The organism is Streptomyces sp. NPDC096339 (assembly GCF_044762985.1).
In the GTDB taxonomy this organism is placed as follows: domain Bacteria; phylum Actinomycetota; class Actinomycetes; order Streptomycetales; family Streptomycetaceae; genus Streptomyces.
The window spans coordinates 1-113,923 of the sequence record NZ_JBIWFI010000027.1 but is presented as its reverse complement, the minus strand read 5'-3'; the positions used below and the strand labels follow the sequence as shown (position 1 = coordinate 113,923).

Annotated in this window: 92 protein-coding genes, 2 tRNA genes, 1 pseudogene and 1 riboswitch; of the genes and pseudogenes, 38 read left to right on the top strand and 57 right to left on the bottom strand. The window is 72.1% G+C overall.

All coding sequences use genetic code 11. From position 1 onward, the window contains the following. Positions 1-400 precede the first annotated feature (400 nt). On the bottom strand, positions 401-1,246 hold the full coding sequence (locus tag ACIQ5Y_RS28340; protein WP_403886362.1) for a MurR/RpiR family transcriptional regulator: 846 nt from the start codon (positions 1,244-1,246) through the stop codon (positions 401-403). Positions 1,247-1,386: 140 nt separating this feature from the next. On the opposite strand from ACIQ5Y_RS28340, the gene ACIQ5Y_RS28335 reads away from it, so the two are divergent. Beyond that, positions 1,387-1,752: a hypothetical protein gene (locus ACIQ5Y_RS28335; RefSeq protein ID WP_403886360.1), complete on the top strand. Its 366-nt coding sequence runs from the start codon at positions 1,387-1,389 to the stop codon at positions 1,750-1,752. A gap of 1,020 nt (positions 1,753-2,772) precedes the next feature. Here ACIQ5Y_RS28335 and ACIQ5Y_RS28330 read toward each other — a convergent pair. Next, on the bottom strand, positions 2,773-4,155 hold the full coding sequence (locus ACIQ5Y_RS28330; protein WP_403886384.1) for a cystathionine beta-synthase: 1,383 nt from the start codon (positions 4,153-4,155) through the stop codon (positions 2,773-2,775). 136 nt (positions 4,156-4,291) lie between these two features. On the opposite strand from ACIQ5Y_RS28330, the gene ACIQ5Y_RS28325 reads away from it, so the two are divergent. The 3 genes from ACIQ5Y_RS28325 (at position 4,292) to ACIQ5Y_RS28315 (ending at position 7,940) form a co-directional block, all read left to right on the top strand. Beyond that, positions 4,292-5,302 (top strand): SGNH/GDSL hydrolase family protein, encoded by a 1,011-nt coding sequence (locus tag ACIQ5Y_RS28325; protein WP_403886357.1) that lies wholly within the window; start codon positions 4,292-4,294, stop codon positions 5,300-5,302. A gap of 293 nt (positions 5,303-5,595) precedes the next feature. Then, positions 5,596-6,816, top strand: a complete 1,221-nt coding sequence (locus tag ACIQ5Y_RS28320; protein WP_403886355.1) for an acetyl-CoA C-acetyltransferase — start codon at positions 5,596-5,598, stop codon at positions 6,814-6,816. A gap of 311 nt (positions 6,817-7,127) precedes the next feature. Then, the gene (locus tag ACIQ5Y_RS28315) at positions 7,128-7,940 is read left to right on the top strand and encodes a hypothetical protein (protein ID WP_403886352.1); all 813 of its coding nucleotides are present in this window, start codon (positions 7,128-7,130) and stop codon (positions 7,938-7,940) included. Here the strand turns inward: ACIQ5Y_RS28315 and ACIQ5Y_RS28310 are convergent. Beyond that, positions 7,924-8,280: a hypothetical protein gene (locus tag ACIQ5Y_RS28310; RefSeq protein ID WP_403886350.1), complete on the bottom strand. Its 357-nt coding sequence runs from the start codon at positions 8,278-8,280 to the stop codon at positions 7,924-7,926. The two genes, ACIQ5Y_RS28315 and ACIQ5Y_RS28310, sit on opposite strands and share 17 nt — an antisense overlap. Positions 8,281-8,382: 102 nt before the next feature. On the opposite strand from ACIQ5Y_RS28310, the gene ACIQ5Y_RS28305 reads away from it, so the two are divergent. Beyond that, positions 8,383-8,613 (top strand): DUF4287 domain-containing protein, encoded by a 231-nt coding sequence (locus ACIQ5Y_RS28305; protein ID WP_030036969.1) that lies wholly within the window; start codon positions 8,383-8,385, stop codon positions 8,611-8,613. Between the two features lie 139 nt (positions 8,614-8,752). On the opposite strand, the gene ACIQ5Y_RS28300 is transcribed toward ACIQ5Y_RS28305, so the two are convergent. Further along, complete coding sequence (locus ACIQ5Y_RS28300) at positions 8,753-9,601, bottom strand: Bax inhibitor-1/YccA family protein (protein WP_403886347.1); 849 nt, start codon at positions 9,599-9,601, stop codon at positions 8,753-8,755. A gap of 147 nt (positions 9,602-9,748) precedes the next feature. Continuing rightward, positions 9,749-9,830: transfer RNA gene (locus tag ACIQ5Y_RS28295), tRNA-Leu, on the bottom strand. Positions 9,831-10,237: 407 nt separating this feature from the next. Here ACIQ5Y_RS28295 and ACIQ5Y_RS28290 point away from each other — a divergent pair. Together ACIQ5Y_RS28290 and ACIQ5Y_RS28285 are read left to right on the top strand one after the other, a co-directional pair. Beyond that, entirely contained in the window at positions 10,238-11,011 is a 774-nt protein-coding gene (locus ACIQ5Y_RS28290) for an ABC transporter ATP-binding protein (RefSeq protein WP_403886344.1), read from the top strand. A gap of 52 nt (positions 11,012-11,063) precedes the next feature. Continuing rightward, positions 11,064-13,607, top strand: coding sequence for an ABC transporter permease (locus ACIQ5Y_RS28285; protein WP_403886341.1), 2,544 nt, complete (start codon positions 11,064-11,066; stop codon positions 13,605-13,607). A gap of 65 nt (positions 13,608-13,672) precedes the next feature. Here the strand turns inward: ACIQ5Y_RS28285 and ACIQ5Y_RS28280 are convergent, their stop codons facing one another. The 9 genes from ACIQ5Y_RS28280 to ACIQ5Y_RS28240 all read right to left on the bottom strand — a co-directional run bounded on the left by ACIQ5Y_RS28280 (position 13,673) and on the right by ACIQ5Y_RS28240 (position 24,334). Continuing rightward, complete coding sequence (locus ACIQ5Y_RS28280) at positions 13,673-15,088, bottom strand: class I SAM-dependent methyltransferase (RefSeq protein WP_403886338.1); 1,416 nt, start codon at positions 15,086-15,088, stop codon at positions 13,673-13,675. Between the two features lie 125 nt (positions 15,089-15,213). Next, positions 15,214-16,599: an NAD(P)/FAD-dependent oxidoreductase gene (locus tag ACIQ5Y_RS28275; protein WP_403886335.1), complete on the bottom strand. Its 1,386-nt coding sequence runs from the start codon at positions 16,597-16,599 to the stop codon at positions 15,214-15,216. Positions 16,600-17,035: 436 nt separating this feature from the next. Beyond that, on the bottom strand, positions 17,036-17,977 hold the full coding sequence (locus tag ACIQ5Y_RS28270; RefSeq protein ID WP_403886332.1) for an exopolyphosphatase: 942 nt from the start codon (positions 17,975-17,977) through the stop codon (positions 17,036-17,038). Continuing rightward, positions 17,974-18,525: a DUF501 domain-containing protein gene (locus ACIQ5Y_RS28265; protein WP_403886329.1), complete on the bottom strand. Its 552-nt coding sequence runs from the start codon at positions 18,523-18,525 to the stop codon at positions 17,974-17,976. The genes ACIQ5Y_RS28270 and ACIQ5Y_RS28265 overlap by 4 nt, the downstream gene beginning before the upstream one ends. Positions 18,526-18,567: 42 nt before the next feature. Further along, positions 18,568-19,056, bottom strand: a complete 489-nt coding sequence (locus ACIQ5Y_RS28260; protein ID WP_389133563.1) for a septum formation initiator family protein — start codon at positions 19,054-19,056, stop codon at positions 18,568-18,570. Between the two features lie 106 nt (positions 19,057-19,162). After that, a complete protein-coding gene (eno, locus tag ACIQ5Y_RS28255) occupies positions 19,163-20,449 on the bottom strand; it encodes a phosphopyruvate hydratase (protein ID WP_403886326.1) in 1,287 nt (428 codons plus the stop codon). A 276-nt stretch (positions 20,450-20,725) separates the two neighbouring features. Further along, a complete protein-coding gene (locus ACIQ5Y_RS28250; RefSeq protein WP_403886322.1) occupies positions 20,726-21,436 on the bottom strand; it encodes a transglycosylase family protein in 711 nt (236 codons plus the stop codon). Positions 21,437-21,438: 2 nt separating this feature from the next. Further along, a riboswitch (cyclic di-AMP (ydaO/yuaA leader) is annotated at positions 21,439-21,609 on the bottom strand. 276 nt (positions 21,610-21,885) lie between these two features. Then, positions 21,886-22,926, bottom strand: a complete 1,041-nt coding sequence (locus tag ACIQ5Y_RS28245) for a transglycosylase family protein (protein ID WP_403886319.1) — start codon at positions 22,924-22,926, stop codon at positions 21,886-21,888. Between the two features lie 103 nt (positions 22,927-23,029). Then, positions 23,030-24,334 carry a cytochrome P450 gene (locus tag ACIQ5Y_RS28240; protein WP_403886316.1) on the bottom strand — a complete coding sequence of 435 codons (1,305 nt, stop codon included), beginning with the start codon at positions 24,332-24,334 and terminating at the stop codon, positions 23,030-23,032. Between the two features lie 121 nt (positions 24,335-24,455). On the opposite strand from ACIQ5Y_RS28240, the gene ACIQ5Y_RS28235 reads away from it, so the two are divergent. Further along, complete coding sequence (locus ACIQ5Y_RS28235; RefSeq protein ID WP_403886313.1) at positions 24,456-25,667, top strand: globin domain-containing protein; 1,212 nt, start codon at positions 24,456-24,458, stop codon at positions 25,665-25,667. Between the two features lie 16 nt (positions 25,668-25,683). Here ACIQ5Y_RS28235 and ACIQ5Y_RS28230 read toward each other — a convergent pair whose 3' ends face one another. Together ACIQ5Y_RS28230 and ACIQ5Y_RS28225 are read right to left on the bottom strand one after the other, a co-directional pair. Beyond that, positions 25,684-26,742, bottom strand: coding sequence for a nucleoside triphosphate pyrophosphohydrolase (locus ACIQ5Y_RS28230; RefSeq protein WP_403886310.1), 1,059 nt, complete (start codon positions 26,740-26,742; stop codon positions 25,684-25,686). Between the two features lie 9 nt (positions 26,743-26,751). Then, entirely contained in the window at positions 26,752-27,393 is a 642-nt protein-coding gene (locus ACIQ5Y_RS28225) for a SurA N-terminal domain-containing protein (protein ID WP_403886307.1), read from the bottom strand. A gap of 232 nt (positions 27,394-27,625) precedes the next feature. Here ACIQ5Y_RS28225 and ACIQ5Y_RS28220 point away from each other — a divergent pair, with 232 nt between their 5' ends. Continuing rightward, the gene (locus ACIQ5Y_RS28220) at positions 27,626-29,983 is read left to right on the top strand and encodes a YfhO family protein (RefSeq protein ID WP_403886304.1); all 2,358 of its coding nucleotides are present in this window, start codon (positions 27,626-27,628) and stop codon (positions 29,981-29,983) included. On the opposite strand, the gene ACIQ5Y_RS28215 is transcribed toward ACIQ5Y_RS28220, so the two are convergent. The 3 genes from ACIQ5Y_RS28215 to ACIQ5Y_RS28205 all read right to left on the bottom strand — a co-directional run bounded on the left by ACIQ5Y_RS28215 (position 29,971) and on the right by ACIQ5Y_RS28205 (position 34,396). Beyond that, a complete protein-coding gene (locus ACIQ5Y_RS28215; RefSeq protein WP_403886381.1) occupies positions 29,971-31,494 on the bottom strand; it encodes a protein kinase in 1,524 nt (507 codons plus the stop codon). The two genes, ACIQ5Y_RS28220 and ACIQ5Y_RS28215, sit on opposite strands and share 13 nt — an antisense overlap. Before the next feature lie 56 nt (positions 31,495-31,550). Continuing rightward, positions 31,551-32,186: a hypothetical protein gene (locus ACIQ5Y_RS28210; protein ID WP_403886301.1), complete on the bottom strand. Its 636-nt coding sequence runs from the start codon at positions 32,184-32,186 to the stop codon at positions 31,551-31,553. A gap of 122 nt (positions 32,187-32,308) precedes the next feature. After that, positions 32,309-34,396, bottom strand: coding sequence for an N-6 DNA methylase (locus tag ACIQ5Y_RS28205; RefSeq protein ID WP_403886298.1), 2,088 nt, complete (start codon positions 34,394-34,396; stop codon positions 32,309-32,311). A 162-nt stretch (positions 34,397-34,558) separates the two neighbouring features. Between ACIQ5Y_RS28205 and ACIQ5Y_RS28200 the strand changes: the two genes are divergently transcribed. Together ACIQ5Y_RS28200 and ACIQ5Y_RS28195 are read left to right on the top strand one after the other, a co-directional pair. Next, positions 34,559-35,242 carry a hypothetical protein gene (locus tag ACIQ5Y_RS28200; RefSeq protein WP_403886296.1) on the top strand — a complete coding sequence of 228 codons (684 nt, stop codon included), beginning with the start codon at positions 34,559-34,561 and terminating at the stop codon, positions 35,240-35,242. Positions 35,243-35,416: 174 nt separating this feature from the next. After that, complete coding sequence (locus tag ACIQ5Y_RS28195) at positions 35,417-36,148, top strand: hypothetical protein (RefSeq protein ID WP_403886293.1); 732 nt, start codon at positions 35,417-35,419, stop codon at positions 36,146-36,148. Between the two features lie 132 nt (positions 36,149-36,280). On the opposite strand, the gene mfd is transcribed toward ACIQ5Y_RS28195, so the two are convergent. Continuing rightward, positions 36,281-39,811, bottom strand: coding sequence for a transcription-repair coupling factor (gene mfd, locus ACIQ5Y_RS28190; RefSeq protein WP_403886290.1), 3,531 nt, complete (start codon positions 39,809-39,811; stop codon positions 36,281-36,283). Between the two features lie 278 nt (positions 39,812-40,089). Here mfd and ACIQ5Y_RS28185 point away from each other — a divergent pair, with 278 nt between their 5' ends. Together ACIQ5Y_RS28185 and ACIQ5Y_RS28180 are read left to right on the top strand one after the other, a co-directional pair. Continuing rightward, the gene (locus ACIQ5Y_RS28185; protein WP_403886287.1) at positions 40,090-40,368 is read left to right on the top strand and encodes a type II toxin-antitoxin system Phd/YefM family antitoxin; all 279 of its coding nucleotides are present in this window, start codon (positions 40,090-40,092) and stop codon (positions 40,366-40,368) included. A 101-nt stretch (positions 40,369-40,469) separates the two neighbouring features. Next, the gene (locus tag ACIQ5Y_RS28180) at positions 40,470-41,879 is read left to right on the top strand and encodes a DUF2079 domain-containing protein (protein ID WP_403886285.1); all 1,410 of its coding nucleotides are present in this window, start codon (positions 40,470-40,472) and stop codon (positions 41,877-41,879) included. Between the two features lie 72 nt (positions 41,880-41,951). On the opposite strand, the gene ACIQ5Y_RS28175 is transcribed toward ACIQ5Y_RS28180, so the two are convergent. Continuing rightward, positions 41,952-44,489 (bottom strand): ABC transporter permease, encoded by a 2,538-nt coding sequence (locus ACIQ5Y_RS28175; RefSeq protein ID WP_403886379.1) that lies wholly within the window; start codon positions 44,487-44,489, stop codon positions 41,952-41,954. A gap of 53 nt (positions 44,490-44,542) precedes the next feature. Further along, a complete protein-coding gene (locus tag ACIQ5Y_RS28170; protein ID WP_403886376.1) occupies positions 44,543-45,319 on the bottom strand; it encodes an ABC transporter ATP-binding protein in 777 nt (258 codons plus the stop codon). A gap of 327 nt (positions 45,320-45,646) precedes the next feature. On the opposite strand from ACIQ5Y_RS28170, the gene ACIQ5Y_RS28165 reads away from it, so the two are divergent. Together ACIQ5Y_RS28165 and ACIQ5Y_RS28160 are read left to right on the top strand one after the other, a co-directional pair. Then, on the top strand, positions 45,647-47,191 hold the full coding sequence (locus ACIQ5Y_RS28165) for an MFS transporter (RefSeq protein ID WP_403886282.1): 1,545 nt from the start codon (positions 45,647-45,649) through the stop codon (positions 47,189-47,191). A 63-nt stretch (positions 47,192-47,254) separates the two neighbouring features. Next, a complete protein-coding gene (locus ACIQ5Y_RS28160) occupies positions 47,255-48,070 on the top strand; it encodes a hypothetical protein (protein ID WP_403886279.1) in 816 nt (271 codons plus the stop codon). Here the strand turns inward: ACIQ5Y_RS28160 and ACIQ5Y_RS28155 are convergent. Continuing rightward, positions 48,067-48,624 carry a CGNR zinc finger domain-containing protein gene (locus tag ACIQ5Y_RS28155; protein ID WP_403886275.1) on the bottom strand — a complete coding sequence of 186 codons (558 nt, stop codon included), beginning with the start codon at positions 48,622-48,624 and terminating at the stop codon, positions 48,067-48,069. The genes ACIQ5Y_RS28160 and ACIQ5Y_RS28155 overlap by 4 nt on opposite strands. Before the next feature lie 81 nt (positions 48,625-48,705). Here ACIQ5Y_RS28155 and ACIQ5Y_RS28150 point away from each other — a divergent pair, with 81 nt between their 5' ends. After that, a complete protein-coding gene (locus tag ACIQ5Y_RS28150; RefSeq protein WP_403886271.1) occupies positions 48,706-49,578 on the top strand; it encodes an alpha/beta fold hydrolase in 873 nt (290 codons plus the stop codon). 611 nt (positions 49,579-50,189) lie between these two features. On the opposite strand, the gene ACIQ5Y_RS28145 is transcribed toward ACIQ5Y_RS28150, so the two are convergent. After that, positions 50,190-51,089, bottom strand: a complete 900-nt coding sequence (locus ACIQ5Y_RS28145) for a cellulose-binding protein (RefSeq protein ID WP_403886268.1) — start codon at positions 51,087-51,089, stop codon at positions 50,190-50,192. A 239-nt stretch (positions 51,090-51,328) separates the two neighbouring features. Between ACIQ5Y_RS28145 and ACIQ5Y_RS28140 the strand changes: the two genes are divergently transcribed. Continuing rightward, positions 51,329-51,871, top strand: coding sequence for an RNA-guided endonuclease InsQ/TnpB family protein (locus ACIQ5Y_RS28140; RefSeq protein WP_403886373.1), 543 nt, complete (start codon positions 51,329-51,331; stop codon positions 51,869-51,871). A gap of 34 nt (positions 51,872-51,905) precedes the next feature. On the opposite strand, the gene ACIQ5Y_RS28135 is transcribed toward ACIQ5Y_RS28140, so the two are convergent. Further along, positions 51,906-54,740 (bottom strand): SUKH-4 family immunity protein, encoded by a 2,835-nt coding sequence (locus ACIQ5Y_RS28135; RefSeq protein WP_403886265.1) that lies wholly within the window; start codon positions 54,738-54,740, stop codon positions 51,906-51,908. A 7-nt stretch (positions 54,741-54,747) separates the two neighbouring features. Further along, the gene (locus ACIQ5Y_RS28130) at positions 54,748-55,743 is read right to left on the bottom strand and encodes an SMI1/KNR4 family protein (protein ID WP_403886262.1); all 996 of its coding nucleotides are present in this window, start codon (positions 55,741-55,743) and stop codon (positions 54,748-54,750) included. A gap of 229 nt (positions 55,744-55,972) precedes the next feature. Here ACIQ5Y_RS28130 and ACIQ5Y_RS28125 point away from each other — a divergent pair, with 229 nt between their 5' ends. Together ACIQ5Y_RS28125 and ACIQ5Y_RS28120 are read left to right on the top strand one after the other, a co-directional pair. Then, complete coding sequence (locus ACIQ5Y_RS28125) at positions 55,973-56,581, top strand: YwqJ-related putative deaminase (protein WP_403886259.1); 609 nt, start codon at positions 55,973-55,975, stop codon at positions 56,579-56,581. Between the two features lie 2 nt (positions 56,582-56,583). After that, positions 56,584-57,093 carry an SUKH-3 domain-containing protein gene (locus ACIQ5Y_RS28120; RefSeq protein WP_403886256.1) on the top strand — a complete coding sequence of 170 codons (510 nt, stop codon included), beginning with the start codon at positions 56,584-56,586 and terminating at the stop codon, positions 57,091-57,093. 228 nt (positions 57,094-57,321) lie between these two features. Here the strand turns inward: ACIQ5Y_RS28120 and ACIQ5Y_RS28115 are convergent, their stop codons facing one another. After that, positions 57,322-58,599 (bottom strand): sensor histidine kinase, encoded by a 1,278-nt coding sequence (locus tag ACIQ5Y_RS28115; protein WP_403886253.1) that lies wholly within the window; start codon positions 58,597-58,599, stop codon positions 57,322-57,324. A 131-nt stretch (positions 58,600-58,730) separates the two neighbouring features. Between ACIQ5Y_RS28115 and ACIQ5Y_RS28110 the strand changes: the two genes are divergently transcribed. The 6 genes from ACIQ5Y_RS28110 to pth all read left to right on the top strand — a co-directional run bounded on the left by ACIQ5Y_RS28110 (position 58,731) and on the right by pth (position 63,844). Next, positions 58,731-59,636, top strand: a complete 906-nt coding sequence (locus tag ACIQ5Y_RS28110) for a hypothetical protein (protein WP_403886250.1) — start codon at positions 58,731-58,733, stop codon at positions 59,634-59,636. Between the two features lie 6 nt (positions 59,637-59,642). Beyond that, positions 59,643-59,713: transfer RNA gene (locus ACIQ5Y_RS28105), tRNA-Gln, on the top strand. Between the two features lie 111 nt (positions 59,714-59,824). Beyond that, positions 59,825-61,273 carry a bifunctional UDP-N-acetylglucosamine diphosphorylase/glucosamine-1-phosphate N-acetyltransferase GlmU gene (gene glmU / locus ACIQ5Y_RS28100; protein ID WP_403886247.1) on the top strand — a complete coding sequence of 483 codons (1,449 nt, stop codon included), beginning with the start codon at positions 59,825-59,827 and terminating at the stop codon, positions 61,271-61,273. Positions 61,274-61,407: 134 nt separating this feature from the next. Further along, positions 61,408-62,385: a ribose-phosphate diphosphokinase gene (locus tag ACIQ5Y_RS28095; protein ID WP_403886244.1), complete on the top strand. Its 978-nt coding sequence runs from the start codon at positions 61,408-61,410 to the stop codon at positions 62,383-62,385. Between the two features lie 177 nt (positions 62,386-62,562). After that, positions 62,563-63,150 (top strand): 50S ribosomal protein L25/general stress protein Ctc, encoded by a 588-nt coding sequence (locus ACIQ5Y_RS28090; protein WP_403886241.1) that lies wholly within the window; start codon positions 62,563-62,565, stop codon positions 63,148-63,150. Between the two features lie 100 nt (positions 63,151-63,250). Then, positions 63,251-63,844, top strand: a complete 594-nt coding sequence (pth, locus tag ACIQ5Y_RS28085) for an aminoacyl-tRNA hydrolase (RefSeq protein WP_403886238.1) — start codon at positions 63,251-63,253, stop codon at positions 63,842-63,844. A 443-nt stretch (positions 63,845-64,287) separates the two neighbouring features. Here pth and ACIQ5Y_RS28080 read toward each other — a convergent pair whose 3' ends face one another. Next, positions 64,288-64,677, bottom strand: a complete 390-nt coding sequence (locus ACIQ5Y_RS28080; RefSeq protein ID WP_403886235.1) for a hypothetical protein — start codon at positions 64,675-64,677, stop codon at positions 64,288-64,290. Positions 64,678-64,885: 208 nt separating this feature from the next. Continuing rightward, positions 64,886-67,633, bottom strand: coding sequence for a phosphoenolpyruvate carboxylase (gene ppc / locus ACIQ5Y_RS28075; protein WP_403886232.1), 2,748 nt, complete (start codon positions 67,631-67,633; stop codon positions 64,886-64,888). 365 nt (positions 67,634-67,998) lie between these two features. Here ppc and ACIQ5Y_RS28070 point away from each other — a divergent pair, with 365 nt between their 5' ends. Together ACIQ5Y_RS28070 and ACIQ5Y_RS28065 are read left to right on the top strand one after the other, a co-directional pair. Continuing rightward, positions 67,999-68,979 carry an acyl-CoA desaturase gene (locus tag ACIQ5Y_RS28070; protein WP_403886229.1) on the top strand — a complete coding sequence of 327 codons (981 nt, stop codon included), beginning with the start codon at positions 67,999-68,001 and terminating at the stop codon, positions 68,977-68,979. Then, positions 68,976-69,650, top strand: coding sequence for a TetR family transcriptional regulator (locus tag ACIQ5Y_RS28065; protein ID WP_403886226.1), 675 nt, complete (start codon positions 68,976-68,978; stop codon positions 69,648-69,650). Before ACIQ5Y_RS28070 ends, ACIQ5Y_RS28065 begins: the two co-directional genes overlap by 4 nt. 100 nt (positions 69,651-69,750) lie before the next feature. On the opposite strand, the gene ACIQ5Y_RS28060 is transcribed toward ACIQ5Y_RS28065, so the two are convergent. Both ACIQ5Y_RS28060 and ACIQ5Y_RS28055 read right to left on the bottom strand, forming a co-directional pair. After that, on the bottom strand, positions 69,751-70,143 hold the full coding sequence (locus ACIQ5Y_RS28060) for a glyoxalase (RefSeq protein WP_403886222.1): 393 nt from the start codon (positions 70,141-70,143) through the stop codon (positions 69,751-69,753). A gap of 2 nt (positions 70,144-70,145) precedes the next feature. After that, a complete protein-coding gene (locus tag ACIQ5Y_RS28055; RefSeq protein WP_403886219.1) occupies positions 70,146-71,003 on the bottom strand; it encodes a trans-aconitate 2-methyltransferase in 858 nt (285 codons plus the stop codon). A gap of 161 nt (positions 71,004-71,164) precedes the next feature. Here ACIQ5Y_RS28055 and ACIQ5Y_RS28050 point away from each other — a divergent pair, with 161 nt between their 5' ends. Then, on the top strand, positions 71,165-71,662 hold the full coding sequence (locus ACIQ5Y_RS28050) for a MarR family winged helix-turn-helix transcriptional regulator (RefSeq protein WP_388681576.1): 498 nt from the start codon (positions 71,165-71,167) through the stop codon (positions 71,660-71,662). Here ACIQ5Y_RS28050 and ACIQ5Y_RS28045 read toward each other — a convergent pair. The 13 genes from ACIQ5Y_RS28045 to rsmI all read right to left on the bottom strand — a co-directional run bounded on the left by ACIQ5Y_RS28045 (position 71,621) and on the right by rsmI (position 88,383). Then, a complete protein-coding gene (locus ACIQ5Y_RS28045) occupies positions 71,621-72,421 on the bottom strand; it encodes a LuxR C-terminal-related transcriptional regulator (RefSeq protein WP_403886215.1) in 801 nt (266 codons plus the stop codon). The genes ACIQ5Y_RS28050 and ACIQ5Y_RS28045 overlap by 42 nt on opposite strands. A 470-nt stretch (positions 72,422-72,891) precedes the next feature. Then, entirely contained in the window at positions 72,892-73,851 is a 960-nt protein-coding gene (gene galE, locus ACIQ5Y_RS28040) for a UDP-glucose 4-epimerase GalE (RefSeq protein ID WP_403886212.1), read from the bottom strand. A 101-nt stretch (positions 73,852-73,952) separates the two neighbouring features. After that, on the bottom strand, positions 73,953-74,639 hold the full coding sequence (locus ACIQ5Y_RS28035; RefSeq protein WP_403886371.1) for a response regulator transcription factor: 687 nt from the start codon (positions 74,637-74,639) through the stop codon (positions 73,953-73,955). 162 nt (positions 74,640-74,801) lie between these two features. Further along, positions 74,802-76,571 carry a PQQ-binding-like beta-propeller repeat protein gene (locus tag ACIQ5Y_RS28030; protein ID WP_403886209.1) on the bottom strand — a complete coding sequence of 590 codons (1,770 nt, stop codon included), beginning with the start codon at positions 76,569-76,571 and terminating at the stop codon, positions 74,802-74,804. A 41-nt stretch (positions 76,572-76,612) separates the two neighbouring features. Next, positions 76,613-78,280 carry a PQQ-binding-like beta-propeller repeat protein gene (locus ACIQ5Y_RS28025; protein ID WP_403886206.1) on the bottom strand — a complete coding sequence of 556 codons (1,668 nt, stop codon included), beginning with the start codon at positions 78,278-78,280 and terminating at the stop codon, positions 76,613-76,615. A 145-nt stretch (positions 78,281-78,425) separates the two neighbouring features. Then, on the bottom strand, positions 78,426-80,231 hold the full coding sequence (locus tag ACIQ5Y_RS28020; RefSeq protein WP_403886203.1) for an ABC-F family ATP-binding cassette domain-containing protein: 1,806 nt from the start codon (positions 80,229-80,231) through the stop codon (positions 78,426-78,428). Positions 80,232-80,259: 28 nt separating this feature from the next. Next, on the bottom strand, positions 80,260-81,618 hold the full coding sequence (locus tag ACIQ5Y_RS28015; RefSeq protein WP_403886200.1) for an acyltransferase: 1,359 nt from the start codon (positions 81,616-81,618) through the stop codon (positions 80,260-80,262). Between the two features lie 473 nt (positions 81,619-82,091). Next, the gene (locus tag ACIQ5Y_RS28010; protein WP_403886197.1) at positions 82,092-83,003 is read right to left on the bottom strand and encodes a 4-(cytidine 5'-diphospho)-2-C-methyl-D-erythritol kinase; all 912 of its coding nucleotides are present in this window, start codon (positions 83,001-83,003) and stop codon (positions 82,092-82,094) included. Further along, positions 83,000-83,911 carry a 16S rRNA (adenine(1518)-N(6)/adenine(1519)-N(6))-dimethyltransferase RsmA gene (gene rsmA / locus ACIQ5Y_RS28005; RefSeq protein ID WP_403886194.1) on the bottom strand — a complete coding sequence of 304 codons (912 nt, stop codon included), beginning with the start codon at positions 83,909-83,911 and terminating at the stop codon, positions 83,000-83,002. The genes ACIQ5Y_RS28010 and rsmA overlap by 4 nt, the downstream gene beginning before the upstream one ends. Further along, positions 83,908-85,173 carry a ubiquitin-like domain-containing protein gene (locus ACIQ5Y_RS28000; protein ID WP_403886368.1) on the bottom strand — a complete coding sequence of 422 codons (1,266 nt, stop codon included), beginning with the start codon at positions 85,171-85,173 and terminating at the stop codon, positions 83,908-83,910. The genes rsmA and ACIQ5Y_RS28000 overlap by 4 nt, the downstream gene beginning before the upstream one ends. A gap of 789 nt (positions 85,174-85,962) precedes the next feature. Continuing rightward, the gene (locus tag ACIQ5Y_RS27995) at positions 85,963-86,838 is read right to left on the bottom strand and encodes a TatD family hydrolase (protein WP_403886191.1); all 876 of its coding nucleotides are present in this window, start codon (positions 86,836-86,838) and stop codon (positions 85,963-85,965) included. A 10-nt stretch (positions 86,839-86,848) separates the two neighbouring features. Next, entirely contained in the window at positions 86,849-87,262 is a 414-nt protein-coding gene (locus ACIQ5Y_RS27990) for a hypothetical protein (protein WP_403886188.1), read from the bottom strand. 206 nt (positions 87,263-87,468) lie between these two features. Next, positions 87,469-88,383: a 16S rRNA (cytidine(1402)-2'-O)-methyltransferase gene (gene rsmI, locus ACIQ5Y_RS27985; RefSeq protein ID WP_403886185.1), complete on the bottom strand. Its 915-nt coding sequence runs from the start codon at positions 88,381-88,383 to the stop codon at positions 87,469-87,471. 79 nt (positions 88,384-88,462) lie between these two features. Here rsmI and ACIQ5Y_RS27980 point away from each other — a divergent pair, with 79 nt between their 5' ends. The 3 genes from ACIQ5Y_RS27980 to ACIQ5Y_RS27970 all read left to right on the top strand — a co-directional run bounded on the left by ACIQ5Y_RS27980 (position 88,463) and on the right by ACIQ5Y_RS27970 (position 92,754). Beyond that, the gene (locus ACIQ5Y_RS27980; RefSeq protein ID WP_403886182.1) at positions 88,463-90,232 is read left to right on the top strand and encodes a dolichyl-phosphate-mannose--protein mannosyltransferase; all 1,770 of its coding nucleotides are present in this window, start codon (positions 88,463-88,465) and stop codon (positions 90,230-90,232) included. 187 nt (positions 90,233-90,419) lie between these two features. Beyond that, complete coding sequence (locus ACIQ5Y_RS27975; RefSeq protein WP_403886179.1) at positions 90,420-92,060, top strand: penicillin-binding transpeptidase domain-containing protein; 1,641 nt, start codon at positions 90,420-90,422, stop codon at positions 92,058-92,060. 217 nt (positions 92,061-92,277) lie between these two features. Further along, positions 92,278-92,754, top strand: coding sequence for a YbaK/EbsC family protein (locus ACIQ5Y_RS27970; RefSeq protein ID WP_403886176.1), 477 nt, complete (start codon positions 92,278-92,280; stop codon positions 92,752-92,754). On the opposite strand, the gene ACIQ5Y_RS27965 is transcribed toward ACIQ5Y_RS27970, so the two are convergent. The 4 genes from ACIQ5Y_RS27965 to ACIQ5Y_RS27950 all read right to left on the bottom strand — a co-directional run bounded on the left by ACIQ5Y_RS27965 (position 92,751) and on the right by ACIQ5Y_RS27950 (position 96,681). Continuing rightward, positions 92,751-93,917 (bottom strand): serine hydrolase domain-containing protein, encoded by a 1,167-nt coding sequence (locus ACIQ5Y_RS27965; RefSeq protein ID WP_403886173.1) that lies wholly within the window; start codon positions 93,915-93,917, stop codon positions 92,751-92,753. The two genes, ACIQ5Y_RS27970 and ACIQ5Y_RS27965, sit on opposite strands and share 4 nt — an antisense overlap. A 171-nt stretch (positions 93,918-94,088) precedes the next feature. Then, positions 94,089-94,886: an energy-coupling factor ABC transporter ATP-binding protein gene (locus ACIQ5Y_RS27960; protein WP_403886170.1), complete on the bottom strand. Its 798-nt coding sequence runs from the start codon at positions 94,884-94,886 to the stop codon at positions 94,089-94,091. After that, positions 94,874-95,635, bottom strand: a complete 762-nt coding sequence (gene cbiQ / locus ACIQ5Y_RS27955; RefSeq protein WP_403886167.1) for a cobalt ECF transporter T component CbiQ — start codon at positions 95,633-95,635, stop codon at positions 94,874-94,876. The genes ACIQ5Y_RS27960 and cbiQ overlap by 13 nt, the downstream gene beginning before the upstream one ends. After that, a complete protein-coding gene (locus ACIQ5Y_RS27950; RefSeq protein WP_403886164.1) occupies positions 95,635-96,681 on the bottom strand; it encodes an energy-coupling factor ABC transporter permease in 1,047 nt (348 codons plus the stop codon). Before ACIQ5Y_RS27950 ends, cbiQ begins: the two co-directional genes overlap by 1 nt. 190 nt (positions 96,682-96,871) lie before the next feature. Between ACIQ5Y_RS27950 and ACIQ5Y_RS27945 the strand changes: the two genes are divergently transcribed. After that, a complete protein-coding gene (locus tag ACIQ5Y_RS27945; protein WP_403886161.1) occupies positions 96,872-97,243 on the top strand; it encodes an SsgA family sporulation/cell division regulator in 372 nt (123 codons plus the stop codon). 78 nt (positions 97,244-97,321) lie between these two features. Here the strand turns inward: ACIQ5Y_RS27945 and ACIQ5Y_RS27940 are convergent, their stop codons facing one another. Next, positions 97,322-99,526: an MMPL family transporter gene (locus tag ACIQ5Y_RS27940; RefSeq protein WP_403886157.1), complete on the bottom strand. Its 2,205-nt coding sequence runs from the start codon at positions 99,524-99,526 to the stop codon at positions 97,322-97,324. A 123-nt stretch (positions 99,527-99,649) separates the two neighbouring features. Then, on the bottom strand, positions 99,650-100,240 hold the full coding sequence (locus ACIQ5Y_RS27935) for a TetR/AcrR family transcriptional regulator (protein WP_403886154.1): 591 nt from the start codon (positions 100,238-100,240) through the stop codon (positions 99,650-99,652). Between the two features lie 152 nt (positions 100,241-100,392). Between ACIQ5Y_RS27935 and ACIQ5Y_RS27930 the strand changes: the two genes are divergently transcribed. After that, complete coding sequence (locus tag ACIQ5Y_RS27930) at positions 100,393-103,674, top strand: S41 family peptidase (protein WP_403886152.1); 3,282 nt, start codon at positions 100,393-100,395, stop codon at positions 103,672-103,674. A 101-nt stretch (positions 103,675-103,775) separates the two neighbouring features. Here the strand turns inward: ACIQ5Y_RS27930 and ACIQ5Y_RS27925 are convergent, their stop codons facing one another. The 4 genes from ACIQ5Y_RS27925 to ACIQ5Y_RS27910 all read right to left on the bottom strand — a co-directional run bounded on the left by ACIQ5Y_RS27925 (position 103,776) and on the right by ACIQ5Y_RS27910 (position 107,544). After that, positions 103,776-103,961, bottom strand: coding sequence for a hypothetical protein (locus tag ACIQ5Y_RS27925; RefSeq protein WP_403886149.1), 186 nt, complete (start codon positions 103,959-103,961; stop codon positions 103,776-103,778). Between the two features lie 75 nt (positions 103,962-104,036). Then, positions 104,037-104,921 (bottom strand): SDR family oxidoreductase, encoded by an 885-nt coding sequence (locus ACIQ5Y_RS27920; RefSeq protein WP_403886146.1) that lies wholly within the window; start codon positions 104,919-104,921, stop codon positions 104,037-104,039. Continuing rightward, a complete protein-coding gene (locus ACIQ5Y_RS27915) occupies positions 104,918-105,832 on the bottom strand; it encodes an alpha/beta fold hydrolase (RefSeq protein ID WP_403886142.1) in 915 nt (304 codons plus the stop codon). Before ACIQ5Y_RS27915 ends, ACIQ5Y_RS27920 begins: the two co-directional genes overlap by 4 nt. Continuing rightward, on the bottom strand, positions 105,829-107,544 hold the full coding sequence (locus tag ACIQ5Y_RS27910; protein WP_403886365.1) for a flavin-containing monooxygenase: 1,716 nt from the start codon (positions 107,542-107,544) through the stop codon (positions 105,829-105,831). Before ACIQ5Y_RS27910 ends, ACIQ5Y_RS27915 begins: the two co-directional genes overlap by 4 nt. A gap of 137 nt (positions 107,545-107,681) precedes the next feature. Here ACIQ5Y_RS27910 and ACIQ5Y_RS27905 point away from each other — a divergent pair, with 137 nt between their 5' ends. After that, positions 107,682-108,410: a MerR family transcriptional regulator gene (locus tag ACIQ5Y_RS27905; RefSeq protein WP_403886139.1), complete on the top strand. Its 729-nt coding sequence runs from the start codon at positions 107,682-107,684 to the stop codon at positions 108,408-108,410. On the opposite strand, the gene ACIQ5Y_RS27900 is transcribed toward ACIQ5Y_RS27905, so the two are convergent. Then, positions 108,392-109,195, bottom strand: coding sequence for an exodeoxyribonuclease III (locus ACIQ5Y_RS27900; RefSeq protein ID WP_403886135.1), 804 nt, complete (start codon positions 109,193-109,195; stop codon positions 108,392-108,394). The two genes, ACIQ5Y_RS27905 and ACIQ5Y_RS27900, sit on opposite strands and share 19 nt — an antisense overlap. A 38-nt stretch (positions 109,196-109,233) precedes the next feature. On the opposite strand from ACIQ5Y_RS27900, the gene ACIQ5Y_RS27895 reads away from it, so the two are divergent. Beyond that, a complete protein-coding gene (locus tag ACIQ5Y_RS27895; RefSeq protein WP_403886133.1) occupies positions 109,234-109,725 on the top strand; it encodes a GNAT family N-acetyltransferase in 492 nt (163 codons plus the stop codon). A gap of 294 nt (positions 109,726-110,019) precedes the next feature. Here ACIQ5Y_RS27895 and ACIQ5Y_RS27890 read toward each other — a convergent pair whose 3' ends face one another. Next, positions 110,020-111,372 (bottom strand): CoA transferase, encoded by a 1,353-nt coding sequence (locus tag ACIQ5Y_RS27890; RefSeq protein ID WP_403886130.1) that lies wholly within the window; start codon positions 111,370-111,372, stop codon positions 110,020-110,022. Next, entirely contained in the window at positions 111,359-111,961 is a 603-nt protein-coding gene (locus tag ACIQ5Y_RS27885; protein WP_403886127.1) for a TetR/AcrR family transcriptional regulator, read from the bottom strand. The genes ACIQ5Y_RS27890 and ACIQ5Y_RS27885 overlap by 14 nt, the downstream gene beginning before the upstream one ends. A gap of 19 nt (positions 111,962-111,980) precedes the next feature. On the opposite strand from ACIQ5Y_RS27885, the gene ACIQ5Y_RS27880 reads away from it, so the two are divergent. From ACIQ5Y_RS27880 to ACIQ5Y_RS27870, 3 genes and pseudogenes are all read left to right on the top strand, one after another. Further along, a complete protein-coding gene (locus ACIQ5Y_RS27880) occupies positions 111,981-112,487 on the top strand; it encodes a DUF6463 family protein (protein WP_403886124.1) in 507 nt (168 codons plus the stop codon). A gap of 19 nt (positions 112,488-112,506) precedes the next feature. Beyond that, positions 112,507-113,064 (top strand): hypothetical protein, encoded by a 558-nt coding sequence (locus ACIQ5Y_RS27875; protein ID WP_403886120.1) that lies wholly within the window; start codon positions 112,507-112,509, stop codon positions 113,062-113,064. 135 nt (positions 113,065-113,199) lie between these two features. Continuing rightward, positions 113,200-113,923 (top strand): annotated as a pseudogene (locus ACIQ5Y_RS27870) (IS200/IS605 family accessory protein TnpB-related protein); the annotation flags it as partial.

The window sequence follows — 113,923 nt, the reverse complement described above, 5'->3', positions numbered from 1 at the left end:
CGTGCGGTGGGGCGCCCCCGCAGGGCGTCGAACACAACCACGCCGTACATGTCCGCCGCCTCCGCACGTTCGACGCCCGAGGAGGTGCCCCGCCGCACGCCCGACCCCGACGGCCCGTAGGCGCGGCCCGCCCCGGGGTACCGCTGCGCGAAGCAGTCCCCTACCCGCCCTTCCACCGTCCCCCGGAGCTCCGCCCCAGACCCCGCGCCTCAAACGCCGGCGAGGCTGGATGTACCCGGGCCTCAAACGCCGGCGAGGCTGAAGAGGCCCGGTCTGTGCCGGAAGGCGTGGGCGGGGTCGGAGACCTGGGGCCTCCGCCCGCCCCCGTACGCCCAGTGCGACGCCCGCCGAATCCAGCCCCTCCGGCGTTTGAGGAGCGGGGTGCGGGGCGGAGCCCCGGCTAGTCCACGAACAGGCCCCGCGCAGCGGCCCGCGCGTCGAACGCCTCCAGCCGCGCCTGCGCGTCCGGCAGCGCGTCCGCCATCGCCTCCAGCAGCACCCGCCCCAGCAGCATCGGCGCGCACGCCGTGTCGAAGGCCAGGCCGGTGCCGACCGGGGCCGGGATCAGCAGGTCCGAGTGACGGGCCACGGGGGCGAAGGCCGAGTCGGCGACGGTCACCACCGTCAGGCCCGCCCTCCGGGAGCGCTCCAGCGTGTCCACGACCTCCCGGGGATGCCTCGGCAGCGCGAAGCAGAGCAGCGTGCTCGCCCCGGCGGCCACGGCCGCGTCGATGCGGTCGTCCATCATCGAGCCGCCCTCGTCGAGGAGCCGTACGTCCGGGTGCACCTTGGCGGCGAAGTACGCGAACCCGCGCGCCTGCGAGGACGCCGCCCGCAGCCCCAGCACCGGCAGCGGCGTGGAGGCGGCGAGCAGCCGGCCGGCCTCCTGGACGGGCGAGGGATCGGCGAGCATCGCCGACAGCCGGCGCAGGTTCTCGATCTCCCCCTGGACGGCCTGCTGGTACTCGTTGTACGCGTCCTCGTGCTCGGCGGCCGTCCGCTCCACTGGTGGCGCCACCTCGCGCAGGTGGCGGCGCAGCGCCGGATACCCGTCGAAGCCGAGCGCCACCGCGAACCGGGTCACGGACGGCTGGCTCACCCCGGCCAGCTCGGCGAGTTCCACACTCGACAGGAACGGCACCTCCGCGGCCCCCCGCACCATGCAGTGCGCGATCCTCCGCTGGGTCGGCGTCAGCCGGTGCCCCTCGAACAGCTTCTGCAGCCGCGCTGCCGGGCTGTCACTCATGCCGCCCCCTCCGTCCCGGTGAGATATTCAGTCACGGAGCACTCTGCATGCGGTTATGCACGCGGGCAAGCCGTGCCCGGGATCCGGATACGGGGGCCAGCCCCAGTGCGCGGGCCGGGGAGGGTTCCTAGCGTGGGGGGATGGACGCACACGGCCAAGAGCTGAAGAAGGAACTCGGCGCCGCCCTGGACGCACGGCGCGAACTGGGCCCGGAGTACGAGGCCGCGCTGGTGGACTCGTTCGTCGAGAAGGTCGACACGCAGGTCCGGCGCCGGCTGGCGGAGGAACGCCTGTCCGCGGCGCGCGGCGGCGGCAGCCCGCAGGCCCCCGCGGAGGGGAACTTCGGCGAGCGCTTCGGCTTCGCCATCGTCACGCTGGTGCTGGCGATCCCGCTGTCGGCGATCGCCGCCGCGCAGGCGCATCTCTCCGGGCTGCTGGTGGCCTGGGCCGGCATCGTGGGCGTGAACTTCATCCACGCGTCCAAGAGCCTGCGCCGCCGGGACTGACGTCGGGCTCGTACGGCGCCCCTCCCCGGGAGGGAGTAGGCGGGGACCGCCGCACCCCGGTTGCCCGGGGGCGGGACGACGGCGGTCCCCGCAGAGGACACGGGCCGGGTCAGGGCCGTTCCGCGTCCGTGGCGTCCACGCGGTCCGGGAGCCGCTCCGGAGGTGCGTTCGCGCCGTTCGGTGGCGCCGGCCGGGCCCGGTCTCCCGGGGCTTCCCTGCCGACGACCACCACTGTGCCGGAGCCGTGTTAAGGCGGTGCTGCCGCCACGTGTCGAGCCCGTACCGTTTCCGCGACTTCCGGGCCGCCCGCGCCGCCGGGCCGCCCCCGCCGGGCGTCGAACCCGGGTGCCCGGCGGGCCGGCCCCCGACACCCCCGCGCCGTCGGGGTCGGGTGTGCGGTGGGGCGCCCCCGCAGGGCGTCGAACGCAACCCCGCCCGGCTTGCCGGTACCTCGTCACGTTCGACGCCCGAGGAGGTGCCCCGCCGCACGCCCGACCCCGACGGCCCCTCGCGTGCGGGCCGCCCCCGGGGTACCGCTGCGCGGAGCCGTCCCCTACCCGCCCTTCCACCGTTCCCCGGGACTCCGCCCCGGACCCCGGTCCTCAAACGCCGGACGGGCTGAAAAGACCCGAGGGCTCCGCCCCGGACCCCGCGCCTCAAACGCCGGCGAGGCTGAAAGACCCGGCCTCTGACGCCGGACGGGCTGAAAGACCCGGGCTCCGCCCTGGACGGTGCCGGCGGGGCAAATCCGGCCGCACCCGACGGACGGCAGCAGCCAAAATCCAGCCCCGCCGGCGATTGAGGCGCGGGCGCGGAGCGCCGTAGGGGTGACGGGCAGCGAGGGCCCGGGGCCGGGGCCCGGGGCCGGGGCCCGGGGCCGGGGGCCCGGGGTGCGGGCCCGGGGCCGGGGGCCCGGGGTGCGGGCCCGGGGCCGGGGGCCCGGGGTGCGGGCCCGGGGCCGGGGGCCCGGGGTGCGGGCCCGGGGGACCCCCGCCCGCACCCCGCCGAGCGAGCCGCAGGCTACTTCGCGGACTTGGCCAGGAACGCCAGCAGGTCCTGCCGGCTCACCACGCCCGTCGGCTTGCCCTCGACCAGGACGATCGCCGCGTCCGCCTCGCCCAGGGCCTCCATCAGGTCGGAGACCGGCTCACCGGAGCCGACCTGCGGCAGCGGCGCGCTCATGTGCTTCTCCAGCGGGTCGCCCAGCGAGGCGCGCTGCGCGAACAGGGCGGCCAGCAGGTCCTTCTCCACGACCGAGCCGATGACCTCGGCGGCCATCACGTCGGGGTGGCCGGCGCCCGGCTTGACGACGGGCATCTGCGAGACGCCGTACTCGCGCAGCACCTCGATCGCCTCGCCCACCGTCTCCTCGGGGTGCATGTGGACCAGGGACGGCATGGCGCCCTCCTTGTCCGCGAGGACGTCACCGATGCGCGCCGCCGGCCCGGCCTCCTCCAGGAAGCCGTGTCCGGCCATCCACTCGTCCGAGAAGATCTTGCTCAGGTAGCCGCGGCCGCTGTCCGGGAGCAGGACCACGACCACGTCGTCCGGCCCGAGACCCTCCGCGGCGCGCAGCGCGGCCACGACCGCCATGCCGCAGGAGCCTCCGACGAGCAGGCCCTCCTCCTTGGCGAGGCGGCGCGTCATCTGGAAGGAGTCCTTGTCGGACACCGCGATGATCTCGTCGGTGACGTTCGGGTCGTAGGCGGTCGGCCAGAAGTCCTCGCCGACGCCCTCGACGAGGTAGGGGCGGCCGGAGCCGCCCGAGTACACCGAGCCCTCGGGGTCGGCGCCGATGACCTTGACCTTCCCGCCGCTGACCTCCTTGAGGTAGTTGCCGGTGCCGGAGATCGTGCCGCCCGTGCCGACGCCGGCGACGAAGTGGGTGATCTTCCCGTCCGTCTGCTCCCAGAGCTCGGGGCCGGTGGTCTCGTAGTGCGAACGGGGGTTGTTCGGGTTGCTGTACTGGTCGGGCTTCCAGGCGCCGGGCTCTCGCGCGAGGCGGTCGGACACGTTGTAGTACGAGTCCGGGTGCTCGGGGTCGACCGCGGTGGGGCAGACCACGACCTCGGCGCCGTACGCGCGCATCACGTTGATCTTGTCCGTGGACACCTTGTCAGGGCAGACGAAGATGCACTTGTAGCCCTTCTGCTGGGCCACGATGGCGAGTCCTACACCCGTGTTGCCGCTGGTCGGCTCCACGATGGTGCCACCGGGCTTGAGGGCTCCGCTCTGCTCGGCGGCCTCGATCATCCGCAGGGCGATCCGGTCCTTCACGGAGCCGCCGGGATTGAAGTACTCGACCTTCGCAAGGACGGTGGCCTGGAGGCCTTCGGTCACACGGTTGAGCTTCACCAGCGGGGTGTTGCCGACGAGGCTGATCATCGAGTCGTGGAATTGCACCATGTTCTCCAAGGACGGGACTCCACGGGTTCTCCGGGAGGTTCGGCCAGAGTATGCGGAAAGGGATTGGACGACCGTCCGTACGGGGCAGGAAGGTCAACGAAGCCCCAGTCAGCGAAGCGAGGTGGCCTGAAGGGTGTCCAGGGCGAGAACGGCCCGCCGCATCGCGGCGGGCGCAGCGTACGGCGGCGGCGGGCTCGGGCTGGTCGGGGTCGCCGCGGTGGGGCTCGTACTGGCGGAGATGCAGTTCGCCAAGCGGACGGTGGGCAGCGGACTGGGCGATCCTCCGCGCGCGGACGGACTGTACGGGAGCGAGTTCAACGGGCCGGAGCTGAGTCCGGGCCCGCTGCGGCTGGCCATGCTGGGCGATTCCACGGCGGCGGGCCTGGGCGTGCGGCGGGCCAGGCAGACCCCGGCGGCCCTGATGGCCTCCGGGCTGGCGGCGGTGGCCGAGCGGCCGGTGGAGCTGCGCAACGTGGCCCTGTCGGGGGCCATGTCCGACGACCTGGACCGCCAGGTCGGGCTGCTGCTGGACGGGGACCGGCCCGCGCCGGACGTGTGCGTGATCATGATCGGTGCGAACGACGTGACGCGGCGCATGCCGCCCACGCAGTCGGTCCGCCACCTCACGTCGGCGGTGCGGCGGCTGCGCATGGCGGGCGCCGAGGTCGTCGTCGGCACCTGCCCGGACCTGGGCACGATCGAGCCGGTGTACCAGCCGCTGCGGTGGCTGGCGCGGAGGGTCTCGCGGCAGCTCGCGGCCGCGCAGACCATAGGGGTGATCGCGCTGGGCGCACGTACGGTCTCGATGGGCGACCTCCTGGGGCCGGAGTTCGCGGCGAACCCCCGGGAGATGTTCGGCCCGGACTCCTACCACCCGTCGGCGGAGGGGTACGCGACCGCGGCGATGGCCGTCCTCCCCACCCTGTGCGCGGCGCTGGCACTGTGGCCGGAGTCCGACCGGCTGGACGTGTCCCGCAACGAGGACATGCTGCCGGTGGCCAAGGCGGCGTCGGCCGCGGCCGATCTGGCGGGTACCGAGGTCACGGCCGCCCGCGGCCCTTGGGTCCTCCTGAAGCACCGCCGCCGTCGCCGGCTGCCCGCCCAGGACCCGTCCCCCGCCCCGGCCCCGGCCGACCTGCCGTAGCGGACTCGCCGCTGCGCGGAGCCTTCCCCCACCCCGCCCCTTCCCGAACCGGGGCTCCGCCCCGGACCCCGGTCCTCAAACGCCGGACGGACGGCAGCAGCCGAATCCAGCCCCGCCGGCGTTTGAGGCGCGGGGTCCGGGGCAGAGCCCCGGCAGCGGCGCCGCGGGCGCGTGCCCCCGCCACCCCCGCGGGAGCGACCGGCATCACACCGCCCCGGCGGTGACCTCGACCGTACGGGGCGGTAACTTCGCATGCGGTCCCGCAACGACGCACGCACCCCCTTGGAGTCCCGATGCCCGAAGCAGTCATCGTTTCCACCGCCCGCTCCCCCATCGGGCGCGCCTTCAAGGGGTCCCTCAAGGACATCCGGCCGGACGACCTGACCTCCACGATCATCCAGGCCGCCCTGGCCAAGGTGCCCGAGCTGGACCCGCGCCAGATCGACGACCTGATGCTGGGCTGCGGCCTCCCGGGCGGTGAGCAGGGCAACAACCTCGCGCGCATCGTCGCCGTGCAGATGGGCATGGACTTCCTGCCCGGCACCACGATCACCCGTTACTGCTCCTCCTCGCTGCAGACCTCCCGGATGGCGCTGCACGCGATCAAGGCGGGCGAGGGCGACGTCTTCATCTCGGCCGGCGTCGAGGTCGTGTCCTCCTTCGCCAAGGGCAACTCGGACTCGTGGCCCGACACCCACAACCCGCTGTTCGCCGAGGCCGAGGCCCGTACCGCCGCCGTCGCCCAGAGCGAGGGCTCGGACTGGCACGACCCGCGCGAGGACGGCCTGGTCCCCGACGCGTACATCGCGATGGGGCAGACCGCCGAGAACCTGGCCCGCCTCAAGGGCGTGACCCGCCAGGACATGGACGAGTTCGGCGTGCGCTCGCAGAACCTCGCCGAGGCCGCGATCAAGAACGGCTTCTGGGAGCGGGAGATCACCCCCGTCACCACCCCCGACGGCACCGTGGTCACCGCGGACGACGGCCCGCGCGCCGGGGTCACCCTGGAGGGCGTGCAGGGCCTCAAGCCCGTCTTCCGCCCCGACGGCCTGGTCACCGCCGCCAACTGCTGCCCGCTGAACGACGGCGCCGCGGCCCTGGTCATCATGAGCGACACCAAGGCGCGCGAGCTGGGTCTGACCCCGCTGGCCCGGATCGTCTCCACCGGTGTCACCGGCCTCTCCCCCGAGATCATGGGCCTGGGCCCGGTCGAGGCTTCGAAGCAGGCGCTGAAGCGCGCGGGCCTGACGGTCGGCGACATCGACCTGTTCGAGATCAACGAGGCGTTCGCGGCCCAGGTCATCCCGTCCTACCGCGACCTGGAGATCCCCCTCGACAAGCTGAACGTCAACGGCGGGGCCATCGCCGTCGGTCACCCGTTCGGGATGACCGGTGCCCGGATCACCGGCACTCTGATCAACAGCCTGCAGTTCCACGACAAGCAGTTCGGTCTGGAGACCATGTGCGTCGGTGGCGGCCAGGGCATGGCCATGGTCATCGAGCGGCTGAGCTGAGCCGTATCCGCAGCTGAGCGGAGCGTGAGCGGCCCCAGGCGCCGCAAGGGATCGGGCCCGATCCCTTGCGGCGGGGCGGCACCGGATCCAACCCTGTCGCGGCCGAGCTGTGACCGAATCTCCCCCAGGATGTGACCTATCTCCTGGGGGCTTGGCATATATGCAGGTCAGGTGCCATACGGGTGGGCGTCTCGGGACGAAAGCCCTGTCCATTTCATGACGTAATGCACTGCACGCCATTCCCAGGTCGGGACACTCTGATGTAGGAAGTCGGGGGATCGAATCACACCGGGAGTTAGTCAGTGAGCGCCATGTCTCTTGCCCTGCTGCTGACCGCGGCCGCTGCCACGGCCGTCGGCGCTGCTGCGCTGCACGCCGTCCACGGCCTGCGCAAGCAGGTCACGGCCCTGCGCGGTGAGCTGGCGGTGCCGCACCCCCGCGGTGCGACCGTCCCGCACGCCCGCAGCGCCGTCGAGTCCCCCGCCGCGGAGATACGAGCCGCCGTGGCCGAAGCCCTCGCCGAGGAGCGCGAACGCGAGCTGGCCGAAGCGCGAGCCTTCTGGGCCGCGCAGGAGGCCCGTGACGCCGCCGACGCGCCCTCCCTGCTGGGCGGCCTGCCCGGCCTCGGCGACGACGGCCCGCACGTCTTCCTGCCCCGGCAGGCCGACCTGGTGGGCCTGGAGCCGGTCCTCGGCGACGAGGCCCTCGACGAGAACCCGTACCCGGAGGACTCGGCCGAGCTGGCCGCCGCCCGCCGGCGCCACCCCTCGCACCCCGATTTCGTGCCGGTCCAGGCCTCGCACCCCGGCGCCGACCACGAGCGCACGGTCAGCCGCCTGGAGGAGCTCGCGCAGGCCCGTACGGCCCTCGCGGACGTCCGCCCCGGCCCGCTGGGCACCCTCGACGTGTACGTCTTCACGGACGGCACCACGCTCTGCATGACCCCGGGGCACCGGGAGACCGCGGAGCGCCTCGCCGAGGCCCTGCGCTCGGGCACCGCTCCGGTCCTCCTCGGCGGCTCGGGCATCTCCGGCGCCTACGCGCTGACCTTCTCCTGCGGTGACACCGAGGACCCGGACAGCAACGTCTACATCCTCGCGGACCGCGTCATCGCATCGCTGTAGCCTCGGCCCGCTCCACCAGCCGCACGGCCTCGTCCAGCACCTCGGACGGGGCCTTCGCGCCGTCCTGGGCCGGTACGCCGCGCAGCGCCTCCGCCAGATCGGCGCCGGCCACCGCCACCTGGTCGCCGACGACGAAGAGACCCTCGTCCGGCATCTCCCGGACCGCGGAGCCCTCCGCGCCCGCCGGCGCGCCCTCAAGGGCCTGTGCGCGCGCCGACAGCTCGCGGGCCAACTCCAGTGCCGCCTCGGCGGCTCCTTGCCGCAGGCGGCTCTGCGGCGCGGCCCGCAGCCGGTCTGCGAAACGGTCCACGGCGGCGGTCAGGGGTGAAGTATCGAGCACCCGGCCGACCTTACGCGCCGTCCGCGCACCATTGCCAACGGGCGAACTCTCCGGCACGGTGACGTGAAGAGAGAACAGCACGGCAACCTTCCGGAGGCGCCCATGTCCGTAGAGTTCTCCGAGCAGACCCACCGCAACATGATCGACAGAATCCCCCTGACCACCGGTCGTGAAGTGTCCGACTGGCTCCGCACCGTGGACGAAGGCCCCTCCCTCGTCCGGTTCGAGGAGAAGGTCAGCTGGCTGCGCGGCGCGCACGAACTGTCGTACGGCCAGGCCAAGGCGATCATCCACGAGTACGACCTGCGCAGAGCCGCACGCCGGTTCGGCTGAATCCGACCTCGTCCCCGACCCGTCTTCGACCTCGTCACCGTTCCACGATTCCGACCCCGAGACGCGGGAAGGCCCCGCGAGCGGTGTGCTCGCGGGGCCTTCCCCATGCAGTGGGCGAACCGGACGGCTGCCGGTACGACTAGTCGTCGCCCGAGAGGATCTGGAAGAGGCGCAGCATCTCCAGGTAGATCCACACCAGGGTCAGCGTGAGGCCGAAGGCCGCCAGCCAGGCCTCTTCGCGCGGGGCGCCGTAGGTCACGCCGTCCTCGACCTGCTTGAAGTCCATGGCGAGGAAGCAGGCGCCGAGGATGACGCCGACGATGCCGAAGACGATGCCGAGGCCGCCGCTGCGGAAGCCGAGGCCGTCACCGCCGCCGAAGAGCGCGAAGAGCGAGTTGGCGACCATCAGCAGGATGAAGCCGAGGGCCGCGGCCATCACGAAGCCGGTGAAGCGCCGGTTGACGCGGATCCAGCCCATCTTGTAGGCGAGGAGCACGGCGGCGAAGACGCACATCGTGCCCATGACGGCCTGGATGACCACGCCGGCACCGAGGTAGGTGCTGGTGGCCGCGCTGATGACGCCGAGGAAGACACCCTCGAGCGCCGCGTAGCCCAGGATCAGCGCCGGGACCGGCTTGCGCTTGAAGGACTGGACCATGGCCAGCACGAACGCGACGAGGGCCGCGCCGATGCCGATGCCGTACGACTTGCCGAGGTTCGCCGGGTCGACCGGCAGAAGGACCCAGGACAGCGTGGCCGTCACGATGAGCGTGCCGAGCGTCATGCCCGTGCGGCTCACGACGTCGTCCATCGTCATCGCGTTGGTGCGCGCCGGGGCCTGCGGCATACCCGTCATCGGGTCGGTCGCGTACGGGTTCGTCGCGTACGGGTTGGTCCCGGCCTGCTGGTGCTGCGCGTCAAAGCCCGCGTAGCCACCGTTGTCGCGGCTGAACCCCCGTCGCGAGAAGACCGGGTTACTGCTCCTCATCTCACTCCTCAGTGGCCACCGAGCGCGGCCTCGCATCAAGAGTAATGCGCTCGCAAAAAAATCACCCTACTGCTGGAGGAGGATCTTAGGAGAAGACAGGGCGAAGCGCAGGGGATAAATCGACCGGGCCTCGGAGGAGGTGAGGAGTGCCCGGAGCCGGACTTGAACCGGCACGACCCGAAGGTCAGCGAGGTTTAAGCTCGCCGTGTCTGCATTCCACCATCCGGGCAGGGTGTGGTGGCCCCCGATAAAGCCTTCAGCGCTGCCCCGAGCCTATCCGGAACACCCCTGCCGCCACCTGGCCCTCTTTCCGATGTTGTCTGATTTTATTGGCGATTGAGGGAGCGTCAGGGTGCAGAAGGCACGGTGGGCCCCTTCTCCGGGACGATCACCGCCGATGCGGGAATGACGGGATTTCGATGTCCCGCGCCACCCCGCCCGCCACCCGGCACGCCACCCCGCGCCTCCCCGGGTCCGCGCAGGTGGATCAGGGTCGCCGTCATACCAGAGGCGTATGCGGACGTGTCCGCGGTCAGACTCCAGTGGGCCTGCGAACCGGCACCGCGGCTGATCCCGAGCGCGTTCGGTGCGGAGACGATGGAAAAGTCCCCGCACCGCAGACCGAGGAGCCCTCCCGTGACCACCATGAACCACGCCCCGCGCACCATCCAGGCCGTGGCCGCCCGCGCGACGGGCCTCTCCAAGGTGTACGGCCAGGGCGAGACCCAGGTGGTCGCCCTCGACAACGTCTCCGTGGACTTCGCGCAGGGCCAGTTCACCGCGATCATGGGCCCCTCGGGCTCCGGCAAGTCCACGCTGATGCACTGCGTCGCCGGCCTGGACACCTTCTCCTCCGGGTCCGTGCGCATCGGCGAGACCGAGCTGGGCTCCCTCAAGGACAAGCAACTCACCCAGCTGCGCCGGGACAAGATCGGCTTCATCTTCCAGGCCTTCAACCTGCTGCCGACCCTGACGGCCCTGGAGAACATCACGCTCCCCATGGACATCGCCGGCCGCAAGGCCGACAAGCAGTGGCTGGACACGGTCATCGAGATGGTCGGCCTCTCCGGCCGCCTCTCCCACCGCCCCACCCAGCTCTCCGGCGGCCAGCAGCAGCGCGTGGCCGTGGCCCGCGCCCTGGCCTCCCGCCCCGAGATCATCTTCGGTGACGAGCCCACCGGAAACCTCGACTCCCGCTCCGGCGCCGAAGTCCTCGGCTTCCTGCGCAACTCGGTGCGCGAGCTCGGCCAGACCGTCGTCATGGTCACCCACGACCCGGTCGCCGCCTCCTACGCGGACCGCGTCATCTTCCTCGCCGACGGCCGCATCGTCGACGAGATGTACGGACCCACCGCGGACGGCGTACTGGACCGCATGAAGGCCTTCGACTCCAAGGGCCGTACGAGCTGAGGGACGCCCCCTCCCCGTCCCTGCCGACCCCTTAGACCTGGATCCCTCCACCATGTTCCGTACCGCCCTGCGCAACGTCCTCGCGCACAAGGCCCGGCTGTTGATGACGGTGCTGGCCGTCACCCTCGGCGTCGCCTTCGTCTCCGGCACCCTCGTCTTCACCGACACCCTCAGCAACGCCATGTCCAACCAGTCCGCGAAGTCCTACAGCGGTGTCGCGGTCTCCGTGACCGACCGCGGGGCCTCCCGCAACGAGGACGGCGAGAAGCAGGGCGACCCCGGCATCAGTCAGCAGACCCTGGACAAGGTCAAGGCGCTGAACGGCGTCGACTCCGTCTCCGGCCGGGTCACCGGCTTCGCCGGCGTCGGCGACGAGCACGGCCGGCTGATCGGCAGCGGCTGGGCCAACGCCGGCTCCAACTACGCCCCCGTCAAGGACGGCAAGGACCCTCGCTACGACTTCACCGACGGCACCGGCCCGGCCGCCGCCGACCAGGTCGCCCTCGACAAGGAGACCGCCGCCAAGGGCAAGTACAAGGTCGGCGACAGGATCCGCGTCGCCACCAACGGCCCGGTGAAGGAGTACACCCTCTCCGGCGTCTTCACCACGGAGGACGGCGCGGTCAACGCGGGCGGCAGCCTGGTCCTGTTCGACACCAAGGTCGCCCAGGAGCTCTACCTCCAGCCCGGCTTCTACAGCGAACTGTCCGTCGGCGCCAAGGCCGGCACCACCGCCGAGCGACTGCTGACCGAGATCAAGCCCCTCCTCGGCAAGAACTCCGAGGCCAAGACCGGCGCCGCCCTCGCCGCCGAGCAGGCCAAGGACATCGAGCGGGCCATGTCCGGCATGAGCACCGGCCTGCTGATCTTCGCCGGCGTCTCCCTCTTCGTCGGCATCTTCCTCATCTACAACACCTTCACCATGCTGGTCGCCCAGCGCACCAAGGAACTGGCCCTGCTGCGCGCCGTCGGCGCCAACCGCGCCCAGGTCAGGCGCTCCGTCCTGATGGAGGCCGGAGTCGTCGGCCTCGTCTCCTCGGCCATCGGCATGGTCTCCGGCGTCGGCCTGGCCGTCGCCATGCGCTCCGCGATGGGCCTGTTCGACGCGAAGATCCCGGCCGGCGATCTGATCATCGCCCCGGCCACCGTCGTCATCGCGCTGGTCATCGGCGTCCTGGTCACCATGGCCGCGGCCCTGCTGCCGGCCTGGCGGACCTCGCGGATCGCCCCCGTCGCCGCCATGGGCAGCGCCCACCTGCCCGCCACCATGAAGTCCCTGGTGCTGCGCAACTCCATCGGCAGCGTCATGGCCTTCGCGGGCATCGGCGTGGTCCTGCTCGGCGTCAGCCAGAAGAGCGACGGCCGCACGACCATCGCGGGCGGCGCCTTCCTCCTCCTCATCGGCCTGTTCGTCCTGCTGCCGATGCTCTCCCGCCCGGTCATCGCGCTCGTCCGCCCGCTGCTGGAGAAGGTGTTCGGCGTCGCCGGCAAGCTCGCCGCGCAGAACGCGGTCCGCAACCCGCGCCGCACCGCCGTCACCGCCGCTTCCCTGACGATCGGTCTGACCCTGGTCACCGCCATGTCGGTGATGGGCATCACCGTGGGCCAGGCCGTCGACAAGGCGACCACGCAGAACGTCAAGGCCGACTACAAGGTCACGATGGCCGGCGAGGGCATGACCCTCGACAAGTCCGTGCTCCCCGCGCTGGAGAAGGGCAAGGGCGTCACCGCCGTCTCCCCGAAGACCACCGAGATCGTCAAGCTCGCCGGCACCTCCCAGGTGGTCAACGGGATCAACCCGGCCGCGCTGGCCGACGTACTGGACGTGAAGACCACCGGCGGCAGCCTCGCCGCTCTGGGCGAGGGCAAGCTGATGGTCTCCGCGAAGGAGGCCGAGAAGAAGGGCCTGAAGGTCGGCTCCACGCTCGACGCCCAGTTCTACGACGGCCAGAAGGGCAAGCTCCAGGTCGGCGCGATCTTCGACGGCAAGGACCAGCTCGACGACTACGTCCTCGACAACAAGATCCTCAGCCTGCACAACGACGAGCAGTACCTGCCCGAGGTCCTGGTCAAGACCGCCGGCGGCGCCTCCGAGGCGAACCAGCAGGCCGTCGTCGACGCCCTGGGCAAGAGCCCGGCCATCAAGGTCTCCGACAAGGCCGACATCCGCAACGAGATGGCCGGCTCGATCAACACGGCGCTGAACATCATGTACGGCCTGCTCGGGATGGCCCTGATCATCGCCGTCCTCGGTGTGGTCAACACCCTGGCCATGTCGGTCTACGAGCGCCAGCAGGAGATCGGCATGCTGCGGGCGGTCGGCCTCGACCGGCCCCGGGTCAAGAACATGATCCGTCTGGAGGCCGTGGTCATCTCGCTCTTCGGCGCGGTCCTCGGCATCGGCGTCGGCGTCTTCCTCGCCTGGGCCGGCGGCAGGACCATCGCGGGCTCGGTCCCGGGCTACGAGCTGGTCATCCCCTTCGACCGGATCGGGATCTTCTTCGCCCTCGCCGGACTGGTCGGCGTCCTGGCCGCCATGTGGCCGGCCCGCAGCGCGGCCCGCCTGAACATGCTGACCGCCATCAAGACGGAATAGCACGCGGCGCGACGCGCGGAAGGGCCCCGGGGCAACAGCCCCGGGGCCCTTCCGCGTCCCGTGCCCTACTCGGTCCAGGTGCGCAGCCGCAGCGGCAGGCCCGACTCCCCCTTCGCGGAGGTCCGCACCGCGAGGACCTGGTTGACGCCGAGCCGGCCCCGCTCGAAGCCCAGGGCGCAGGCCGCCATGTACAGCTGCCAGACCCGGGCGCGGCCGGGCGAGGTCAGGCGTGCGCACTCGTCCCAGTGCGCCTCCAGCCGCGCCACCCACGCCCGCAGGGTCAGCCCGTAGTGCTCGCGCAGCGCCTCCACGTCGCGGACCTCGAAGCCGGCCCGCTCCAGCTCGCCGACGGTGCTGCCGAGCGGCGAGAGCTCCCCGTCGGGGAAGACGTAGGCGTCGATGAACTCGTCGATCCGGTAGGCGTCTTCGTCGGGCTCCGGGGGCCGGGCGATCTGGTGGTTCAGCAGCCGTCCGCCCGGGCGCAGCAGGGCGTGCAGGGTGCGGGCGTAGTCCTGGTAGCGCTCCGCGCCCACGTGTTCGGCCATGCCGATGGAGGAAACGGCGTCGTACGGGCCGTCCTTGACGTCCCGGTAGTCCTGGATCCGGATCTCCACCAGCTCGGTGAGACCCTCGTCGGCGACGCGTTTGAGGGCGTACGCGGCCTGCTCGCGGGAGAGCGTGACCCCGGTGACCCGGACGCCGTACTCGCGGGCCGCGTGCACCGCCATGGAGCCCCAGCCGCAGCCGACGTCGAGGAGCCGGTCGCCGGGCCGCAGCGCGAGCTTGCGGCAGACGAGGTCGAGCTTGTCGTACTGGGCCTCCTCCAGGCTCCCGCCGGGGGTCCAGTAGGCGCAGGAGTACACCATCGAGGGGCCGAGCACGCGTTCGTAGAACTCGTTGCCGACGTCGTAGTGGTGGCTGACGGCCTGCCGGTCGCGTCCCTTGCTGTGCTGCGGCCCGCCGCGCCGTACGGCCGCCTCCTCGGCCGGGGGCGCGGGCGGCGGCAGCGGTCCGGCGAGCGCGATCAGAGCGCGTACGGCGGCCCGCCGCTCGGGGTCCCGCAGCAGCCGGGCGGCCTCCGGCAGGGCGGCCGGGCGGGCCTCCCTCGCGCGGTCGGCGACGGCGCCCAGGGCCGCGAGCGGCCGGGTCAGGCCGGCCCGCCTCCCGGCCTGGCCTGCGGGCGCGGACAGGGCGGCCGGCGGCCGGTCGCGCTCCTTCTCCCAGACGAGGCCGGCCACCCGGTCCAGCAGCTCGAACAGGTCGCCGTCGACCGTCAGGTCGCCCGCGACCCAGGCGCGGGCCAGGCCCAGTTCACCCGGCTTCCACAGCATCCGGCGCACGGCACGGCGGCGGCGGAAGACGAGCACGGGACCAGTGGGCGGGCCCGCCTCGCTGCCGTCCCATGCGCGGATGCGCACGGGCAGCGGGGCTCCCAGCAGGGTCTCGGCTAGAGCAGCGAGCCGCGGCGCGGCGTCGTTCATTGCGCACCTCCACAAAGCTCCGACGAATCCGTCTACCCATCCCGGGCTCCGGGTACGCCGAAGGGGCCGCCCGCACCACGGATGGCGGGCGGCCCCTTCGGGGTCGTTCAGTTGCGCCGAAGCGCTTACGAGGCCTTGGCCTTCTCCGCCGGGGCGGAGGCGGCGGCCGGAGCCGGCGCCGGCTTGGCGGCTTCGTAGAACTCCTCGCGCGGGGTCTCCAGCGCTCCGAGGGAGACGACCTCGCGCTTGAGGAACATGCCGAGGGTCCAGTCGGCGAAGACGCGGATCTTGCGGTTCCAGGTCGGCATGGCCATGCCGTGGTAGCCACGGTGCATGTACCAGGCGAGACGGCCCTTGAGCTTGATCTTCATCTTGCCCATGACGATCATCGCGACGCCCTTGTGGAGGCCGAGGCCCGCCACCGCACCCTTGTTGGAGTGCGAGTACTCGGTCTGCGGGAAGCCCCGCATGCCCGAGATGACGTTGTCGCCGAGGACCTTGGCCTGGCGCAGCGCGTGCTGGGCGTTCGGCGGGCACCAGGCGTTCTCGACGCCGGCCTTGCGGGCGGCGATGTCGGGAACCTGGGCGTTGTCGCCGGCGGTCCAGATGTAGTCCGTGCCCTTGACCTGGAGGGTCGGGTCGGCGTCCACGTGGCCGCGCGGGCCCAGCGGCAGGCCGTAGCGGGCCAGCACCGGGTTGGGCTTGACGCCCGCGGTCCACACGATGGTGTTGGAGTCGACCTCGAGGCCGTTCTTCAGCACCACGTGGCCGTCCACGCAGGAGTCCATGGAGGTGTTGAGGTAGATCTCGATGCCGCGGGACTCGAGGTGCTCCTTGCCCCAGGTGCCGAGCTTGGGCCCGACCTCGGGGAGGATCTTGTCGGCCGCGTCGACCAGGATGAAGCGCATGTCCTCGCGCTTGATCGTGGAGTAGTACTTCGCGGCGTCGCGGGCCATGTCCTCGACCTCGCCGATGGTCTCCGCGCCGGCGAAGCCGCCGCCGACGAAGACGAAGGTGAGGGCCTTGCGGCGGACGTTCTCGTCCGTCGTGGACTCGGCCTTGTCGAGCTGCTCGAGGACGTGGTTGCGCAGGCCGATGCCCTCTTCGACGCCCTTCATGCCGATGCCCTGTTCGGCGAGGCCGGGGATCGGGAAGGTGCGGGAGACGGCACCGAGCGCGATCACCAGGTAGTCGAAGGGCAGCTCGTACGCCTCGCCGACGAGCGGCGTGACGACGGCGACCTTGCGGTCCTGGTCGATGCTGGTGACCCGGCCGGTGAGTACCTCTGCCTTGGGCAGCACGCGTCGCAGCGGGACGACGACGTGCCGAGGCGAGATGCTGCCTGCGGCCACTTCGGGGAGGAAGGGCTGGTAGGTCATGTACGACCGCGGGTCGACGACCGTGACGGTCGCCTCGCCGTAACGCATCTTCTTCATGATGCGCTTGGCCGCGTACAGACCTACGTACCCACCTCCTACAACGAGGATCCTGGGACGCTCCGTGGTGCTCATGGAACGAGTATCCAGCACCCCCAGGGGTGATGCTCGTGAGCCCCTTCACAAGGTGCCGGGAACCCTCTGCTACACTCCGCGGCCCGCGTGACCGAAGTCATGGCGCGCAACGGGAACCGCAGCACATCGGGAATCGTTGTTCACCCGTCCTGAACTGGGCCGTAGGCCCTCAACCGGACTGGACCACCGGCCTTTGTCCATACGTCTGACGCGGAACCCGTCGGCTCCGACATTCGCACGAACGCTCGGAGAAACGGGCCTGAGGGCCCCGGAAGAGCCTCGAACGGCCCCTCCAGCTGCCCCGCAGACCCCTTTTCCTTGTGAAGAACTTCACGAAGTTCATGTGGATCAAGGGACCAAAGTCCCCCGCAGACCCCTCCAGAGGCAGCCGAGGAGTCCGTTCCGCCTGGGAATCCGCTGCCCGCCGCGCCCTGTCTCAGGCTACGGACCAGGCGATCCCGTCCAGGATGTCGTGCTCGGACACGACGACCTCCGAGGCCCCGACGCGTTCCATGATCGCCAGCAGGACGAGGGCGCCCGCGCCGATCACGTCCACCCGGCCCTCGTGCATCACCGGGATCGCCGCGCGCTCGGCGTGCGTCTGCGTCAGCATCCGCCCGGTGATCTCCCGGACCTGCTCGTAGGAGATCCGGGAATGGTGGATCCGCTCGGAGAGGTACTCCGGCAGGCCGAGCGCGATCCCGGCGACCGTGGTCACCGAGCCGGCCAGACCCACCAGGGTGCGGGCCTCGTGCAGCGGGACCGATTCCTCGGCCAGGTCCAGCGCGGCCTCGATGTCGGCCCGCATCGCGTCGATCTGCGCGGCGGTCGGCGGGTCGGTGACGACCCCGTCGACCACCAGGTGGCGCTCGGTCATCCGGACGCAGCCCACGTTCACGGAACGGGCCGCCCGCACGTGTTCCTCGCCGACCACGAACTCGGTCGAGCCGCCGCCGATGTCCACCACCAGGAACGGCCGCTCCAGGTGCTCGTGGGAGGTCAGCTCCTTGGTGGCACCGGTGAAGGAGAACTCCGCCTCCTCGTGCCCGGTGATCACCTCGGGCTCGACGCCGAGGATCTCCTTGACGCCCCGCACGAAATCGTCGCGGTTCTCGGCGTCCCGCGAGGCGGAGGTGGCCACGAAGCGCACCCGCTCCGCGCCGAGCTCCTTGATGACCTCCGCGTACTCGCGGCAGGCCGCGAAGGTGCGCTCCAGGGCCTCCGGGGCCAGCCGGCCCGTCTTGTCCACGCCCTGGCCGAGCCGGACGATGGTCATGCGGCGGTCGAGCTCGACCAGGTCGCCGGTGGCCGGGTCGCAGTCCGCGACGAGGAGCCGGATGGAGTTCGTACCGCAGTCGATGCCCGCGACCCGGGTCACTTCGCGTCCTCTTCCTTCTTGTCCGCCTTGTCGGCGCACGGGGTGACGCAGGGGCCCTTGGCCCACCACTCCGGCAGCATCGCCAGGGCCTCGTCGCCGAACGGGTTCACGCCCGGGCCCGCGGCCAGGGAGTGGCCGACCAGCACGTGCAGGCACTTGACCCGGTCCGGCATGCCGCCGGCGCTCGGGAAGCCCTGGAGCACCTCGATCGCGTCGCGGCGCCGGATGTAGTCCTCGTGCGCGGCCCGGTAGGCGGCGGCCAGCTCCGGGTCCTCGGCGAGCCGGGCCTGCATCTCCTTCATCACGCCGTTGGCCTCCAGCGTGCCGATGGCGCCGGCGGCGCGGGGGCACGTCAGGTAGTACAGCGTCGGGAAGGGGGTGCCGTCGGGGAGCCGCGGGGCGGTCTCCACCACGTCCGGCTGGCCGCAGGGGCAGCGGTGCGCGATGGCGCGCAGCCCGCGCGGCGGGCGGCCGAGCTGCTGCTGGAACGCATCGACGTCGGCGTCGGTCGGCTCGGTCCGGTCGGTCTGGGGCGGGGGCGTCTGCATGCCTGGAGGAAGTCTCTTCGTTCTCGTGGATGGGTGCGGTGCTCAGTCGCCCGGGCGGTCGGCCTTGTCGACGCCGTCCCAGACGTTGGAGTACCAGGGCCGGACGGTACCGGCCTTGCCGGTGCGGTGCCGCTCGGCGGCCTCGGCTCCGGGGTCGGTCATGATGTAGCCGATCTCCCCCGGGCGCAGGAAGTGCAGGTGCTTGCGCGCCTGCTGCTCGGCGTACGCGTCGTCCTGCCAGCGGGCCTTCTCGTCGCGGAGCCGCTCCAGGCGGTCCCGCGCCGCGGCGGCCGCCTTCTGCTGCTCCGCGATCTCCGAGCGCTGGGAGACGTACTGGCGCATCGGATACGCGAGGGCGACGACCAGCGTACAGAGGACGAGCACCAGCAGGGCCGCGCGTCCGGTGAGCCGGCTGCGGCGGACCTGACGGCGCGACTGGGAGCGGTAGACGTGGGCGGCGGTCCGCTCGCCGAGCTGCTTGAGCCTGGTCGCGGTGGAGAAGGTGGAGAACCGATCCCGGTTCCCGGCCATTGATCCGCCTCCCCTGTGTACACGTACACGTACCAACCAATACGTCCCCGCACACGGTACGGGACCGAGTGCGGGGACGTACGGAGGCTAGACCCGGAGGTCCGGATCAGCCCTTGAAGCGCGGGAAGGCGGAGCGGCCCGCGTACACCGCGGCGTCGTCGAGGATCTCCTCGATGCGCAGCAGCTGGTTGTACTTGGCGACGCGGTCCGAGCGGGCCGGGGCACCGGTCTTGATCTGACCGCAGTTCACGGCGACGGCGAGGTCGGCGATGGTGACGTCCTCGGTCTCACCGGAGCGGTGCGACATCATGCACTTGAAGCCGTTGCGCTGGGCCATCTCGACGGCGTCGAGGGTCTCGGTCAGCGAACCGATCTGGTTCACCTTCACGAGCAGGGCGTTCGCGGAGCCCTCCTCGATGCCGCGGGCCAGGCGCTCCGGGTTGGTGACGAAGAGGTCGTCGCCGACGATCTGCACCTTGCCGCCGATGCGCTCGGTGACGGTCTTCCAGCCGGCCCAGTCGTCCTCGAACAGCGGGTCCTCGATGGAGACGAGCGGGTACGCCTCGACGAGCTCGGCGTAGTAGTCGGTCATCTCGGCGGCCGAGCGGGACTGGCCCTCGAACTCGTACTTGCCGTCCTTGTAGAACTCGGACGCGGCGACGTCGAGCGCGAGCGCGATGTCCTTGCCCGGGGTGTAGCCGGCCTGCTTGATGGCCTCGACGATGAGGTCGAGCGCGGCGCGGTTGGACTCCAGGTTGGGGGCGAAGCCGCCCTCGTCACCGAGACCGGTGGACAGGCCCTTGGTGTGCAGGACCTTCTTGAGGGTGTGGTAGACCTCGGCACCCCAGCGCAGCGCCTCGGAGAAGGACTCCGCGCCGATCGGGGCGATCATGAACTCCTGGATGTCGACGTTGGAGTCGGCGTGCGACCCACCGTTGAGGATGTTCATCATCGGAACGGGCAGCAGGTGCGCGTTCGGGCCGCCGAGGTAGCGGAAGAGCGGAAGGTCGGAGGCCTCGGACGCGGCGTGCGCCACGGCGAGGGAGACACCGAGGATGGCGTTGGCGCCGAGGGAGCCCTTGTTCTCGGTGGCGTCCAGGTCGATCATCGCCTGGTCGATCAGGCGCTGCTCGGTGGCGTCGTAGCCGACGAGCTCGGGGCCGAGCTGCTCGATGACGGCGAGGACGGCCTTCTCGACGCCCTTGCCGAGGTAACGGTTGGGGTCACCGTCACGGAGCTCTACGGCTTCGAATGCACCGGTGGAGGCACCGGACGGAACTGCAGCACGGCCGGTGCTGCCATCGTCGAGGCCCACCTCGACCTCGACCGTGGGGTTGCCTCGGGAGTCCAGGATTTCCCGGGCTACGACGACGTCGATGGACGGCACGAGCATCTCCTTCTGGGATGTGACGCTGGGTGTGCGGCGGCATGTCAGGCCGTGGGACGGCCTTGCCGCTTAGAGCCTAACCGGCTCCGGGCACTCGGCCCGCCGACCGCCCGGGTCCTGGGACGAAAAAGGGCCCGAATACCACCGTTCCAGGACATACGACTCTGGAGGAAGGCGCCTTGGCCCGTACACACGCCACCGCCCGGCGCGTGGAGGGGAAGGCGCGCCGGGCGGTGGGGCTGTTACGTGTGGTGAAGACGCCTGCGGCTATTGCCGCATTGTTCAGCTGAGCTTCAGCTTCTGACCGGGGAAGATCAGGTCGGCGTCGGACACGATGTCCTTGTTCAGCTCGAAGAGCTTCTCCCAGCCGCCCTTGACGCCGTTGGCGTCGGCGATGGCGCCCAGGGTGTCGCCGTCCTTGACCTCGTACGAGCCGTTGCCCGTCTTGGGGGCCTCGGTGCGCTCGGAGCGGGTGGTCGGGGCCGGGGCCTCGGAGCGCTTGGTCTCCGCCTTCTTGGTCTCGACCTTCTTGGTCTCGGCCTTCTTGGTCTCGGTCTTCTTCGGCTGGGTCTTCTTGGTCTCGGTCTTCGGGGTCTCGGTCGAGCCGCCGCCGGCGTAGGAGGAGTTCGACAGACCCACGCCGCAGGACGGCCAGGCGCCCTTGCCCTGGCCCTTGAGGACCTTCTCCGCGATGGCTATCTGCTGGGACTTCGAGGCCTGGTTGGCCTGCGGAGCGTACGCCTTGCCGCCGTACGCGGCCCAGGTGGAGGAAGAGAACTGCAGGCCGCCGTAGTAGCCGTTGCCCGTGTTGATGGACCAGTTGCCACCGGACTCGCACTGGGCGACGCGGTCCCACTCGCCCGCGGTGGCGGCGCTCGCGGTGCCCGCGGCCATCAGCGGCGCGGCGACGACGGCGCCGGCGACACCGGCGAGCGTGGCGATGCGGACGGCCTTGGTGGCGCGACGGTGCTTGCCCTTGCCGGAAAGCAGCATGAGGTTCTCCTCACCGACGCCTACGAGGTGAGCTGTCGGGTTCGGGCGGATGAGTTGCCCGGCCGTGCGACCTAGCGCACGTCTTGACCCCTAGCCGGTTGCCGCCGTCTCTCAACGGCCGCGCCCGGCGCCTACCTTGGTTCCCCCGCTCCTGCCTTCGGCGCTTGACGCGACGACTGTTCCCCCCGTCCGCCGGCAGGACTCGGCGATGCGGTCGAAGGAGCCCGCGGTGGCGGGCGATTCAGAAGGTAGGCAGGTCTCTCCCCGATGTTCAACGCGCGACATCGGGGAGAAACGGCCCCTACTTGCGCCCTTCTCGGGGGTGTTTGCGCAGGTGAGGACGGGGTTTGCGCAAGCCCCGAGGCGAGACACGCCAGTTGACCGGAAGAGACACATGTCTCACTTACAGAAAACGGACAATCAACTCTTACCGGTCCGGTGAAGTGCCCTTATTTGCCGGTTAGATCCAGGTTCTGTCCAGGCTTGATCAAGTTGGCGTCCCCACCGATGACCTGCTCATTGGCCTTGTAAAGGGCGTTCCAGCCGCCCTTGACCCCCTTGGCATCCGCGATGGCCGCCAGGTTGTCGCCCGTCTTCACCGTGTAGACGGGCTCCGACGCGGCGTCAGGCGCGACCGGCACCTCGGCGGCGGGCGCCCCACGGTGCTTGCCGCTGCCCTCACCGGGCGTGGCGGACGGTGCCGTCGTGGCGTCAGGCGCCGTGGGGGCGCTCGGGTCGACCGGGTTGGTCGGGTTGACCGGAGGCAGGGTCGGGTCGGTCGGCGCCGTCGTGGGAGGTGTGGTCGGGACACCCGGGTCCGCGGGCTTACCCGAGTTGCCCTGATTGCCCTGACCGCCCGGGTTGCCCTGATTGCCCTTGTCGCCCGGGTTGTTCGAGTTGCCCGGAACCGTGGGCTCCTCAACGGGGAGGTCGGCCGGGGGCATGACGGGCAGTCCGAGGTTCGGTCCGAGCGGTCCGTCGGCGATCCCCGGGGTCGGGGCCCCGAAGTCGGTGGACGGCGGTACGGCTCCGGAGGGCGGCACGACGTCGTCGGGGCGGGAGGGCGCGGGCTTGACGCTGCCCGGCCGGCCGGGGTCGACCACCGCGGCGGGGCCCTGGGCGTCCAGTCCGGCGGGCGCCGCGCACATGGGCCACGCCTGCGGGCCCTTCGCCGCGAGCACCCGTTCGGCGATGGCGATCTGCTGGGAACGGCTGGCGAGGTCGGCCCGCTCGGCGAAGTCGAGGCCGCCGGCCTCCGCCCACTCATCCTGGGTGAACTGGAGGCCGCCGTAGGCACCGCTGCCGAAGTTGGCGCTCCAGCTGCCGCCGCTCTCGCATTCGGCGACCTTGTCCCACGTGGAGGTGTCGGCCGCGCTCGCGCCGGTGGCGGCGAGCAGCGGCAGAGCCAGCGCGGAGCCGGTGACTCCGGCAGTGACGACTATCGCGGGCACCTGACGGGGGCGTCTGTGGCGGCCGTTCCCGGAACGCATGAGGCTGCACCTTTCGCATAACGGCGGGGTAACGGCAGAACCTAGCGGCCTTCGAACGGATGTCACAAGTTCGGTCGGGAACTGACTTCGGGTCAGGCGGCGCTCAGGCGTTCGGCACTGCGAACCGAACGGGAAGAGTGCGCAGGCCACGCATGATGAGTCCGCCGCGCCAGCGCAGGTCTTCGGCCGGAACGGCGAGTTCCAGATCCGGCAGACGCGTCAGCAAACTCGCGAGCGCGGTCTGTCCTTCAAGTCGTGCGAGCGGAGCGCCCAGGCAGTAGTGGATGCCGTGCCCGTAGCCGAGGTGCTGATTGTCACTCCGGGAGAGGTCCAGGGTGTCCGGGTCGGCGAACCGCTCGGGGTCCCGGTCGGCCGCCGCGAGGACGACCAGGACCGGATCCCCGACCGCGATCTCCTCGCCGCCGAGGGTCATCGGCTCGGTGGCGAACCGCCAGGTCGCCAGCTCCACGGGGCCGTCGTAGCGCAGGAGTTCCTCGATCCCCGTCTCCAGCAGGCCGCTCTCCCCGGCGGCGAGGGAGGCCTGGAGGCGCTCGCGCTGATCGGGGTTCATGAAGAGGGCGTGCAGCCCGTTCCCGATCAGGTTGACCGTGGTTTCGAAACCGGCGAAAAGCAGGATGAAAGCCATCGCGGTGGCTTCGGCTTCCGTCAGGTGGTCGCCGTGGTCACTCGCCCGGATCAGATCCGAGATGAGGTCATTGCCCAGATCGTCCCGCTTTCGGTGGATCAGTTCCCCGAGGTAGGTGCGCATCTGCTTCACGGAACGGGCGACTCCGCCGCGCGGACCACCGCCGTGTCGGATCATCATCCCGGCCCAGTCGCGGAAGTCGTCCTGGTCCTCGCGCGGTACGCCGAGCATCTCGCAGATGGCGTAGATGGGGAGCGGAAAGGCGAACTCGTGGATGAGGTCGGCCTCCCCCTTCTCCGCGCCGTGCTGCCTCTCGACGATGCGGTCGATGAGGTGGTCCGTGAGCTCCTGGACCCGCGGGGTGAACTCGGCCACCCGGCGCGGGGTGAACGCCTTCGACACCAGCCGCCGCAGCCGGGTGTGGTCCGGCGGGTCGATGTTGAGCAGGTGCGTCATCAGCTCCGCCTTGCGCTCCCCCGGGATCCCCGTCTTCCCCTTGGCGTGAGCGGGCTCCGCGTGGTGCGCCGGGTTCTTGCTGAGCCGCTGGTCGGCGAGGGCCTGGCGGGCATCGGCGTAGCGGGTGACCAGCCAGGCCTCGACCCCGCTGGGGAGCCTGGTGCGGTGCACCGGGGAGTGCTCGCGCAGCCAGGCGTAGGCGGGATACGGATCGGTCGCGAACTCCCAGTCGAAGAGGGTCGGCCCTTCGGCGGAAGAGGGGTCTGCGGGGACGTCTGCGGGGGCTGCGGGAGTCTGCTCGTGCACCCGACGACCGTATCCCGCCTCCCGCCCGTCACCCCATATGGCCGGTTCGCCGCGGCTGTCCGTAGATGGCCCTCAGCTTGACCTCGCGTGCCGCGGCGTTCCTACTTTCGGTTCTGTGGACGTGAGGATCTTGAAAAGCAGTTTCGCGGTGGTGGAGAGACGGGCCGAACACGCGGTCAAGTTCTTCTACTCCCACCTCTTCTGGCACAACCCCGGATTCCGTGAGCTCTTCCCGGCCTCCTTCGAAGACATGGAAAGACAGCGGGACCGGCTCTTCGCCGCGCTCACGCACGTGATCGCGCACCTGGAGAACGAGGACCTGGGCCCCTACCTACGCGACCTGGGGCGCGACCACCGCAAGTTCCTGGTCGGTCCCCAGCACTACGCGGCCGTCGGCTCCAGCCTGCTCGCCGCGCTCGCCGAGACCTCCGGCGACGCGTGGACCACGCAGACGGAGAAGGCGTGGTCCGAGGCCTACCAGGTGATCGCCGACTCGATGATGGCCGGCGCCGCCGGGAGCGACGACCCGCCGTGGTGGGACGCCGAGGTCATACGGCACCTCCAGTACGGAGAGGACATCGGCGTGCTCACCCTCAAGCCCGAGGTCCCCTTCCCCTATCTCCCCGGCCAGTACACGAGCGTGAGCAGCGAACGGGTCCCGACGACCTGGCGCACGTACTCGATCGGCAACGCGCCCCGCCCCGACGGCACCGTCGACCTGCACGTCAGCCGTATCGACCGGGGCCGCCTCAGTACCTCCCTGGTCCGCGACACCCAGCCGGGCGACGTGCTGCGCCTCGCCGCCGCCGGCGGGCGGATGACCCTGCGCCGCGATGGCCGGCCGGTCAGCCTCATAGCCGCCGGCACCGGCTGGGCACCGGTCCGGGCCATGCTGGAGGAACTCGCCGAGCATCCTCCCGATCAGGACGTGCGGCTGTTCGTCGTGGCGAGGGACGCCGCGCACCTCTACGACCGGCCGCTGATCGACGAGCACGCCGCCGGCTGCGACTGGCTGGGCGTCACCTACATCACGCCCGCTCCCGGCCGGCACCGCAACCAGGCCACGGACCGGCTCGTCACCGCCCTCGGCAACCGGGGGCTCTGGCCGGACCAGGACGTCTACGTCAGCGGGCCACCGCGGTTCATCAACGAGACCGCCCAACTCCTTGAGGAGCTGGGTGTCCCTCCCGACCGGATCTTCCACGACTCCGTACCCGCCGGCGGAAAGGGCCAGGGTCGCCCCCTGGGCTTCGGCGAGTGGTTCCTGAACCGCCCGTCACCGCACTGGCACGACCCTTCGAGCCGAGCGCCCGACGACGGCCGGAGCACCTGAACACCGCTGCCGGCGGCTACTCGCCGACGCCCTCGGCCGCACGGATCGCATCCCGGTAGACGCGGGCCGCCGCTCGCAGAGCCGTCTCGGGGTCGACCCCCTCCTCCTCGGCGCGCGCCGCCAGCGCCAGCAGCTCGTACCCCACGCCCTCACCCCTGGGCAGCTCCACGGCCAGTTCCCCCGCACGGGCACGGCCGGCGAGCTTCGCCGCGAGCGCGAGACCGGGCTGGCCCAGCGGGATCCCGTCGGTGACCGACTCCCGCCGCTTCTCCACCGCCTTGGTGCGCTGCCAGTGCTCGTGCACGTCCTCGGGGGTCTCGGCCGACGCGTCGCCGAACACGTGCGGATGCCGGTTGATCAGCTTCTCGACCAGGGTCCCGGCCACGTCGTCGATGGAGAACGCCCCGTCCACGCCCTCTTCGTCCTCGTCGCCGTCATCGCCCGTGCCCTCCTGCGCGATCCGCGCGTGGAAGACCACCTGGAGCAGGACGTCGCCGAGCTCCTCGCGCAGCTCCCCGCGGTCGCCGGCCTCGATGGCCTCGACGAGTTCGTACGCCTCCTCGATCGCGTACTTCGCCAGCCCCTCGTGGGTCTGCCGCGAGGTCCACGGGCACTCGCGCCGGACCCGGTCCATCACCTGGACCACGTCGAGCAGCCGCGCGCCCGGCAGGTCGTACGAGCCCGGCAGCAGCTCCAGGTCGGGCATCGAGAAGCGGCCCGAGCCCGCGAGCCGCGCGAGCCCGTCGGTGAGCCGCTGGTCGCCCTCCCCGCCGGGGAGCACCACGACCGTGCGGCCGCCCGCGCAGGCCTCGACGAGCGCGTGCGCGTCGGGGGTCTCGTGCTCGACCTCGATGCCGGCCTCCCGCAGGTACGGCAGCTGCGGGTGGCCGGGATCGGCGCACAGCACCCGGTCCGCGGCGTGCAGGGTCTGCCACGCCGGCCAGGACAGCACGCCGGGGGCGACCCGGTGGCTGGTGGTCAGCAGGACGATGCGGCCGGTGGGCTCCGCGGTGGACGCGGGGTCGGCGGATGCGGGGTCGGTGGGTGCGGGGTCGGTGGGTGCGTGGTCGGTCACCCTTCGAACCTACCTCTGCGCGGCCGCCATCGGATCCACGGGGGCGCCCTCGGCCCGGGAGCGCTGGACGATCCAGGGGGTCTCCCCGGCGCCGAGCCTGATCTGCTGGTCGTCCCAGGCCCCGTAGCGCGGGTTCACCTCGATGTGCAGCGCCTTCACGGCGGCCCGGGCGGGCTCTTCGAGCTTCCCGTTGCCGTACTTGGCGGTCAGCTTGGCCAGCAGCACCCGGTTGCGCAGGAAGCGGTCGGCCTGGTCCGGGGCCATGGCGCCGCCCTGGAGGAGCTTCGCCTCGAACTGCTTGGTGCCGCCCTCCTCGGCGACGAGCGCCTTGCGGGCCTCCTCGACGTCCTTGTCGGTGGCCTCGATCCCGGCGGTGTCGGCCATCTTGTCGATGATCCGGCTCTGGAGCATCGCGTCGAGCTTCTGCCGCTCCAGGTTCGGGGTGCTGGCGATGAGCTCGGCGGAGCCCTGCCCGGTCCGGTTCTGCGCGGCCCGGACGTCGTTCACCTGGGCCTGGAGCGCGGAGGTCGTGATCCGTTCGCCGCCCACGACGGCCGCGGTACCGGGGCGGGTCTCGCCGGAGCAGGCGGACAGCAGGGGGGCCGCCAGGAGCAGGGCGGCGGAGACGGAGATCGCTGTGCGACGGTGCAAAGGAGCCTCCAGGGCCGGGAGATTGTGCGTTCTTGCACAAGGCCGTGCGGTGATCGATGTTATGAGGTCGGGGTGATCCGAGCCACTGGTTCGACCAACGATTCGCGCACGGACTGAACACGCCCCGCCCGTGGGCGAGTCGGCCGCCATCGGCGTGTCCGGCGGCCGCGTCGGCACCCGGCCACCCGCACGCCATCCCCCGGCCACCCGGTACTGCCAAGGTCGGCCCACCATGTCGACACCGCACCGCTCTCCGCGCGGCGCACCGCGCCGCCGCAGCCTGCACGGCTCCGCGCTCGCCGCCCTGCTCACGACGGTGGCCGTGTGCGCCGGGGACGCCGTCGCCCGCGTCTTCCCGTACGGGCCGCGCCACCGCAGCATCAACGACCTCGGCAACCAGTTCGTGCCCTTCCACGCGCAGCTGTGGGACCTGCTGCACGGGCGGGCGGAGGGCGGGCTGCTGTTCAACTGGCGCTCCGGGTACGGCACGAGTTTCCTGCCGGATCTGGGCACCTATCTGACCAGCCCGTTCGCCCCGCTGGTCGGACTGTTCCCGCGCGCGGACATCGACCTCGCCGTGTACGTGGTCACCGTGCTCAAGACGGCGGCCGCCGCTGCGGCGATGGCCTGGCTGCTGCGCACCCAGCGGCGCGGCCCGTGGTGGGCGGCCGGGCTGCTGGGGGCCTCGTACGCGCTGTGCGGCTGGTCGGTGATCGAAGCCTCCTACAACCCGATGTGGCTGGACGGGCTGATCGCCTTCCCAATGCTGTGCCTGACCGGGGAATGGGCGCTGCGCGGGCGCCGCCCCGTGCTCGGCGTGCTGGTCGTGGCCGTCTGCTGGACGGCGAACTTCTACACCGCCTACATGGCGACGCTGGGCGCCGCGCTGGTGGTGCTCGTACGGGTCGTACTGGCGCGGGAGGGGGTCCGGGCCCGGCTCGCCGTGGTCGGGCGGGCGGCCGGGACGACGGTGCTGGGGATCGCGCTGGCGGCTCCGGTGCTGCTGCCGCTGTTCCTCAGCTCCGGGCAGGCCTACCCGGGGTGGGTCAAGGAGTTCCGGCCGGTGTCCTGGGCCGACCTGTTCGCGCGGCTGCTGCCGGCGACGTACTCCTTCTCCTCCCCCGCCGTGTTCGTCGGCACCGGCACGCTGCTGCTGGTGGCCGCGCTGCCCTTCCACCGGGCCGTGCCCGCGCGGACCCGGCTGTGCTGGGCGGGGCTGACCGCGGCGGTGGCGCTCTCGCTCCAGTGGGCGCCGACGCACCTGGCCTGGCACCTGTTCGCGACGCCGAACGGCAGCCCGTACCGGCAGACCTTCGTCCTGGCCGGGATCGCCGTGATCGCCGCCTGGGCCGGGCTGTCGGCGGGGCTGCCGGGGCCGCGCGCCCTGGCGGGCGGGGCGGGGCTGCTGACGGCGGCGGCCTCGTGGGCGGCCGACAGCCCCCTCACGACGCGGATCGGATACGTACTGTTCGCGGGCGGGCTGGTGCTCGCGGGCGCCGCCTGGTGGGCGCTCGGCCACCGCCGGCTGCTCCTCCCGGCGGCGGCGCTGCTCGCGGCGGTGCTCGCGGGTCAGGCCGCCGCGACCACGGCCTACGGCCACAAGGGCAAGCTCGGCGGCCTCGACGACTACCCGTCGTGGTCCGCGGCCCATACGGCGCGGGCCGAGGCCCTGGCGGGCGCCGAGGGCTGGCCCGCGTACCGCACGGACCCGAGCCGGCCGGCCCTGACGGGCAACGATCCGGTGCTGCTGGGCGGGGAGGGCGGCGCGTACTACAGCAGCCACACCCCGGCGGTGTTCACGAACACGATGGTGGCGCTGGGCGCCGGCTGGACCTCACGGGGCCGCAACGTCCAGAGCATCGACAGCCCGGTGACGGACGCCGTGTTCGCGGTCGGCGCCCGCCTGCAGCCCGACGGCACGGTCCGCCGCGCGCAGGTGCCCCCGCTGGTGACGACCCGCCCGCCGGGCGCGCCCGGCTCCTACGGGGACTCGCCGTTCGCCAACCAGGAACTGCTGCTGGGCGCGAAGGTGTACGAGGAGCCGCAGGCGCCCGGGGTGTGCCGCGCGGGCACCGAGGCCTTCCTGTGGGCCCCGGAGTACAACGCGACGGCCCGCCTCGCCGACGGGCCCGCGTTCCGGCTGAACGGCAACGCCCCCCGCAACCGGGCGGCGGTCCAGCCGCTGGGGGTCTCCCGCGGGGCCTCCTCGGCGCTGGTCTTCGACGCGGCCGCGCCGCCCCGCTGGACCCTGTCCTGCCTGGACCGCTCGCGCCTCGAACCGGCGGTGGTCGCCCTGCGCGCCACGGCCGCGACCTCGGTGCGGGTCGACTCCTCGGGGGTCCGGGCGACCCTGCCGCCGGGCGCCACGGGTACGGCGGTGCTGTCCGTCCCGGCGATCGCGGGCTGGACCTGCAACGACCGCCCGGCCGGGGGATACCTGGGCCTGGTCGCGGTCCCCCTCGACGGCCGCACCACCACCGTCGCCTGTTCCTTCCGCCCGCCGGGTCTGCTGCCGGGCGTCGCTGCGGCGGGTGCGGCCCTGGCCGTCCTGCTGGGGTTGGCGCTGCGAAGGCGTCGTCAGCGCATCTGACCCAGCCACTGGAGGGTCCGGCGCACCTCGGCGGGGAAGGGGTGGGCCGGGCCGTGCAGGCGTTCCGCGTCGAACAGGAGCCGGACCAGGGTGTCGTGTGCGGACTGGCGGTCGCCGAGGGAGAGCTGCAGGTGCGCTATCCGGCGGCGGACCTCCAGGGGCAGGCCCGGGTCCGGGTTGGCGTAGTGGTTCTCGAAGAGCGGGAGCAGCGAGCGGTACTCCGCCAGGGCGGCCGCCGGTTCGCCCAGTTGCTCCAGGCACTGGGCCGAGTCGTAGCGGAAGCGCAGGGCCTGGGGGTCGCCCGCCGGGAACTCGTCCGCGAGGCGGCGCAGTTCGGGCAGGGCGCGGCGGTACTGGCCGTCGTCCATGAGCGTGGCGGCGTACTGCTTGCGCAGGGAGCGGACCACCGGGGAGTGCTCGCCGTGCTCGGCGGCGGCCGCCGGGAGGATGCCGCCGAGGATGTCCACGGCCTGGGTGAGACGGCCCTGGGAGAGGAGTTGCCGGGCCTGGTCCACGGCGCCGGGGATGTCCGGCTTGGCGGGCGCCGTCGGCGGCGCGCTCGGCCGGGGCGGGACACCGGGGACGGACGGGATTCCCGAGGTCGACGAGACGCCCGAGGTCGACGGGGCGCCCGGGGTCGCGGTGAGCGAAGGGGCCCGGTCGGGCCAGGGGGCCTGCGGCCGCAGGAAGGGGCGGGTGGGGTCGAGCGGACCGGCCGGGGCGGCGCTGCCGCGGGCGGGCAGCAGCGGGGTGAGGGCCTCGTAGACCTCCTGCGCGGAACCGGGGCGCTCCTGGGGGTCCTTGGCGAGGAGGCGGAGCAGGATCGCCTCCAGCTCCGCCGGGACCTCCGGACGCAGCCCGCGCACCGGCTGCGGGGGCTCGTAGAGGTGGCGGTGCAGGACGCCGAGGGCGGTGGAGCCGGCGAAGGGGACGTTGCCGCTGAGGAGTTCGTACAGCAGCACGCCGAGCGCGTAGAGGTCGGTGTACGGGCCCACCGCGCCGCCCATGGCCTGTTCGGGTGCCATGTAGGCGGGGCTGCCGATGGGCGATCCGGTGCTGGTGAGGCGGGTGGTGTCGGTGTCCATCACCGAGGCGACGCCGAGGTCCAGGACGAGCACGGTGCCGTCGGGACGGATCATCACGTTGCGGGGCTTCAGGTCCCGGTGGACGATCGGCACCGAGTGCACGGCGGACAGCACCGAGCACAGCTGCGCGACGACGGACACCGCCCACTGCCACGGGTAGGGGTCGTGCTCGGCGAGGTGGTCGGCGAGGTCCGCGCCCTCGACGTACCCCATGACCAGGAAGAGTTCGTCGCCGTCGCTGCCCGCGTCGTGCACGGTGACCAGCCCGGGGTGGTCGACCTGGGCCGTCACCCGGCATTCGCGCACGAAGCGGCGGCGCAGTTCCTCGGCGACGGTGCCGGGGCCCGCGACCTTGTCGGGGCGCAGCAGTTTGACCGCGACGCGCCGGTCGAGGCGCCGGTCGTAGGCCGTCCAGACCTGGCCCATGCCGCCCTGGCCGAGGATGGTGGCGAGCTGGTAGCGGTCGCCGATGAGCCGGTCGGTCACTGGTGCGGGTCCTGGAAGGAGGTCGGGCCCTGGTTCGGGGGCTGGTTCGGGGGCTGGTTCGGGGGCTGCTGCTGGCGCAGCAACTCGCTGAGCTCGTCGAGTTCGGCGCGCACCTGCCCGATGCGCGGCACGTCGGGCGCCTGCGGGGGCACTCCGGGTCCGTGCAGTTGGCCCGGGACGGGCGTGGGCGCCTGGGGCGGATACCCGTAGCCCGGCTGCTGGGGGTAGGTGACGGTGGGCGACTGCTGCCCGTACCAGCCCTGGGCCGGGGCCGGGGCCGTGTGGGCTGCCGAGTAGTGCCGGATGTCCTCGTAGAGGAAGTAGGCGATGACGGCGATCGCGGTGGTCAGCGAGGTGATCATCGCGATGTTGGTGTTCGGCCCGGTCTCGCCGTCGGGCGAATCGTCCGAGCCGACGAACGCGATGCACACGACGTTGATCACGACCGTGCCGACGAAGAGGAGCCAGTTCCGGGGCGCCCGCGTGACGATGGCGACCTTCAGCATGGCGGCCCACGACAGGAACCCGCAGCTGAGCACGGTGAGCGCGACGAAGAGCACGCGCAGCGATACCTGCAGCCCGTTGCCGGACTGTTGACCGGGCTGCGGCGGCGGGAAGCCGGGGCCGTGCATCGTTGCTCCTGACGGGCCGTACGGAAAGGGTTGCGGGTCTGAGGGTATAAGCCTTTCCGGCCAGTGGTGAGGGCGTGTGCGCAACCGTTGCACGCTCGCAGCACACGGGCCGGGCCGAGCGGCTATTCCGGCGAGACCGTGCCGTCCGACAGGCCGTCGTACAGGCCCTGTACGAGCTGTTCGCCGAGGCGTCCCGCCAGCCGCAGCGCGTCCTCGAACTCGGCGAGCGCGCGGAACCGGGTCCCGTAGCGCCGCTGTTCGGCCAGCGGCTGGCGGGGCAGCCGCAGCCGGCGCACGTCGAGCCGGGTGGCGGTGGAGGCGTGGCTGCTGGCGCGGCGGGTGCCGGCGGTGCCGCGCAGGAACCCGGCCAGGAACCACGGGTCGAGGGCGGCCGGGTCGGGGCGCAGCAGGACCAGGCCCCGGCCGGGGACGGCGCCCGCGGTGTCCGCGTCGATGACGCGGGCGACGGAGGCGGCGCCCACGACGGGGACGAGGACGTCGCCGGGGGCGGTGAGCAGGGGTGCTTCGGGGCCTGCCGCCAGGGTGCCGGAGGGGCCCGTTCCGGCGTAGACGTCGTGTTCGGTGAGGACGGGGGCGCCACCGCTCCCGGCGCCCGTGCCGGTGTGGAGCTCCAGGGCTCCGGCGCGGGCCAGTTCGCCGATGGTGGTCAGCGGCGGCCTGGCCGCGGCCCCGGCGGGCGGGGCGGCGGGCGGCGGGGTGAGCCGGGCCGCCCGGCCGAGGGTCTCGGTGAGGCGCTCCCGTACGGCGGTCAGCTCGGCGGGGCCGCCGCCCGCGGCGGGCGGCGGCAGGTGGCGGGCGGGGGTGAGGTCCACGTCGTCGTCGAGCAGTTCGACGACGGGCACGACGCGGGTGGCGCCCGGCACCTCCTCCACCGTCCCGGCGGTGTCGTAGGCGGCCCAGGCGGCCTCCACCGCGCCGTCCGCGGCGGCCGCCGAGTCGATGAGCAGCAGCCCTGCCGGGGGCGCCGCGTAGGGGGCGGGCCTGCGCAGCACCCACAGGTGCAGGGGGATGCCGTACGGGGGCGCCGCGCCGGCCGGGAGGGCCACGACGGCGCGCAGTGCGCCGCGGCGCAGCAGGTCGGCGCGGATGCGGCGGCCGGAGCGGCGGGCGGCGACGGCGGGCGGCATGAGCAGGACGGCGGTGCCGCCCTCGCGCAGGTGGGCCAGGCAGTGCTGGACCCAGGCGAGTTCGGATTCGGTGCGGGCCGGGAAGCCGTACTCCCAGCGGGGGTCGTAGGCGAGTTCCTCGTGGCCCCAGTTGCGTTCGTTGAACGGGGGGTGGCACAGGACCGCGTCCACGGCCGCGCCCGCGAAGGCGTCGGCGCGCAGGCTGTCGGCGGCGGCCGCGCGGACCGGGGCGGGCCCGCCCAGGGCCAGGCGCAGCGCGGCGAGGGCGGCGAGTTCGGGCGAGGAGTCCTGGGCGTACAGGGCGGTCGCGCCCGGGAGCGCCCGCAGCAGGGTGCCGGTGCCGCAGGCGGGGTCGAGCACGGTGCGGGGGGCCGGCCCGGTCGGGTCGGCGGGTGCGATGAGGGCGGCCATGAGCGAGGCGAGGCCGTCCGGGGTGAGCGTGTACTGGCGGGGGTTGGCGTCGAGGTGGCGGCCGAGGAGGAACTCGAAGGCCTCGTGGGCGCCGAGTTCGGCGGCGAGTTCGGCGGCGGCCCGCAGCAGCGGCACGGTGGCGGGGGGCAGCGGCACCTCGGTGAGGGCGTGGCCGGGCCCGAGGCGGGCGCGGAGCACCTCGTCGAGAACGGGCCGCAATTGCCCGGCCATGTGCTCGTCGGGGCCGGCGGCCAGCTTCAGCCACTCGGCGGGGCGTTCCCGTACGACGAGCAGCGCGCTGCCGGCCTTGACGAGCGCGGCGACCGCCCCGCCGGGGTGGGCGGCGATCTGCTGCCAGACGCGTTCGCGCAGCGGGACTTCGGCGAGCTTGCCCTGGGCGCGCAGCCACTGTTCGACCTCGGGGAGGGCGAAGGAGGGGCTGGTCTCGGTGCCGCCCACGGGTTTGGGGAAGTCGGCGTGGCGGCGGCGCCAGTTGCTGACGGCGGCGCGGCCGACTCCGGCCAGGCGCGCGACCTCGGCCGCGGTGACTTCCGCGGGAGCGGTCGCGGCAGGGGCGGGTGCGGTCGTGGCGGGGGTGTCGGGGGCCTGGGGTGCGTGGGGGGCGTGGGGGGCGCCGATCTCCTCGGACATGCCGCGGAGCATACCCGTTCACACGCAAGAGACTCCTTCACAGCGTGAACTCAACTTCTTCCGTGAATCCTGTTGACTCGGTTCACAGGCATCTGATGTGATCACCTCGTCGAACAGAGAACGCTCGGTAGCCGGAACACGCCGGAGAGGCAGGAGTCACCCATGTCCCACACCTCGCGCAAGAGCTGGACCACCCGTCACAAGGCCCTCACGAGCGGCGGCGCGGTCCTCGCGCTGATGACGCTCGGCGCCTGCACCGACACCGACACCGCCGGGAAGGACGACGCGGCGAAGAAGCCGGCGGCCTCCGCCTCGGCCCCGGCGGCGGGTGGCGACTCCGCGCAGAAGAAGACCGCCTTCAAGGGAAGCGGCACCTTCGAGGTGGGCAAGGACGTCCAGCCGGGCACCTACCGCACCACGGGCAACGGCAGCGCGGGCTGTTACTGGGAGCGGGCCAAGGACTCCTCCGGCGAGGCCGACTCGATCATCTCCAACGACAACGTGACCGGCGCGAGCTACGTGACCATCGCGGACACCGACAAGATCTTCAAGACGAACGACTGCAAGGCCTGGGAGGCCGTCGACCCCAAGGCCGCGGGCGGCTCCCCGAAGACCGAGTTCTCCGGCAAGGCCGGGATGCTCAAGGTCGGCACGGACATCGCGCCGGGCACCTACAAGACCACCGAGGCGGGCGACGGCTGCTACTGGGAGCGCATGAAGAGCGCGAGCCACGACCTCGACTCGATCATCGCCAACGAGAACCCCACCGGCCCCGCGATCGTGACGATCGGCGCCGACGACGCCTACTTCAAGACCAACGACTGCGGGGACTGGAAGAAGTCCTGACCCGCCCCCGTCCGGCAGGGCCCCGTCCGGCCCGCCGCCCAGTCCGGCAGGCCCCCTTAGGCCCCTCCCTCGCCGACTCCCCCACCCGTTGACCGGACCCCCGGGTTCCGGTTGATTCTCCTCCCCCCATAGCCTTCCCCCCACTCGTCTACACCTGCCCGAGAGAGTCCCCCCATGCGCACCCTTCGCCGTCCCGTCACCACCACCGCCGCCCTCGCCTGCGCCGCCGGCCTCGCGCTCACCGGCTGCTCCCTGCTCAAGCCGGCCGCGTCCGGCCCGTTCCCCGACATGACCGGCTCCCAGGTGGCCAACAAGTCCGTGACCGCCCTGCGCGGCACGAACTCGCTCACCGTCAGCGGAAACGTCTGGGACGCGGGCAAGGAGATGAAGCTGAACATGGCCGTCAGCAAGGGCGGCGACTGCAAGGGCACGATCTCCAGCCAGGACGGTTCGTTCGAGCTGATACGCAACGCCGACTCCGTGTTCATCAAGGCCGACGAGCCCTTCTACCGCGCCCAGATGAAGGACCTGCCCAAGGAGCAGGCCGACGCGGCGGTCAAGATGCTGGCGGGGCACTGGCTGAAGTCGAAGGCCACGGACCAGGACTCGAAGGAACTGTCCTCCCTGTGCGACCTGAACGAGCTCCTCAAGGAGTTCGACAAGAGCGAGGGCGCCGAGAAGGGCAAGGTGACCACGGAGCGCGGCCAGGAGGCCCTGACCCTCACCACGAAGACCAACGACGGCACCGAGACCCTGCTGGTGGCCACCAAGGGCGAGCCGTACCTGCTCAAGGCGACCAACACCGGCAAGGAGCCGTCCGAGATCTCCTTCAGCGGGTTCAACGAGCCGGTGAAGGCCGACGCCCCGACCGGCAAGGACGTCATCGACGCCGACAAGATGGGCTGAGAGCGCCCCACGACGGACACATGAGGAGGCCGGGCCCCGACGGGCCCGGCCTCCTCGTGCCGTTACGACACCGGCGTCACGACACGGCCGTCACGACACGGCCGTCACGACACGGCCGTCACGACACCTCCGTCACGAGCCGAGGATGGTGGTGAGGAACTCCCCCGTCCAGGCCAGCAGTTCCCGGCCGACCAGCGGCTTCCCGCCGATCTTCCCGGTCTTGGGACGCGGGACCAGCACCTGCGAGGTGGCGGGCTTCAGCACCGACCCGGGGTAGATCCGCTTCAGCCGCAGCTCCTGCGATTCGCGCAACTCCACCGGCCCGAAACGGATGTTGGGGCCCTGGAGGGTGATGTCGCCGACCCCGCACGCCCGGGCCAGCATCCGCAGCCCGGCCACCAGCAGCAGGTTCTCCACCGGCTCCGGCAGCTTGCCGTAGCGGTCGGTGAGTTCCTCGCGCACCGCCTTGATGTCCGCCTCGGAACTCGCGGCGGCGATCGACCGGTACGCCTGCAGGCGCAGCCGCTCGCCGGGCGCGTAGTCGTGCGGGACGTGCGCGTCGACCGGCAGCTCGATCTTCACCTCCAGCGGCGGCTCCTCCTCCACCCCGCCTTCGACGGCGGCCCGGTAGTCCGCCACGGCCTCGCCGACCATGCGGATGTACAGGTCGAAGCCGACGCCCGCGATGTGCCCGGACTGCTCGCCGCCGAGCAGGTTGCCCGCGCCGCGGATCTCCAGGTCCTTCATGGCCACGTACATGCCGGCGCCCATCTCGGTGTGCTGGGCGATCGTCGCGAGCCGCTCGTGCGCGGTCTCCGTCAGCGGCTTCTCCGGCGGGTAGAGGAAGTACGCGTACCCGCGCTCGCGCCCGCGTCCCACGCGGCCGCGCAGCTGGTGCAGCTGGGAGAGGCCGAAGTTGTCGCCGCGCTCCACGATGAGGGTGTTGGCGTTGGAGATGTCGATGCCCGACTCGACGATCGTCGTCGAGACGAGGACGTCGAACTTCTTCTCCCAGAAGTCCACCACGACCTGCTCCAGGGCCTGTTCGGACATCTGGCCGTGCGCCGTCGCGATCCGCGCCTCGGGCACGATCTCCCGCAGCTTGGCGGCCGCCCGGTCGATGGACTCGACCCGGTTGTGGATGTAGAAGCACTGGCCCTCGCGCAGCAGCTCGCGCCGGATGGCCGCGCCGATCTGCTTCTCCTCGTACGGGCCCACGAAGGTGAGGACCGGGTGGCGCTCCTCCGGCGGCGTGGTGATCGTCGACATCTCGCGGATACCGGTCACCGCCATCTCCAGCGTGCGCGGGATCGGAGTCGCGGACATCGTCAGCACGTCCACGTTGGCGCGCAGCTTCTTCAGCTGCTCCTTGTGCTCGACGCCGAACCGCTGCTCCTCGTCGACGATGACCAGGCCCAGGTCCTTGAACTTGGTCTCCTGCGAGAAGAGCCGGTGCGTACCGATGACCACGTCCACCGAGCCCTCCTTCAGGCCCTCCATGGTGGCCTTGGACTCGGTGTCGGACTGGAAACGGGACAGCGCCTTCACATTGACCGGGAACTGGCTGTAGCGCTCGGAGAAGGTCCCGAAGTGCTGCTGCACCAGCAGCGTGGTGGGGACGAGGACGGCGACCTGCTTGCCGTCCTGCACCGCCTTGAAGGCAGCACGGACCGCGATCTCGGTCTTTCCGTAGCCGACGTCGCCGCAGATCAGGCGGTCCATGGGGACCGACTTCTCCATGTCCTCCTTGACCTCGGCGATGGTGGTGAGCTGGTCGGGCGTCTCCGCGTACGGGAAGGCGTCCTCCAGCTCCCGCTGCCAGGGGGTGTCGGGGCCGAAGGTGTGGCCGGGGGCCGCCATGCGCGCGCTGTACAGCTTGATGAGGTCGGCGGCGATCTCCTTGACCGCCTTCTTCGCCCGCGCCTTGGTCTTGGTCCAGTCGGCGCCGCCGAGCCGGTGCAGGGTCGGGGCCTCGCCGCCGACGTACTTGGTGACCTGCTCCAGCTGGTCGGTGGGGATGTACAGCCGGTCCCCGGGCTGGCCGCGCTTGGCGGGCGCGTACTCGACGAGGAGGTACTCGCGGGTGGCGCCCTGCACGGTGCGCTGCACCATCTCGACGTAGCGGCCGACGCCGTGCTGCTCGTGGACGATGTAGTCGCCGACCTCCAGGGTCAGCGGGTCGATCGACTTGCGGCGCCGGGTCGGCATCCGGCCGAGGTCCTTGGTCGCGGTGCGCTGCCCGGTCAGGTCGGTCTCGGTCAGCACCGCGATCCGCAGGCCCGGGTCGACGAACCCGTTGTCGAGGGAGCCGCACGCCACGTGGACGATGCCCGTCTCCAGGGTGGCGAGGTCCGCTTCCAGCCGGGCCGCGATGCCCTCGCCGCCGAGCACCTCGACGGTACGGGCGGCCGGGCCGTGGCCCTCGGTGAGGTAGACGGTGTGCCAGCCGTCGGCGATCCACCCCTTGGTGTCGGCCAGCGCGCGAGCGGTGTCGCCGCGGTAGGCCTCCGGGGCCTGCATGCCGAGCTTCAACGTGTCCCCGCCGGTCGTCTCGTCCGCGGCGAAGGGGGACACCGACCACCACATCATGCCCAGCTCGCGCGCGTGGTCCCGGACGTCGGCGATCCCGCGCAGCGAGGCCGCGCCCACGTCGATGGGGGCCTCGCCGCCGCCGGCGGTCGCTGCCCAGGAGGCCATCAGGAACTCCTGGCTCGTCGCCACCAGGTCAGCCGCCCGGGTCCGCACCCGCTCGGGGTCGCACACCACGGCCATCGCCCCGGCCGGCAGCACGTCGATCAGCAGCTCCATGTCGTCGACGAGGACCGGGGCGAGGGACTCCATGCCCTCGACCGCGATCCCCTCGGCGATCTTGTTCAGCAGTTCCCCGAGCTCGGGGTGGGCCTCGGCGAGGGCCGCGGCCCGCTCCCGTACCTCGTCCGTCAGCAGCAGCTCACGGCAGGGCGGGGCCCACAGCCCGTGCTCGGCGATCTCCAGGGAGCGCTGGTCGGCGACCTTGAAGTAGCGGATCTCCTCCACCTCGTCGCCCCAGAACTCGATGCGCAGCGGGTGTTCCTCGGTGGGCGGGAACACGTCGAGGATGCCGCCGCGCACGGCGAACTCCCCGCGCTTCTCGACGAGCTCGACGCGCGCGTACGCGGCGGCGGCCAGCGCCTGGGTCACCTCGCCGAGGTCGGCGCTCTGCCCCTGCCGCAGCCCCACCGGCACCAGGTCCCCGAGCCCCTTGACCTGCGGCTGGAGCACGGAACGGATCGGCGCGACCACCACGGAGACGGGCCCTGCGGCCGGGTCGTCCTTGCTCGGGTGCGCGAGGCGGCGCAGTACGGCGATCCGCCGGCCGACGGTGTCGCTGCGCGGGCTCAGCCGCTCGTGCGGCAGCGTCTCCCAGGACGGGAAGTCCACCACTTCGTCGGGCGGCAGCAGGGACCGCAGCGCCGCGGCCAGGTCCTCGGCCTCGCGCCCGGTGGCGGTGACCGCGAGGACGGTCCGCTCGGTCCGCCGGGCCAGCGCGGCGATCACGAACGGCCGCGCGGCACCGGGCCCGACGACGTCGACGTGCATACGGTTGCCGTCCCCGGCCGCGGTGACCGCCTCGGCGAGCGCGGGATCCCGGGTGACGGCGTCGAGCAGTCCGTGCAGGCTCATGAAACGGCTTCCATCCGGTGAGGGGGCAACGCGAAGGACCCGACACGCTCGCGGGCCGGGGTTTCCCACCCTACGCCCGCCCGTCTCCCGACCACCGCCCCTCACGGAGGCGCTGCGCGCCGCCCCTCTCGTACCCGGGTGCGTCGCGCTCTCGTACCCGGGTGCGTCGAGCGAGGGATTCCGGTCCCCCGTGGGGGTGACGGAACCCGACGCCGCCGGCCGGGCCTGCTTACGCTGGGTCCAGCGCCCGACCCCTGCCCCCAGCCCTGGAGAGCCTCATGGACGCGGCCCGGCAGTACGACGTCCACGAGGCGGAAGCGCATTTCCCCGAGATCCTCGACGCGGTCGCGAGGGGGGAAGAAGTGATCATCAGCAGGGCCGGTGAACCGGTCGCGAAGGTGGTCCCCCCAACGGGAGGGGGCCCGCGGACCGCGCGCGGCACCGCCCGCGAGCCCGTGGTCCTCGACGAGGACTTCGACGACATGTCCGTAGACCCCGGCTTCCCCGGGGCCTTCGGATTCCTCCCCGACTCCGGGGACGCCGAGGACACCGGGTAGCGGCACGTTCATCCCGCTCTACGATGTCGATGTACTGACCGTCTGAGCTCGCCGCGTCACCATCGCCGGAGAGACGCCGACCGGCCGAGGGGCACGACTCCGTGACGAGTGACGCGATAGCACTCCCGGCGCCGGTGACACGGGCCACCGGGAAGCCGGGCCGGGCCTGGTGGCCGGGGCCGTACGTGGTGGCCGGCGGACTGTTCCTCGTCTACCTCGTCCTCTCCATCGGACGGTTCCGGCGGATGGAGTGGGCCTCCTGGGACCTGGGGATCTTCGAGCAGGCCATCCGCGCCTACGCCCACCTCCAGGCGCCAGTCGCCGATCTCAAGGGGCCCGGGGCCAACATCCTCGGGGACCACTTCAGCCCGATCATCGCGGCTGTGGCACCCGTGTACCGGGTCTTCCCCGGCCCCGTCACCCTGCTGGTCGTACAGGCCGCCCTGTTCGCGGTGTCCGCCGTGCCCGTCACCCGCGCCGCGGGCCGGCTGCTCGGGCGGCCGCGCGGGATCGCCGTCGGGGTGGCGTACGGGCTGTTCTGGGGGATCCAGCGCGCCGTGGAGTTCGACTTCCACGAGATCGCCTTCGCCGTGCCGCTGATCGCCTTCGCCCTGGAGGCGCTGCTCGCCGGGCGCTGGTGGGCCGCTCTGCTGTGGGGGCTGCCGCTGGTCCTCGTCAAGGAGGACCTCGGCTTCACCCTCGCCGCCCTGGCCGTCGTCGTGGCCTGGCGGGCCCGGACCACCGACCGGCGGACCGCCTGGACCGCGCTCGCCGTCGCCGCCGCGGCCGCCGTCTTCGCCGTCCTCGTCTTCACCGTCTTCATACCGGCCTTCGCCACCGCGGGCTACGGCTACTGGGACAAGATCCACGGCGCGGGTCCCCTCGACGGCCTCGGCACCAAGCTCACCACCCTGACCTGGGTCCTGCTGCCCACCTCCGGGCTGCTCGCGCTGCGCTCCCCGCTGCTGCTGGTCGCCGCCCCCACCCTCGGCTGGCGGTTCCTGTCCGGGGACGACCACTACTGGTCCACGGACTGGCACTACAGCGCCGTCCTGATGCCCGTCGTCGCCCTCGCGCTCGTCGACGCCGTCGACACCCTGCGGCGCGGCGAGCGGCCGTGGCTGCGCTCGTACGCCCTGAACATGCCCACCGCCGTGCTCGCCGCCTCCCTCGCGCTGGCCGCCACCTCGATGCCGACCGCCAAACTCGTCGAGGCGAAGACGTACGAGAAGCCCGCGCGCGTGACGGCGATCGAGCACCTCCTCGACACGATCCCCGACGGGGCGACCGTGGAGGCCGACACCGGGCCGCTGACCCGGCTGACCTCCCGCTGCCGGGTGCTGTGGATCGGCGGGAGCAAGGGCGTGGTCCCCGACTGGATCACCATCGACAACGGCTCCAAGTGGGCGGGCCAGGACCCGACCGGGTACGCCACCCAGCTCCACCCCGGCGAACGGTACGCCCTCGTGGGCGAGGCCGAGGGCGTCGTCCTCATGCGGCGCGTCCACTGAACGCACGGCGCCGGCCCGGAACCTCCCCCGTGGGTCCCGGACCGGCGCCTCCCCCGTACGACCGGGGCGGTGCTACTCGCTCGCGATCGCGTTCAGGACGTTCATCCGCCCCGCCCGGAAGGCCGGGACCAGCGCGGCGAACAGGCCCACCAGGGCCGAGCCCGCGAACACCCCGAGGACCGTCGGCCACGGGATCTCCAGCACCTTCAGGCCCTGGAGCGCGAGCAGCTGGTGCGCGGTGGCTCCCCAGCCCATGCCCAGCCCGAGGCCGAGCAGGGCGCCGAAGAGGGCGATGACCACCGACTCCAGGCGGATCATGCGGCGCAGCTGACGGCGGGAGAGGCCGATGGCGCGCATCAGGCCGATCTCGCGGGTCCGCTCGACCACCGACAGGGCGAGGGTGTTCACCACGCCCAGGACCGCGACGATGATGGCGAGAGCGAGGAGCCCGTAGACGATGTTCAGGAGCTGGCCTACCTGGTCCTTGAGGGACTGCTTGTAGTCGGCCTGGTTGCGGACCGCGTACTGCGGGTACTCCGCCAGCCCCGTCTTGACCGCCGTGTACGCGGCGGCCTCGTCCTGCCCGTCCTTCGCGCTGGCCAGCAGCATGAAGGGGCGCGGCAGCCGGTCCGCCGGGACGTTCGCCTCGGCGACGGCGGTGCTGATGTACTTCACCGTCTTGTCGAGGTTGCCCTCGTCGCTGGTGATCGCCGCGACCTTCAGCTTGACGGTGTTGCCGCCGGTAAAGGCGACCGTCAGCTCGTCGCCGAGCTTGACGCCGTGCTTGTCGGCGTACTCCGAGCCCACCGACATCGAGTTCGCCCCGTACGCCGCCGCGTGCTCGCCGGCGACCATCTTGCGGCGGATGTCCTTGGCGTACGTGGGATCGGTTGCGGCGAGCCCCACTTCCTCGGTGATGCCGTCGGGCGCGGTGACCTTGGCGTCGACCTCCCGGTAGGCGGTGACGTGGTCGAGGCCCTTGACGGCGCGCATCACCTGCTCGGCCTGCGGCATGACCGGCTGCCCGGTCTGGGAGTTCACGATGAAGTCCGCGCCGACCGACTTGTCGAGCTCTTCGGTGGCGGAGGCCACCATCGAGGAGCCGACCACCGACAGGCAGGCGACCAGCGCGAGGCCGATCATCAGGGCGGCGGCGGTGGCGCCGGTGCGGCGCGGGTTGCGCAGCGCGTTGCGCTCGGCGAGCCGGCCGACGGACCCGAAGGGCCGCAGGACGATGCCGGAGAGCACCCGCACCACGCCCGCGGCGAGCAGCGGGCCGATCACGATGAAGCCGATGAGGGTGAAGACGACGCCCAGGCCCAGCCAGAGCGATCCGGGGCCGGCCTTGTCGGCGGCCGAGGCCAGGTAGAGCCCCGCACCTCCCGCCGCGGTGAGGACCAGGCCGAGGACGGCGCGGACCACGCCCGCCTTCTTGTCGCCCGGGGTGCCCGACTCGCGCAGGGCGGCCATCGGGGAGACCTTGCCGGCCCGGCGGGCCGGGATGAAGGCGGCGACGACGGTGACGACGACACCGAGGACGATGCCGACGACCGGGGTGGTCCAGGCGACGGTGAGGTCGTCCGTGGACAGGTTCATGCCCATCTGGCCCATGAGCTTCATCAGTCCGACGGCCAGGCCCACGCCCACGCCGACGCCCGCGACCGAGCCGACGAGACCGAGGAGGAAGGCCTCCAGGACCACGGACTTGAGGACCTGGCCGCTGTCGGCGCCGATGGCGCGCATCAGGCCGATCTCGCGGGTGCGCTGGGTGACCAGCATCGCGAAGGTGTTGAAGATCAGGAAGATGCCGACGAGGAAGGCGATGAGGGCGAACCCGAGCATCGCGTACTTCATGACGTCGAGGAACGAACCGACGTCCTTGCGGCCCTGGTCCGCGGATTCCTTGGCGGTCTGGAGCTTGTAGGTGTCGGCGCCGACGGCGGCGGCGATGCTCGTCTTGAGCTGCTCGTCGCTGACGCCGTCCTTGGCCGTGACGTTGATGTTGGTGAACGTGCCGGGGGCGCCGAGCAGTTCGCGCTGCGCGGTGGCGGTGTCGAAGTAGACGACGGTGGCGCCCGGGTTGGTCACCTTGAAGGTGGCGATGCCGGAGATCGTGGCGCGGAAGTCACCGGTGACGGCGATGGTGCGCAGCTCGTCCCCGATCTTCAGCTTGTGCTTCTTCGCCGTGTCGGCGTCGACCATCACCTCGGTGGGGCCGCGCGGCTCGTGGCCGGAGCTGACCTTCATCGACTTGAGCTCGTTGTCGTTCCAGCTCGCGGCGATCGTCGGGGCGCCGGAGGTGGGGCCGACGTTCTTGTTCCCGGCAGCCACGACCGTCACGGACAGGGAGACGACGCTGCCCTGGGCGGACTGGACACCCTGGACGGCCGCGACCTTCTGGACGGCGTCGCCGGGGATGACCGCCGGCCGGGCGTTGCGCGGGTTCTCGACGTCGTCGTCCCCGGCTCCGGCGGGCTTCGCGGAGACCGTGACGTCCGCCCCGGTGGTCGCGAAGAGCTTGTCGAAGGTGGCGTTCATGGTGTCGGTGAACACCAGGGTGCCGCAGACGAAGGCGACGGAGAGCAGGACGGCGATGGCCGAGAGCGCCATCCGCCCCTTGTGCGCGACGAAGTTGCGCCGCGAGGTCTTCAGGACGGTGTTGCTCACGAGGTCCGCCCGCGCGCGTCGAAGTCCTTCATGCGGTCGAGGACCTGGTCGGCCGTCGGCCCGTACATCTCGTCGACGATCCGGCCGTCGGCGAGGAAGATGACGCGGTCCGCGTAGGAGGCGGCGACCGGGTCGTGGGTGACCATGACGATGGTCTGGCCGAGTTCGTCGACCGAGCGGCGCAGGAAGCCGAGGACCTCGGCGCCCGCCCGGGAGTCCAGGTTTCCGGTGGGCTCGTCACCGAAGATGATCTGCGGGCGGGCCGCGAGGGCGCGGGCCACGGCCACGCGCTGCTGCTGGCCGCCGGAGAGCTCGGTCGGGCGGTGCTTGAGGCGGCCGGCGAGGCCGACGGTCTCCACGACCCGGTTGAGCCACTGCGCGTCCGGCTTGCGGCCCGCGATGTCCATGGGGAGCGTGATGTTCTCCAGGGCGTTGAGCGTGGGCAGCAGGTTGAAGGCCTGGAAGATGAAGCCGATCCGGTCGCGGCGCAGCTGCGTGAGCTTCTTGTCCTTCAGCCCGGTGACCTCGGTGTCGTCCAGGAAGATCCGGCCGCTGGTCACCGTGTCGAGACCGGCGAGGCAGTGCATCAGGGTGGACTTGCCGGAGCCGGAGGGGCCCATGATCGCCGTGAACTGGCCGCGCATGATGTCCACGTCCACGTCGTCGAGGGCGACCACGCGCGTCTCCCCGGAGCCGTAGGCCTTGACGACCTTGCGTGCCCGGGCCGCGACGGCTTCATGCCCTCCAGTACCCCCGTGCCTGGTTTCGGTCATAGCCGTTGTCACGGTCTTTCTCCTTCTTCGGAATGCGGTTGCCGCCGTTGTGAAGTCTCTGGCGGGAGGGGGGTGCGGCGCGCTGGTGCCCATCGCCGTATCCGCCCGGGGGTTAACCCCACCCCCCGACCCCGGCCCGTATGTTCCAGTTAAGGAGCCGCCCCGGCCCGTTGCCTCCTCCGCCGGGACGAACGGCCCCTGGGCCGTAATACGGAGGTCCCCTTAGGGGTTGTCCACCCTTCGGACGATGCGTCCTGGGGGATACCCGGGGACACCGCAGCGGTGAGATGGTGTTCCCCGCATATACGTGTACGGGGAAGGGATCTTGTGGGCGCAAGGGAAAGCGCGGCCGGCACAGCCGAGACCACGGGGACGGCGCCCGCCGGACGGCCGCCCCGGGCGGTCGTCGCCTCGCTCATGCTCGGGATGGCGCTGGTCGCCCTCGAAGGCACCGTCGTGGCCACCGCCGTCCCGCAGATCGTCGGCGACCTCGGCGGCTTCTCCGTCTTCTCCTGGCTCTTCTCCGGCTACCTGCTCGCCGTCACCGTCACCCTGCCCGTCTACGGGAAGCTCTCCGACACCCTCGGCCGCAAGCCCGTGCTCCTCTTCGGCATAGGCCTCTTCCTCGTCGGCTCCCTGCTCTCCGCGGCCGCCTGGAACATGGCCGCCCTCATCGCCTTCCGGATCGTCCAGGGCCTGGGCGGCGGCGCCCTCCAGGGCACCATCCAGACCCTCGCCGCCGACCTCTACCCGCTCGCCGAACGGCCCAGGATCCAGGCCCGCATGTCCACCGTCTGGGCCACCTCGGCCGTGGCCGGCCCCGCGATCGGCGGGCTGCTGGCCTCGTACGCGCACTGGCGCTGGATCTTCCTGGTCAACCTGCCGCTGGCCGCCCTCGCCCTGTGGATGATCTCCCGCCACCTCGTCGAACCCGTACGTTCCCCCGGCCGCCGGGGCCCGGTCGACTGGGCCGGCGCCCTCGGCGTCTTCGCCTGCGGCGGGGTGCTGCTCTTCGCTCTCGTCCAGGGCGGGGTCGCCTGGCCCTGGCTGTCCGCGCCCTCGCTCGGCCTCTTCGCCGCCGGCGCGCTCCTGGCCGCCGTGGTCGTCCGGGTGGAACGCCGGGCCGAAGAACCGATCCTTCCCGGCTGGGTCTGGCGCCGGCGCACCATCGCCGCCGTCAACCTGGCCATGGGCGCGCTCGGCCTCCTGATGGTCGCCCCGATGGTGTTCATGCCGACGTACGCCCAGTCCGTGCTCGGTCTCGGGCCCGTCGGCGCGGGCCTGGTCATGTCCGTGATGACCCTGAGCTGGCCCATCAGCGCCGCCCTCAGCCAGCACGTCTACCGGCGCATCGGCTTCCGCAACACCGCCGCCCTCGGCATCGCCCTGGCCGCGGCCATCCTCTTCTCCTTCACCCTGCTCCCCTACCCCGCCCGGCCCTGGCAGCCCGCACTGATCATGCTGCTCCTCGGCGGGGCCCTCGGCCTCTTCCAGCTCCCGCTGATCGTCGGGGTCCAGTCCACCGTCGGCTGGGCCGAGCGCGGCACCACGACCGCCTCCGTGCTGTTCTGCCGCCAGGTCGGCCAGAGCGTCGGCGCGGCCCTGCTGGCGGCCGTCGCCAACGCCACCCTCGCCGCCCGGCTCGCACACGCCCCCGTGGCGGGACTGCCCGGCCACCTCGACGACGTCGCGAAGGCGCTGGAGCGGCCGGGCCTCCTGCCGGGGGCCGCCGCCGACTACCTGCGCGAGGCCGTGGCCGCCGCGGTGGAGCACATCTTCCTCGGCGCGACGGCGGCCGCCGTCGCGGCCCTGCTGATCCTGCTGCTGGTGGCCCCGCGCCGGTTCCCCGTCCTGCCCGACCAGGAGCAGTAGCCACTTGTCATGACCCCGGCCATTCGGACACCCTGTGGCCAGGACCGCATCCGGGGGGACGACATGGCATCCGCACTCTTCGCACTGGCGTTACTCGCCGCACTGACCGTGCCCGTCGGCCTGCGCCTGCGCCACCACCCCGGTTTCGTCACCGGCCGCGACGGCCGCCTCTCCACCTCGACCGTCCTGGCCCTGGCCTGGACGGTCATCCTCGTCTGGCTGCTGCTCGCGATCCTCGCCCACGGCCTCACCGCCGGCGGCGGCGTGTCGTACTTCCAGGGGCCCGACGGCCCGCTCTCCACCCTCACGACCGTCTACCTGCCGCTGCTCGGCGGCCCGTACGCGGCCCTGATCGGCGCGAAGACGGTCGTCGGCATGCGGCTGGAGAACGGCACCATGGCCAAACCCGCCCCGAAGCCGACCGCTTCCGGCCGCAGGCCGCTGCGCGAGCTCGTCGCGAACGACAGCGGCCGCGTGGACCTCGTCGACCTCCAGTACGTCGCCCTCAGCGCGGTCACGATGGCGTACGTGGTCCTGTTCTTCCTCGCGGACGTCGACGGCGGGCTCCCCCACCTCCCCTCGGAGATCTGGGCCCTGACGGGCGCCCCCGCCGGCGCCTACCTGATCAACAAGATGGCGGTCCGCGCGAACCCGGTCATCACCGGCGCCACCCTCACCGGCCCGACCCTCACCATCGAGGGCGGCGGCTTCACCGACGACCCCGCGGTCACGGTGAACGACAGCGCCACCCCGGCCACCTCCGACCCCGCGACGGGCACCCTGACGGCCACCCTCCCCGAGGGAACGCGCCCCCCGCTCACGGTGGTGGTGACCACCGACCGCGGCCTGCGCAGCGACCCGTACCGCCTGGAGGCCTAAGCCTCGCCCTTGTGGCGGGCGTAATAGCGGGCCACCCGGGCCCGGTTGCCGCAGACCGACGCCACGCACCAGCGGCGGCGCGGGTGCGCGGGCAGGAAGAGCAGCACGCACCCCTCCCCCTCGCACGCGCGCACCGAACCCACCCGGGGATCCGTCAGCAGGTCCGCCACCGCGTCGGCCAGCTCCGCCGCCAGCCGCCGGGCGGGGGCGGCCGTCCTGCGCGGGGTCGCGGCCAGGCCGGCGCCCGCCTCCCAGGCCAGCTCGCGGTGGGCCGGCGCCCCGGCCAGGGCCCCGTTCAGCACGCCCAGCGCGTCCGCCGGCGGCCGCTCCCCGCACCGCACCGCCCCGATCACCGCACGCGAGGCCTCCCGCACCCCGCACACGGCCGCCACCTCGGCCGCGCCCACCTCCCCGACCGGGGCGAGGCGCCCCGCCTGCTCGGCCAGCCACGCCGCGAGACCGGCCGGGTCGGCGATCAGATCGCCGAGGGCCGTACGGGTGTTGAGGAGGTCAAGGGCGAGGGGCTCACCGATGAGCGGAAAGTCAGCAGTCACATCACTAATGCTACCAACCCCCCTTGACCCATTAAGGATCATCGACAAGACTAATGGAACCAACACCCCAGGAGGCATGTGATGAGCAGCTCGGCCGCAGTCGCAGTCCAGCACCGCACCGTCGACGTCGACGGAGTCCGGGTCGCCTACCGCGAGAGCGGCCCCGCCGACGGCCCCGTCCTGCTGCTCCTGCACGGCTTCCCCACCGCCTCCCACCAGTTCACCCGCCTGATGGACGCCCTCGGCGACACCCCCTGGCGCCTGATCGCCCCCGACTACCCCGGCTTCGGCCGCACCGAGGCCCCCGACGGCTTCACCTACACCTTCGACCGACTCGCCGACACCCTCGAGAACTTCACCGACGCCCTCGGCCTGGACCGCTACGCCCTCTACGTCTTCGACTTCGGCGCCCCCGTCGGCCTGCGCCTCGCCACCCGCCGACCGGACCGCGTCACCGGCCTGATCGTGCAGAACGGCAACGCGTACGAGGAGGGCCTCTCCGACATGGCCCGCGAGTTCACGTCCCTGCGGCGGGACGTCCCCGGCAACGAGGAGCAGGTCCGAGGCCTTTTCACCCTCGAAGGCACCCGCTTCCAGTACGAGGCCGGCGTCGCCGACACCTCCCTGATCTCCCCCGACAACTGGACCCTCGACGCGCACTACCTCGGCCTGCCGGGACGCGCCGACGCACAGGCCGACCTGGCGTTCGACTACGCGTCGAACCTGACCCACTACCCGGAATGGCAGGCCTGGCTGCGGAACTCCGCAGTACCGGTCCTGGTCGTGTGGGGCGCGGGCGACCCCTTCTTCACCCCGGCGGGCGCGAAGGCGTACCTCCGGGACGCGCCGGACGCCGCCGTGCACGTCTTCGACGGCGCGGGACACTTCGCCCTGGAGACCCACCTGAACGTGATCGCGCCGCTGATCGCGGCCTTCCTGACCACCCTCCCCTAACCCCGCCCCGTCGGCGCGGCCCCCGTTGCCGGGCCGCTGCCCCGGACCCCGCTCCTCAAACGCCGGAGGGGCTGGGGTGTGGTGCCCATGGGCGGGGCTTAGACCGTGGAGCCCGGTCCGCGGCGTCCCTCCGGGACGTCTCCTCGTCGTCGCGCACGAAGGCACCGCTCGCCGTGAAGCGTGGCTGCGCGCTCCTCCTGTGGGGACGCACCGCAGTGACCCCGCTCCCCACGCTCAGGCCACGACCCCGCCCCGGCGGGCCGGCAGTGCGCGGTCGGGGTGAGCGTCGCCGGACAGCCATCGCCCCCGCCCTGGAAGGGCGTGGCCGGGGTGGGGACACGCCGGAGTGTCCCCGCAGGACGAGCGCGCAACCGGGCTCCCTTGTCGAAGCCACGGCAACGTGCGCGAGGACGAGGAGACACTCCGGCGGGGCACCGCCCCGACAGCCAGGTCCCGCCCGGGGGACACCACCCAGCCCCGCCGGCGTTTGAGGCGCGGGGTCCGGGGCGGAGCCCCGGCAGTGGCACCGCCCCAACCGGCCGGTCCCGCCCACGGGTGAACCGGCGGCGCAGCCGAACCCGCACACCCGCGGCCCCGCCAGGGGCGCCACCTCACCCTGCCGCGCCCCCCGCAGGCGGCCCGGCAGGGGCCCGCCCCGTCAGCGCCGCCAGGCTCGCCCGCACGTGGTTCATGTGCGCCCGCATCTCCTCCTCCGCCTCCGCGTGCTCCCGCAGGACCCGCTCCGTCTCGCGCCCCACCCGCTCCTCCTCCACCCGCGCCCCCGCCAGCGCCTCCCCCGCCAGCGCATCCGCGTCCTCCTGGCCGTGCCGCGCCGCCTCCTGCGCCTCCGCGAACCCCCGCCGCGCCCCCGCCAGGCGGGCCTCCGCCTGGCGCTCCGCCTCCGCGGCCCGCACCACCAGCTCCGCCTCCCGCGCCGCCAGCTCCCGCTCCGCCGCGTCCCAACGGTCCACCTGCTCCTGCTCGCGCTCCGCCAGCAACGCCTCCGAGCGACGCCGCACCGCGTCCAACCCCGCGGCCGCCTCCGACCGCCACCCCGCCGCGTCCTCCCGCGCGGCCCCCCGCACGTCGTCCGCCTCCCGCTGGGCCCGCGACAGCCCCTGACGGGCCCGTACCTCCGTCTGCTCCCGCACCGCCACCGCGTCCTGCCGCGCCAGCTCCGCCACCCGGTCCGCATGCGCCTCGGCCGCGCCCGCCGTCGCCGACGCGTCCGCCCGCGCGTCCGCCCTCAGCGTCTGCGCCTCCTCCTGGGCCAGCAGCAGGATCCGGCGGGCGCGCTCGCTCAGCTCGTCGTACGCCTGCGGCTGCGGCGCCAGCGCCGCCACCGCCTCCCGCAGCCGCTCCGCCTCCGCCTCCATCCGCTTGGCCAGGACGGTCAGCCGCGCCACCCGCTCCCAAGCCTCGTCCCGGCTGCCCGACAGCCGGGCGAGGTACCGGTCCACCGCCTCCACCCGATAGCCACGGCCGCGCACGATCGCAATGGGTGCACTCATCCTGACAGCGCCTCTCTCGCGGGGATTCCCGTCAAGGATGCGCCATTTGCTCCCGGAAGCCCGAATGGCCGGGCCGAAACCGTCGTTCAAGGCCCCCCGGTCGTTCACCATCGGTCTGAAGCGATTCCGAAGTGCTCCGATCGCTGGGCCAGGGCAGGCCGGCCAGGCGCTCGAGGTGATGCCGGACGAGTGACAGGCTCACCCGGTCACACTCGAAGTCCGCGCCCACGCGGCGCGGGATCTTCTTCGGCCGCATCACCACCCGTCGAGCCAACCGGCGGCGGGACTTCACGCACAAGCTCACCACCGACCTCGCCAAAAGCCACGGCCTGATCGGTATCGAGGACCTGCGTATGAAGAACATGAGCAAATCCGCGAAAGGCACAACCGAGGCCCCCGGGAAGAACGTGCGGCAGAAGGCCGGACTCAACCGGTCGATCCTCGACAACATCCCGGGAGAACGGCGGCGACAGCTGGAGCACAAGACCCTCATGTACGGGTCCGTACTCATCGCCGTCCCGCCGTTCCACACCTCTCAGACCTGCGCCGCCTGCGCCCAGGTCGATCCCGAATCCCGCAAGGGATGCGGCCGACTGTTCGCCTGCACGCTATGCGGACATGAGGACGACGCCGACCACAACGCCTCGGTCGAGATCGAGGCCCGAGCCCGCCGGACGGGCGGCTCGGACATCAACAGCACGCGCAGCACCAAAACGGTGCGAGTCCCGGCTGCCAGCCGGAGGCGGATGCGTGAAGCCCCGAAGCCCGCTCACGCGAGCTGATGGGAATCCCAGCGCTTCTGCGCTGGGAGGATCGTCAAAGCAGTCCGTCCCACATCTGCTCCAGCAACACCGACCACCAGCTCTCCGGCGAAGCCAGCGCCGCACTGTCGAGCCCCGCCAGGTTCGCCTGGAAGTCGACCGTCCAGCGCCCCGCCTGCTCCGGCGTCAGATGCTGCCGCAGCCGCCACATGTGACCCAGCATCGCCAGCGACCGCACGAACTGCGGCAGGCTCGAATTCACGAACTGCGGCGGCACCGGCGCACCACCCGGACCACCCTCCACCGGCACCGCCACGATGTGCGCGGTCCCGTACTGCACACACAGCGCCTTGCCGAAGTCGCTGCCGACCACCAGGTACGAACCCGCGTCCGAAGCCGGCTGCACCTGCCGCTGCGCCGCCAGCTCGGCCAGCGTCGGCACCGGCTGGCCCGGCACCGCCTGCGCCCAGAAGAAGGGCCCGAAATCGACCGGCAGACCCGACCACACCAGCGTCTGCGCCACGATCTCCGGCACACCCTGACGGGACACCGCCCGCTGGTCGAAGCGGAACACGCCCTGCGGACCGAACGCCCCCGCCAGCTCCGCCGCGATCGCGTCCAGCGGGATCGCCGGCTGCAACGGAACCTGCGGCAGCGGCGCCCGTACCGGCGCGGGGCGCGCCGGGCCGTCAGCCACCTGGTGGAGTTCGCCCTGATGGGTGAGCAGATGCCGCATGCCCTGCTGACGTCCCGCGTGGTCCTTGCCGTACGGAGCCACGCTGGTGATCCGCACCTGCGGCCACGTCTCCCGGATCATCCGAGCGCAGTAACCGCCGGGCAGCTCACAGGACTCCAGCTCCGTGTGGAGCTCCAGCACCTGCTGCGGCGGCACGTTCATGGCGCGCAGCTCGTGCAGGATCTGCCACTCCGGGTGCGGGGTACCGGGCGCCGAGCGGCGGATGAGCTGCTGCTCGGAACCGTCGGGCGCGCGGTAGCGGAGCACGGCCTGGTAGCCGGGCCCGACCGTGGGCAGGCCGGAGGGAGCCTGCGGCGGCGGCTGGTGCGCCGGCGGAGCCTGGGGCGCCGGATGCCCCGCCACGGGTCCGCCCGGAGGCGGGCCGGGAGGCGCCGGCGGCTGACCCGTGATCGCCGGACCCGCCAACATCGTCGCCGCATGGTCCAGCCCACCACCGAGCGACCCGCCACCGGGCACCCCCGGCGGACCGGGCGGCTGCGGCACCCCGCCACGCGGAGCCCCCGGAGGACCGGGAGGCGCCGGCGGCTGACCCGTCACGGCCGGACCCGCCAGCATCGTCGCCGCATGGTCGAACCCACCACCGAGCGACCCACCACCGGGAACCCCCGGCGGACCGGGCGGCTGCGGAGCACCACCGGGAGCCCCGGGAGGACCGGGAGGCGCCGGCGGCTGACCCGTGATCGCCGGACCCGCCAGCATCGTCGCCGCATGATCCAGCCCACCACCGAGCGAACCGCCACCGGGAACCCCCGGCGGACCGGGCGGCTGCGGCACCCCGCCACGCGGAGCCCCCGGAGGACCGGGAGGCGCCGGCGGCTGACCCGTGATCGCCGGACCCGCCAGCATCGTCGCCGCATGGTCGAACCCACCACCGAGCGACCCAGCACCGGGCACCCCCGGCGGACCGGGCGGCTGCGGAGCCCCCGGCGCTCCCGGCGTACCCGGCACTCCCGGCGCACCCGACATCCCCTGTACCCCCTGCACTCCCTGCGCTCCCTCCGACAACGGTGCACCCGGCTCCCCGGACGGCGGCACCGGCGCACCCCCCACTCCGGAACCACCCGGCACCCCGGGCGGCCCCGGAGGCGTCGGCGGCCCCGGCACACCCGCGCCCGGACCGGCAACGCCGGCGGCGCCCCCGCCCGAGTCGCCCGGCCGGGAGATCCGGGCCCTGCTCGTGGGCGCGTCGGCGATGTCCGCCGCCTCCGACCCGAGCGCCGGCACGATCCGGGTCTTCGGCAACCTGCTCCCGCCCGGGATCAACGTGGTCTTCGCCTCCGGGGCCACCCCGGAGGACGGCGCGTCGTCCAGGTCCGATCCGGACAACGGCGGCGCGAACACGGTCGCGGGCAGCGGCACGGAGGCGTCGTCCGTACCGGAGTTCACATCGGTCCCGGCCCACGGAGTGGCCCCGACCTGCACCCCGTCGTTGGCGGTCGGCTCGTACGGGATCTCACCCCCGCGCCGCAGCGGCACCGCGTCCACGGGCTCCGCACCCCGAACCGGCACGGCATCGACGGGCTCCGCGGAACCCTCGGCCGCAACAGACGCGCCCACACCGGCACCCACAGGCACCCCAGCCCCCGGAGCCGCAGCCGCGCCCGCACCGTCCGGCCCGGCCGCACCAACGCCCGCACCGTCTGGCCCGGCCGCAGCCACACCCGAAGGCCCGGCCGCAGGCGCACCCGCATCCGAACCGCCACGCCCAGCCGCAGACGCAGACGCAGACGCCCCGGCAGGCGTAACCGCCGGCGGAATCCCCGCCCGGTCCGCCGCCTCCTGCAGCCACTCCGGCGGACTCAGGATGAACGAGGTCTGCTCCGAATCGATCCGCGGCGGCGGAACCGAAGCCTCCGAAGCCGACGCGGCCGCAGCCGCCCCGTACTCCTCCTCGTACCGGCGAATCACCTCACCCACAGGCAACCCCGGCCACAGCGTCACCTCACCGCTGTCCCGCGCGATGACCAGCCGCTGCCGCCCACCACCGGACACCGGACCGGCCGCGCGGTCCTCCGCCCACACCACGAACCCGAGCCCGAACTCCCGTACCCGCACCTCACGATGCTGATAACCGGGCACGTCCCCGTTGATCCACTCCTCGGCGCGCTCCTGCGCCTGCGCAAACGTCACCATCGCGCGCTCACCCCTCCACCCGCGCCGGACCCACCACGGGAACCGAGCGTGCGAATCCGCCGTCCACCATCAGACCGGCCACCGTTTCCAGTTCCGGCGGATTGCCCGCCAAGCGCTCCAGGAAGGCATCGAAATCAGCGCCGCACGGCAGCAACAGCCGCTCCACACGCTCCTGGACGGACCACCCGTCCCGGTCGCGCGCATCGTCGTACGGGGAGAACCACACCGAACCGACCGCCTCGCCCCTGACCTTCAGCGCGAGCAACCCGCCCTGCGCGAAGGCCACGCACAGGTAGTCCTTCGTCAGGTGGTCGCGCAGGCACTTGTTGACGTAGACGAGGTCGTTGACCGCCGCCTCCTCACGCACCGTGAAGAACGGCTGGTCCACCAACAGCCCGAGGTCCACGTCCAGACCCGCACCCACCGGAGCGCAACCGCCCGCCGCCTTCAGGAACGACCGGTACGCCTCCGGCAGCCGGTAGCCGAGGTCCTCCTCGACCCCCTGCACCTGCGACTCCGAGACCGAGACCACCGACTTCGGCAGCCCCATGTGCACCGGACGCACCTCCTGCAACGGCCGCGTCCCACGCTTCTCGTGGTCCACCGGAGCCGTCGCCAGACCGGCGTGATGCCGCAGCAACGCCTTCACCTCGACCGGTACCAGCTCCATGCGCCGCGAACCCGCCACGTGGTGCCAGGTCCAACCGTGCGGGGTCGCCACCGGGCCGACCGTGTCCCACAACTCGTGACCCGCCGCCTTCATCGCGGCGTTCGCGGACACGTAGTCCGTCAGACGCAGCTCGTCCACGCCGAAGCCCTCCGGCGGTTCGGCGATCTCCACCGCCGCCCGCGCGTACGCGGAGAAATCCGGATGCCCCGCGCCGCCCATCCGCACTCCGTGGGGATGCCGAGCAGCCCGGACCGGGTCCGGGAAATGCACGACCTGCCCCGAGTACGCGGCGTTGGGTGGCGCGGCATGCTGCCCGAGCCGACCTGTCGTCATGGCGGTAGCCCCCTGCTGGATCTGGCTGGTTCACCACAGCCTATGCGCTGGGGCAAGAGCGTCACTCGCCCCCGACCGGCGCACCCACCCGCAGGCCAGGAACATCCGAATTGATACGAATATTCGACCCCGCTTCCGTATGACAGATGACATTTGGCAGGCTGTCCCCGCAGCACGGGGGCGTGCGCACAGCGGCGACCACCGCGGCCACGGGAGGGAAAGCGCGAACATGCACAACACGGCAACACGTACAGACCGGGCCGACTCCACAGGCCCCGGAACCGGCCCCTCCACGGGCCCGGCCACCACCCAGGCCACCGATTCGGCCGCCGCCCAGGCCCCCGAACCGGGCGGCCCCGCCGGCGACCCCCGCCTGCGCTGGAGCAACACGAACGGCCGCCCCACCGCGCCCGTCCTGCGCTTCCGCCGCGACGGCATCCTGCCCACCATCGCCGCCGCCCTCTCCGCCCGCGGCGAAACCCTCACCAGCACCGCCGGCAAGGGCGACCAGCCACCCGCGCTCCACCCCCTCGTCCAGGACTTCCTCGACACCCTCACGAGCGGCCAGCGCGAACGGTTCACCGGCCGCTGCCCCGAGGCGATCCTGCTCTCCCGCCACCTCGCCACCGTCGAGGGCGCCCGCTCCAAGCGGGCCTCCCGCAAACCCCTCTCCCCCAGCGAGGCCCGCCGCTCCCTGAAGCACTCGAAGATCACCGCACGCCGCATCCGCGAGGACGGCGACCCCCTCCACGGCAGCTACGCACCCCCCTGCCGCTCCTGCGAGGCCCTCCTCGACCACTTCGGCGTACGCCACGTCGACCTCACCCCCGCCGAGTAGCCATGACCACCACCTCAGCCTCCTACGACCGCTCCTCGGCCACCCGGTTCCCCGTCTCCGTGGACTCCGCCCTGCGCACCGCCGGCTGGGAACCCGGCCGCTGGGACATCAAGCAGGCCGAGTACTGGGCCGACGCACTCCGGGACCACACCACCCCCGCCGGCCACCGGCACACCGTCTTCCCCGCGGCCGTCGAGGCCTGGGCCGAGTTCGGCGGCCTCACCGTCTCCACCCGCGGACCGGGCCGCCAGATAGCCCCAGCGGTGATCCGCGTCGACCCCCTCACGGGCCTCCACCTCGCCCGCACCTTCGCCGACCTGGGCCGCGCCCTGTCCACGGAACTCTGCCCCCTGGGCACCGAGGCCGACGGCAGCTCACACCTGGCCATCGACCGCGAGGGCCGCGTCTACGGCATCGACCACACCGGCGACTGGTACCTCGGCACGAACCTCGACGAAGCCCTCACCCTCCTCCTGACGGGCCTCCAACCCACCCGCCTCACCACAGGCTGATCCCCCACCGGCGGCCGCCCCTCCCCGCCACACCACCACCCCCGCCGGGGGCAAAACCAGCCCCGCCACACCACCACCCCGCCGGGGGCGCAACCAGCCCCGCCGGCGTTTGAGGCGCGGGGGTCCGGGGGCAGCGCCCCCGGCAACGGCGCCGCACCCGACCCGCCCACCGCCCGGCCCGCACGGCACGGCAAGGCACCGCACCGCACGGCCACGCGCCAAGCGGCCCTACCCCCCAACCCCCACAGGAAGCACCGCCGACACCCGGAACCCACCCGCATCCGTCGGCCCCGACACGAACACCCCGCCCAGCCCCAGCACCCGCTCCCGCATCCCCACCAGCCCGTTGCCCCCACTGGGAAGCCCCGGCTCCGGCACCTCCCCGTCACACGGACCGTTCTCCACCTGCATCGCCACCTCCCCCTCCCGATGCGCGAGCCGTACGACGACCCGCGCGCCCGGAGCGTGCTTGTGGCAGTTGGTCAGCGCCTCCTGCACCACCCGGTAGGCGGTCTGCTCCACCTCCGCCGCATACGCGGCGACCTCCCCGTGCACCACCATCTCCACCGCCATCCCGGCCACCCGGGACTGCCCGACCAGCGCCTCCAGCTCACCGAGCGAAGGCCCGTCCTCGAAACCCGGACCCCCCACCAGCGCCACCGGCACGGCAGCGGCCATCGGTGCGGCCCTCACCACCGGCTCCTCACGCCGCAGCACCCCGAGCATCTCCCGCAGCTCCGTCAGCGCCTGCCGCCCCATGTCCCCCACCAGCGCCGCGTTCTTCGCCGCCCGCGCCGGATCCTTCGCGGCCACCGCCTCCAGCGCCGCCGCGTGCACCACCATCAGCGACACCCGGTGCGCCACCACGTCATGCATCTCCCGCGCGATGCGGGTCCGCTCCTCCGTACGGGCCCACTCGGCCCGCTCCTCCGCCCGGTCCGCCAACAGCGACAGCTCCCGCTCCAGCGAGTCCGCCCGCTCTTGAAGGCTCTCCATCAACCGCCGCCGGGCCCCCATGTACAACCCGAGCAGCACCGGCGGCACGGTCAGCGCCACCGCCACGAACACGGACAGCATCAGCACGACCGTGGGGCCGGCCTCCTCCACGTCCCCGCTGCTCCGCAGGTACATCACGGCGAAGGTCGCTGCGAGCGCCATCGAGGTCAGCGTGGCGGTGATCCGGCGGGGCACCTCGGAGGAGGCCACCGTGTACAGGCCCACCACCCCGAGCAGGAAGCCCATCACGGCCGGCGTGACACCGATCCCCACCAGCACCACGGCCACCGGCCACCGCCGGCGGAGCAGGAGCACGGCCCCCACCGCCACCCCGAACAGCACCCCGGCCCAGGCGGGCACCCCCGCCTCCGCGGCGAAGCCGATCCCCTCCCACCCGCACTCCACGGCGGACGCCACACCGAGCGCCACGTCCACCACCGCGTCCCGCCGACTCCCCCACCACCACACAGGCGGGCCCGCGCGGCCTTCCACATCCCCCGTACCGGTCATGCCGTCCAGCGTACGCAGGGGCCGCAGCACAGAGCCGAACGGATTTCCCGCAAACCCCGGGTAATCGCACATACGCGTGAATGACCCGGAATCCGAGACCCGCATCCCGAATTCCGGACGACATTGAACACATGACCGAAATCCGACGTCGCCCCGGCGACGGCACCGGCGGGCTCCGCCACGGCACGACGACCTTCGAGTCCCTCCGCGAGCAGGCGGTCTCCCTCCGCCGCGAGGGCCTCAGCCGCCGCCAGATCCGCGACCGCCTGCACGTCCACAACAACGACATCCTGAACCGCCTCCTGGACGGCGAGCCGGCCCCTGAATGGACGAAGCGCCCGAACGCGAAGGACGACCTCCGCGCGAAGGCCCGAGAACTCCGCCTCCAGGGCCTCACGTACGACCAGATCCAGCTGGAACTGGGCTGCTCGAAGAGCTCGATCTCCCTCTGGGTCCGAGACCTCCCGAAACCCGACCGTCAACGGAACCCGGAAGAGGCTTCCGCCATAGCCAAGCGCGGATGGGAACGCACACTCCAGCTGCGCGAGAACGAGAGGCAACGGGCCAAAGAGCAGGCATCGGACGAAATCGACACCCTCTCGGACCGCGAGCTCTTCATTCTCGGCGTCGGCCTTTACTGGGCCGAGGGCAGCAAGGACAAGCCCTACGAGCGGCGCGAACGCGCCATCTTCGTGAACAGCGACCCAGGCATGATCGGCGTCTACCTTGCCTGGCTCCGCCTCCTCGGGGTCGAGGAGGAGCACATGCGCTTTCACGTGATGATTCACGAAAGCGCCGACGTCGCGGGGGCCGAGAAGTTCTGGACGGACTTCGTCGGCGGCGACCCGACGCGATTTCACAAAACCACACTGAAGCGGCACAACCCGACGACCCAGCGCAAGAACACCGGCGAGGGGTACCGCGGCTGCCTCGTCGTTCGAGTACTCAAAAGTGCGGATCTGTATCGTCGCATCGAAGGCTGGTGGTGCGGCATAGTAGGGGCTGCAGCGCACCATGATCCGAGAAATCGGACATAAGGGTAATCCCGGGTCGTCTAAGGGCAAGACGTCAGATTTTGGTTCTGATCATGGGGGTTCGAGTCCTCCCCCGGGAGCCTGTGCGGGTTCGGGTCCTGACCTCCACGGTCAGGACCCGCCCTCGTTTCCGGCCCTTAACGCCCCGGTATCCTTCACGGGTCCACTCCCGAAAGCCGAAGGGCACACCCGTGAGCGCCAACCGCCCGGCAGCCGTCGTCGTACTCGCAGCGGGTGAGGGCACCCGCATGAAGTCCGCGACTCCCAAGGTTCTGCACGAGATCAGCGGGCGCTCGCTCGTCGGTCACGTCGTCGCCGCCTCCCGCGAGCTGGACCCCGAGCACCTCGTCGTGGTCGTCGGACACGCCCGGGAGCAGGTCACCGCGCACCTCGCCGGCATCGACGCCGGCGTCCGCACCGCCGTCCAGTACGAGCAGAACGGCACCGGGCACGCCGTCCGCATGGCCCTCGAAGAGCTCGGCGGCAGCCTCACGGGCACCGTGATCGTCGTCTGTGGCGACACCCCCCTGCTCACCGGCGAGACGCTGAACCAGCTCGCCGCCACCCACACCGCCGACGGCAACGCCGTGACCGTGCTGACCGCCGAGGTGCCGGACTCCACCGGCTACGGCCGCATCGTCCGGGACACCGAGAGCGGCGCCGTGAAGGCGATCGTCGAGCACAAGGACGCCACCGACGCCCAGCGCGCCATCCGGGAGATCAACTCCGGGGTGTTCGCCTTCGACGGTGCCCTGCTCGCCGACGCGCTCGGCAAGGTCCGCACGGACAACAGCCAGGGCGAGGAGTACCTCACCGACGTCCTCGGGATCCTGCGCGAGGCCGGCCACCGCGTCGGCGCGGCCGTGGGCGCCGACCACCGCCAGATCCTGGGCATCAACAACCGCGTGCAGCTCGCCGAGGCCCGCGCCCTGCTGAACGCGCGGCTGCTGGAGCAGGCGATGCTCGCGGGCGTGACGGTCGTCGACCCGGCGTCCACCTTCGTGGACGTGACGGTGACTTTCGGCCAGGACGCGATCGTGCACCCCGGCACCCAGCTGCTCGGCACCACCCACATCGCCGAGGGGGCCGAGGTGGGCCCGAACTCGCGCCTGACGGACACCCACGTGGGGGCCGGCGCCCGGGTGGACAACACGGTGGCCGACAGCGCGGTCATCGGCGCGCAGGCGTCGGTCGGCCCCTTCGCGTACCTGCGTCCCGGTACGAACCTGGGCGTGAAGGCCAAGGCGGGCACGTACGTGGAGATGAAGAACGCGACGATCGGCGAGGGCACGAAGGTGCCGCACCTGTCGTACGTCGGGGACGCCACGATCGGCGAGTACACCAACATCGGCGCGGCGAGCGTCTTCGTGAACTACGACGGTGAGCACAAGCACCACACCACCGTCGGCTCGCACTGTAAGACGGGTTCGGACAACATGTTTGTGGCGCCCGTCACCATCGGGGACGGTGCGTACACCGCTGCCGGGTCCGTGATCACGAAGGACGTTCCGCCCGGCGCGCTGGCCGTGGCCCGGGGCCAGCAAAGGAATATCGAGGGCTGGGTGGCTCGCAAGCGCCCGGGAAGCGCCTCGGCGACGGCGGCTCAATCGGCGGTCCAGGTGGACTCCGACGCCCGTTGAGGTGAACTGACCGGAAACGGGTACGTTCAGGACGGCGTACCGTGATAGGTGCACCCAATTCGGCTGGCTCACCGTGTGCGGGACGGACGCACATGGGGGCGAGCAGCTTTCAACACGTCTGAGGAGACAGTGCTGTGACCGGGATCAAGACGACCGGCGAGAAGAAGCTGATGCTCTTCTCCGGCCGCGCCCACCCCGAGCTGGCCGAGGAGGTCGCGCACCAGCTCGGTGTCGGCCTCGTGCCGACCAAGGCTTTCGACTTCGCGAACGGCGAGATCTACGTCCGCTTCCAGGAGTCGGCGCGCGGCGCGGACTGCTTCCTGATCCAGAGCCACACGGCTCCGATCAACAAGTGGATCATGGAGCAGCTGATCATGATCGACGCGCTGAAGCGTGCGTCGGCCCGCTCCATCACCGTGATCGTCCCGTCCTACGGGTACGCCCGTCAGGACAAGAAGCACAAGGGCCGTGAGCCGATCTCGGCCCGTCTGGTCGCCGACCTGCTGAAGACCTCGGGTGCGGACCGCATCCTGACGGTCGACCTGCACACGGACCAGATCCAGGGCTTCTTCGACGGCCCGGTGGACCACCTTTCGGCCCTGAACGTCCTCGCGGACTACGTGGGCGCGAAGGTGGACCGCTCGAAGCTGACGATCGTCTCTCCGGACGCCGGCCGCGTGCGTGTCGCCGACCGCTGGTGCGACCGTCTGGACGCGCCGCTGGCGATCGTGCACAAGCGCCGTGACAAGGACGTCGCCAACCAGGTGACCGTCCACGAGGTCGTCGGTGAGGTCAAGGGTCGTGTCTGTGTCCTGGTCGACGACATGATCGACACGGGTGGCACGATCTGCGCCGCCGCGGACGCGCTGTTCGCGCACGGTGCGGAGGACGTCATCGTGACGGCCACGCACGGCATCCTGTCGGGCCCGGCCGCGGACCGTCTGAAGAACTCGAAGGTCAGCGAGTTCGTGTTCACGAACACCCTGCCGGACCCGTCCGACCTGGAGCTCGACAAGATCACGGTGCTGTCGATCGCCCCGATGATCGCGCGCGCGGTGCGTGAGGTCTTCGAGGACGGTTCGGTCACCAGCCTGTTCGAAGAGGACCACTGACTCCTCTAGAAGATCCTTTTGAAGTGCGGCCTTCCCGCCGGGTAGACTCGTGAAGTTGCTCGGCGAGGGAGGCCGCACTTTTGTGTGCGGGCGCTCCGTTATCGACGCGCTCTTCGTAGCAGGCCGTTTCGGCCGGGTGACTCTGTCCTTCTTTCCGTCACCCCACGAGGAGTGAGCATGTCCGAGGTCAAGCTTTCCGCCACCCTGCGCGACACCTTCGGCAAGGGCTCTGCCCGCCAGGCCCGTCGCGACGCCCTGATTCCCGGTGTCATCTACGGTCACGGCAACGCCCCGAAGCACGTCAACGTCGAGGCCCACGGCCTGGCGCTGGCGCTGCGTACCCCGAACGTCCTGATCTCCCTGGACATCGCGGGCGACGGCACCGAGCTGGTCATCCCGAAGGCCGTTCAGAAGCACCCGCTGAAGCGTTCGATCTCCCACGTCGACTTCCTGATCGTCAAGAAGGGCGAGAAGGTCACCGTCGAGGTTCCGGTCGTGACCGAGGGCGAGCTCGCCGCCGGTGGCAACCTGCTGGAGACCCTGCTGGCGACCGTCACGGTCGAGGCCGAGGCCACCCACATCCCGACCGAGATCACCGTCTCGATCGAGGGCCTGGAGGCCGGTGCCACGGTGCACGCCTCCGACCTGAAGCTGCCGGCCGGCACCACCCTGGCCGTCGACGGTGAGACCGCCGTTCTGCAGGTCGTCGCCCCGCAGGCCGAGGAGCCGGCCGCCGAGGCCGAGGCCGAGGGCACCGAGGCCTGAGTTTCGCCTTCACCCTTCAGCAGTTGCTGACCGACCGCCGTCCGGCTCCACTGGAGCGGGACGGCGGTCGTCTTCGTTCTATGGCGGTAAGGAGCTTTTGATGTCGGACGACGCGGCGGCTCCCTGGCTGATCGTGGGCCTGGGCAATCCGGGTGGCGAGTACGCGGGGAACCGGCACAACATCGGTTTCATGGTCGCGGACCTGCTGGCCGAGCGGATCGGCGGCAAGTTCAAGGCGCACAAGGCCCGTGCCCAGGTGGTGGAGGGGCGCATCGGGCCTCCGGGGCCGGCGAACCGCCGTGTGGTGCTGGCGAAGCCGATGTCCTTCATGAACCTGTCGGGGGGTCCGGTGACGGCGCTGCGTGACTTCTACAAGGTGCCGCTGGACCGGATCGTCGCGATCCACGACGAGTTGGACATCGATTATCCGACGCTGCGTCTGAAGCTGGGCGGCGGGGACAACGGCCACAACGGTCTGAAGTCGATGACGAAGTCGATGGGTGCGGACTACCACCGGGTGCGTTGCGGGATCGGCCGGCCGCCGGGCCGGATGCAGGTCGCGGATTTCGTGCTGAAGGACTTTTCCTCGACGGAGCGCAAGGATCTGGACTGGTTCGTGGACCGGGCTGCGGATTCGGTGGAGTGCCTGATCACGGAGGGTCTGGAGCGCGCCCAGTCGGCGTACAACTCCTGAGGTGTGGCGGTCGGTCGGCAAGGTGGACCGACCGCCCCATTCCGGGCATAGGGAACATGGGCCCCCAAGAGCGCACGAATACTCGTGCGTACCTCTTGACCTCGGTGGGGCGGCGTCAGCAAGCTTGGCGGCGCCACCCCCACGGCCCGTTCCCCTCACCTGTGCCAGAGGTGCCCCATGCCCATTCTCAGCCAGCGCTGGGCGGCGACTGCGGTTCCGGCCGCGGCTTCCCTCGTGCTCGTCGCCGGTGCCGTGCCCGCTCTCGCGTCCGATTCGTACACCGTTCCGTTGCACCAGGCGGTTCCCATCACCGCGGCTTCCTACGGTGAGAAGGAGGCCTCGTGTGCGGGTGTCCCGTCGTCCCAGGACGGCTGGCACTTCGTGCTGCCGGGCAGCTCGACCGATTTCAAGAAGCTGACGGTGACGTTCGAGCCGGGTGGCACTCAGGTGATCACCGTTTTCGGTCCGCCGTCGGAGAAGCACGCGTACGCGGCTTCCGCGGCCGGTGCCAAGCTCACGGCGGCCTCGGCGGTGGTCGAGGGCGGCTCGGTGGAGTGGTTCAACCTGTCGCACACCTGCCCGGCGTCGGTGACTCCGAGCGGTACGCCGTCGAAGACGCCGTCCGGCACTCCGTCGCACACGCCGTCACACACGGCGTCGCACACGGCGTCGCACACGGCGTCGCACACGCCGTCGAAGTCGCCGTCGGGCAGCGCTTCGTCCTCCGCGTCGGCCTCGCCGTCCACGTCGGTGTCGGCGAGCCGGAGCGGCAGTGGTGCGCCGTCGGGCTCGGTCTCGCCGAGCTCCTCGGCGAGCTCTGCGGCTCCGGTCACGGGTGGCACCTCGGGCGGCGGCGGCCTGGCCAATACCGGTTCCGGTCTGCCGGTGGCCCTGTTGTCGACGCTGGCCGCCGCGCTGGTGGCCGCGGGTTCGGTGCTGCTGGTGCGCCGCCGCCGCGCGCGGTGGTAGGAGCGGTTGTCTGACGGGGAAGCCCCCGCACCGATCCACGGTGCGGGGGCTTCGTCGTGACTGCCGGTCGGTTCAGCCGGTGTTGCGCAGGCCGGCGGCGACGCCGTTGACGGTGAGCAGCAGGGCGCGGGCGAGGAGCGGGTCGGCTTCTTCGCCGCGGGCCGCGGCGGCGCGCTGGCGGGCCAGGAGGGAGACCTGGAGGTAGGAGATGGGGTCCAGGTAGGCGTCGCGTACGGCGAAGGTCTGCTGGAGCACCGGCTGGGAGTCGAGGAGCTCGTCGCCTCCGGTGATGCGCAGGACTTCGGCGACGGTGAGGGCGTGTTCGGCCTGGATGCGGTCGAAGACGTGCTTGAGGTCGTCGGGTACGAGGGTGTCGACGTAGTGGCGGGCGATCCGCAGGTCCGTCTTGGCCAGCGTCATTTCGACGTTGGAGAGGAAGTTGCGGAAGAAGTGCCAGCGCCGGCCCATTTCGCCGAGGACGTCCTCGTGGCCGGCTTCGCGCAGGGCCTTGAGGCCGGAGCCGACTCCGTACCAGCCGGGGACGATCTGGCGGGACTGGGTCCAGCCGAAGACCCAGGGGATGGCGCGCAGGCCGTCGAGTCCGGCGCCGGAGTCGGGGCGGCGGGAGGGGCGGGAGCCGAGGTGGAGGTCGGCGAGTTGGTCGACGGGGGTGGAGGCGAAGAAGTAGGAGGGGAGGTCGGGGTCCTCGACGAGTTCGCGGTAGGCGGTGTGGGCGGCGTCGGACACGATGTCCATGGCCGTGTCCCAGCGGGTGAGGGCGTCGGGGGACTGTCGGGGTGCGGTGTGCAGGGCGGATGCCTGCAGGGTGGCGGCGACGGTCAGTTCGAGGTTCTCGCGGGCGAGGGAGGGGACGAGGTACTTGTCGGAGATGACCTCGCCCTGTTCGGTGACCTTGATCTCGCCTTCGAGGGTGCCCCAGGGCTGGGCGAGGATGGCGTCGTGGGAGGGGCCGCCGCCTCGGCCGACGGTGCCGCCGCGGCCGTGGAAGAGGCGCAGGCGGACGCCGTAGCGGTGGGCGACGTCGCGCAGGCGGCGCTGGGCGCGGTGGATTTCCCACTGGCTGGTGGTGATGCCGCCGAACTTGGAGGAGTCGGAGTAGCCGAGCATGACCTCCTGGACGTCTCCGCGCAGGGAGACGAGGCGGCGGTAGGAGGGGTCGGCGAGCATGTCGCCGAGGATGACGTCGGCGGCGCGGAGTTCGTCGGTGGTTTCGAGGAGCGGGACGATGCCGATCTTGGCCCAGCCGGCGTGGAGGTCGATGAGGCCGGCTTCGCGGGCGAGGACGGCTGCGGCGAAGACGTCGTCGGCGCCCTGGCACATCGAGATGATGTAGGACTCGATGACTTCGGGGCCGAACTTCTCGAAGGCGTCCTTGATGGCGGAGAAGACGCCGAGGGTCTTGTGTCCGGCGGGGTCGAGGGGGGCCGGGGTGGGGGCGAGGGGGCGGCGGGAGCGGAGTTCCTTGGCGAGGAGCTTCTGCCGGTAGTCGCGGGGCATGTCGGCGTAGCGCCAGGATTCCTCGCCGAGGCGGTCGAAGAGCTGGCCGAGTGCGTGGTGGTGGGCGTCGGCGTGTTCGCGGACGTCCATGGTGGCGAGCTGGAGGCCGAAGGCGGCGAGGGTGCGGATGGTGCGGTCCATGCGGCCGTCGGCGAAGAGTGCGCCGCGGTGTTCGCGCAGGGAGGTCTGGATGAGGGTGAGGTCGGTGAGGAGCTCGGCGGTGCCGAGGTAGTCGCGGCCTTCCTCGTGGGGGATGCCCTTGGCGAGGCGTTCGCGGGTGTTGAGGAGCTTCTGCCGGATGCAGGTGGCCTTGAGGCGGTAGGGCTCTTCGGCGTTGAGTCGCTTGTAGCGGGGGCTGATCTCGGGGAGGCGTTCGAGGTCGGCCTGGAGGGAGGCGAGGAGTTCCTCGGTGGCTCCGGTGTAGCGGATGGAGTTGGAGAGGAGTCCGCGCAGGAAGTCGATGAGTTCGAGGGCGTCGGTGATGCCGTGTTCGTGCTGGAGGATCAGCACGTCGCGGGTGACCTCGGGGGTGACGTTGGGGTTGCCGTCGCGGTCGCCGCCGATCCAGGTGCCGAAGGTGAGGGGGCGGGTGCCGGCGGGGAGTTCGATGCCGACGCGCTGGAGTTCGGCCGCGAGGTCTTCGAGGACGTCGCCGACGGCGCCTGCGTGCAGTTCGTCGAGGTAGTAGATGGCGTTGCGGGCCTCGTCGGCGGGTTCGGGGCGGACGACGCGGAGTTCGTCGGTCTGCCAGACGAGGTCGATGTTCTCGGCGAGGCGCAGGTCGTGGCGGCGGCGGTCGCCGGCGCCGGTGACGGGCTCTTCGAGGAGGGCGGCGATGCGGCGGAGCTTGCCCAGGACGCTGCGGCGGGCGGCCTCGGTGGGGTGTGCGGTGAAGACGGGTCGGACGTTGAGGTTCTTGACCGTTTCGCGCAGGTGCTCGGGGTCGGCGTCCTTGAGCATGTCGGCGGTGCGGGCGAGGAGCCCGCCCTCGGCGGCGCGGTGGGCGCGCAGTTCCTTGCCTCGGTGGACCTGTTCGGTGACGTTGGCGAGGTGGAAGTAGGTGGAGAAGGCGCGCACGAGCTTGGCGGCGGTCTCCAGGTCGGTGTCGCCGAGGAGGGTGGCGGCGGCCTCGCCGTCGGTGCGGGTGAGTGCGCGCACGCGTTCGACGAGGTCGAGGAGGTCCTGGCCCTCCTGGCGTACGAGGGTTTCCCCGAGGAGGTCGCCGAGGCGGCGGATGTCCGCGCGCAGCTCTGCGTTCGCGGCGTCCGTGGTGTGGGCGGGGGCCTGGTCAGCACTGCTCACAGGTGCGGCTCCTTGCAGTGTTTCGAGCGCTACTGGGCGGTGGGCTTCCCGACCGCGCGCAGCGCTGCTGCTTCCTGATGCGCAGCTCGGGCTGCCCGTGCGGACCGCGCTGTCCGCCGGGGACAGGATAGGTGTCCTGTGCTTGTGCCTGGGCAAATGTCTCACCAGACGGCAAGTGGGGGGTCCGTGCGGGGGGTGTCGCGGGTCGTTGTCGTGCTCGGGGTGGTCTGTTCGGGGTGGTGTGCTCTCGTACGCCCCGGCCGCGCGCCTGTTGCCTCGTGGCGCGCCTTTGCCATACTTACGATGCCGTAGGTTACGGGTCCGTAACCTCGGCCCTGCCGGCTTCTCACCCTCAGGGGACCTCCATGACCACCAGTCCCGATCTGATCGAGGACGTGTCCGCGTCCTCCGCCGGGTCTGTGCCATCCGCGACTCTCGGCGGCGAGAACAAGCGGTCCATCGAGCAGATCGCCCTTCTCCTGTTCATCACCGTTCCCTTCGTGGCTCTGTTGGCGGCGGTTCCGCTGGCCTGGGGCTGGGGGGTGAGCTGGTTGGATCTCGGCCTGATGGTCTTCATGTACTTCGTGGCGTGCCACGGGATCACCGTCGGTTTCCACCGGTACTTCACGCACGGTTCCTTCAAGGCGAAGCGGCCGCTTCGGATCGCGCTCGCGGTGATGGGGTCGCTGGCGGTGGAGGGGCCGCTGGTGCGGTGGGTGGCCGATCACCGCAAGCACCACAAGTACTCGGACCACGAGGGTGACCCGCATTCGCCGTGGCGGTTCGGGGAGACGGTGCCCGCGTTGATGAAGGGTCTGTGGTGGGCGCACATCGGTTGGCTCTTCGACGAGGAGCAGACGGATCAGCAGAAGTACGCGCCCGACCTGATCAAGGATCCGGCGATCCGGCGGATCTCGCGTGACTTCATCTACTGGACGATGTTCTCGCTGGCGGTTCCGCCGCTGGTGGGGGGTCTGGTGACGATGTCGTGGTGGGGTGCGTTCACGGCGTTCTTCTGGGGTTCGCTGGTGCGGGTCGCCCTGTTGCACCACGTGACGTGGTCGATCAATTCGATCTGTCACGCGGTGGGCAAGCGTCCGTTCAAGTCGCGTGACCGTTCGGGGAACGTGTGGTGGTTGGCGGTGTTGTCGTGTGGTGAGTCCTGGCACAACCTGCACCACGCGGATCCGACGTCGGCGCGCCACGGTGTGCTGCGCGGGCAGGTCGATTCCAGTGCCCGGCTGATCCGCTGGTTCGAGCAGCTGGGGTGGGCCACGGACGTGCGCTGGCCGTCGGAGTCCCGCATCGACGCCCGGCGCAGGGAAACCGCGTCGAAAGCGGCATGATGGGGGGCGTGGCGATCGACGGCGGTACTTCCAGCAGTGACAAGCCCAGGCGAGGACGCCGGGTGCGGATGACGGGCGCCGAGCGGCGCCAGCAACTGCTGGACATCGGCCGGACGCTTTTCGCGGAGAAGGGCTTCGAGGGCACGTCGGTGGAGGAGATCGCGGCGAAGGCCGGGGTGTCCAAGCCGGTGGTGTACGAGCACTTCGGTGGCAAGGAGGGTCTGTACGCGGTCGTCGTGGACCGGGAGATGCGTCAGCTGCTGGACGGGGTGACGGGCGCGCTGACGGCCGGGCATCCGAGGGAGCTGCTGGAGCAGGCGGCTTTCGCGCTGCTGGACTACATCGAGTCGTACACGGACGGTTTCCGGATCCTGGTGCGTGATTCGCCGGTCGCGCAGTCGACGGGCACGTTCGCGTCGCTGATCAGTGACATCGCCACGCAGGTGGAGGACATCCTGGGTCTGGAGTTCAAGGCCCGGGGCTTCGATCCGAAGCTGGCCCCGTTGTACGCGCAGGCGCTGGTGGGGATGGTGGCGCTGACGGGGCAGTGGTGGCTGGACGTGCGCAGGCCGAAGAAGGCGGAGGTGGCGGCGCACCTGGTGAACCTGGCCTGGCACGGGCTGGACGGTCTGGAGTCGAAGCCGCAGCTGGTGGGCCGCCGCAAGAACTGAGCGGGTCTTTCGCGGGCATGCGACGGCGCCCCGTCACCGGTGATCCGGTGGCGGGGCGCCGTCGCGTGGTGCGGGTTCCTCGTGCCGGGGTGCGTCGTCGTCAAGCGCAGGGCTCCGGGGTGTGGGGTTCGGGGCTGTGTCGTTCGAGGAACTCGAGCCGGTTGCCGACGGGGTCCTCGGAGTAGAAGCGGCGGTGTCCCGGCAGGTTGTCGTCCCAGACGACCTTGGCTCCCCGTTCCTCCAGTCTGCTCGCGTATTCCACGATGCCGGTCACGCGCAGCCCTGGATGGGCCTTGCGGGCGGGTCGGAAGTCGTCCTCGACGCCGAGGTGGAGTTGTACGGGTCCGGCGGTGAACCAGCAGCCGCCGCGGGCGGCGAGGACGGGCGGTTTGGGGATCTCGGTCATGCCGAGGACGTGCGTGTAGTAGGCGCGGAGGAGGGCCTCGGATCCGGGGGGCGCGGCGAGTTGTACGTGGTCCACGGCGGTGAGCATGGTCAGGCCTCCTTGCGGGCGACGGCGAAGATGCGGCGGAAGGGGAAGACGGTGCCGCGCGGTCCGGGTGGGTAGGCCTCGCGCAGCCGGTCTCGGTATTCGGTGAGGAAGGCGCGGACGGCGTCCTCGTCGTCGCCCAGGGCGGTGAGGACGGGCCGCAGTGCGGTGCCCTTGACCCAGTCGAGGACCGGGTCGGGGCCTTGGAGGAGCTGGTGGTAGGTGGTTTCCCAGACGTCGACGGCGCAGCCGAGTTCGGTGAGGCGGGCGAGGTATTCGGCGGGTTCGAGGAGGTGGGTGTAGCGGGCGCCGTGGCCGGCGAGGCGGGCGCGCCAGCGGGGGGTGTCGCAGAGTTCGGCGAGCAGGGCGTGGCTGGGGGCGGTGAAGTTGCCGGGGATCTGGAAGGCGAAGGTGCCGCCGGGGCGCAGTCCGTTGATCCAGGCGCCGAAGGAGCCGGGGTGGCTGGGGACCCACTGGAGGGCGGCGTTGGAGACGATCAGGTCGTAGGGCTGGTCGGGCAGCCAGGAGGCGAGGTCGGCGTGTTGGAAGTCGAGGCTGCCGCCGCCGGGGGTGGGGCCCGCGTATTCCTGTTCGGCGCGGTGGAGCATTTCCGGGGAGAGGTCGAAGCCGGTGATCTGGGCGTCGGGCCAGCGGCCGGCGAGGAGGGCGGTGACGTTGCCGGGGCCGCAGCCGAGGTCTGCGATGCGGGCGGGGGTGGTGGGGAGTTCGGGTATGCGGGTCAGCAGGTCGAGGAAGGGCCTGGTGCGGTGGCCGGAGTGGCGCAGGTACTGCTGGGGATCCCAGGTGGGTGCGGACGGCGCGGTGGACGTGGGGGTCCCGGCGCGCGCGGTATCGGAATACATGTTCGAGCCTCCCTGCTGGCGGGGCGGTCGGAAGCGGAATCAGTTCCGGGACGCTCCATGCCCCACCCTCGCCGCAATTATATCTCGACATCAAGATAGTCGTGGTCGAGATGCTCGACATGAAGAGACTTCATGTCGACAGACCCCTTACACTGATCGGCATGGAGGACGAGGTCGACCGACTGGTAGCGGCATGGCGCCGGGAGCGCCCTGACCTCGACGTGGAACCGCTTGAGGTACTGAGCCGCGTCAGCAGGCTCGCGCGCCACCTCGACCGCGCCCGCCGGCTGGCCTTCTCCGAGCACGGCCTGGAGCCTTGGGAGTTCGACGTACTGACCTCCCTGCGCCGCGCCGGAGCGCCCTACCAGCTCTCCCCCGGCCAGCTCCTGACGCAGACCCTGGTCACCTCGGGCACCATGACCAACCGCATCGACCGGCTCGCCAAGAAGGGCCTCGTCGAACGGCTCCCGGACCCCAGCGACCGCCGGGGGGTCCTCGTGCGGCTCACCCCCGAGGGCCGCGACCGGGCCGACCAGGCCCTCGCCGGGCTGCTGGCCCAGGAGCGGGCGATCCTCGCCCAGCTCTCCCGGCACCAGCGCGCGGATCTCGCCGGGCTGCTACGCCAGTTGACCGCTCCGTTCGACAACATCCCCGGCTAGCCCCAGATCGGCCGGCCGTACGCCCGCCCGCCGGGCCAGGGCCACCGCCGCCAGGGTGGAGTGCACTCCCAGCTTGCCCAGCACGTTCTGCATGTGCGTGCGGACGGTGTGCGGGGACAGGAACAGCCGCGCCGCCACGTCCTTGCGGCCCAGCCCGGCGACCATGCAGCGCAGCACCTCGTGCTCGCGCGGGGTCAGCGACTCGACCAGCCGCTCGCTGTCCGTACGGTGCTTGCGCGCGGCCGTCAGCTCGCGCAGCACCCCGGTGAGCAGCGCCGGCGGCAGGTGGGTCTCCTCGCGCAGGACGCCGCGGATGACGGCCAGCAGCCGCGAGAGCGAGCAGTCCTTGGCCACCCAGCCCGAGGCCCCCGCCTGGAGCGCGTGCGCGGCCCGGCGCGGATCGTCGCGCTCGGCGAGGACGACCGTGCGCACGCCCGGATGGGAGCCCCGCACCGTCGCGACCAGCGCGATCCCGTCCGCGCCCGGCGGCGCGGCCCCGGAACCGGACTCCCGCTGGGCGGGCACGCCCCCGGAAGCCGCGGAGACCGCCGGCGCCCCGGACACGGCGGCCAGGTCGGCGTCGACGAGCAGGACGTCGAAGCGGCGGCCCTCGGCCACCGCGCGTTCCAGGCAGCGCAGGGCGGCCGGACCACTGCCGGCCGCGGACACGTCCACGTCCGACTCGGCCGCGAGCGCGGCTGCGAGCGATTCGGCGAAGATTCGGTGATCGTCGACGACGAGAACCCGGATACGAGCCACAAAACCCCCAAGGGTAGGGGAACGGACGACGGCGGGTACGGCGCCCGGACCGGGCGATCCGCAGCTGCCCCGGCCGCCGCCGGAACATCTCTGCACTACCCCGGACCGGACGTCGTACCCGACTTGTCTCGACCCCTGAATCAACACCGGCCCCCACCGGTGTCACGCATCAGCGTAGGGCCGGGGGCGACACGCGGTTGGCCGAATAGCAGAAGTTTTCCCTGTGATTTTCCTGTGGGGGCGGCCCGAACAGGCTTTGTGGTGGCTTGAATTCGACTGCACCGAAGGTCCGGATGGCGGCATCCGCACCGGCGTGTGCCACGGGCAGTTGCACGGGGTGTGTTTCACCCGGCGTGTGCACGCCGGGCGCCCGCGCACAGCGCCCGCCCACCGCGCGTGGCGGACACGCACGCGCCCCCCGCACCGGCAGGGTGCGGGGGGCGCGTGGGAAAGCGGATGAGCCGGGTGGTTCAGGAGGCGTCCCTGCGCGCGAAGTTCCACGCGTCCGTGATGATGCCGGTGAGGTCCGGGCGGCTCGGGGTCCACCCCAGGCGCTCGTGGGCCGTGCGCGCGGAGGCCACCAGCTTCGCCGGGTCGCCGGCCCGGCGCGGGGCGACGACCTCGGGGATCTCGTGGCCGGTCACCTTGCGGACGGTCTCGACGACCTCGCGCACCGAGAACCCGCTGCCGTTGCCCAGGTTGCAGATCAGGTGCTCGCCCGCGGTGGCGTTCTCCAGCGCGGCCAAGTGGGCCTCCGCCAGGTCCGCGACGTGGATGTAGTCGCGGACGCAGGTGCCGTCGGGGGTCGGGTAGTCCTCGCCGAACACCGAGATCGCCTCCCGCTCGCCCAGCGCGACCTGGAGCACCAGCGGGATCAGGTGGGTTTCGGGGCTGTGCCGCTCGCCGAACTCCTTGTAGGCGCCGGCCACGTTGAAGTAGCGCAGGGACACCGCGGCCAGGCCGTGCGCCACGCACTCCCCCGCGATCATGTGGTCGACGGCCAGCTTCGAGGCGCCGTACGGGTTGGTCGGCGCGGTCACCGAGGCCTCGGTCAGCAGTCCCTCCGTCGGCTCCCCGTAGGTGGCGGCGGTGGAGGAGAACACCAGCTTGCCCACGCCCGCCGCGCGCATCGCCGCCAGCAGTGCGAGGGTGCCGCCGACGTTGTTCTCCCAGTACTTGCCCGGGTTCACCACGGACTCGCCGACCTGCGAGGAGGCCGCGAAGTGCAGGACGCCGTCGAAGGAGCCGTCCACGTACCGCGCGGCGTCCTGGATCCGGCCCTCGATGAAGGCGGCGCCCGCCGGGATGCCCTCGCGGAAGCCGGTGCTGAGGTCGTCGAGGACGGTCACCTCGTGGCCGGCCTCCAGCAGGTGCGCCGCGACCACGCTGCCGACGTATCCGGCGCCACCCGTTACAAGGTACTTGCTCACTCGACTACTGCCTCTCCCAGGGAAACGCGCACAGGGGGTACGCGCGTGCTAGGAGACTGGCTTACCCGATGAGGCGGCTCCGGGGAAATCCGGGCCCCCGATCAGGCCTCCCCCACGCCCCGCAGCGGGCCCGCCCGGTCCAGCAGGCCGGTACGGGCGGCCAGCGCGGCCGCCTCCAGCCGCGAGCCCACGCCCAGCTTCATCAGGACCCGCTGCACGTGCGTACGGGCCGTGCTCGGGGCGATGGCCATGCCCGCCGCGATCAGCCGGGTGTCCTCGCCCTCCGCGACCCGTACCAGCACCTCCACCTCGCGCGGGGTCAGCAGCCGCAGCAGCCTGCTGCCCTCGTCGTCGGGCTGGGCGGCGGGGTTCAGGAGCTCCGCGAACGCCCCCTGGAGCAGCTGGGGGGCGATCGCCGGCTCCCCCGCCCGCGCCTTGGCCAGGGCGCGCTCCACGCCCTCGATCCGCTCGTCCTGGCGTACGTAGCCCGAGGCGCCCGCGGCGAAGGCGGCGGCGATGCCGCGCGGGCTGGGCACCGGGCCCAGGACGACGACGGCGATCTGCGGCCTCTCCCGCTTGATCCGCACGACCGGTTCGAAGACCCCGGGTTCGGCGGGGGTCGCGGTCCCCAGCAGGCAGACCTCGGGGGCGCGGCCGATGACCAGTTCGGCGGCGCCCGCGGCCGGGGCGGTGGCCGCCAGCACCCGGTGGCCGCGCAGTTTCAGGGCAGAGGCGAGCGCCTCGGCCAGCAGCCGGTGGTCGTCGACCACCACGACCCGTACGCCCATTGAGGCACCCACCCCCGAATCATCTGACCCGGCAAGCTACACGCTTGTTCGACGGTGCGCGCCGGTATCGACGCAGAAGCCCCCGGAAGGACGGACCTTCCGGGGGCTTCCTGCCACGTGCCGGCGCTTCGTACGCCGTGGCGCGGCGGCGGCGCGCGCGGGTCAGCGCACGGTGTAGGAGAGGAAGAGGAACTCCGGGTCGCTCTTCTCCGAGTACGGCTTGCGGACGTTCTGGCGGGCCATGAAGAGCTTGCCGTTGTGGAACCGGAACTCGGAGTGCGTCGGCGAGAAGGCGAGCTCGGCCTGCTGGAGCGCCTTGTCCGACGGATTCTCCATGAGGAGGGTCTCCTTCATCGTCTTGCCGTCGATGCTGACGATCTGGCTGCCCTTGTCGTACGGGGGCTCCTTGTAGGCGATGATGTTCGGCCCGTCCATGCGCAGCGGCGTGATCTGGTAGCGCTCGCCCGCGTCGGCGCGGTCGGTGGTCTGCTTGCCCGTCGACAGGTCGAAGGAGAGCAGCTCGTTGGTGCGGCCGAGGCCGGAGTCCTTGCCCTGGTGCTCCTTGGAGGGCAGGTAGAGCTTGCCGTTGCCGACGACCATGCCCGAGCACTTCTCGACGTCGGTGGCCCCGCAATCGACGTCGAAGTCTCCGGAGGCGATCGAGATGCGCGACTTCAGCTCGCCCTTGTCGTCGACGATGAACAGGTCGCTGACGCTGGAGCCGTTCTTCGCGGTCTTGCCGACGTCGGCCGAGACGACCAGCGGCTTGGTGGAGACGATGCCGGCGTAGTCGATGCCCGGGGAGAGCTTGTACGAGGACTTGGGCGCACCCGTGGCAGGGTCCAGGACCTGTGCGTACAGGGTGTAGTTGGGGCTCTGGCCGCACTTGCGGATCACGGCGAGGGCCTCGCCGCCGGCGTAGCCGGTGTCGCGGCAGTTTTCGGCATCGACCTTGGGGGACCACAGGGACTTGCCGTCGGCGAGGTTCCAGGCGGCGCCGCCGATGGAGATGTCGGCGGCGGCCACGGTGTTGCCGCTGATCGTGACCTCGCCCAGGTTCCCCGGCCTGTCACCGCCGTTGCTGCTCTTGGCGTTGGCGGACCAGACGAGCTTGCCCGCCTCCAGGTCGATGACGCCGACCTCGGTGCACGGCAGGTACTTCTTCTCGGGCGTCGGCTGGGCGGCCTTGAAGAGGATCGCCGACTTGTTCTGGCTGACGTGCTTGGTCGCTCCGCAGACCTCGCCCGGGAGCGGGATCTCCCACTTCTTGCCGCCGTCGACCAGGTTGTAGCCGACGACCTTGTTCACGTCGGACTTCACGTAGGTGGAGTCGGTGATCCAGGAGCCGACGGTGTTGACCTGCTCGGCCGGCTGCGGGCTCGGCAGGTTGAACAGCGTCTTCGACTTGGGGTTCGACGGGACCCGCTCGGTGCCCGACCCGCCGTCCTGGGACTTGTCGTTGTCCGTGGAGGCGCCGGGGCCGCTCGCGGTGGACTGCTTGCCGCCGTCGTCCCCTCCGTCGCCGGAGGCGTACCACAGTCCACCGCCGACGATGAGGACGATGGCCAGGAGGGCCGCGCCGACGATCATCAGCTGGTTGCGCTTGTCGTTGCCGCCGGTCGGGGCGCCCGCCGCCGGGGGCTGGGGCGCGTACATGGGCGTGGTGGCGGGGCCGGGCTGCTGCTGCGGGTAGCCGTAACCGGGCCCGGGCTGCGGGTATCCGTACGCGGGCTGTCCGGGGGCCGGCGGTGCGGCCGGCGGCGGCACGGGCTGGGCAGCGGGCTGGACCGGCATGGTCGCGGGCTGGGGAGGCTGCTGCGCGGGCACCGGCGGCCCGGGCGGCGGAGGCGGGGCGAACCCGCCCGGCGGGGGATCCTGCGGCGCTCCGAAGCCGCCGGACGGCGGCTGGCTGGGGGGCGGCGGGGTACTCATGCTTTTCTACTGCCTCTCGGTGGGCGGCTCGTCGGACACGTTCACTTTCCAAAGGCCATGAGGAGCTTCTCTTCCTTGCCCTCGGCCTTCAGGTGGCCGGTGGAGATGAAGAACCGTCCGTCCGCGTAGTCGACCTTCGGGAGACGGAACGAGTGCTCGATCGGAGCGGCGGGGCCCGACGGGTTGCGCAGGAGTGCGGTGGGGGTGCCACCGGCGGCGGGGATCGAGAGGATCTCGCCGCCCTTGTCCTCCTCGGCCACGCGGTAGAAGACCAGCTGTCCGTCCGCGGCCTTGAGCGGGGTGATGGTGCGCTTGTCCCCGGCCGGGGTACGCCACTTGGCCTTTCCGGTGGTCAGGTCGAAGGCGACGATCTCGTTCGCCGTGCCGTCCGACTCCTTGGTGGCCAGGTAGAGGGTGTTGTCGGCGACGACGGAGGAACCGCACGTCGTCACGGACCGGAAGAGCCCGGTGTCGCCGCAGCCGACGGGGAAGTTGCCCTCGCCGGTGAGGGTGGCGGTCTGCTTGCCGTCGGGGCCGATGACCACGATGGAGCGCTCCTCGCTCTCCTCCTTGCCGAGGTCGAGGACGAGCGGGTCCACCGAGTAGATGCCGGTGACCTTGAACTTCGGGGGGAGCCGGAAGGTCCAGCCCTTCTGGCCGGTGACCGGGTCGGTGCCCTGGACCTCGACGGTGCGGTTCTCGTCCTCGCAGGTGGCGAGGGCGATCATCTTGCCGTTGCCGGCCGTGTAGGAGTCGGGCCGGCACCCCTCCGGCTGGTTGCTGGTGAACAGCTTGTCGCCGGTGCTGATCCTGAAGGCGCTGGCGTTGCCGCCGCGGCTGATGGCGACGGTGTCGCCGGTGATGTCGACCGAGGGGCTGGTGAAGAGGTCGAAGAGGCCTTCCTTGGGTACTTCCTTCGACCAGACCTCCTTGCCCGTCTTCAGGTCGACCACGCGCATCTGGGTGCAGGAGGCGCTGTCCGACTCGCCGTCCTTGTACATGACGACCGTCTTGCCGTCGGTGGTGGTCTGCGGGGTGGTGGCGCAGATCGGGGCGGGGAAGGGCAGTGTCCACTTCTCCTTGCCGTCGGCGGCCGAGTAGGCGGTGAGGGAGTTCCCGACGCCCTTGACGACGGCGTCGCCGGCCACCCACTGGCCCGGGGAATCCACCCCCATGCCAGGGCCGTCGATCTTGACCGTTTTGAGCCAGAGGACCTTGCCCTCGCCCTGCTTGCGGCCCGAGTTGAGGTCCGCTTCCCGGCTTCCGTCGCCGCTGCCGTCGCCCTTGTCCACGGAGCTCGACGCGGAGGGTTTGCCGTCGGTGGGCGGCTCCTGCGCGACGGGCTTCTTAGGGTCGTCGTCCCCGCCGGAGAAGGCGATGTAGCCGACCCCTCCGATGAGCAGGAGCGCCGCCACGGAGGCGGCGATCAGTACGGTGAGCTTCTTCTTCTGAGGCATCCCGGGCGCGGGCGACGGCATCCCGGGCAGGCCGGGGGGCGGCGGCGGGTATCCGTACCCGGGCTGCGTCGGGGGCTGTTGGGGATGCTGGAACTGCTGTGGTTGCTGCGGCTGCGGGAGGGGCTGTTGCTGGGCGTACGGGTTGGCTCCCTGTGGCGGAAAGCCGTACCCGGACGACTGCGGCGGGCCGGGCAGGTGTCCGTAACCGGAAGGAGTCGGCGGCTGGTTCGGCGGCTGGGGCGGCTCGGTCATCAGCGCAACCTTCGGCTTCGGATGGTCGTGGGGGGATGACCTTTCTATCACTGACGGCCTTCGACGAGCGGGCCGGTCCGCCCCTGTTCCCAAGGGAGGACCGGCCCGTGACGCCGCCGTTATCGGGTCTGTCGCCGCGCTCCGGCTACTGGGCCTCTTCGGCCAGTTCCAGCCAACGCATCTCCAAATCGTCCCGTTCCGAGAGGAGTTCGCGCAGTTCCGCGTCGAGCTTGGCGACCTTGTCGTAGTCGGTGGAGTGCTCGGCGATCTGAGCGTGCAGGTTGCTCTCGCGGTCGGAGAGCTTGTTCAGCTGCCGCTCGATTTTCTGGAGTTCCTTCTTGGCCGCGCGGGAGTCCCCGGAGGAGGTGGACTTCGCGGCGGCGGCGGCCGGCGCGGGCGCCGGGGCGGCCGCCTCGATCATCCGCTGACGGCGCTCCAGGTACTCGTCCAGGCCGCGCGGCAGCATCCGCAGGCTCGCGTCGCCGAGCAGGGCCATCACCGTGTCGGTGGTGCGCTCGATGAAGAACCGGTCGTGGGAGATCACGATCATCGAGCCGGGCCAGCCGTCGAGGAGGTCCTCCAGCTGCGTCAGGGTCTCGATGTCGAGGTCGTTGGTGGGCTCGTCGAGGAAGAGGACGTTGGGCTCGTCCATCAGCAGGCGCAGGATCTGCAGCCTGCGCCGCTCACCGCCGGAGAGGTCGCCGACGGGCGTCCACTGCTTCTCCTTGGTGAAGCCGAACTGCTCGCACAGCTGGCCCGCCGTCATCTCGCGGCCCTTGCCGAGGTCGACGCGGTCGCGTACGCGCTGGACTGCTTCCAGGACCCGCAGGGACGGGTCGAGTTCGCCGACCTCCTGGGAGAGGTAGGCGAGGCGGACGGTCTTGCCGACGGTGACCTGGCCGGCGGCGGGCTGGCTCTCGCCCTGGGTGCGGGCGGCTTCGGCCAGGGCGCGCAGGAGGGAGGTCTTGCCGGCGCCGTTGACGCCGACGAGGCCGATGCGGTCGCCGGGGCCGAGGTGCCAGGTCAGGTGCTTGAGGAGGACCTTGGGGCCGGCGTGGACGCTGACGTCTTCCAGGTCGAAGACGGTCTTGCCGAGGCGGGCGTTGGCGAAGCGCATCAGCTCGGACTTGTCGCGCGGCGGCGGCACGTCGGCGATCAGCTCGTTGGCCGCCTCGATGCGGTAGCGCGGCTTGGAGGTGCGGGCCGGGGCGCCGCGGCGCAGCCAGGCCAGCTCCTTGCGCATCAGGTTCTGCCGCTTCTGCTCCTCGGTGGCGGCGATCCGCTCGCGTTCGGCGCGGGCGAAGACGTAGTCGCTGTAGCCGCCCTCGTACTCGTGGACGTCTCCGCGCTGGACGTCCCACATGCGGGTGCAGACCTGGTCGAGGAACCAGCGGTCGTGGGTGACGCAGACGAGGGCGGAGCGGCGGGCCTGGAGGTGGCCGGCCAGCCAGGAGATGCCCTCGACGTCGAGGTGGTTGGTGGGCTCGTCGAGGACGAGGAGGTCCTGGTCGGCGATGAGCAGCTTGGCGAGCGCGATCCGGCGGCGCTCGCCGCCGGAGAGCGGGCCGATGACGGTGTCGAGGCCCTGGCCGAAGCCGGGCAGGTCGAGCCCGCCGAACAGGCCGGTCAGCACGTCGCGGATCTTGGCGTTGCCGGCCCATTCGTGGTCGGCCATGTCCCGGATGATCTCGTGGCGGATGGTGGCCGCGGGATCGAGGGAGTCGTGCTGGGTCAGGACGCCCATGCGCAGGCCGCCCGACTGGGTGACGCGCCCGGTGTCGGGCTCCTCCAGCTTGGCCAGCATGCGGATGAGGGTGGTCTTGCCGTCGCCGTTGCGGCCGACGACACCGATCCGGTCCCCCTCGGATACGCCGAGGGAGATGCCGTCGAGCAGGGTACGTGTGCCGTACACCTTGCTGACTGCCTCGACATTGACCAGATTGACGGCCATCAGACGCGCTCCAGGGAAGGGGTGTGGATCAGCCCCTCAGCCTAACGCGCCGGGCAGCGCCGGACCGTTCCACCAGGAGCCAGCCGCCCAGTGCCATCGCGATGGCGGCCGGCGCGGTGACGGGAACGGCGATCAGTACGGCACTGTGCCCGTCGAGCAGGCCGCCGAGGCCGGTCATGGAGAGCCCGAGGATGCCGAGGAGGCACAGGGTGATGCCGGCGGCGGCGCGGGGGCCGCTCCCGGGGGCGGTGGTGGGCGCGGTGGTGGGCGCGGTGGCGGGGGCCGCGGCCGGCCTCGGCGGGGCCTCGAAGCGGCGGAACAGGGCGACCAGGACCCCGGTCAGGGCGGCCGCCACCAGGATCCGTACGGGCACCTGCGCCCACCAGGCGGCGGTGGCGGGCTCGGGCAGGGCGATCCCGAGGGCGAGCTGGGCTCCGTACACGGCGAGCATGGCGGTGAGGTGCCAGAGGAAGGCGGTCATGGCGATCCCGTTGGCGGCGACGACCCCGCGCCAGACCCGGGGGCGGGCCAGCCAGGCGCCGGCGGGCCCCACCAGGAGCTGGACGGCGCCGACGAGCCACAGGCCGTGGCAGAGCAGGGCCAGGGTGGGCGGGGCCATGTTGGAGACCTTCTCGCCGGGCATCCCCACCATGGACAGCGGGTACGGGCCGTACGCCACCAGCAGCGCGGCCCCGGCCAGGCCCGCGGCGGCGAGGAGGGCGGGACGGCGGATCCGGCCGTCGGCGCGGAGGAAGCCGAGCTGGTGGACGGCCAGCCAGACGAAGGCGAAGTTCAGGAACTCCACGTAGGGAACGCCGAGCGCGAAGCGCAGTACGTCCACGACGACGGCCGCGCCGAACAGCCCGGCGAAGGCCGCCCAGCCGTGGCGCTCGTGCAGTTTCAGCAGCGGCGGGGTGAAGGCCACCATGGCGAGGTAGATCCCGATGAACCACAGCGGCTGCGTGACCATCCGCAGCGCGGCCCCGGCCAGCCGCCCGCTGCCGTGCCCGGCCAGCTGTACGGCGAGCGCGAGGGCGGCCCACACGACGACGAAGACGAGCGTGGGCCGCAGCAGCCGGCGCAGCCGGGCGCGCAGGAAGTCCGCGTAGACGGGCCGGCCGTCGCTCCGGCGCGCCAGGGAGCGGTAGGACAGCGCGTGCGAGAACCCGCCGACGAAGAAGAACACCGGCATGATCTGCAGCCCCCAGGTGAGCACCTGGAGCCCGGGCACGACGGCGAGGAGGTTCCCTATGCCGCCGGTGCTGACGGCGGCCATCAGCCAGTGCCCGCCGATGACGGTGCCGAGGGCGGCGACCCTCAGCAGGTCGACGTACCGGTCCCGTCCGGCGGGGGTGGCCTCGGCCATGTCGCGTGCGCTCGCTGTCATGCCCCTACGCTCGCGCGCGACCCGGCTCCGCCGACAGGGTGCGGGTACTCAACTCCCGCCTGAGTACTGCCCCGGACCCCTGCCCCGACCCTGCCCCGGCCACCGCCGGGAGGTGCCCCCTGCCTCAGCGGCGGCGGGGCCGGCTCTGCCGCTGCGTGCGGCGCCGTTGCGGGGGCTCCGCCCCCGGACCCCCGCTCCTCAAACGCCGGAGGGGCTGGATTTTCCCCGGCGGCGCCTCGAACGCCGGCGGGGCTGGTTTGCCTCTGGCTGGGCTGACATTGCCCTCCGGGCCGGCAGCCGCACTTGGCGGAGGCAGCAGCCGAATCCAGCCTCGCCGGCGATTGAGGCGCCGCCGGAGGCACAGGCGGCCGCACCTGGGCGGACGGCAGGAGCCGAATCCAGCCCCTCCGGCGTTTGAGGAGCGGGTCTGGGCGGAGCCCAGGGTGCCGCGCAGTGGCATCTCAGCCGCGGGGCTACGGCAGGACCGTGGCGCCGGGGGCCGGGGAGGTCGCCACGCGGGTGGTGCGGCAGGTGCCGGAGGCTTCCAGGGCCGCGGCCACCTTCAGGGCGGATTCGGCGTCCCGGACCAGGAAGGCCGTGGTCGGGCCGGAGCCGGAGACCAGCGCGGCCAAGGCTCCGGCGTCCGTGCCCGCCGCCAGGGTGTCCGCCAGCGACGGCCGCAACGACAGCGCGGCCGGCTGGAGGTCGTTGGCCAGGACAGCCGCCAGCGCGTCCGGGTCCCCGGAGGCGAGGGCCGCGAGGAGCGCCGGGGAGGCCACGGGCTCCGGGATCTCCCGGCCCTCGGCGAGGCGGTCGAACTCCCGGAACACCGCCGGCGTGGACAGCCCGCCGTCGGCCACCGCGAACACCCAGTGGAAGGTGCCCGCCTCCACGGGGGTCAGCAGTTCCCCGCGTCCCGTGCCGAGCGCGGCCCCGCCGACCAGGCTGAAGGGGACGTCGCTGCCGAGCTCCGCGCAGATGTCGAGGAGCTGCGGCAGCGGGGTGTTCAGGCCCCACAGCGCGTCGCAGGCGACCAGCGCCGCCGCGCCGTCCGCGCTGCCGCCGGCCATGCCCCCGGCCACCGGGATGTTCTTCGCGATGTGGAGGTGGACGGAGGGGGAGAGCCCGGCCCGCGCCGCGAGGATCTCGGCGGCCCGCGCGGCCAGGTTCGTACGGTCCAGCGGCACCTGGTCGGCGTCCGGGCCGGTGCAGGTGACGGTGAGGGAGTCCGCGGGCGTCGCCGTGACCTCGTCGAAGAGGGAGACGGCGAGGAAGACGTTGGCGAGGTCGTGGAAGCCGTCGGGGCGCGCCGCGCCCACCGCCAGCTGGACGTTGACCTTCGCGGGGACCCGTACGGTCACGCTCTCGTGCGTACGGGTGCTCACAGCGCCGGCCTCTCCGCCTGCGGCTTGTGCTCGGCGATCGCGGCGAACTCCTCCACCGTCAGGGACTCCCCGCGCGCCTGCGGGGAGATCCCCGCGGCGACCAGCGCCTCCTCGGCGCCCGCCGCGGAACCGGCCCAGCCGGCCAGTGCGGCGCGCAGCGTCTTGCGGCGCTGGGCGAAGGCGGCGTCCACGACCGCGAACACCTCCGCCTTCGAGGCGGTGGTCTTGATCGGCTCGGTGCGGCGGACGAGGGAGACGAGGCCCGAGTCGACGTTGGGCGCCGGCCAGAAGACCTTGCGGCCGATGGCGCCGGCCCGCTTGACGTGCGCGTACCAGTTGGCCTTGACGGAGGGGACCCCGTAGACCTTGTTGCCGGGTTCGGCGGCGAGCCGGTCGGCGACCTCCGACTGCACCATGACGAGGGTCCGCTCGATGCTCGGGAACCGGTCGAGCATGGTCAGCAGGACGGGGACGGCCACGTTGTAGGGCAGGTTGGCGACGAGCGCGGTGGGCGCCGGCCCGGGCAGCTCCGTGACCAGCATGGCGTCGGAGTGGACGAGCGCGAAGCGGTCCTTGCGGTCGGGCATCCGCGCCTCGATGGTGGCGGGCAGAGCGGCCGCGAGGATGTCGTCGATCTCGACGGCGGTGACCCGGTCGGCGGCCTCCAGCAGAGCGAGCGTCAGCGAGCCCAGCCCCGGCCCGACCTCGACGACCACGTCGTCGGGCCGCACCTCGGCGGTGCGCACGATCCGGCGCACCGTGTTGGCGTCGATGACGAAGTTCTGCCCCTTCTGCTTCGTCGGCTTCACGCCGAGTACGGCGGCCAGCTCCCGGATGTCGGCCGGGCCGAGGAGGGCGTCGGAAGGGGTGGGGGGGTTCTCGTTGGGCTGCTGCTCTGCGGTGCTCACCGGGCAAGACTACGGCCGCAGTGAGGCCACGGGCTCGCCCCCCGCTGCACGTAGAGCTTCTTCGCCCGGTACGTCTGCTCGGAGGCGGGCGCGTCCTGGGGGCGGCCGCTGCCGCCGAGGGCCTGCCAGGTGCGGACGTCGAACTGGTAGAGGCCCCCGTACGTTCCCGAGGCGTCGGTCGCGGAGGGGCGGCCGCCGGATTCGCACTGGGCGAGGGCGGCCCAGTCGAGGCCGTCGGCGCCGGAGACGGAGGTGGGCAGCGGCTTCGTGCCGACCCTGACCAGCTGGGTGACGGGCTCGCGGACCATCTCCTCGGCGATGCGGCGCGGCTTCTGCCGGACCCCGTTGACGGTGCGCAGGCCGTAGGTGACCCGGCGGGCGCCGGGCCGGCCGGCGCGTTCGACGACCTCGGTGCCGGTGAAGAGGGAAGGGTCCTCGGTCTTCTCGACGGCGTAGGGGATGCGTTCCTCCCGGACCTCGCGGGTGCCGGTGATGCGCAGGACGGTGACGGTCTGGCCGTCGCGCGGGAAGGAGTCAGGGGGGACGGAGGTGGTGTCCTGGCCGTGGAGGGTGATGCCGGCCTGGTCGAGGGCCTCCTGGACGCTGGCCGCGTTGGTGCGGATGGTGCGCTCGCTGCCGTCGGCGAGGAAGGTGACGCTGCGTTCGGTGCGGACGCTGAGGGCGAGGCCCGTGCGGGGGACGGGGGCCGTGCGGGGGGAGGAGAGGTAGGCGCCCTCGGCGCGGATGCCGAGCTGGTGCAGGGCGCCCTCGACGGTGCGGGCGGTCGTCCACACCTGGCGGGGCTGTCCGTCGAGGGTCAGGCGCAGGGGGCGGCCGTAGCGGACGATGACCTCTTCGCCGTCGTCGAGGGGTTCGCCGGGGGCGGGGGCGACGAGGTCGTGGGGGCCGACGCCGAGGCCTTCGGAGGCCAGCAGTTCGTCGACGTCGTCGGCGAAGGTGTGGAGGTTCTTCGGGACGCCGTCCACGGTGAGCCGGACCGTCTTGTCCGCGGCGACGAAGGCGGTGGTGCCGCCGGCGAGGAAGGCGACGACGAGTGCCTGCGGCACGATCCGCCGCCAGGTCCCTCCCGGTCCGGGCGGGGGTACGACCGCGGCCCGCCGCCGACGGGTGCCGGGCCCGGCCGGGGCCGGCAGGGTGGCGGCCTCCCCGCCCCGGCGGCGGCCGGTACCCGCGGGCGCCGGCACCGTGGCGGGCTCTGCGCCCCGGCGGCGGCCGGTGCCGGGTCCGGCGGGGGCCGGCAGGGGGGCGGGCTCTCCGCTTCGGCGGCGGCCGGTGCCGGCGGGGGCCGACGAGGGGGCGGGGTCTTGGCCCCGGCGGCCCGTGCCGGGGCCGGCCTGGGCGGGGGCCCCGGCGTGGCGCCTTCCGGGCCCCGGCGGGGCCTCTGCGCCGGGCGGGGCGTCCGCGGCGCCGCGCCGTCGTCCCGGCCCCGGCGGGGCGGCGGCCGGCTCACCGCCCGCTGCGCCCCGGCGGCGGCCCCCGGCCGGTGCGGCATCCTGCGGGGCGGGGGCGGGGGCAGGGGCGGACGCAGGGGCAGGGGCGGGGGCGGTCGGCCGTTCGGGGCCCTGTCCCCGGGCCCGCCGCCGAGCGCCACGGCCGCCGCCCCGCGGCGCCGGCACCTCCGGGGCGTCCGCCCCGGGCGCGGCCCCGGAGGCGTACCAGGGATCGGACCCGAAGCCGGGCCCCGGTGCGGACCCGGAGGCCGGCTCCTGTCCGGACCCGGGCGCAGGGCCCGGTGCGGCCTCGAAGCCGCTCCCCTGCACGGCGGCCGGGCCGAAGGCGGGTTCGGGAGCCGGCCCGAAGCCCGGGCCGGAGGCCGGCCCCGGTGCAGGCACGGAGGCGGCCGCGGCGGTCGGCCCGGGTCCCGGCCCGGGTCCCGGCCCGGGACGGCCGCGGCGGTGACTGCCCTGCGTATCGCTCACGACGCTCGCTCCCCTGGTGGTCGGCACCCGCTGGTTCGGGGCACGGCACCTTAGCGGAGGAGTCGTCACAGTCCAAAGTCGTACGACTACTCAGGGTGGCGTCGGGTGGTGTCAGTAGTCGAAGGCGCGGGCCGTGTTGGCCGCCAGGGCCGTGGCCATCGCGTCCTCGTCGATGCCGCGCACGGCGGCCATGGCGCGCACCGTCAGCGGAATGAGGTACGGCGCGTTGGGCCGTCCGCGGTACGGCGCCGGGGTCAGGTAGGGGGCGTCGGTCTCCACGAGGACGAGTTCCAGCGGGGCCACGGCCAGGGCCTCGCGCAGCGGGGCCGCGTTCTTGAAGGTGACGGTCCCCGCGAAGGACATGTAGTACCCGGCGGCGGCGCACTCCCGGGCCATGTCGGCGTCCCCGGAGTAGCAGTGGAAGACGGTCCGCTCCGGGGCGCCCTCCTCGCGCAGTACGCGCAGTACGTCCGCGTGGGCCTCGCGGTCGTGGATGACGAGTGCCTTGCCCTGCCGCTTGGCGATCTCGATGTGGGCGCGGAAGGAACGCTCCTGCGCGGCCATCCCCTCCGGCCCGGTGCGGAAGTAGTCCAGCCCGGTCTCGCCGACCGCCTTGACGTGGTCGAGGGCGGCCAGCGCCTCGATCTCCGCGAGCGCCTCGTCGAGGGCCGCGTCGCCGCCGCCCGCCCGCGCGCCCTGCCGGGACCAGCCGTCGGGGTCCCCGTGCACGATGCGGGGGGCCTCGTTGGGGTGCAGGGCCACGGCCGCGTGGACGTTCTCGTACGCCGCCGCGGTCTCGGCGGCCCACCGGGAGCCCTTCACGTCGCAGCCCACCTGGACGACGGTGGTCACCCCGACGGAGGCGGCCTTCGCGAGGCCCTCCTCGACGGTGCCGGACTGCATGTCCAGGTGGGTGTGCGAATCCGCGACCGCCACCCGCAGGGGTTCGGGCAGCGGCGGCGGCGCGTCTTTCGAGGAGGAGCTCATGCGGCCGATCTTATGACCGGCGGAAGATCCCCATCAGCCGGGAGAGCCGGCCCCGGCCCCGCTCCGGCTCGTCCACCGGCACGGGTCCCGGGGAGTCGTGCGTGCGCGGCTTGGGGGTCCGGGGGACGTTCGCCCCGGCCGGCACCGGCCCGGCGATCCCGGGTGCGATGCGGTGGTGGTAGAGCCTGTCGATCGTGCCGAGCACCGAGGAGACCTGACCGGCCCGCATGATCCGCACGACGTGGCCGCCGCAGTTCATGCAGGTCGGGTTGGACAGCGGGGAGGGCACCCGCTCGCCGCCGACCTTGTACATGATGAACGGCTCGCCCTTGCCGTCCGTGTGGTGTTCTATCGCGTAGGCCTGCTCCCAGGCGTATCCGCACTTCATGCAGGCGAAGGAGTACGCCTCGTGCACGGTCTGCACGGGAGCGGATACAGGGCCGGGTACCGCGGCGGCTACGGGTACCGGGGTGTCAGCGATCTCACTCATGCCAGCTCCTCTTGTTCCACTGGTGCCATTGCCAGTGGACGCCTCTTCGGGCGGGAGCGCATCAGGCCCTGTCTACTGTTGGACGGTCTTTGGGCGACTCATGCCCCAAAGCGCCCGGTGCGCGGTCTGAGCTTTGCTTTTCAGGTTAGCTCTTTACCGACCTGGGGCACCTTTTGAGCCACATTCTTTGCCGCGACGACCGCGTCGAACACTTCCCGCTTGGGTACTCCGGCCTCCGCCGCGACCGCCGCGATGGCCTCCTTGCGGCGCTCCCCCGCCTCCTCTCGCACCCGCACCCGCCGCACCAGCTCCTCGGCGTCCACGTCCCCGGGTCCGGCCGCGGGGGCCCCCTCGACCACGACGGTGATCTCCCCGCGCACGCCCTCGGCCGCCCAGGCCGCCAGCTCGCCGAGGCCGCCGCGCTTGACCTCCTCGTACGTCTTCGTCAGCTCGCGGCACACGGCGGCCCGCCGGTCCGCGCCGAAGACCTCGGCCATCGCGGCCAGGGTGTCGTCGAGCCGGTGGGGGGCCTCGAAGTAGACGAGGGTGCGCCGCTCGCCCTCGACCTCGCGCAGCCGGCCGAGGCGCTCGCCCGCCTTGCGCGGCAGGAACCCCTCGAAGCAGAAGCGGTCCACGGGCAGCCCGGACAGGGCGAGCGCGGTGAGCACGGCGGAGGGTCCGGGGACGGCGGTGACCTTGATGTCCTTCTCCACGGCGGCGGCCACGAGCCGGTAGCCGGGGTCGGAGACCGACGGCATGCCGGCGTCGGTCACCAGGAGTACGCGCTTGCCGTCCTCCAGCGCCTCGACGAGCTCGGGGGTGCGCGCGGACTCGTTGCCCTCGAAGTACGAGACGACGCGCCCCGTGGTGTGCACGCCGAGCCCCTGGGTCAGTCGGCGCAGCCGGCGGGTGTCCTCGGCGGCGACCACGTCGGCCCTTTCCAGCTCGGCCGCGAGCCGCGGCGGGGCGTCCGCGAGATCGCCGATGGGCGTCCCGGCGAGGACGAGCACGCCTGTGGAGGAGGGTTCGGTGCGGAGGGGCTGGTCAGTCGTCACCGGCCCATCCTCTCAGTCCCGTGGCCCGCCGCCCCCCGGGTACTGGGGCGCACACAGATCTCTTCCCTACGATGTGCCGGTGACCAGTACCGCGACGCCGCCGCCCAGCCCCGCGGGGGCACCTCCCGCCCTGCCGTCGGGACGGGCCGAAGAGCAGCCCACCTGGCTGCGCCGCCTGCGCGGCTTCGGTTACGCACCGCCCGCCGGCGCGTCCGCGCGCGCGGACCTCCGCGGCCGCCTGGTGCCGCCGTACGCGCAGCCGTCCCCACAGCTGTGGATGACCTTCGGGCTGCGGCCCGAGGTGTGGGGGACGTGGAACCGGATCCTGGCGTGGGCGGGGCCGGTGCTGGTGGCGCTGGTCGCGGGAGTGCTGAGGTTCGTGCACCTGGGCAGCCCGAAGGCGGTGATATTCGACGAGACGTACTACGCCAAGGACGCCTGGGCCACGATCAAGCAGGGGTACGAGGCGAGCTGGCCCAAGGACATCGACAAGCTGATCCTCGACAATCCGCACGCGGTCGCCCTCCCGGCGGACGCCGGCTACGTCGTGCACCCGCCCGTCGGCAAGTGGGTCATCGGGCTCGGCGAGTGGATGTTCGGATTCACCCCCTTCGGCTGGCGGTTCATGACCGCTCTGCTCGGCACCCTGTCGGTGCTGATGCTGTGCCGGATCGGGCGCCGGCTGTTCCGCTCCACCTTCCTGGGGTGCCTGGCGGGCGCGCTGCTCGCGGTGGACGGGCTGCACCTGGTGATGAGCCGCACCGCGCTGCTCGACCTGGTGCTGATGTTCTTCGTGCTGGCCGCGTTCGGGGCGCTGCTCATCGACCGGGACAGGACCCGGGCCCGGCTCGCGGACGCGCTCCCGGTGGACGAGGAGGGTCGTACCCGGCCCGATCTGAAGATCGCCGAGACGCTGCGGCTGGGCCTGCGCCCGTACCGGATCCTGGCGGGCGTCTGCCTGGGTCTGGCGGCCGGCACGAAGTGGAACGGCTTCATCGCGCTGGCGTTCTTCGGTGTCCTGACCGTGCTGTGGGACGCGGCCGCGCGCCGTACGGCGGGCGCGGGGGCCCCGTACGCGTCGATGCTGCGCCGCGACGCGCTGCCCGCGTTCCTGTCGACCGTCCCGGTCGCGATCGTCACGTACCTGGCCTCCTGGTCGGGGTGGATCTTCAGCCCGGACAACGGCAAGGGCGGCTACCTGCGCGACTGGGCGGCCAAGTACGACCAGAAGAGCTCGCTGTCGTTCCTGCCGGAGTGGGTGCGGAGCCTGTGGCACTACGAGACCGAGGTCTACAAGTTCCACGTCGGTCTGACCTCGGGGCACACCTACGAGTCGAACCCGTGGAGCTGGCTGGTCCTGGGCCGGCCCGTCTCCTATTTCTACGAGTCCCCCGCGCCCGGCACGGACGGCTGCCCGGCGACGGAGACGGGCAAGTGCGCCCGCGAGGTGCTGGCTCTGGGCACCCCGCTGCTGTGGTGGGCGGGCTGCTTCGCGCTGCTGTACGTGCTGTGGCGGTGGTTCTTCCGGCGCGACTGGCGGGCGGGCGCGATCGCGTGCGCGCTGGGCGCGGGTCTGCTGCCCTGGTTCAACTACCAGGAGCGGACGATCTTCTACTTCTACGCGGTGGTCTTCGTCCCCTACCTGTGCCTGGCGGTGGCGATGATGATCGGGGCCCTGCTGGGGCCGGCCGGCTCCTCGGAACGCCGCAGGGCCCTGGGCGCGATCGGGGCGGGTGTGCTGGTGCTGCTGATCGCGTGGAACTTCATCTACTTCTGGCCGATCTACACGGGTCAGACCCTGCCGATGGATTCGTGGCGGGGCCGGATGTGGCTGGACACCTGGGTCTGACCGGTCCCGTCCGCAGGAGGGCCTTCCCGAACACGGGAAGGCCCTCCTGCCGTTTACCGGCTCCTTTCGGCCATCGAGGTTCCGTTCCGGTAACAAGAGCGAAGTCGGGCGGCGACGCGGCGTAAGGTCCACACCAAAAGATCTTTGAACATGTTCAGAGAACTGTGGGCTCGGGGGAGGGTTCGAAATGAACGGGGCGGCAAAGGGCGCTGTGGTCGGCGGGGTGTTCCTCGCACTCGTCGGCGGCGCCGGGTACGGGGTGTACGCGCTGGTCGGGGACAGCGGCAACGGGAAGGACGGCGCGAAGGACGACACGACCTCCGTCCAGGCGGCCAAGGGCAGCGGGCCGATCACCGACAAGGAAACCGCCGCCACCGCGAAGGCCTTCCTCGCCGCCTGGGCCGCCGGGGACTCGGCCGCGGCGGGCGCGCTCACGAACAACGAGCATGACGCGCAGCCCGCCGTCAGCGAGTTCAAGGCGAAGGCGCTGGTGTCCAAGGTCGTGATCACCCCCGGCGCGTACAACGGCACCAGCGTGCCCTTCAAGGTGGAGGCCGAGATCACGTACGAGGGGACCACCAAGCCCCTCGTCTACGACTCCGAGCTCACCGTGGTGCGCGGGCTGACCACCGGGAAGCCCCTGGTCGACTGGAAGGACTCGATCATCCACCCGCAGCTCCAGCGGGGCGAGAGGCTGCGCGCGGGTTCCCCCGCGACCCCGCCGGTCAAGGCGCTCGACCGCAACGGCAAGGAGCTGACCGCGGAGCAGTACCCCTCGCTGCGGGCCGTACTGGACGACCTGCGCAAGGCGTACGGGGAGAAGGCGGGCGGCGTGAAGGGGGCGGAGGTGTGGATCGAACCGTTCACCCCGAACGACCCCAGGCGGACCCTGATGACGCTGGCCGAGGGCAAGCCGGGGGAGATCCGGACCGTGCTGGACGCCGATGTGCAGGCCGCGGCGGAAAAGGCGGTGGCGAAGTACCCCGAGGCCTCGGTGGTCGCGGTCCAGCCGAGCACGGGCGAGATCCTGGCCGTGGCCAACCACCGCAAGGACGGCTTCAACGCGGCGATGCGGGGGGCGCGGGCGCCGGGCTCGACGATGAAGATCGTGACGGGGGCCATGCTGATCGAGAAGGGTCTGGTGTCGGCGGACAAGCCGGCCGCCTGCCCCGCCACCGCCACGTGGGAGGGGCGGACCTTCCACAACCTGAACAACTTCAAGTCGGAGGGGGAGACCTTCGCGTCGAGCTTCGCCAGGTCCTGCAACACCGCCTTCATCAGCCTGATCGACAACGTGGGCGACAACGGGGCGCTGCCGCGTGAGGCGAAGGAGGTCTTCGGCATCGGGCTGGACTGGAAGACCGGGATCGCCTCGCGGGACGGGTCGGTCCCGGAGGCCTCCGGGTCGGGCGCGGCCGCCGCGTACATCGGCCAGGGCACGATCACGATGAACCCGCTGAACGTCGCCTCGATCACGGCGACGGCCCGGACGGGGGTGTTCCGTCAGCCGGTGATCGTGAAGGCCGCGCTGGACGGACGCACCCTGGCCACCGCCTCGCGCTCCTTGAAGCCGGGGGTGTCGGCGCAGCTGGTGAAGATGATGAGGCTGACGGCGACGAACGGCACCGCCCGCGAGGCGATGGCCTCCGTGGGCGGCTCGGACAAGGGAGCGAAGACCGGCTCCGCGGAGGTCGACGGCGCGGGCAGCCCGGACAGCTGGTTCACCGGCTTCAGCGGCGACGTGGCCGCGGCGGCGATGGTCGAAGCGGGCGGCCACGGCGGCGAGACGGCGGGCCCGATCGTGGCGGAGGTCCTGAACGCCGGGTAGCCCTCCCGGGCGGGGTCGGGCCGGGCCTCCGGGCGGGCCACCGCTGCCGGGGCGGAGCCCCGACAGGCAGGTCCCGCCCAGGGGACACCACCCAGCCCCTCCGGCGTTTGAGGAGCGGGGTCCGGGGCAGCGCCCCGGCAGCGGCGCCGCACCCGGCAGGCCGGCCCCGGGGGAAACCTCCTCGACCCGCCACCGACCGCGGCGCTAGCGTCCCCCCATGACGACCACCCCCACGCACCCCCTGTTCGCCGAGGCCCTCGCCGGGCTGGGGCTCGAGCTCGCCGTCCGGAGCTTCCCCGAAGGGACCCGTACGGCCGCCGACGCCGCCGCCGCGATCGGCTGCGAGCTCAGCCAGATCGTGAAGTCGCTGATCTTCGCCGCGGACGGGGTCCCCGTACTGGTCCTCATGGACGGCGCCTCACGGGTCGACGTCGAGGCCGTACGACGCGAGCTCGGCGCGGGGAAGGTCACCCGGGCGGACGCGGCCGTGGTCCGGGAAACCACCGGCTACGCCATCGGCGGGGTCCCGCCCTTCGGGCACCGGACCCGCACCCGGGTGCTGGCCGACCGGTCCCTGCTGGCCCACACCGAGGTCTGGGCGGCCGCCGGCACCCCGAACACCGTGTTCCCGATGGCCCCCGAAGAGCTCATCGCGCACGCGGGTGCCACGCTCGCCGACGTACGCGAAGGCTAGAGCGCCGACTTCAGGGCGCGCACCAGCGCCTGCGCACGCGGGTCGGCCGTGACCGACTTGGCGTGGGCGTTGGTGACGTAGCCGAAGCCGATGCCCGCCTCCGGGTCCGCGAAGGCCAGGGAGCCGCCGCGGCCCGGGTGGCCGAAGGAGGCCGGGGAGAGCAGCGGGGAGGAAGGGCCGTGCAGCATGTAGCCGGGGCCGAAGCGGGTGTTCACGACCAGCACCCGGTCGGGGCCCGACGACAGCTCCCGGCCGGCCAGCGCGGTGGTCTCCGGGGTGAAGACGCGGGCGCCGTCCTCGACCACGCCGATGGTGGCCCCGTAGAAGCGGGCCAGGGCGCGGGCCGTGCCGATGCCGGCCGAGCCGGGGAGCTCGGCGGCCTGGTACACGGGGTCGTTCTCGTCCGGCTGGGGGTCGATGGCCGCGAAGGCGCGACGGGTGAGGGAGTCCGGGTCGGCGTACGCCTCGGAGACGTTCCGCCGCGGCCGGGTCTTCAGCAGGCCCGCGCGCTCCGGCGGGTCGACGGGAGCCACCCGGCCCACCCGGTGCGCCTCGGCCTCCGGCAGACCTATCCAGAAGTCCAGCCCCAGCGGCTCGGCTATCTCCTCCGCCAGGAACGAGCCGATGGTGCGGCCGGTGGCCCGGAGCACCAGCTCGGAGACCAGCCAGCTGAAGGTCTGCGCGTGGTAGCCGTGCTCGGTGCCGGGTTCCCAGAAGGGCCGCTGCGCGGCGACCGCGTGCGCCCCGCTGACCCCGTCCGCGGCCTCGGCGACGGTCAGCCCCCGGTCCAGTGCCGGAACGCCGGCCCGGTGGGAGAGCAGGTCGCGGACGAGCGTCTTCTCCTTGCCGCCCGTCTTGAACTCCGGCCAGTACGAGCCGACCGGCGCGTCCAGGTCCAGCAGGCCGCGCTGGTGCAGCAGCAGCGGCACGGCGGCGGCCACGCCCTTCGTGGCGGAGCGGACTATCTGCGCGGTGTCCTCGCCCCAGGGCTCGGCGCCTTCGCCGCCGTCGGCGTCCTTCGTGCCGCCCCACAGGTCGACGACCTTGCGGCCGTCCCGGTAGACGGCCACCGCCGCGCCCCGGTCACCGAGCACCTCGAAATTGCGTACGAAAGCCTCGCGGACGGGCTCGAAGCCCTCCGCCACCGACCCGTGGACATCCACGTCTACTCCCAGCACCTGCCGCGGCGCCCCGACGGCGCCTACGCAACGATGCAACGCCTGCTGGACGGCCCTGCTTCCCGGGCCCCCGGAACGACTCACCGGGCCCGGCCCCCGACCGGCGGACGGAGGCCGACGCAGCGGCTCGAAGCCCGGGAGGCGCCCCGGCGCCGATCAGTGCGAGGGGCGCGTCAGAAGGGGCGAGCGCGGGTCGAAGCCGAACGGCAGCTCCAGGCGGTGCGCCCGCATCAGCTCCTCGTCGCACAGCAGCTCCTGGGTGCGGCCGTCGGCGGCGATGACCCCCTCGCTGAGGATCACCGAGCGCGGGCACAGCTCCAGTGCGTACGGCAGGTCGTGGGTCACCATCAGCACGGTCACGTCGAGCGAGCGCAGGATGTCCGCGAGCTCGCGGCGCGAGGCCGGGTCGAGGTTGGACGAGGGCTCGTCGAGGACGAGGATCTCCGGCCGCATGGCGAGGACCGTGGCGACGGCCACCCGGCGGCGCTGGCCGAAGGACAGGTGGTGCGGGGGCCGGTCGGCGAAGTCCGCCATGCCGACCTGCTCCAGCGCGTCCCGCACCCGTTCCTCCAGCTCCGCGCCGCGCAGACCCGCGGCCGCGGGGCCGAAGGCCACGTCCTCGCGGACGGTCGGCATGAACAGCTGGTCGTCGGGGTCCTGGAAGACGATCCCGACCCGGCGGCGGATCTCGGCGAAGTTCCGCTTCTCCACCGGCAGCCCGGCCACGGCCACCGAGCCCACCCCGCCGCCCAGGATCCCGTTGAGGTGCAGCACGAGGGTGGTCTTGCCGGCGCCGTTGGGGCCGAGCAGGGCGACCCGCTCGCCGCGCCCGACGCTCAGGTCCACCCCGAAGAGGGCCTGGTGGCCGTCGGGGTAGGCGTAGGCGAGGCCGGTCACTTCAAGGGAAGGAGGGGCAGCGGGGGAGGGAGAGTCGGCAGGGGTCACAGGGACCATCCCATCAGACAGACGGCGAGGGCCGTCACCGGGAGCGTCGCCGCGTACGCCCACTGGGCGCGGGTGGCCACGACTTCGTCGATCACCGGCATCGAGCCGGCGTAGCCGCGGCTGACCATCGCGAGGTAGACCCGCTCGCCGCGCTCGTAGGAGCGGATGAACAGCGCGCCGGCCGTCTTGGCCAGCACCCCCCAGTGGCGGATGCCTCTGGCCTCGAAGCCGCGCGAGCGGCGGGCGATGGACATCCGGCGCAGCTCGTCGCCGATGACGTCCCCGTAGCGGATCATGAAGGAGGCGATCTGTACGAGCAGCGGAGGCAGCTTCAGTCGTTGCAGCCCGAGCAGCAGTGCCCGCAGTTCCGTCGTCGAGGCGAGCAGGACGGAGGCGGCGACGCCGAGCGTGCCCTTGGCCAGGACGTTCCAGGCGCCCCACAGCCCGGAGACGCTGAGCGACATGCCGAGGACCTCCACGCGTTCGCCCTGCGCGACGAACGGCATGAGCACGGCGAAGGCGACGAAGGGGATCTCGATCAGCAGCCTGCGCAGCAGGAAGCCGGCCGGGATGCGGGCCGCGGCGGCGGCGGCCGCGATGAGGAGCGCGTACACCCCGAAGGCCCACACCGCCTCGCGCGGTGTGGAGACGACGACCACGACGAAGGCGAAGGTCGCCGCCAGCTTGCAGTGCGGGGGCAGGTCGTGGACGGGCGTGCGGGCGGTCCGGTACAGCTTGTGGGCGTGTCCCGCGCCCATCAGACCGCGGCCGACGGCTCGGCCGAGGGCTGGGTCGTGCGGCGGCGCCGTACGGCCCAGAAGATCCCGGTGCCCACGGCCACGGTCGCGCCGACTCCGAGGGCGCCCGCGAGGCCGCCGGAGAGGCGGGCGTCGGCGACGTCCTTGACGGAGTAGTCGGCGAGCGGGGAGTCCTTGGCGGCGTGCTCCTGGACCTTGGCGTCGATGCCCTGGTCGGCGGCGACCTTCTCCAGGCCGTCGGGGCTGGCGGAGGCGTAGAAGGAGACGAAGCCGGCCAGGACGAGGGCGGTGACCAGGCCGGTGACCCACACCTTCGTGGTGGAGCGGGCGGCGACGGGCGCGGCGGCGGCCGCCGGCGCGTCGACGAGTTCGCCGCCGACGCGCAGCTTCAGCGGGGCGCTCAGGCCGCGCGCCCCGTGCACGAGGTCGGGCCGTACGGCGATCACGGCGCCCACGGTCGCCGCGGTGATGGCGGCCTCGCCGATGCCGATGAGGACGTGTACGCCGACCATCGCGGTGAACACCTTGCCGATGGGTACGTCGGTGGTGCCGCCGATGGCGTAGATGGCGGTGAAGGCGGCGGCCGCGCCCGGGACCGAGAGCAGGGCCCCGGCGAAGGCGGCGACGGTCACGGAGCGGCGGCCGGCCGGCAGCATCTTGAGCAGTCCGCGGAAGACCGCGTAGGCGACGACGACGGTGACGACGCCCATGACGGTGATGTTGACGCCGAGGGCGGTCAGCCCGCCGTCGGCGAAGAGGATGCCCTGCATGAGGAGGACCACCGACACGCACAGCACGCCGGTGTAGGGGCCGACGAGTATCGCGGCGAGCGCCCCTCCGAGCAGGTGCCCGCTGGTGCCGGCGGCGACGGGGAAGTTCAGCATCTGAACGGCGAAGATGAAGGCGGCGACGAGCCCGGCGAGCGGCGCGGTGCGCTCGTCGAGTTCGCGGCGGGCGCCTCGCAGGCTGACGGCGACCGCGCCGGCCGCCGCCACTCCGGCGGCCACCGATACGGGTGCGTTGATGAATCCGTCGGGCACGTGCATGGGGGCTCCGCTTTCTCGCAGTTTTCAGCCGTCCAAGAATAGTGCCTAGTTGCAAACCGTTGGCAACAGCGTCGGCGTCACAAATGGCCCCGTGCGGTTTCGTCGGAATGTGCGAGGCTGGAGGACAAACGGACGCAAAAGTTCCGAAAAGAGGAGTCTTGTCGTGTCAGCCACCGCCGAGAATCTCCCAGTGACCGCCACCTCCGTCGAGGAGCGCGTGATCGCGCGCGTGATCAGCGACGACCCCCTCTACCGGAAGATTCCGGTGGCCCTGCGCTTCGCCGAGTCCGAACCGCTGGCCGTACGGATCGTCTTCCCCGCCGAGCTGTCCCCCGAGGGCACGGAGAACGAGTGGGTGTTCCCCCGCGCCCTGCTGGAAGCCGGGCTCCAGACTCCGACCGGAACCGGAGACGTACGCGTCTGGCCCTGCGGCCGCGTCCAGGCGGTCGTCGAGTTCCACTCCCCCGAAGGCGTGGCCGTGCTGCAGTTCGACATCGCGGCCCTGCGCCGCTTCCTGCGCCGTACGAACGCCCCCGCCCCCGCCGGGCGCCGGCTCGCCTGAACGGGACCGGCCCCGCACCCCCCGGTGATCGGGAGGTGCGGGGCCGGGACCGTCGTACGAGGGCGTGCGCGGGAGCGGTTACGCGTTGACCAGCTCGCGGCTCTTGCCCGGGCCCTCCGGGCCGTCGGAGGACTCGGCGGCGAGGTGCTTGCGCAGGCTCTCGCCCTCGACGTCCACGTTCGGCAGCAGCCGGTCGAGCCACTTCGGCAGCCACCAGGCCTTGTGGCCGAGCAGGGCGAGCACCGCCGGGACGATGGTCATGCGGACGATGAAGGCGTCGAAGAAGACGGCGACGGCCAGGCCGAAGCCGATCATCTTGACCATCTGCTCGCTGGCTCCGATGAAGCCGGAGAACACCGCGATCATGATGACGGCGGCGGCCACGACCACCCGGGCGCTGTACTGGAAACCGGTCACCACGGCCTGGCCGGGACGCTCGCCGTGGACGTACGCCTCCCGCATGCGGGTGACGAGGAAGACCTCGTAGTCCATGGCCAGGCCGAACACCACGCCCACCATGAAGATCGGCATCATCGACATGATCGGACCGGTCTGCTCCACCCCGAAGAGCGAGCCGAGCCAGCCCCACTGGAAGACCGCGACGACCGCGCCGAGGGCGGCGACGACCGAGAGCAGGAAGCCGAGGGCCGCCTTGAGCGGAACCAGCACCGAGCGGAACACCAGCATCAGGAGCAGGAAGGCGAGACCGACGACGAGTGCGAGGTAGGGCAGCAGCGCGTCGTTCATCTTCTGCGAGAAGTCGATGTTCATCGCGGTCTGGCCGGTGACGAGGACCTCGTCCCCGCTGACGTCGCGGATCTCGTGGACCAGGTCCTCCGTCTGGGTGGAGGAGGGGCGGTCCTTCGGGATCACGTTGATGATCGCCGCGTCGCCGTCCTTGTTGAGCATCGGCGGGGTGACCGCGGCCACGCCGTCGAGGCCCTTGATCTGGTCGACGGTCTTGTCGGCGAGCTCCTTGCCGCCGTCCACGACCACCATCAGCGGACCGTTGAAGCCGGGGCCGAAGCCGTCGGACAGCAGGTCGTACGCCTTGCGCTGGGTGGTGGAGACCGGCTGCGCGCCGTCGTCGGGCAGGCCCATCTCCAGCTTGCTCGCGGGGATCGCGATGACGCCGAGGCCGATCACACCGGCCAGCAGCACCATGACGGGACGGCGCAGCACGAAGCGGGCCCAGCGGGTGCCGCCGTTGGCCTTGGGCCCCAGGCCCTCGGGCTTGCCCTTGCCGAACAGCTTGCTCTTCCGACCGGCCGGCAGGACCTTCTTGCCGGCGAATCCGAGGATGGCCGGGACGAGGGTCAGTGCCACGAGCACCGCGATGACCACGGTGCCGGCGGCCGCGGCGCCCATCTTGGTCAGCATCGGGATGTTGACGACGGCCAGGCCGACGAGGGCGATGACCACGGTCAGACCGGCGAAGACGACGGCCGAGCCGGCGGTTCCGGCGGCGCGGCCGGCGGCCTCGTCGCGCTCGCGGCCCTCGGCGAGCTCCACGCGGTAGCGGGAGACGATGAAGAGGGCGTAGTCGATGCCGACCGCGAGGCCGATCATCATCGCGAGCGTGGAGGTGGTGGAGCCGAGGTCCAGCACGTTGGCGAGCGCGGTGATGGAGGAGATGCCGATGCCGACGCCGATCAGCGCGGTCAGCAGCGGCAGCCCGGCCGCGATCAGCGAGCCGAAGGTGATGACGAGCACGATCCCGGCGATCACGATGCCGATGACCTCGCCGGAGCCGGTCTCGGGCGCCGCCATCAGGGCGTCACCGCCGATCTCGACGGTCAGCCCGTGCTCCTGGGCCTCCTTGCCGGAGTCCTTGAGCGCCTCACGGGTCGCGTCGGTCAGCTCCATGCCGCTGACCTTGTACTTGGTGCTGATGTAGGTCGTCGCGCCGTCCTGGCTCACGGCCTGCGCCTGGTACGGGTCGGTGACCGAGGAGATCTGGTCCTTGCCCGGACCCGACTTCAGGTCGTCGATGATCTTCTCGACCTCGGCCTTGGGGCCGGGGTCGGTGACCTTCGCGCCCGCCGGGGCCTTGATGACGATGCGGGCGGTGGCGCCGTCGGCGGCCATGCCCGGGAAGCGCTTCTCCAGCAGGTCGAAGGCCTTCTGGGCCTCGGTGCCGGGGATCGAGAACGAACCGGAGCTGGGGGCGCCGGCCGAGGCCGCGCCGAATCCGGCGGCGAACAGCAACGCCACCCATATGAGGGCGACGAGCCCGCGGCGCCGGAAGGCGCCGCGGCCGAGCCGGTAGAGGAAGGTAGCCACGAGGGTGGTTCTCCCGTTCAGGTCGTGGGATGGAAGGCAGGATGAGCCGGCCCGACGACGAGAGCGGCGTGTCAGGAGCAGCAGCGAGCGACGAGCTATGGGGACGGGTCCGTGCGGGGAGGATCAGACGCCGAGGGCGGGGAACACCACGGCGTCGATGAAGTCACCGAGGAAGGTCCGGTCCACCGGACGGTCCTCGATCAGCGGGAGCGCGATGAACGCCCCGATGAGCATGTGGGGTACGAAGTCGAGGGCACGGCAGTCCGGGCTGATCTCGCCCCGGTCCACCGCGCGCCGCAGCATCAGCTGGAGACCGTTGATCTCCGGGTCGACGAGCAGTTCGCGCAGTGCCTTGTGGAGTTCCGGGCTCTCGTGGATGGCGTGGGTCAGACCCCGCATCAGTGCGGTGTCCTTGGCCATCTGCGCGTCGTCGGAGTGCTCCACCATGCGCGCGAAGTCTCCGCGCAGGCTGCCCGTGTCGATCTCCCGCAGCGAGACGGGCTGCGTACATCGCAGGGCCTTGGCGACCAGTTCCGGCTTGCTCCCCCACTGGCGGTAGAGGGTGGCCTTGCTGGACTTCGTTCGGGCGGCGACGGCGTCCATGGTCAGCGCCTCGTAGCCGACGTCACGCAGGAGGTCGAGGACCGCCTCGTGCAGTTCGGCCTGCCGTTCGGGGGTGATCCGGCTGCGCCGCGACGCACTCGTCTCGGTCATCTCCGTACCTCCCATCCGAACGAAACTACTTCGTACTCATAAGACCATACCCCCCGCCTCAACGAAACGAAACCGTTCCGTTTCGATAATGGGAGTGGTGTGGATCACCTGTACGAGTTGCCAGGCCCCCCTGGCGCGGAAAGCATTGGGGGGTGAGTCACGACGTCGCGTACCTCCGCTTCCCGCATCTGCACGACGACCTCCTGTGCTTCGCCACCGAGGACGATCTTTGGGTCGCGCCCTTGGTTCCCCCTGGAGATCCGGTGGGCCGGGCCTGGCGCCTGACCGTCGACCGGACCAGGGTCAGCCACCCCCGTTTCTCCCCCGACGGCAGCCACATCGCCTACACCAACTGGCGCAGCCTCGACCCCGAGATCCACCTCGCCCCCGTGCACGGCGGGCCGGTCCGCCGGCTCAGCTACTGGGGCGCCACCGACACCCGCGTCTGCGGCTGGGACCCGGACGGCAACGTCCTCGCGGTCACCTCGCAGGGACAGCCCTTCTCCTACTACTCCTGGGCCTACAAGGTGCCGACGGACGGCAGCCCCGGCGGGCGCCTGCCCTGGGGGCCCGTCTCCGACATCCAGGTCGCCGACATCGACGGTGAGCACCGCACCCTGCTGCTCACCGGCAAGCCGCCGCACGAACCCGCCGCCTGGAAGCGGTACCGGGGCGGTGCCACCGGCCGGCTGTGGCTGCACGGCAAACGGCTGCTGGAGGACATCGAGGGCCACCTCGACGCCCCGATGTTCGTGGACGGCCGCATCGGCTTCCTCTCCGACCACGAGGGCGTCGGCAACCTGTACTCCTGCCGGCCCGACGGCACCGACCTGCGCCGCCACACCGACCACGAGGAGTTCTACGCCCGGCACGCTTCCAGCGACGGCCGCCGGGTCGTCTACCAGTGCGCCGGGGAGATCTGGCTCGTCGACTCCCTCGCCCCCGACTCCGTCCCGCGCAAGCTCGACGTCCGGCTCGGCGGCCCGCGCGCCGGCCGGCGCACCTACCAGGTGCCGGCCGCCAGCCACGTCGACTCCCTCTCCGTCGACACCACGGGGCGGGCCAGCGCCGTCGTCGTGCGCGGCAGCCTGTACTGGCTGACGCACCGCGACGGGCCGGCCCGGACCATCGCGGACACCCCGGGCGTACGGGTACGGCTGCCCGAGATGCTCGGCTCCGGCGGCCAGGTCGCCTACGTGACGGACGCCGAGGGCGAGGACGCGATCGAGATCGCCTACCTCCCCCGGGCCTCCGGCGACCGGGAGCCGCGCCGGCTGGCCTCCGGAGAGCTGGGCCGCGTGACGGAACTGCTGTCCGACCCGGACGGGGAACGGCTCGCGATCGCCTCCAACGACGGGCGGCTGCTGCTCATCACGGTGTCCGAGGAAGCGGCCGCCACCGCGGGCACGGAAGAGTCCGACGGGGAGGTCACCGAGCTCATCACGTCCATCAACGGGCCCGTCACCGACCTGGCGTTCTCCCCCGACGGAGCCTGGCTGACCTGGTCGCACCCGGGCATCGGGCGCTCGCTGCGGCAGATCAAGATGGCCCGGATCTCCGGCCCCGGGCCGCGCGTGATCGTCGACGTCACCAACGGCCGCTTCGCGGACGAGAATCCGGTCTTCACCCGGGACGGCCGCTATCTGGCCTTCCTGTCCTGGCGCGGCTTCGACCCGGTCTACGACGTGCACACCGGCGACCTCTCCTTCCCCCTGGGCTGCCGCCCCTACCTGGTGCCGCTGTCCTCGGCCACCCCCTCGCCCTTCGCGCTCTCCGCCGAGGGCCGGCCCGCCGCGGGCGGACTCGACCCGGCGGAGGGCGACACGGGCGACGGCACGGTGACCGTCGAGGTGGAGGGGCTGGAGAGCCGGGTCACCCCCTTCCCTGTGACCGCGTCCAAGTACTCGGCCCTGTACCCGGTGAGCGGGGGCGGGCTGGTCTGGCTGCGCTGGCCCATCTCGGGCGCGCTCGGCGAGACCTTCGCCAACCCGAACGACATCAGCGGCAAGCCGACCCTGGAGCACTTCGACCTCACCAAGGCCCGCAAGACGGAACTGGCCTCCGGACTGGACTGGTTCGCGGTCAGCGGCGACGGCACCCGGCTCGTCATCAACGACGACGGCGACCTGCGCGCGGCCCCCGCGACCGAATCCGGCGACAGCGATTCGACGGTCTACCTCGACCTGCGGCGCATCCTGCACGAGGTGGACCCGGCGGCCGAGTGGCGCCAGGCCTTCGAGGAGGCCGGGCGGCTCATCCAGGCGTACTTCTGGGAGCCGAAGATGTGCGGCATCGACTGGGACGGCGTACTGCGCCAGTACCGCCCCCTCGTCGAACGGGTCGCCTCCCCCGACGAGTTCGCGGACCTGCTCCGCGAGGTCCTCGGCGAACTCGGCACCTCGCACGCCTACGTCTCCCCCGCCCGGCGCAACGAAGGACCGCCCCACTACCAGCGGGCCATCGGGCTGCTCGGCGCCAACCTCGTGCACCGGGAGGAGGGCTGGGTGGTCAAGCGGATCCTGCCCGGCGAGTCCTCCGACTCCAAGGCCCGCTCCCCACTGGCGGGCACCGGCATCCGGGAGGGCGCGGTGCTCACCCATGTCGACGGCCGGCCCGTGGACCCGGTGACCGGCCCCTACCCGCTGCTGTCGGCGGCCGGCGGCACCACCGTCGAGCTGACCTTCACCCCCGCCGAGGGAGAGGGCCCGGCCCGCCGGGTGGCGGTCGTGCCGCTGATCGACGAACGGCCGCTGCGCTACCAGGACTGGGTGGCCAAACGGCGCGCGGTCGTCCGCGAGCTCAGCGGCGGCCGGTGCGGCTACCTGCACATCCCCGACATGGGCGGCTCGGGCTGGGCGCAGTTCAACCGCGACCTGCGCATGGAGATGTCCCGGCCCGCGCTGATCGTGGACGTACGCGGCAACGCGGGCGGGCACATCAGCGAGCTGGTGGTGGAGACGTTGACCCGCTCGATCCTCGGCTGGGACCTCACGCGCAACGCGCAGCCGGTCAGTTACGCCTCCAACGCGCCCCGCGGCCCGATCGTGGCGCTCGCCGACGAGGCGACCTCCTCGGACGGGGACATGATCACCGCGGCCTTCAAACTGCTGGGCCTGGGCCCGGTGGTCGGCCAGCGCACCTGGGGCGGGGTGGTCGGCATGACGGGCCGGCACACCCTCGGCGACGGCACGGTGATCACGGTGCCGATGAACGCCGCCTGGTTCCCCGAGTACGGCTGGTCGGTGGAGAACCACGGCGTGGAACCGGACCTGGAGATCCTGCGCACCCCGCTCGACTGGGCGGAGGGCCGGCACGCCCAGCTCGACGACGCCGTGCACCTGGCACTGGAACTGCTGGAACAGGACCCGGCCGCGGTCCCGCCCGGCTACACGGACGTCCCGGACCGCCGCCGCCCGAAGCTGCCACCGAGGTAGCCGGCGCACACGAAGGCAACACAGAAAGGCGGCGCACGAAAGGGGCGCGATTCCCGGAACGGCGGGAATCGCGCCCCTCGGCGCCGTACGAATAGGGGTCGTCAGGCGTCGAAGTCGTCGTCGAAGCGGGCGCGGGCCTTGTCGTCCGCCCCCCGCGCCTTGCTCTTCGCCTGTTCCGCGGCCTGCGAAGAACGTGTCGAGGCTTCGTCCTTCGCTCCACCGGCCTCCGACTTCGCCTTCTGCGCGAGCCGTTCGGCCTTGTCCTGGAACTGGTCCTTGATACCCATGCTTCTCACTCCATGCGGGGTGTCGGTGATCGGGCCCGACCAGACTTGCACGGCCGGACAAACCCCGCATTTCGATCAGCGGCCGACGGTGCGTTCCTTCTCGTCCGCGGCCCCGCCGGCCCCCACAAGACCCTTGGAAACACCGGCCAGTCGCGGTTCGAACCGCTTCATCTCGCGCTGTCCGACCGCCCCGATGATCCCCGGCAGATAGCCGCGCACCCCCTGCATCCCGCGCAGCCACCACTGCGCGTACACGTGCGCCGAGCGCCGCTCGATGCCCGCCACGATCCGGTCGACGGCCGGACCCAGCGGGTAGGTGCGGTTGGACGGCCACGGCAGCCTCTGGCGCAGCTCGCGCATCACCTCGTCCTGGTCGGCGCCGCGCACCATGTCGGTGTCGGTCCAGGAGAGGTAGCCGACGCCGACCTTGACGCCCTTGTGGCCGACCTCGGCGCGCAGGCAGTGCGCGAAGGCCTCGACGCCCGACTTGGAGGCGCAGTACGCGGTCATCATCGGGGCCGGGGTGATCGCGGCGAGCGAGGCGATCTGCAGGAAGTAGCCGCGGCTCTCCGTCAGTACGGGCAGGAAGGCGCGGGCCGTGACGGCCCCGCCGATGAGGTTGACCTCGATGACCCGGCGCCAGGCGTCGGGGTCCGAGTCGGCGAACGGCCCGCCGGCGGCGACGCCCGCGTTGGCGACGACGATGTCGACCTTGCCGAAGCGCTGCTTGACCTCCCGGGCGACACGGGCCATGGCCTCGTGGTCGGTGACGTCGGCGTACCAGTGGTCGCTGTCGGTGTGCAGCCGCTCGGAGACCTCCTTGAGCGCCTCCGGCTCCAGGCCGACGAGTGCGATCTTCGCGCCGCGCGCGGACAGCTTGCGGGCGAGCAGCTCGCCGACCCCGCGGGCCGCGCCGGTGACGACGGCGACCTGCCCTTCCAGACTGCTGCGAGAGCTCATCCCGTCTTCTCCTTCACGTGTGCGTCAACGAGGTCGGTTATCGCTTGGGTGACGGCTTCGGGCGCCTCGATCGGCGTCATGTGTCCCATGCCGGTCAGCTCGGTCAGCCCGACGCAGTGCGGCAGCGCGGCGGCCAGGCGGCGGGCGTGCGTGACCGGGGTGAGCCGGTCCTCGGTGCCGCCGATCACCGCCGTGGGCACGGTGAGCGCGGCCAGGTTCGCGTCGAGGTCGAGGCCCGCCAGCACCTCGGACCAGGCGTGCCGGACCTTGGTGGGGCAGGCGTGCAGGATACGGGCGCAGGCCTCGACCCGGTCGGGGGCGGAGCCGGGGCCCATGGTGGCGTACTTGAGGACCTTCCGCGCGACGGGCGTGACCGGCCCGAGCGGGGCCCGGGAGCCGAGTACCGCGCCGGTGATACGGGTCCGCGCACGCCCCGCGCGCAGCGGCAGCACCCGTGCCTCCTCGACCAGCCGGGAGCTGCCGGTACTGCACAGCAGCGCGGCGGCGGCGTGCTCGGTGAACTCCGGCCGCCCGGCGGCGGCCATGATCGTCATACCGCCCATGGAGTGCCCGGCGACGACGGCCCGCTCCCCGGGCGCCAAGGCGACCCCGAGCACCGCGACGAGGTCGTCGGCCAGGGCGGTGGTGCTGTGCGTCGCCGCGGCGGGACTACGCCCGTGCCCGCGCTGGTCATAGGCGATGACCCGGTGCCCCTTGGCCAGTTCCCGCACCTGGGCGGCCCAGAAGGCGGTGGAACAGACCCACCCGTGCGCCAGCACCACGGCCGGCGCCCCCTCCTCCCCGTGCACCTCGACGTGCAGCCGGGCCCCGTCGGCGGACACCGCCACGACCTCCCGCCGCGCGACGGGCGGCGCGTAGGGCCCGGAGGCAACATGCGTCAACCGACTCACGCGCCCCCCTCCCCAACCCCAGCCCCGCTGGGGGCAACCCCGGTCCCGCCACCCTTCGAAGCCCCGCCGGGCGCAACTCCAGCCCCGCCGGCGTTTGAGGCGCCGCCGGAGGCGAATTCAGCCTCGCCGGCGTTTGAGGCGCGGGGGTCCGGGGGCAGCGCCCCCGGCAACCGCGCCGCACCTGGAGCCACCCCGGCGGGAGCCACCACGGCAGCGACCGGCTCACGCCCCCGGACCCGTACGACCTCGTACTCGGCGAGGTCGACCCGCTGGGTCTCCCGCCGGAACTCCCCCGTCGTGCCCGGCCACACCGTCGTGTTGCGCCCCTGCGCGTCGAGGTACCAGCTCGTGCAGCCGCCGGTGTTCCACACCGTCCGCTCCATCCGCGCCTGCACGTGCCGGTTCCACCGGTTCACCGCCGACGGCCGCGCCGCCAGCGCGACCCTCCCGCCCAGCACGCCGAGCTGCCGCAGGTAGTCCGCCATGTAGTTCAGCTGCGACTCGATCATCAGGATCATCGAGCTGTTCCCCAGCCCGGTGTTCGGACCGATGATCGTCATCCAGTTCGGGAACCCGGCCGCCGTCGCCCCGCGCAGCGCCTGCATCCCGTCCTTCCAGGCGTCCGCGAGGGTCTTGCCCTCCGCGCCGACCACCCGGTCCGCGATCGGCATGTCCGTGACGTGGAAACCCGTACCGAAGATGATCGCGTCGATCTCGGTCTCGGACCCGTCCGCGGCCACCAGCACCGAACCCCGGATCTCCTTCAGCCCCGAGGCGACCAGGTCCACATTGGGCCGGGCCAGCGCCGGGTAGTACTCGCTCGACAGCAGGATCCGCTTGCAGCCGATGCGGTACGACGGCGTCAGCTTGGCCCGCAGCACCGGGTCCTTGATCGAGCGGGCCATGTTGGCCTTGGCGAGCGACTCGATGAGGCCGAGCTGGTTCGGCCGCTTGGTGAAGGCGCTGACCTGGAGCTCCCGGATCCCCCACAGCAGCCCCCTCCGCGCCGCCCGGGTGAACGGCAGCTGCCGGTGCAGCCAGCGCTCCACGGCCGTGATCGCCCGGTCGGTGCGCGGCATCACCCACGGCGGGGTCCGCTGGAACAGCGTGAGCCGCCGCACCTCCGGCGCGATGGCCGGGACGATCTGGATGGCGGAGGCGCCCGTACCGATCATGGCGACGCGCTTGCCGGCGAGGTCGTAGTCGTGGTCCCAGCGCGCGGAGTGGAAGACCTTGCCGGGGAACTCGGCGAGCCCCGGGATCTCCGGCATCTTCGGGTCGGACAGCGGCCCGGTGGCGGAGACGACCACGTCGGCGGTCAGGTCCCCGCCCGCCGTCTCGATCTCCCAGCGCAGCTCGTCCGCGTCCCAGCGCATCATCCGGACCTCGTGGTTCAGCCGGATGTGGCGGCGCAGCCCGAAGGTGTCGGCGACGTGCTCCAGGTACTCGCGGATGGCCGGCTGCCCGGAGAACGTCCGCGGCCAGTCGGGATTGGGCGCGAACGAGAACGAATACAGGTGGGAGGGCACATCGCACGCGCACCCGGGGTAGCTGTTGTCGCGCCAGGTCCCGCCGACCGAGTCGGCCCGCTCCAGTACGACGAAGTCGGTGATCCCCTCGCGCCGCAGCCGCACGGCCGCGCCGAGCCCGCCGAACCCGGACCCGATCACCGCCACGCGTACGTGCTCGCGCACACGCTCGCCTTCACCCATGCCGCCCATGCCGCCGCCTTCCGCATCTGCAACACTGCCAGCAATCACTGGCACAATCGGGAGAGTAGAGCAGGCCCGTACTCATGGGTAGGGGTCGCGCGCGGAAAGTTACCGCCCGTACGCCATAGGCTGCGCCCGTGGCGAAGGATGAGACGGAACCGGACACAGTGCGTGAGTACCGTACGGAGGAACTGGCCGAGGCGGCCGGCATCCCCGTGCGCACCCTGCGCTTCTACCGCGAGCGCAAACTCCTCCCGCCGCCCCGCCGCGAGGGCCGGATCGCCTGGTACGACGAGCACCACCTGGCCCGGCTGCGCACCATCGCCGCACTGCTGGAACGCGGCCACACCCTCGGCGGCATCGCCGAACTGACCGCCGCGTTCGAGAGCGGCCGCGACGCCGGCCAGGTCGGCGAGCTGCTGGGCATCGGCTGGTCGGAGGAGACCCCGGTCCGCCTGTCCCCCGAGACGCTCGCCGACTACTTCGAGGGCGAGGTCACCCCGGAGAACCTGGCGGCCGCGCTCGACCTCGGCTACCTGGCCGTCGACGGCGACGCCATCGTGCACGTGAGCCGCCGCCTGCTCGACGTCTCCTCGGACCTGGTCCGCGAGGGCGTTCCGCTGGCGGACGTACTGGAGACGGGCCGCCAGGTCCGCGCGCACGCGGACGCGATGGCGGCCCTCTTCACGCAGCTCATCGCCGCCCACATACCGGGCGAGGACGCCCTGACCCGGCTGCGGCCGCTGGCGAAGAGCGTGGTCGAGGCGGAACTCACGATGGCGATGGACCGCCTGCTGTCCCAGACGCCACCCGCCGACCGGCACGAGGACGGGACCGCGGACGGGGATCAGACCCCGAGCTCGTAGACGACCGTGACCGGCGCGTGGTCGGACCACCGCTCGGGGTGCGTCTCGGCCCGCTCCACGAAGGCCTTCACGGCCTTCGCGGCCAGCCCCGGGGTGGCCACCTGGAGGTCGATGCGCCAGCCGGCGTCGTTGTCGAAGGCCCGCCCGCGGTAGGACCACCAGGAGTACGGGCCCTCGGTGTCCGGGTGCAGACCGCGCACCACGTCCACGTACCCGGTGTCCGAGTACACCTTGCCGAGCCACTCCCGCTCCTCGGGCAGGAAGCCGGCGTTCTTCCGGTTGGTCTTCCAGTTCTTGAGGTCGGCTTCCTGGTGGCAGATGTTCCAGTCGCCGCACACCACGACCTCCCGCCCGTCCGCGGCAGCCCGCACCTTCAGCTCCTCCAGATAGGTGCGGAACTCCTCCATGAACCGGTACTTCTCGTCCTGCTTCTCGGTCCCGGCCTCCCCGGAGGGCAGGTAGAGGCTGGCCACGGTCACGCCGGGCAGATCGATCTCGATGTAGCGGCCACTGGTGTCGAACTCGTCACTCCCGAATCCGACCTGCACCCGCTCGGGCTCCCGCCGCGTGTACAGCGCGACCCCGGCCCGCCCCTTGGCGGCGGCGGGCGCGAACACGGTGTGCCAGCCCTCGGGCTTCCGGGCCTCCTCCGGAATCTGCCCCTCCTCGGCCCGCACCTCTTGCAGGCAGACGACGTCGGCGTCGGACCCGGCCAGCCAGGGGACGAAGCCCTTCTTGGCCGCGGCGCGGATCCCATTCACATTCACGGAGGTAACGGTCAGCATCCCAGCACCATAGCCGGAGCGTTCCGTACGATATTCGAATGTCTCACGGTATAAACCTCCGCGCCGTGCCGTACGACCACCCGGACGCGGTCAAGCTCAACGACCAGGTGCAGCTCGAATACCAGAAGCGGTACGACGGCGAGGGTGACGAAACGTTCCTCGACCCGGCGATGTTCCTCCCTCCCCGGGGCCTCTACCTGCTCGCCTACGACGCCTCGGGCGCCCCGGTCGCGAGCGGGGGCTGGCGCAGCCAGGAGGAGAACGAGGAGGGCTACTCGGACGGCGACGCCGAGCTGAAGCGCATGTACGTCATCCCGGAAGCCCGCGGCCTGGGCCTGGCCCGCCGCATCCTGGCGACCCTGGAGGACGACGCCCGAGAGGCGGGCCGCACCCGCATGGTCCTGGAAACGGGCGACCAGCAGCCGGAGGCGATCGCCCTGTACCTCTCGTCGGACTACGCGATGTGCGCCAAGTTCGGCTTCTACCGCGACTACGACTCCAGCCGCTGCATGTCGAAGCCCCTCCGCTAGCGCGAGCCGCCGCAGCATCCGCCCCCGTAGGGGCACTCCGGCGCCCACCGGGGCCAAGTCCATCCCCGCCGGGCGAACGCAGCCCCGCCGGGGACAACCCCAGCCCCGCCGGCGATTGAGGCGCCGGGTCCGAGGCAGCCCCCGGCAACGGCGCCGCACCCGGCCGGCAAACCCACGGGCGCAAACCCAGCCGGGCAGTCCGCCCCCGCCGGGGACAACCCCAGCCCCGCCGGCGATTGAGGCGCGGGGTCCGGGGCAGCACCCCGGCAACGACGCCCCACCCGGCCGGCCGCCCTACCGCGGGAGCCAGACGGCCTCGTCCGCGCCCCAGCGCGACGGCCCCCGCCGCCACTGCCCGAAGGGACTGGCGGCGTGCCGCAACGCCCCGTACCCCGAGTCCACCTCCCTCAGCCACGGCTCGGCCGAGTACTCCCCCCGCCCGCACCGGCCCCCGGCCGGTCCCCGCACCAGCCACGACCCCGTCCCGGCGAGGGAGAACCGCAGCCCCCGCCCACCCCCTTGCGCCAGCGCCCGCAGCACACCGGCCGCCACGAGGTACCCCGTCCCGTGGTCCAGGGCCTGCGCCGGCAGCACCCCCGGCACCCCGTCCGCACCCGCACACGCGGTGGCGATCCCGTACCCCGCCTGCACCAGCGAGTCGAACCCACGCCGCCCCGCCCACGGGCCCCACCCCCGCCACCCCCACGCGCACAGCTCGGCCACCACCAGCCCCGGCCACCGCTCCAGCAGCTCCGCCGCGTCCAGCCCGTAGCGTTCCAGCGCCCCCGGCCGGTACCCCGAGACCACCACGTCGGCCTCGGCCAGCAGCCCTTCGAGCACCGCCCGATCCCCCGCCACCGCCAGGTCCAGCCGCGCCGACCGCTTCCCGAAGCCGGTGTCCGCGTACGCGTCGTCCGCCTCCGGCAGCCGCGGCGAGTCGATGCGCAGCACGTCCGCGCCCAGCACCCCGAGCGTCCGCGTGGCCACCGGACCGGCGATGACCCGGGTCAGGTCGAGCACCCGTACCCCGGCCGCGGGCCGCCCGTCGGGGGCCGGCCCGAGCGGCCGCCCCCGCGCGCCCGTTTCCCGTACGGGCTCCACCAGCGGCTGCGGCTCCCCGTACCCCTCGGACACGGCGACGGCCAGCCCGCCCGCCGCGTACGCCGACTCCTGCACCTCGACGGCCGGCCGCCCCGCCACCGCGGCCCGCAGCGCCTCCGGCGTCGCGGACGGCAGCCCGAGCGCCCGCACGAGCGCGGTCTCGTGGTGCGGATAGTTGGCGTGCGTCCGCACCCACCCGTCCGCCGCCCGCCAGAAGCCCGACAGCGGCGCGAAGGTCACCGGCGCCCGCCCCGCCACCCTCAGGTGCCGCTCGCTGACGAACGCCGTCGCCACCGCACCCTCGTCCACCACCACCGGAGCCACGTCCTCCGGCCCGCCACCGGCCCGTACGGCGGCCAGCTCGCCCGCCGCCAGCGCGCACGCCCCGACCGTGGACCGGGCCAACTCCGCTACCGGCAGCGGCCCTTCCCCCAGGTTCCCGGCGCCCCGGTACCGCACCCGCCCCGCGATCCCCGGCGCCCCGCCGAGCGCCGCCCAGGCCTGCGCGGTCCGGCCGGCCGGCCCACCCACATCAGCGATCGTCATGCGCCCATTCTGCGATCCCCGCCGCCACCATCGAGGCGATGCGCGGGGCGAGTTGCGGTGTGGGCGGCTGGGCCAGCAGGAACACCCACGCGAAGACGGTCCCGAGCACGGCCGCGTGCACCGTCGCCGCGTCCGGCAGGGTGCCCAACTCCCCCCTCGCCACGGCCCGCTCCAACAGCGCCACCACCTGCACCCGCTCCCCGGCGATGAAGGCCTCCTGGAACCGGGCCGCGATCTCGGGCTGTTGCTTCAGATCGGCGAGCAGCCCCGGGGTCGCGGCGAGCACGACGGGATCGGAGAACACCGCGAGGACCACCCCCGCGAACCCGGCGAGGTCCCCGAGCAGCGTCCCGGTGTCCGGCAGCGGCTTCGGCTGCCTCCCGTGCACGAGCGCGGAGAAGACCAGCTCGCCGCGTGAGGCGTGGCGGCGGTAGATGGCCGCCTTGCCCACGTGCGCCCTGGCCGCGACGGCGTCCATGGTCAGCGCGGCGTACCCCACCTCGGTCACCAACTCGCGTACGGCGTCTCGGATCGCATCGTCCACGCGGGCGTCCCGCGGCCGGCCGGGGGGTTGCTTCGAAGGCTCCACGGCCCCATCATACGGAACTATGAGTATCGGAACTAGCAGTACCGTAACTACTCCCACCCCTGCCGCGTCCGGCGCCGCCGCCGAGGCCCGCGCCCGCACCCTGACCGTCTGGGCGGGCCGCGTCACCGCCTTCATCGGCGCCGGTCACATCGCCGTCTTCACCGTCCAGTCCTGGTCGCACTGGGGCGACTGGCTGACCGGCCGACTCCACGGCCCGGCCGCCATCGAGGACCCCGCCAACACGGACTCGCTCCGCCTGTTCTGGTCCCTGCCGGGCAGCTTCGCCGTCCCGCTGATCCTGCTCGGCCTGCTCCTGGCCCGGATGGCCCGCACGGGCCAGGAGGTCCCGCGCTACGTGACCTGGACCCTGGCCGCATGGATCCTCCTCGGCGGCTGGATCCTCGAACCCTCGGGCTTCCCGCTCGGCCTCGTCCCGATCACCCTGCTCCTCCTCGCACACCGCGCACACCGCACGGACCCGTCGAAGCCCCACCGTGATCGCGACCGGAAACGAGGGGGGAACTGACGCTCCTTGAGGAGCCGGCATGAGGATTTGGTCCTGCCCGTCCGGAACATGGGAGTTCGCCTGCGCCCTGCCCCATCCACGATTACGGCCGGGGGTCTCCGGATACCGCGGCTTCCGGCTCGATCCGGCCGGAACGCACAGCGAGTACGGCGGCGAGCACCCCCTCAAGGAGCCGGAGGGCCGCAGACTGCCGAACGAGGCCCTGCGGGTGCAACAGCTGTTCCCGGACACGGTGGTCAACGACCCGTACTACACAGAGGCGCTGATCACGGGCCGTTCGCACGGCCAGAGCTTCGGGTGCGACGTCTGCCCCGGCATCAGCGTCGACCACAAGGCCCACGAGAACCGGATCGCCAACGGCAACCCGATGCTGGCCGGGTTCAACGCGTGGGGCGCCGACCTGGAGACGGTGCAGTTCTGCTGCACTTCCGGCCACTGCGGGGACTGCCGCGACAGCCAGGCGGTGCACAGTTGGCTGTTGATGGGCATGCACGAGTTCCTGGACGGCCCGGACACCCTGCGTACCCGGCTCGGTGTATCGGAGGGGTTGGAACTGCTGCCTGTTGGCTGGGCGTGAGTGTGTTCTGGCCTGCGTGCCTGGTTCGTGGTGGTGGGTCGCTGCCGGTTGGGAACGGGAGTTCTTGCATCGAATGGGTGACCTTTGCGTGTCGTGCTCGTCGCCTGGGGGAGAGGTCCCTTCGGTACCAGGGTGGTGGGTGGAGTGCGGGTGTTGTCGGCGCCGTTCGTCGCCCTCGGGCCCACGGGTGTCGCCGTGCGGACTCGGCTGAAGTACCTGACCGGGCGTGATGAGGAAGTACTGGCCCTGGTCGGGGCGCATCTGGGCTCGCTCGCTGCGAAGGACCTCGCCGTGCGCTGCCGTGACGGCCTGGACCACTCCGCCGACTCGTGGGCGGTGCGAAAGCGAGAGCTGACCGCACGGTCGTCGTCGCGGTGGGCGGGGAGTATCACGAAGGCCACACATGATCAGTGGGCGCCGGCCCGGCGCGGTCAGACGGCGCGCGTCCAGAGCCTGGAAGCCGGTATCAAGACGATCCGGCACCGCCTTGCGCAGCCGATCGGGGCAAGGGGCACCAAGGCGGCTCCTGGCGGGTTCCGCACCCGACGGGACTGGCACGCGAAGGCTCGACGCCTGCGTGCACTGGAGGACCGACTCGCCACCATCCGGGCCGACCTCGAAGCGGGCCGTGTCCGGGGGACGCGGGGCGGCAGACGCCTGCTGGGCACCCGGCACCATCTCGACGCCACCCAGCTCGGCGAGGAGGAGTGGCGGCTACGCTGGGAGGCCGCCCGTTGGTTCCTTCAGGCTGATGGTGAGTCGGCGAAGAGGTTCGGGAACGAGACGATCCGCGTCACGCCGGATGGGGAGGTGTCGGTCAAGCTGCCTGCCCCGCTCGCCCATCTGGCCAACGGCACGC

Bases quoted from the DNA above. Each gene is read 5' to 3' on its own strand.
- ACIQ5Y_RS28035 (WP_403886371.1), bottom strand. From the start codon at position 74,639: ATGGGCGTACGGGTCGTGGTGGTCGACGACCACCGGCTGCTGGCCGAG.
- mfd (WP_403886290.1), bottom strand. From the start codon at position 39,811: ATGAGCCTGCACGGACTGCTCGACGCCGTCACCCGGGATCCCGCGCTC.
- ACIQ5Y_RS28215 (WP_403886381.1), bottom strand. From the start codon at position 31,494: ATGGGCCAGGTCTGGACGGCCTACGACCGGCGCCTCGACCGGCGCGTC.
- ACIQ5Y_RS27910 (WP_403886365.1), bottom strand. From the start codon at position 107,544: ATGGGTGAAGGCGAGCGTGTGCGCGAGCACGTACGCGTGGCGGTGATC.
- ACIQ5Y_RS27895 (WP_403886133.1), top strand. From the start codon at position 109,234: ATGTCTCACGGTATAAACCTCCGCGCCGTGCCGTACGACCACCCGGAC.
- ACIQ5Y_RS28175 (WP_403886379.1), bottom strand. From the start codon at position 44,489: ATGGCGCTCTCGGCCATCGCCGTCCTGCTCTCCGTCGCCTTCGTCTGC.
- ACIQ5Y_RS27970 (WP_403886176.1), top strand. From the start codon at position 92,278: ATGACGACCACCCCCACGCACCCCCTGTTCGCCGAGGCCCTCGCCGGG.
- ACIQ5Y_RS28245 (WP_403886319.1), bottom strand. From the start codon at position 22,926: ATGCGTTCCGGGAACGGCCGCCACAGACGCCCCCGTCAGGTGCCCGCG.
- ACIQ5Y_RS27925 (WP_403886149.1), bottom strand. From the start codon at position 103,961: ATGGGTATCAAGGACCAGTTCCAGGACAAGGCCGAACGGCTCGCGCAG.
- ACIQ5Y_RS28200 (WP_403886296.1), top strand. From the start codon at position 34,559: ATGTCCCACACCTCGCGCAAGAGCTGGACCACCCGTCACAAGGCCCTC.
- eno (WP_403886326.1), bottom strand. From the start codon at position 20,449: ATGCTCGTGCCGTCCATCGACGTCGTCGTAGCCCGGGAAATCCTGGAC.
- ACIQ5Y_RS28340 (WP_403886362.1), bottom strand. From the start codon at position 1,246: ATGAGTGACAGCCCGGCAGCGCGGCTGCAGAAGCTGTTCGAGGGGCAC.
- ACIQ5Y_RS28285 (WP_403886341.1), top strand. From the start codon at position 11,064: ATGTTCCGTACCGCCCTGCGCAACGTCCTCGCGCACAAGGCCCGGCTG.
- ACIQ5Y_RS28185 (WP_403886287.1), top strand. From the start codon at position 40,090: ATGGACGCGGCCCGGCAGTACGACGTCCACGAGGCGGAAGCGCATTTC.
- ACIQ5Y_RS28120 (WP_403886256.1), top strand. From the start codon at position 56,584: ATGACCACCACCTCAGCCTCCTACGACCGCTCCTCGGCCACCCGGTTC.
- ACIQ5Y_RS28030 (WP_403886209.1), bottom strand. From the start codon at position 76,571: ATGAGTACCCCGCCGCCCCCCAGCCAGCCGCCGTCCGGCGGCTTCGGA.
- ACIQ5Y_RS27935 (WP_403886154.1), bottom strand. From the start codon at position 100,240: ATGACCGAGACGAGTGCGTCGCGGCGCAGCCGGATCACCCCCGAACGG.
- ACIQ5Y_RS28015 (WP_403886200.1), bottom strand. From the start codon at position 81,618: ATGACAGCGAGCGCACGCGACATGGCCGAGGCCACCCCCGCCGGACGG.
- ACIQ5Y_RS27900 (WP_403886135.1), bottom strand. From the start codon at position 109,195: ATGCTGACCGTTACCTCCGTGAATGTGAATGGGATCCGCGCCGCGGCC.
- ACIQ5Y_RS28220 (WP_403886304.1), top strand. From the start codon at position 27,626: ATGTCGACACCGCACCGCTCTCCGCGCGGCGCACCGCGCCGCCGCAGC.
- ACIQ5Y_RS28195 (WP_403886293.1), top strand. From the start codon at position 35,417: ATGCGCACCCTTCGCCGTCCCGTCACCACCACCGCCGCCCTCGCCTGC.
- ACIQ5Y_RS28055 (WP_403886219.1), bottom strand. From the start codon at position 71,003: ATGTATTCCGATACCGCGCGCGCCGGGACCCCCACGTCCACCGCGCCG.
- ACIQ5Y_RS28250 (WP_403886322.1), bottom strand. From the start codon at position 21,436: ATGCTGCTTTCCGGCAAGGGCAAGCACCGTCGCGCCACCAAGGCCGTC.
- ACIQ5Y_RS27995 (WP_403886191.1), bottom strand. From the start codon at position 86,838: ATGAGCTCCTCCTCGAAAGACGCGCCGCCGCCGCTGCCCGAACCCCTG.
- ACIQ5Y_RS28170 (WP_403886376.1), bottom strand. From the start codon at position 45,319: ATGACCGAAACCAGGCACGGGGGTACTGGAGGGCATGAAGCCGTCGCG.
- ACIQ5Y_RS27975 (WP_403886179.1), top strand. From the start codon at position 90,420: ATGAACGGGGCGGCAAAGGGCGCTGTGGTCGGCGGGGTGTTCCTCGCA.
- ACIQ5Y_RS28320 (WP_403886355.1), top strand. From the start codon at position 5,596: ATGCCCGAAGCAGTCATCGTTTCCACCGCCCGCTCCCCCATCGGGCGC.
- ACIQ5Y_RS27960 (WP_403886170.1), bottom strand. From the start codon at position 94,886: ATGGTCCCTGTGACCCCTGCCGACTCTCCCTCCCCCGCTGCCCCTCCT.
- ACIQ5Y_RS28280 (WP_403886338.1), bottom strand. From the start codon at position 15,088: ATGAACGACGCCGCGCCGCGGCTCGCTGCTCTAGCCGAGACCCTGCTG.
- ACIQ5Y_RS28335 (WP_403886360.1), top strand. From the start codon at position 1,387: ATGGACGCACACGGCCAAGAGCTGAAGAAGGAACTCGGCGCCGCCCTG.
- ACIQ5Y_RS28275 (WP_403886335.1), bottom strand. From the start codon at position 16,599: ATGAGCACCACGGAGCGTCCCAGGATCCTCGTTGTAGGAGGTGGGTAC.
- ACIQ5Y_RS28315 (WP_403886352.1), top strand. From the start codon at position 7,128: ATGTCTCTTGCCCTGCTGCTGACCGCGGCCGCTGCCACGGCCGTCGGC.
- ACIQ5Y_RS28065 (WP_403886226.1), top strand. From the start codon at position 68,976: ATGATGGGGGGCGTGGCGATCGACGGCGGTACTTCCAGCAGTGACAAG.
- ACIQ5Y_RS28305 (WP_030036969.1), top strand. From the start codon at position 8,383: ATGTCCGTAGAGTTCTCCGAGCAGACCCACCGCAACATGATCGACAGA.
- cbiQ (WP_403886167.1), bottom strand. From the start codon at position 95,635: ATGGGCGCGGGACACGCCCACAAGCTGTACCGGACCGCCCGCACGCCC.
- ACIQ5Y_RS28025 (WP_403886206.1), bottom strand. From the start codon at position 78,280: ATGACCGAGCCGCCCCAGCCGCCGAACCAGCCGCCGACTCCTTCCGGT.
- ACIQ5Y_RS28265 (WP_403886329.1), bottom strand. From the start codon at position 18,525: ATGCAGACGCCCCCGCCCCAGACCGACCGGACCGAGCCGACCGACGCC.
- ACIQ5Y_RS28145 (WP_403886268.1), bottom strand. From the start codon at position 51,089: ATGAGTGCACCCATTGCGATCGTGCGCGGCCGTGGCTATCGGGTGGAG.
- ACIQ5Y_RS28150 (WP_403886271.1), top strand. From the start codon at position 48,706: ATGAGCAGCTCGGCCGCAGTCGCAGTCCAGCACCGCACCGTCGACGTC.
- ACIQ5Y_RS28090 (WP_403886241.1), top strand. From the start codon at position 62,563: ATGTCCGAGGTCAAGCTTTCCGCCACCCTGCGCGACACCTTCGGCAAG.
- ACIQ5Y_RS28160 (WP_403886279.1), top strand. From the start codon at position 47,255: ATGGCATCCGCACTCTTCGCACTGGCGTTACTCGCCGCACTGACCGTG.
- ACIQ5Y_RS27890 (WP_403886130.1), bottom strand. From the start codon at position 111,372: ATGACGATCGCTGATGTGGGTGGGCCGGCCGGCCGGACCGCGCAGGCC.
- ACIQ5Y_RS28205 (WP_403886298.1), bottom strand. From the start codon at position 34,396: ATGTCCGAGGAGATCGGCGCCCCCCACGCCCCCCACGCACCCCAGGCC.
- ACIQ5Y_RS27875 (WP_403886120.1), top strand. From the start codon at position 112,507: ATGAGGATTTGGTCCTGCCCGTCCGGAACATGGGAGTTCGCCTGCGCC.
- ACIQ5Y_RS28060 (WP_403886222.1), bottom strand. From the start codon at position 70,143: ATGCTCACCGCCGTGGACCACGTACAACTCGCCGCGCCCCCCGGATCC.
- ACIQ5Y_RS28020 (WP_403886203.1), bottom strand. From the start codon at position 80,231: ATGGCCGTCAATCTGGTCAATGTCGAGGCAGTCAGCAAGGTGTACGGC.
- ACIQ5Y_RS28135 (WP_403886265.1), bottom strand. From the start codon at position 54,740: ATGGTGACGTTTGCGCAGGCGCAGGAGCGCGCCGAGGAGTGGATCAAC.
- ACIQ5Y_RS28300 (WP_403886347.1), bottom strand. From the start codon at position 9,601: ATGAGGAGCAGTAACCCGGTCTTCTCGCGACGGGGGTTCAGCCGCGAC.
- ACIQ5Y_RS28050 (WP_388681576.1), top strand. From the start codon at position 71,165: ATGGAGGACGAGGTCGACCGACTGGTAGCGGCATGGCGCCGGGAGCGC.
- ACIQ5Y_RS28070 (WP_403886229.1), top strand. From the start codon at position 67,999: ATGACCACCAGTCCCGATCTGATCGAGGACGTGTCCGCGTCCTCCGCC.
- ACIQ5Y_RS28125 (WP_403886259.1), top strand. From the start codon at position 55,973: ATGCACAACACGGCAACACGTACAGACCGGGCCGACTCCACAGGCCCC.
- ACIQ5Y_RS28260 (WP_389133563.1), bottom strand. From the start codon at position 19,056: ATGGCCGGGAACCGGGATCGGTTCTCCACCTTCTCCACCGCGACCAGG.
- ACIQ5Y_RS28110 (WP_403886250.1), top strand. From the start codon at position 58,731: ATGACCGAAATCCGACGTCGCCCCGGCGACGGCACCGGCGGGCTCCGC.
- pth (WP_403886238.1), top strand. From the start codon at position 63,251: ATGTCGGACGACGCGGCGGCTCCCTGGCTGATCGTGGGCCTGGGCAAT.
- ACIQ5Y_RS28115 (WP_403886253.1), bottom strand. From the start codon at position 58,599: ATGACCGGTACGGGGGATGTGGAAGGCCGCGCGGGCCCGCCTGTGTGG.
- ACIQ5Y_RS28130 (WP_403886262.1), bottom strand. From the start codon at position 55,743: ATGACGACAGGTCGGCTCGGGCAGCATGCCGCGCCACCCAACGCCGCG.
- ACIQ5Y_RS28210 (WP_403886301.1), bottom strand. From the start codon at position 32,186: ATGCACGGCCCCGGCTTCCCGCCGCCGCAGCCCGGTCAACAGTCCGGC.
- ACIQ5Y_RS27950 (WP_403886164.1), bottom strand. From the start codon at position 96,681: ATGCACGTGCCCGACGGATTCATCAACGCACCCGTATCGGTGGCCGCC.
- ACIQ5Y_RS27880 (WP_403886124.1), top strand. From the start codon at position 111,981: ATGAGTATCGGAACTAGCAGTACCGTAACTACTCCCACCCCTGCCGCG.
- ACIQ5Y_RS27920 (WP_403886146.1), bottom strand. From the start codon at position 104,921: ATGAGCTCTCGCAGCAGTCTGGAAGGGCAGGTCGCCGTCGTCACCGGC.